Here is a 115,343-nt window from a genome sequence, read left to right as displayed (position 1 = left end):
CGTCTGCTCGACGCGTAAGCTGCTGGGGATGGCGCAATTCATGCAGCAAGCGCTCAACCGGCGCCGCCAAACCCACTGACGGTGGTTGCGCTAAGTTATACCAGAGACCGCCCGCTTCATCCATCAGCGACCCAGCGGAAGGCTTTGCGAGCCACATAGGCACAATGTCTAAGTGGAAATGGCTAAAGGTGTGGCGGAATGCGGTGAGCTGCTGCGGTTTAACATGAATGCCGCGCTCAGTTAGCCAGTCAGTTAGCGCTTGCTCACTTGTAAACTGCGGGAAGCAGAACAGTCCGCCCCACAGGCCAACCGGCGGACGCTGCTCTAACCACACGTCATCGCCATCCTGCATCATCAGCATCCAGCCGCTACGTTCTGGCAAGGTCTGTTTGGGTTTCTTACCGGGATACGCCGCCCAGCTGTTGTTGGCATAAGCTACGCATCTGCTGTTGAGCGGGCAGATTTCACATTTAGGGCGTGAGCGAGTACATACTAATGCGCCAAGGTCCATCATCGCCTGATTGAACTGGCTTACGCCTGCCGCTGGCGTCACATCTTCGCTGATCTGCCATAGCCGTTTTTCAACCTCCTTTTTACCCGGCCAGCCGCCCACCGCGTAGCAGCGCGCCAGCACGCGTTTTACGTTGCCATCCAGAATTGGGAAGTGCAGACCGAGCGACAGCGATAACACCGCGCCCGCGGTAGAACGGCCAATGCCCGGCAGTGCTGCGACATCGTCGAAGTTTCGCGGGAACTCGCCGCCGTGCTTCTCCACCACCTGTTTCGCGGCTTTGTGCAAATTGCGCGCGCGCGCGTAATAGCCGAGACCGGTCCACAGATGCAGCACTTCGTCCAGCGGTGCCGCTGCCAGATCGGCCACCGTCGTGAAGCGCGCCATAAAGCGTTCAAAATAGGGAATGACGGTAGCAACCTGGGTTTGCTGCAGCATCACTTCAGAGAGCCATACCTTGTACGGCGTTTTCTCCTGCTGCCACGGCAGGGTTTTGCGACCAAAGCGCTGATACCAATCCAGCACTTGTTGCGCGAACGTCGGCGCTTGCATCATAAGAAGGAAATTTTCCGTGTTTACTCTACAATCAGGCAGGAATTCCAGCACAGAGACCTCAGGGTGTAAACCGGAACATTGCAAAGGCTTGCTTCTGCTTCCTAACTTTGCATAATGCCCGTTTCCCAGAACAGGCTAACCAGCAGGCTTCAACATGATTAATGACGTCATCACCCCAGAATTTGATGAGAACGGGCGGCCATTACGCCGTATCCGCAGTTTTGTGCGCCGTCAGGGGCGCTTAACGAAAGGACAGCAGCTCGCGCTCGATAATTTATGGCCGGAGATGGGCGTGGAGTTCCAGCAGGAGCCGCTGGATCTGGTGACGCTGTTTCGCCGTGACGCGCCGGTAGTGCTGGAAATCGGTTTCGGCATGGGCGCCTCGCTGGTGACCATGGCGCAGAACAATCCACATCAGAATTTCCTTGGCCTGGAAGTGCATGCGCCGGGCGTGGGTGCTTGCCTGGCGTCGGCGAAGGAAGCGGGCGTGGAGAACCTGCGCGTAATGTGTCACGACGCGGTAGAAGTGCTGCAGAAGATGATTCCGGATAACTCGCTGCGCATGGTGCAGCTGTTCTTCCCGGATCCGTGGCACAAAGCGCGCCATAACAAACGTCGCATCGTACAGGTGCCGTTTGCTGAGCTGGTGATGCGCAAATTGAAGCTGGGCGGCGTGTTCCATATGGCGACCGATTGGGAAGCCTACGCCGAACATATGTTGGAAGTGATGAGCAGCATCGACGGATATAAAAATCAGTCGGAAAGTAACAATTACGTGCCGCGTCCGGAAACGCGTCCGTTAACCAAGTTTGAGCAGCGCGGGCAGCGACTGGGCCATGGCGTATGGGATCTGATGTTTGAGAGGGTGAAATAATGGCCGTACAGCGTAGCCGTCGTTTGCGTAAAAAACTGCATATTGATGAGTTTCAGGAATTAGGCTTCTCCGTCGCCTGGCGTTTCGCCGAAGGCACCACCGAGGAGCAAATCGACGCCACTGTTGATCAGTTCATTAATGAAGTGATCGCGCCGAACGGTCTGGCGTATGACGGCAGCGGTTATCTGGTGTGGGAAGGTCTGGTGTGCTTGCAGGAAACCGGCAAATGCACCGACGAGCACCGCGAGCTGGTGCGTAAGTGGCTGGAAGCTCATAACCTGACGGATGTGCAGGTGACTGAACTCTTCGACGTTTGGTGGGACTAAAGATCGTATCGGGCTAGCTTACTTGCCCTTTTTGCACCGGGCAGTGCTCGCATTCCTCACGTACTTATGTACGCTCCGGATGCTGCGCACTGGCCGGCACAAAAATGGCTGCGACGCTCAACGCCCGACCTTTCAGCGCGTAAAAAAGGGAGATTTCATGGTTCGTAAGGCACTTATCGCCGCGCTGCTGCTGGCGGCAACTCAGGCTCAGGCTGCATACGAGTGCAGCGTCAAGCCACAGGATGATGTGATCATTAAACCCCAGAGCGTGCAGGTGGTGGGAACCAACGGCAATCTCGAAATCACTCCGCAGGGTGACGTGCAGTTTAATGGCCAGAAGGTCAACGTTGATAACGCCGCGCGCCAGAAAGCCATCGACTACCAGACCGCGCTGCGTCGCGATTTGCCGTGGATCGATAGCGGCGCAACCTCGCGTCTGGAACGCAGCCGCGTGGCGCTGGATAAAGTGATTGTCGACAAGCTCGGCGCGAACAGCAATGTGCGTAACCGTCTTACTAAACTGGATGGCCAGCTCAAGCAGCAAATGAACCGCATTATTGAGCATCGTCCAGACGGACTGACGTTCCATCATCAGGCTATCGATCAGGTGCGCGCGGAAGGCGAGAAGCTGGTGCAGAGCACGCTAGGCGGCATCATGCAGGATAGTCTCAACGAAATGGGCAGCAGCCAGGCGGCGAGTGGCAGCAATCCACTGCAGGCCATTATGGGCAACCTTGGCGGTTTACAACAGTCGGTACAGGCGGAGTGGAACAAGCAGGAGCAGGATTTCCAGAACTTTGGCCACGAAGTATGCAACCGCGTAACCGTGCTGGAAGAGCAGCGCAAAGGACTGATGCAGAACGTTAAAAGCTAATGATTTGCTTCAGCTAACAAAGCCAGCCCAGTCCCGGCTGGCTTTTTGCTTTTAAGATGCACTGCATTTAAGAACCTTAGATTCGGGACGAATCTGATAACCGTAAAAACACCAAAATAATAAAGATGAAAGTGAGTTAGCAACTCATTGAAATTATTTATTTTTAAGGAGTTTTTATGTTATTTTTTAACGCCTCTGCTTCCAGTAATACCCCTTCACCTCACACCTTGCATATTCAATCCGACTGGTATAACGATGCGCAGAAGCGATGGGAAGGCAGTGCGCATTCGCCAGATACCGTTGCAGTCATCATCATGGTCAATGGTAAAAACCCAATAAGTGTGCCAGTGAGTGGCGGCCGTTTTTCCTGGACGCCTTCTCAACCGTTGCCTGACGGTGAACATGTGCTGACCTTTATTGCCGTTGATCGCGCTAATAACCAAAGTGATATCGTTTCGGTCAATTACAACATTGATACTATCGCGCCTGACAAGCCGCAAATTACTGCAATCGAAGACTATGCAGCGGGTGGAATACATAACGGCAATAGCATTAAGCGACATGGTTACACCAACGACGCAAATCCTGTCGTGCGTGGCGAGGCAGAAGCAAATAGCCTGGTATACATCTACAACAAAAACAGCAAAACGCCCCTGGCTTCGGTAACCGCTAATCAGCATGGCAAATGGGAGGTGGAAGTGAACCTGCCTAACGACGGTGCATATGAGTTGAGTGCCGTGGCAGAAGACCGGGCAAATAATCGCAGCCAGCCGTCGCTAAAGTGGCCATTTCAGCTTGATACCGAGAAACCGGATAGCGCCACCATCAATTACTTTGAGGATGATGTTGGTTTGTATCGCGGACAGTTTGATCTCATCCGGGCCACTGACGATCGCCGCCCTGAGCTGTATGGCACTGGCGACCCTAATGAATATGTACGCGTTCAATACGCCAGCAAAAACGGCAGTTGGGTAACAACCGCGACCGTTGCGGTAGACAGTGATGGCACCTGGCTGTGGACTCCTCCGCAAAATCTCTCCGATGGTGAATGGAATTTTCGCGTACGTAACATTGATCATGCTGGCAACGTCAGTAAATGGAGCAGCACCGTCACGCTGCTGATTGATACCACAACAATTCAGCCCCTCATTATGCAGGTGCTCGATGATAGGGGACCCATTGAATCGGTATTGCCAGGGCAAAATACCGACGATGCACGTCTGGATTTTATCGGTAAGGCCGAAGTTAACAGCCTGGTGATTCTGTATCAGGATGGTACGGCGGTGGGATCGGCTTATGCAAATAGTCAGGGTGACTGGAGAATGACTCCGCAGCAAGATATGCGTGCAGGGCTGAATAATTTTGGTGTGAAGGCGATAGATGAAGCAGGGAATGAAAGTTCCTACTCTGCAAATTATCCGGTGAGATTCATCCCGTCACCCCAATATCAAGCCAATTATGAAAGTGAATCAAGAGATGATGGGAATGGGACGAGCTATTTGCCCATCCCAGGAGAACGCCACATTTATGATGTCGCGAGCTGGTTAAATACTTATCCGTCTCATTATCTGGTGAAAGCGGCAAATATTATTTTTTCGGGTGAAAACCAGATAATTGATTTTGCTGCGCTAAGTGCACGTGTGGAAGGTTTGCAGAAAATAGATATAAGTGGCAAAGGTAATAATCTGCTTAATCTCGATCTGCACTCGTTACTGAATGAAGGCGGTGAGGGGCTATTTATTAACGACGATAGTCAGCAATTGATGATTGATGGCGACATGGGCGACCGCATCACGCTTGATCGCACGCAATTCAGCGACGGCTGGTTAACTTCGCAGAATAAAGTCCAGATCGGCGGGGAAAACTGGACACTGTTAACCAATAGCCAGGCGCATTACACACTGTTAGTGAATCAGGAAATTGAAATTACTTACGGCTAATACGCAAAAAAGATGCCCGGTATAAGCCGGGCATTTTTCATTACTCTTCCGTCAGGAACAGTTCCAGCAGCGAGTTCAGGAACAGTTTGCCTTTCTCAGTGATCTGCCAGCTCTCCGTGGTTTCCTCCACGTATCCTGCACTTATCGCCGCATCGATTTGCGGGCGAATCACCTGCTCATCCATGCCGGTATAGCGGCGGAAATCGGCGCGCGGTGCGGCTTCCAGCAGACGAAAACGGTTCATAAAGAACTCGAACGGCTTGTCGTTCTCGGCCACGACGTGCTGCTTATCGAGATAGTTGCCTTTCATAAAGCCGCGCGGATGACGGGTTTTCACCGTGCGCACGATGCGACCATCGGCTTGCGTCAGCTTACCGTGGGCACCACAGCCAATCCCGAGGTAATCCCCGAAGCGCCAATAGTTGAGATTGTGCTCGCAGCGATAACCCGGTTTGGCATACGCCGAGGTTTCATATTGCTGATAACCTGCGGCGCTCAGCAGTTGATGACCTTGCTCAAAAATATCCCACAGCGCATCGTCATCCGGCAGTTTTGGCGGGCGCGAACCGAATAAGGTGTTCGGCTCAATCGTCAGCTGATACCACGACAGATGCGGCGGATTGAGCGCAATCGCCTGGCGCAGATCATCCAGCGCTTCCCCCAGCGACTGATCCGGCAAGCCGTGCATCAGGTCGAGGTTAAAACTGCGCAGGCCTAATCCTTCAGCCAGCTGGGCGGCGCGCACGGCTTCTTCCGGCCCGTGAATGCGGCCTAAACGCTCAAGCTTCTGTGGACTGAAACTCTGCACGCCAATCGAAATACGGTTAATACCGGCTTTCTGGTAGGCGCTAAAGCGATCGGCTTCAACGGTGCCTGGATTGGCTTCCATGGTGATTTCCGCATCGGCCGCCAGCGGCAAACGCGCACGCACGCCGTCCATCAGCATCTGCATCGCATTGCTGCTCAACAGGCTTGGCGTGCCGCCGCCGATGAAAATCGTGCGCACTTCACGGCCGCCGGTCAGCGGTAAATCCTGTTCGAGATCGTTGAGCAGGTGCTGCACATACTCAATGTGCGGCACCTCGCCTTTTAACGCGTGAGAGTTGAAATCACAGTACGGACACTTCTGCACACACCACGGAATATGGATGTACAGGCTTAATGGCGGCAACGTAGGTGAAAACTCAGGCATTGCGCATCGCTTCCAGCAGCAGCGTCAATGCTTTACCACGGTGAGAGACGGCGCGCTTTTCGTCTTTACTCAGCTCTGCCGCCGTTTTACCCAATTCAGGGACATAAAAGATGGGATCGTAACCAAAACCGCCTGCGCCCGCTGCCGCGCGGGTGATTTCCCCAGCCCAGCTACCGTGGAACACCAGCGGCGTGGGATCGGCAGCGTGACGCAGGTAAACCAGCACGCAGTGGAACTGAGCCTGACGTTTGCCATCCGGCACGTTTTCCAATGCCACCAGCAGCTTATCCAGATTTTGCTGGTCGCTGGCATCAACACCCGCATAGCGCGCGGAGTAGATCCCCGGCGCGCCGCCCAGCGCATTGACCGCCAGACCGGAATCGTCGGCAATCGCCGGTAAACCGGTAATCTCAGCCGCATGACGCGCCTTCAGGATGGCGTTTTCGATGAAGGTCAGGCCGGTTTCTTCCGCCGACTCAACGCCGAGTTCGGTTTGCGCCACGATATCAAGTCCGAAGGCCGCTAACAGATCGGCCAGTTCGCGGACTTTGCCGGGATTTCCGGTCGCGAGTACAACTTTTTGCATAACAGTTCCAGATAGACGAATTACAGCAAATACCAGAGACCTGGGAACAGGTCCATGCCGAGGAAATTCAGCGCGTACAGCACCAGAATCACAATCATGGCAGAGAAATCGATACCGCCCATCGCCGGCAGAATACGGCGAATCGGTGACATCAGCGGTTCAGTCAGCTGCATCAGAACCTGATCCACCGGGCCGCGACCCTGGCTGATCCAGCTCATCAGCGAACGAATGATGATCACCCAGAACACCAGATAACCGGCGGACTTCACCAGCGACAGCAGGCCAACCAGCAGGTTGGTGGGATCAACGGAGAACACGCCGACCTGAATCAGCAGCAGGATCGGATATTTCAGCGTGGTCAGCACAAAGGCCAGCAGCAGCGATGCGGTATCAATCGGGCCAATGGCCGGGATGACACGGCGCAGCGGCTTGATAATCGGTTGGGTGATCTTCACGACAAACTGCGCCAGCGGATTGTAGAAGTCACAGCGCGACCACTGCATCCAGATGCGCAGCAGCAGCACCATCACGTACAAATCGATCAGCGTTTTGACTAAAAACGTCAGTGTTAACATGAGGTTCCTCAATTATTGTTGTGAAGGTCGCGCATAATCCCGCGCGCCAAAAACGGCGGTGCCAATACGCACCATGGTGCTGCCCGCGGCGATTGCCGCGTCCATATCGTCGCTCATTCCCAGAGAAAGCGTATCGACGTCAGGATAGTCCTGTTTTAAGGTTTGAAACGCGGCGGCCATCTGCTGACACACCGCCAGTTGCCGTGCGTATTCTGACTCTGGCGCCGGAATCGCCATCAGCCCACGCAAGCGCAAATTCGGCAGTGCGGCGATCTGCTGTGCCAGCTCCGGCAACGCCTCCAGCATGATGCCAGATTTGCTGTTCTCGTCACTGATATTTACCTGAATTAACACGTTGAGCGGCGGCAACGACGCCGGGCGCTGATCGTTCAGACGCTGCGCGATGCGCTGGCGGTCCACGGTGTGGCACCAGGCGAAGTTTTCCGCCACCAGACGGCTTTTATTGGATTGCAGCGGGCCGATAAAGTGCCATTGCAAATCAGGATGTGCGGCCAGCTCAGCCACTTTTTCAACCCCTTCCTGCACGTAATTCTCACCGAACGCGTGTTGTCCAGCGGCAATGGCTTCTGCGACCGCGCTCGCAGGTTTGGTTTTGCTCACTGCAAGCAGCGTAATTTCTTCTGGCGCGCGGCCGCAACGTGCGGCGGCGGCGGCGATACGCTCACGCACTTGCTGTAAGTTGTGCTCAATGGAAGTCATAGTCAGGAGAAGCTAAATGGAGTTGGATGAAATAGTGGCCCTTAGTGTAAAGCATAACGCCGCCGATCTGCACCTTTGCAGCGGACATTTGCCGCACTGGCGGCGACAAGGCGTGCTGGAGCCGATTCCGCAGCAGAGCGCGCTGGATGGCGGCTGGCTGGAAGCCTTTATGCAGCAGTGGCTCACGGCGTCGCAGCAGGCCGAGCTGGAGGAGAACGGCCACGTTGACTTCGCTATTACGCTTGCCAGCGGCATACGGCTGCGCGCCAACCTGTTTATGCAGCGTCACGGCTTATCGCTGGCGCTGCGGCTGATTGCCAGCCAGGCGCCCGATCTCAGCAGCCTGCATCTGCCCGAGGTGGTGAGCCAGCTATTACAGCTGGAAGAGGGGCTGATTTTAATTACCGGCGCCACCGGCAGCGGCAAATCCACCACGCTGGCGGCGATGGTGGATTGTCTGAATCGTCAGCAGGCGCGGCACATTCTGACGCTGGAAGATCCGATTGAGTTTGTGCATCGCAGCCAGCGCTCGCTGATTCAACAGCGCGAAGTAGGTGCGCACTGTGCCTCGTTTCAACACGGGCTGAAAGCCGCGCTGCGTGAAGATCCTGATGTGATTCTGCTCGGCGAACTGCGCGACAGCGAAACCATCCGCCTGGCGCTCACTGCAGCAGAAACCGGGCATCTGGTGCTGGCCACGCTCCATACGCGCGGCGCAACCCAGGCGGTTGATCGGCTGGTGGATGTCTTTCCCGCTGAGGAGAAAAACCTGGTGCGCACTCAATTAGCGGGCAGCCTGAAAGCGGTGCTGGCGCAACGTTTAGTGCCGGCAAAAGCGGGCGGGCGCATCGGCTTGTTTGAAGTGTTGGTGGCGACGCCGGCGGTGGCGAACCTGATCCGCGAAGGCAAGATGCATCAGTTGCCTGGCGTGTTGCAAACCGGCGCGCAGGCGGGCATGCAAACCTTTGCGCAGAGCGAGCAGGGGCGTCAGGCGGCGGGGATGATTTGAAGAGAGCCAGATAGGCGCTCAAAGGCGGAAAACCAACCCATTGTAGCGGCGCGATTCATCGCGCATATTTATGCCGCTGCCCTGCTCATCCGTGGCAATGCGCAATAAATGCGCCGCTACGCCATGTGCCAGATCTGGATGGCTTTAATGCGTATCAAACCAATCTTCGAGGATAATCACCGCGGATTGGGAATCAACCTGGCCTTTCTGCAACGCGCGAAAGCCGCCGCGTTCAAACAGATCGGCACGCGCTTCAACGGTGCTCAGGCGCTCGTCCTGCAGCTCGACGCGTACGCCAAAACGACCATGCAGGCGATTGGCGAACTTACGTGCGCGCGCAGTAAGTTCCTGTTCGGTGCCATCCATATTCAGCGGCAAGCCCACCACCACATAATTGGGCTGCCACTCTTTCAGCAGCTTTTCGATCAGCTTCCAGTCCGGCGTGCCATCCTGCGCTTTTAGCGCCGTCAACGCGCGCGCGGTGCCCGTTAATTGCTGACCGACAGCAACGCCGATGCTTTTGGTGCCGAAATCGAAGCCCAGTAAGGTTTCACTGGCCATCAGGCGTGCCCTGCATCGGTGGCAATGTTGTGAATATCGACGCCCAATCCGCGTGCCGCTTCACGCCAGCGTTCAGCGATGGGCGTCTGGAACAGAATATTGGTGTTAGCCGGCGAGGTAAGCCAGGCATTCTCCAGCAACTCCTCTTCCAGCTGACCTTTCTCCCAGGCGCAATAACCCAGCGCCACCAGCACGTTATCGGGCTGTGAAGTGGTGCCGATCGCTTCCAGCACATCACGTGAGGTGGTGATCACCGTGGTGTCTGAAATACGAATGCTCGAGGAGTAAATGCGCTGCGCCGAGTGCAGTATGAAACCACGATCTTCCGCCAGCGGACCACCGGCAAACACTGGCTTGTCCAGTTTGATGGCAGGATCGCGTTCGGATGGGCTAATTTTAAGCTTTTTAAGGATGCCTTCGACCGTCAGGTTGTCCATTGGCTTATTAACGATCAAACCCATGGCGCCATCTTCATTGTGCTCGCAGATATAGACTACCGAGCGTTTGAACAGTGGGTCCTGCAGCGACGGCATCGCAATTAGAAAATGATGCTGTAAATTCATTATCACTTGTATACCAAAAATAACCGGCGCAGCCGCGGCAGCGCCGGTTTTGGGTGTTCACGGAGTGGAGACTCCGACGGCATCAGCCCAGGCGTTTCTCAATGGCATCCATCAGCATGCCAGTGATCGATATCGGGAACGCGGCCTCGATTTCACGTACGCAGGTTGGGCTGGTCACGTTAACTTCAGTCAGTTTATCACCGATAATATCCAGGCCGACAAAAATCAGCCCTTTGGCTTTCAGCGTGGGGCCAACGCGACGCGCAATTTCCCAGTCACTATCGCTCAGCGGACGCGCTTCACCACGGCCACCGGCTGCCAGATTACCGCGCGTTTCGCCGCCTTGCGGAATGCGCGCCAGGCAGTAAGGTACGGGTTCGCCATCCACCACCAACACGCGTTTGTCGCCGTCTTTGATCGCCGGCAGATAGTTCTGCGCCATGCAGAAGTACTGGCCGTGATTAGTCAGGGTTTCGGTGATCACGCCGAAGTTGGCATCGTCCTGTTTCACGCGGAAGATCGAGGCGCCGCCCATGCCGTCCAGCGGCTTAAGGATCACGTCGCCATGCTCCTGCCAGAAGGCGCGCAGCTGCTCTTTATTACGCGTGACCAGCGTATCTGGCGTCAGGTCGGCGAACCATGCGGTATACAGCTTCTCGTTGCAGTCGCGCAGGCTCTGCGGTTTGTTCACGATCAGCGTACCTTGCTCTTCTGCGCGTTCCAGCAGGTATGTGGCATAGATAAATTCGGTGTCGAACGGCGGATCTTTACGCATCAGCACCACGTTAAGATCGGCCAGCGGGATATTCTGCTCGCTGCCAAACGTGTACCAGTTGTCGTAGTTCTGCTCAACGCTCAGCAGACGCGTGCGCGCGTAAGTCACGCCACCGCGCAGGGAGAGATCGCCCATCTCCATGTAATGAATTTCGTAACCACGGCGCTGTGCTTCCAGCAACATGGCGAAGCTGGTGTCTTTTTTAATATTGATGGACGAAATCGGGTCCATAACGATGCCAAGCTTAATCATTATTCTCTCCTAAATGGGGAAGCATTTACCCCGAAAGCGTTGTGCTGTGAAGTTACGTTCGAACCCTAAAGTATCGCTTAACCGAGGTCACCAAACCTCACCTGAAGTGCCGTAATGGCGGTGAGTGCGGTGGTTTCGGTGCGCAACACGCGGGGTCCAAGCAGAATATCGGTAAAACCCTGCTGCGCGGTCATGGCAATTTCATCGGCGGTTAAGCCACCTTCCGGCCCAATCAGCAAGCGCAGGCGCTCTACCGGCTGCGGCAGCGTGTTGATGCTGTGGCTGGCGCGCGGATGCAAATTGAGCTTCAAACCGTCTTCGGCTTCCGCGCACCAGGCTTGCAATGTCATCGGCTCGCGAATTTCCGGCACACGATTACGGCCGCACTGTTCACAGGCGGCAATCGCGATTTTCTGCCATTGCTGAATTTTTTTTGCCAGCCGCTCGGCGTCCAGCTTTACGCCGCAGCGTTCAGAAAACAAGGGCGTAATCACATTCACGCCAAGTTCGATCGATTTCTGGATAGTGAATTCCATTTTTTCACCGCGCGACATCACCTGACCGAGATGTAAATGCAGCGGGGATTCACGGTCATCAGCCTGGCTGGCAAGGACCCTTACTTTTACACGCTTTTTATCAGCCTGGGTGATTTCGGCGCTAAAAGTCAGATTACTGCCATCAAACAGCTCAATTTGCTGACCGGCCGTCATGCGCAGCACGCGTCCAACATGGTTAGCGGCATCTTCATCGAGGAAGACTTCACTGTTAACTTCGAGAGATTCGGGATGATAAATGCGAGGTATACGCATGCGGTTCCTGCCAGCGTTATGCCGTGTCAGCGGACACGGCGCAATCGAAAAAAGCTAGTGTAGGGTAGCGCTTTTAGCGCTGGCAAGCCTGCTGTACGTAGGAATTGTGATTTCCCTGCACTTTGGCGATGCGATTGTCGCGCTCACACTCCCAGCTCGTCACCGGATATTGCTTATCCCACGCGGTAAACAGCTGGGTTTGCTGACGCGACAGGCGCAGGTGATATTGGTCGCGCATATAGAAGTAAGTGCGGGCAATGGCGCCACGCGCACGCTCCGGCGGCTGCGCCAGTTTCTGCTTAAAATCGACCTTCATGCTGCATTGACCGTACTGCTGTTCGCCGCCGTTCCATTGGCTGTACTGGAAATTATTGCGGTCGCCGTTCACTTCACCAATCGCCGGCTGCAGGTTATGCAGATCGCTCTCAATGCGGCGGTAATCGGCATCTTTGCTGCAGCTTTTGCGGCCGCCGTTTTGCCAACACTGACGCTGATGGCCGAACTCCCACGCGGGCATCACATGTTCCCACTCAATGCGTTCGGCGCGATTGGCGTTCTTACGCACGCTGTAGCCGCAACTGCTTAGATCCGGTACGCCCTTTTTGCCGTGCCAGCTGATTTTGCAGCCGCAGTAAAAGTCGGCGGGCGCATCTGCGTTGATCTGCGCCGCATAGGCTTTGGCCTGACTAAAATTGTTTTGATGATAGTGAGTGAAACTGAGGCTGTAAGCGCTAAGTGGGGCAACTAACAAGGTAAGTAACAGCAACGTTTTGCGAGACATATTCCAAAAATTAACCTGGTCCTGAAAAAGGGCGGCAGGGTAACAGAATGATGACGCACGGGATATGAGATTAGGCTAGGTTGCTGAACTAATTCGATAAATACTCACCGGGTTGCAGCAGGGATTTGCAGTGCACACAGCGATATTCGCTTTCTCCACGCAGCACACGATTATGGCGCCGTACGGTGAGCTGATGCTGCTGACAGCGGCAGCGATAGGGGAAGGTGTTGCTGCGCACCGAGGCGATTTCAAACTGGTGGGTGCGGCGCGCAGGCACGCCGAGCACGCTCTCCATCATCCATTTCCATTCTTTGCCGTGCGGCGGCACGCGGCCAAAGGTTTTCCACACCAGCAGATGCGCCAGTTCGTGCGGCACCACTTCATCAACGAATGCCTGCTGATTCTCCAGCAGCAGCACCGGATTGATGCGGATTTCCCACTTCTCCAGCCATGCGGTGCCTGCAGCGGTGCCGCGCTGCTGATAAACCAGCGAGGGCTCATCAAAGCGACGTTCCAGCTTCTCGTTGGCCAGCTGTAAATAGTGGCGCAGCGAGCGCATAACGGCTTGTTGTAAGGCGATGGGAAGGCGCGGTGTTTTCATGGAGGGCAGCATAAAAGGTTGCCGGAACGATCTCAAATAAAAAGGGCTGCCAATTGGCAGCCCTTGCATTCGCTCATCGGGATTACTTCTGACCGATGTCGCGCAGTTTTTTGCCGGACATCAGGTTGCGCTCGATGTGCTCCAGCGAGACGTTTTTGGTCTCTGGAATCAGCGCGAGCGTCAGCAGAATGAAGAACACGTTCAGACCGGCGTAAACCCAGAAGGTTGGCGCGTTGCCCAGCGTATTCAGCATGGTCAGGAAGGTAGCACCGACAATCATGTTGGCAATCCAGTTGGTCGCGGTGGACACCGTGATACCGAAGTCGCGGCCTTTCAGCGGCTGAATCTCGGAACACAGTACCCAAATCAGCGGGCCAGCAGACATCGCAAAACCAATGATGAACATCAGCAGCATCGCCACCGCGAAGTATTGCGCTTCTTGAGAATGGATGCCGATGTGCAGCATGGTGCCGAGAATGCCCATACCCAGCGCCATCACCAGGAAGCCCAGCAGCAGCGTAGGTTTACGGCCCCAGCGATCCACCAGACCGATAGCAATAAAGGTCGCCAGCACGTTCACCAGACCAACAATGACCGTGCCCCACATTTGCTGCGTGGTGTTGGCAAAGCCAGCGATTTCGAAGATCTTCGGTGCGTAGTACATGATGACGTTCATGCCGGTGAACTGCTGCATCACCTGCAACAGCACGCCAAGGAACACTGCGCGGCGGAAGTTGCTGTTGCTCTGGAACAGCTGCCAGCCCGACTGTTTAATTTTCAGGCTTTCACGGATTTCATCCAGTTCGCGTTTGGCTTGTTCACTGGTATCACGCAGGCGCGATAACACGCGCTCAGCACTGCGGAAGTCACCTTTAGCCGCCAGCCAGCGTGGGCTGTTGGGCAGGAAGAAGACGCCAATCAGCAGCAGTACCGCAGGAATAGTGATGATGCCCAGCATCCAGCGCCATGCGCCAGCGTCGCTGAACGCGGTATCGGAGAGATACGCCGCCAGAATACCGATGGTGATCATCAGCTGATACAGCGAAATCATACTGCCGCGAATCTTCTCTGGTGCGATTTCCGAGAGATACAGCGGCGCGGTGTAAGAGGCAACACCCACGGCCAGGCCAAGCACCACACGCGCGGCGATCAGCATTTCCGGGCTGGTTGCACCCGCAGACCACAGTGAACCGATAACGAAAAGAATCGCACCGGCCATCAGGCTCTTTTTACGACCCAGACGCGATGACATCCAGCCGCTGCCCACCGCACCGACTGCAGCACCAAACATCATTGAGCTGACGATCCACTCTTGCTGGTGGGCAGTGACGTTAAAATCTTTCGCGATGAAAGGCAGAGCACCGGCGATAACACCGATATCCAGACCAAACAGCAAGCCGGCCAGCGCCGCTAAGAAGCAGACAAACAAGGTCATGACCTTATTTGAAGTTCTGCTCTTGTGATTATTACCAGGCATGAAGCCTCCAAAGTTTATCCATCGTTGTTGTTATCAATGTTATGAAACCTGTCGGCGGAAAAAAGTGAGTAAGATCACATCAGTGTAATCGGTTACACACGCTGAAACCCTGCAATCCAGCATTTTCCGCCCGAAATAGTTACGTAACCAGTAAGGTATAGCACCCTTTAAGTTTCTGACATCGCACTAAATACCGGCTATCAGACGACGCTGAAAATAACGCATTTTCAGAGTAATAACTACGCTGAAAAATCTCTAAATTGCCGATTGATAAAGGATTTCAAAATGTAATCGTTATCACTAAGTTGTAAGCGAGGTGAAAGAAGTGTAGACGGCGGAGAAAAATGTGCCTGACGATGCAAAGGCATAAAAAAAAGCCCGCCAAGAGCGAGCTTCAATGTCAAATCGTGCAGCGTCTCCCTCTCACGTGGGAGAGGGCCGGGGTGAGGGCATCAGCCCGCAGAGGAGTCTGTTACTTCAAACCCGCCGCTTCGCGCAGCTGCGCGGCTTTGTCAGTCTGCTCCCACGGGAAGTGCTCACGACCAAAGTGACCGTATGCTGCGGTCTCTTTGTAGATCGGTTTCAGCAGATCCATCATCTGAATCAGGCCGTATGGACGCAGGTCGAAGAACTCGCGCACCAGCAGCGTCAGCTGCTCGGTGGAGACTTTCTCGGTACCGAAAGTTTCGACCATGATCGAGGTTGGCTCAGCCACGCCGATGGCGTAAGAAACCTGGATTTCACAACGGTCAGCCAGGCCAGCCGCGACGATGTTCTTCGCCACATAACGTGCAGCGTAAGCGGCAGAACGGTCGACTTTTGACGGATCCTTACCTGAGAACGCGCCGCCACCGTGACGCGCCATGCCGCCGTAAGTATCAACGATAATTTTACGACCGGTCAGACCGCAGTCGCCCATTGGACCACCGATGACAAAACGGCCAGTTGGGTTGATGTGGTATTTGGTGCTGGCGGTGATCCACTCAGTCGGCAGAACCGGCTTGATGATCTCTTCCATCACCGCTTCACGCAGATCGGCGGTGGTCACATCTTCAGCATGCTGGGTCGAGAGTACAACTGCATCGATACCGACAATTTTGCCGTCATCGTACTGGAAGGTAATCTGGCTTTTTGCATCCGGACGCAGCCACGGCAGTGAACCACTTTTACGCACTTCAGCCTGACGCTGCACCAGACGGTGCGCGTAGGTGACCGGCGCTGGCATCAGCACATCGGTTTCGTTGCTGGCGTAGCCGAACATCAGGCCCTGATCGCCCGCGCCTTGTTCCAGCGGATCGGTACGGTCAACGCCCTGATTGATGTCTGGAGATTGCTTACCAATCGCGCTCAGCACTGCGCAAGAGTTCGCATCAAAGCCCATATCGGAATGGACATAGCCGATTTCACGTACGGTATTACGGGTGATCTCTTCGATATCCACCCATGCGCTGGTGGTGATTTCACCGCCAACCAGCACCATACCGGTCTTCACGTAAGTTTCGCAGGCCACGCGCGCTTTCGGATCCTGCTCGAGGATCGCATCCAGCACGGCATCGGAAATTTGGTCAGCGATTTTATCAGGATGTCCTTCTGATACGGACTCAGATGTAAAAAGGTGTTTAGCCATTCTGTTCTTTACCTTAAAAATGGTTTGAATACGACTGCATAGCGTAAGCGGGATCAGACCGACTCGACGCCCCTTCAGGCAAAGCCGCAAGCAGTGGCAGCGAGAGCATTAACTCACACCGCCTGAATGTTAATCAGTTTAGATGGAAAACCATCTGGACGGCTATTCTAGGTTACTCAGTGAGCACTTTTCCAGTGCTTTTTCCGATCCCGCATTTTCCGCAACATCCTAAGTGGAATCATTTCCTGACACCGCGCGCAGTTACTGACAAAGATTTTGCAATTTACCCCGCGTGGCTGTATAAAACGCCGCTGCTGTCGACCACAGCCGCAAAGGATGACGCCGCCGTGCGTCGCGCCGTCAGATGCCATTTAATCTGACCTTCACCCAAGCCGTTTCTCGCATGCTTTAAGCAGGCGATGGAGGTGATTAAAGTAATGAACCACTCTTTCTTTCGCTTTGGTTCACTGCGCTGTTCCGGCGCGCTGGCACTCCTTTCACACTCCAAAACCGTTCTTTTCTCTTATCGACGTTGTGTTCATTCTCCCGACACGCGCGCCGGTTAACATTTCTCTGCATCTATTACTCTATTTCGCTGTCTACTGACCGTGGAAGTCTCAGGCTATTTGCCCCGACTTTGGCGCGGTGTTTTACACTTAGAGTCAGCATTGCACAGTGCAACCTTACAGAGGCAGCAAGCAGGATGAGGCAATTTTTACCTGGCGCCACCATGACAAAACTCGGTAACAAATTCATATTTCAACGGAAAATTGAGGTTCGCGATGTCTGACGACATGAAGAATATCAAGGGTTCGTCAGCTGGCGAACAAGGTGTACTCCGCTCCATGCAGGAGGTGGCGATGAACGATCAGGAAGCGAGCAGAATGCTGCGTACCTACAACATTGCCTGGTGGGGAAACAACTATTACGACGTCAACGAGCTGGGGCACATCAGCGTGTGTCCCGATCCGGATCAGCCGGAAGTGCGCGTTGACTTAGCGAAGCTGGTGAAAGAGCGCGAAGCCGACGGTCAACGTCTGCCGGCGCTGTTCTGCTTCCCGCAGATTCTCCAGCATCGTCTGCGTTCGATTAATGCCGCCTTCAAACGCGCGCGTGAATCTTACGGCTATAAAGGTGACTACTTCCTGGTTTACCCAATCAAGGTGAATCAGCATAAGCGCGTGATTGAGTCGCTGGTCAACTCTGGCGAACCGCTAGGCTTGGAAGCCGGTTCGAAAGCCGAGCTGATGGCTGTGCTGGCCCACGCCGGTAAAACCCGTTCGGTGATTGTCTGCAACGGCTATAAAGACCGCGAATACATTCGTCTGGCGCTGATCGGTGAAAAGCTCGGCCACAAAGTCTATCTGGTGATCGAGAAGATGACCGAAGTGCGTCTGGTGCTGGAAGAGGCCGAGCGTCTGAATGTAATTCCGCGTCTCGGTATCCGCGCGCGTCTGGCGTCGCAGGGCTCAGGCAAGTGGCAGTCAAGCGGCGGTGAAAAATCGAAGTTTGGCCTGGCGGCATCGCAGGTGTTACAGCTGGTCGATATCATGCGCAAAGCGGGCCGTCTCGATAGCCTGCAGCTGCTGCACTTCCATCTCGGTTCGCAGATGTCCAACATCCGCGATATCGCGACCGGCGTGCGTGAGTCGGCGCGTTTCTACGTGGAGCTGGCGAAGCTGGGCGTTAACATCAAATGCTTCGATGTGGGCGGCGGTTTGGGCGTGGATTATGAAGGAACCCGCTCGCAGTCAGATTGCTCGGTCAACTACGGTCTGAACGAATACGCCAACAACGTGATTTGGGCGATTGGCGATGCCTGTGAAGAGAACGGGCTGGAGCATCCAACCGTGATCACCGAGTCAGGTCGTGCGGTGACGGCGCACCACACCGTGCTGGTGTCCAACATCATTGGTGTTGAGCGTAACGAGTTCAGCACGCCGGTGGCACCGGATGCCGATTCACCGCGTCCGATTCAGAGCCTGTGGGATACGTGGCAGGAGATGCACGAACCTGACGTGCGTCGTTCGCTGCGCGAATGGCTGCACGATAGCCAAATGGATCTGTTCGACATCCATACCGGTTATTCATCAGGCACCTACGATCTCGGCCAGCGCGCCTGGGCAGAGCAGCTTTATCTGAGCATCTGCCACTACATTCAGCAGCATCTCGATCCCAGCAACCGCGCGCATCGCCCGATCATTGATGAGCTGCAGGAGCGCATGGCGGATAAGATTTACGTCAACTTCTCGCTGTTCCAGTCAATGCCGGATGCGTGGGGCATCGATCAGCTGTTCCCGGTGCTGCCGCTGGAAGGGCTGAATAAAATGCCGAAGCGTCGCGCGGTGTTGCTCGATATCACCTGTGACTCCGATGGCACCATCGATCATTACGTCGATGGCGATGGCATTGCCACCACCATGCCGATGCCGGAATACGACATCGACAATCCACCGATGCTCGGCTTCTTTATGGTGGGCGCGTATCAGGAAATTCTCGGCAACATGCATAACCTGTTCGGTGATACCGAAGCGGTTGATGTGTTTGCGTTCCCGGATGGCAGCGTGGAAGTTCAGTTGTCGGATGAGGGCGATACCGTAGCGGATATGCTTGAGTACGTGCAGTTGAATCCTAACGATTTGATGACGCTGTTCCGCGATCAGGTAACGCAACAAACGGATATAGATGAAGAGCTGCGCGCGCAATTCTTGTCTGAATTCGAGAGTGGCTTGTACGGTTATACCTATTTAGAAGATGAGTAATTAATTGCTCTTAAACCGAGCTCGCAAGGGCTCGGTTTTCGCTTTTCCTGCTATATCCGCGCCTGGCATCAATAATTTAATTTGATTTGTGAAGACGGTCACCTTTGGCTTATTTGTAACCTGTCACGTAAATCCCACATTTACCTCCCCAAATGCTATCTCCTTCTTTTCTCTAATAAAGCGAGTCGGCAACGCTGATTATTTTCTTAATATCCTTACCTTACTTACTGATTCATCATGGATTAAGCAGTTATTCTGTTATGTATTCTTTGCAATGCATAATAAAAATTTAAACATTAAGATTTTAATAGTCACTATAGAAATTAGTGGTTATTGGCGCCTTTTGGAAGCATAGATGCCAGATAAAACTTTTTGCAATTTGAGTTAAGGAGAGCTAACAAATCGTGCGGAATCTTTTTTTATCATTATTTTTCAATTCGATAAGGTTTTTACAAATCTATTAAGGTAAACGATAAGTTAAATTAGATTAAGAGTTTTCTGAGCTTTTGTGAATTTTAGAGAAATTTACTTACGTTATTGATTGATTTAAACGATTGAAGTTGCCTGAAGTGTTTACTGAAATCTATTTCTCAAAGTGTAAGTAGTACGTTAATCTTCAGTTAAGACATTAAGTTTTATCAATGTTTACCTTACTTCTTACATGAGAAATCCTGACAGTTTAAGGCTATCAGGCAGTTGCAGTAAGGATGTGAAATGAGCAATCAACCGAAGACAGTGTTCTTGTTGGAGCCGGTTTACGATTTATCCGGCCAGGTGATTGCCAGGGAATTGTTAACGCGTCTTGTAGACGACGCAGATATCAATAATAAGCGTAACCCTGAAAGGGATGTTGGGTTCTTCAGTCAGCTTTCTGCTGACGTTAAATGGCAGTTATTCCTCCACCAGATCGAAAAACTTATTCAGCTATACCAGAAAGGGTTCGACCAGATTGTCAGTGTCAATGTTGATAGAGATATCGTCGCCAGCATTTTTAAAGATGCTGAAATGCAAGAAAAACTGGCTCAACTGACGCTGTTGCGTCTGGAAATATCAGCATTCTTCACCGCGCGATTTAATAGCGCCGATCTGTTGATTTTAAAAGGTGTCGCGAAAGTGACGCCGGCCCCTTTATGGCTCGATGACTTTGGTCCAGGTTATTCCAACCTTTCCATGTTTGATAGCGGAATATTTGAAATCGTCAAGATTGACAAAGAATTTTTTTGGCAATTTGGCGACGGTCGCACCTTTGACATTCTGCTCGACCATCTCAACGAATTATGCAACGGCGTCATCGTTGAGGGTGTTGAAAATCAACAACAGGTCGACCTGCTGTCGCATAAAGCAATTTATGGCATGCAGGGCTATTTGTGGCAGAGCGTCTATCTCGATGATTTATTAGCTTAATCCTGAAATTATTGAGTTGGTTTCATCCCTCGGGGAATTAAAAAAATGTCAAAGCCTGGGCTTTATGCGTTTCACGTCATGTGTGCCCGGCCGCTTGAGAATAAATATATTTTTCCCGTGGTGATTTTAAGAAATAAAACCAATCAGTTATCAGGATGGCGGCTAAACAAAACTCAACGCGATTTCATTCTCAGCCTGTATGAAATCGATCAAGAGAAGAAGTGAATAATCGTCGCGATTATTCGCTGTAAAAGCCGGTGTCTGCTGATACCGGGCGTGATTATGGAAACTGCGGGATCTCGATAACATGAATAATATCTCAGTAACCCCAAAAGGTGGGACCGTTGCTTCTGAGCTGAGTGGAAATCAAGTTAATTTGACCGCTCCGAGTTTGGTGAAGCTGCATCTTAATCAGTCTGATATTAAGTCTTTCACTCGCAATGGTAATGATTTAGTCGTCACCACGAAGTCTGGTGAAGTGGTTGTTATTCATAATTTTTATAGCCCGAATGGCGATAGCGATCTGGTTCTGCAGGACGATCGCGGCGCCATGTGGTGGGTTGAAGATCCCGGTACAGAAGGTTTCCAGTACGTTTCAATCGACAGCACCGAAGGGCTGTTAGCGGAAAACACCACCAATAACGGCACCATTGCCGCCTTCGGTATCGGTGGTGCGGCGCTGGCGGGCTTAGGTGCGCTGTTTGCCGGTTCAGGTGGTGGTGGCGGTAATGCCTCGCCGACCAATCCCGATGACGGTAACAACGGCGGCAATCCCACCAACCCAACTAATCCTACCAACCCAACTAATCCCACCGATCCCGGTGAAAACGACACCACGCCGCCAACCGCCATCACGGATTTGGTGATCAACGACGCCGTAGGTCCGTACCAGGGCGCGATTGGCGCGGGTGCCATTACCGATGACAACACACCCACGCTGAGCGGCACCGCTGAAGCGGGCGCGATTGTCAGCATCTACGATGGCAGCACGCTGCTCGGCACCGTGACCGTTGGCGCTGATGGCCGCTGGAGCTTTACCACGCCAGCGCTGGCGGAGGGTCAGCATAGTTTGACCGCTACCGTCACCGACGCGGCGGGGAACACCAGCCCAGCGACCAATCCGGTGGATTTCACCGTGGATACCGTGGCGCCCGCAACGGTTGGCGACCTGAGCGTCATTAACAACAGCGGCTCGACTGCGCAGCCCATCACCAACGGCGGCGCGACCAAAGACACCACGCCAGTGCTGAGCGGAACGGCGGAAGCGGGCTCGATTATCACCATCCGCGATGGCGATACGGTGCTCGGCAGTGTCACCGTGGGCAGCAACGGCACATGGAGCTTTACCAGCCCAACGCTGGGCGAGGGCAGCCATACGTTGAGCATCACCGCCACCGATGCGGCGGGCAATGTCAGCACGCCAGCGACCATCACCTTCACCGTGGATACGCAAGCGCCAGCAGCAGTCATCGACCTGCAGGTTAACGATAATTCAGGCGGCAGCGGCGGCACAGTAAATAACGGTGGGACGACCGATGACAACACGCCGACGCTTACCGGCAGCGGTGAAGTGGGCGCGATTGTCAGCGTTTATGATGGGCAAACGCTGCTGGGTACGGCGGTCGTGGGTTCCGATGGCAGCTGGAGTTACACCACCAGCGCCCTGAGTAACGGCAGCCACAGCCTGACTGTGACCGTGACCGATGCGGCTGGCAACGTCAGCGCGCCATCAGCCCCTTATGAAATCACCGTGCAGGCCGCTATTCCGCCTGCCACAACGTCGCTGGAAATCACCGATGACTCCGGCAACACGCTGGTGCAGCTCAGCAACGGCGCCAGCACTCACGATAACACGCCAACGTTAAGCGGCCTGGCGACGGCGGGTGCGCTGATCACGCTGTATAACGGCACCACGGTGCTGGGTAGCGTGGTTGCGGGCAGCGATGGTCAGTGGACCTTTACCCCAACTGCGTTGGCTGACGGTGCCTACGTGCTGCACGCCACCGTTGATAACAACGCGGGCAGCGTGACGCAAACGCCAACCATCACCATCACGGTGGATACCGTCGCACCTGCTGCGGCCGGTGGCGTAACGCTGAGCGATAACGATGGCAGCACGCTACAACCGATTGCCGCCGGTGGCGCGACCAATAACACCACGCCGGTGCTGAGCGGCACCGCTGAACCGGGTAGCACCGTCACCGTGCGTGATGGCGATAGCGTGCTCGGCACGGCAACCGTGGGCAGCAATGGGTCATGGAGCTTTACTGCGCCGACCTTAACCGAAGGCGGTCACAGCCTGACCGCCACGGTCACCGACGCGGCAGGTAATGTGGGTCCAACCTCGACGCCGATCGCCTTCACCGTGGATACTCAGGCACCTGCGGGTGCCAGCAATGTGGTGATCAGCGATAACGTCGGTGCTGCAACCGGCCCAATCACCGCGGGCGGCACCACCGACGACAGCACACCCACGCTATCCGGTAACGGTGAAGCCAACGCCATCGTCAAAATTTATGATGGCAGCACGCTGCTCGGCAGCGTCACCGTTGGCAACGACGGCACCTGGAGCTTTACCACGCCAACGTTGAGCAACGGTAGCCATTCGCTCAGCGTAACGGTGACCGATGCGGCAGGTAACGTCAGCCCGGCGACAACCGGTGTTGGCTTCACCGTCAACGCTGGCGTACCGCCAACCACCAGCACGCTGGAAATTACCGATGACAGCGGCAGCACACTTCGCCTGTTGCCAGAAGGTTCCAGCACGCAGGACACCACGCCAACCTTGAGCGGTCTGGCCTCGGCGGGCGCGCTCATCGAGTTATATAACGGTACCACGCTGCTCGGCAGCACCGTCGCGGGTGCGGATGGGCAATGGAGCTTTACGCCAGCTACCGCGCTGGCTGACGGGACTTATGCCTTCCACGCCACGGCCACTGATACCAATGGCAATGTGACCGATTCCGGCACCCTCAACATCACTATTGATAACACCGCGCCGGCAGCGGCTGGCGACTTGCAATTGAGCGATAACAGTGGCAGCACCGTGGTACCCATTGCCTCTGGCGGCACCAGCAATGACAACACGCCAACCTTGAGCGGCACCGCAGAACCGGGCAGCACCGTTACCGTGCTGGATGGCACCAACGTGCTCGGCAGCGCAACGGTGGGCAGCGACGGCAGCTGGAGCTTCACCTCGCCAACCCTGAGTGACGGCAACCACAGCCTCACCACCACCGTCACCGATCCGGCCGGTAACACCGGTCCGGCGTCGCCAGCCGTTACTTTAACAGTGGATACCACGCCGCCAGCCGTTATTGCCGATCTGGTGATCGAAGATAGCGTCGGCGCGGTACAAGGACCGTTAACGTCCGGCGATACCACCGATGACCGCGCACCAACCCTGAGCGGCACCGGCGAGCCGAATGCCACCATCAGTATTTACGATGGCACCACGCTGCTGGGTAACACCACCGTGGACACCGACGGCACATGGCGTTTCACCACGCCAGCGTTGAGCAATGGCAGCCATACCCTCACCGTCACCGCCACGGACAGCGCCGGTAACGTCGGCCCAGCCAGTCCGCCGATTGTGATCAACGTTGATGCGGCTATCCCGCCAGCCACATCGTCGCTGGAAGTGACGGATGAAAACGGCAATACCGTGGGTCAGCTGACTGACGGCGGCAGCACCAACAATGACAGCCCGGTATTAACCGGTTTGGCGGGGCCCGGCAATATCATAACCCTGTATGACGGCACCACCGTGCTGGGCAGCACCACGGCGGGCAGTAACGGTCAGTGGATTTTCTATGTCACCGGTTTAGGCAATGGTCCGCATGCATTGCACGGCACCATTACCGATGCCAACGGCAACGTCACTGATACCGCCACCATCAACATCACCGTGGATACCATCGCGCCCGATGCCGCAATCGACGTGGAACTCACCAACGATGCGGGCAGCATTACGCAGCCAGTTACCGCTGGCGGGGCCAGCAATGATGCGACACCAGTCTTAAGCGGCAGCGCGGAAGCGGGCAGCACCGTTACTATACTCGATGGCACCACCGTGTTGGGTACCGTGACGGTCGGCAGCGACGGTAACTGGAGCTTTACCACACCGACGCTGGCGGAGGGCAATCACAGCCTGAGCACCACCGTGACCGATGCGGCGGGCAATGTTAGCCCGGCGACCACACCGATCGCCTTCAGCGTAGATACCACTGCGCCAGCGCCGGTGAGCGGTTTGGTGGTCAATGATAACGTCGGCGGCAGCACCGGTCCGTTAACTTCGGGCGCTATCACCGACGACAGCACGCCAACCCTGACCGGCAGCGCCGAAGCGGGCTCGGTGGTGCGCGTCTATGACGGAACAACATTGCTGGGCTCGGCGACAGCGGGCAGCGACGGCAGCTGGAGCTTCACACCAGATGCCGCGCTAACCAACGGCCAACACAGCCTGACCACCACCGTCACCGATGCGGCAGGTAACGTTAGCCCGTCGTCGCCGGTATTTACCCTCAATGTCGATGCTGGCGTTCCGGCAACCAGCAGCCTGCTGGTGGTGACCGACGACAGCGGCAGCACGCTGGTTGAACTGCCAAACAACTCCAGCACGAACGACACCACACCGATTCTCAGCGGCCAGGCGGGCGCGGGCGATCTCATCACGCTGTATAACGGCACCACCATTATTGGCAGCACGGTCGCGGGTAGCGATGGGCAGTGGAACTTCACGCCAGCGGCGCTGGCCGATGCCACTTACGCTTTCCACGCGGTCGCCACTAACGCGACGACAGGCGTGGAGACCGATTCGCCAACCATCAACATCACCATTGATACCGTGGTGCCAACCGCGCCAACCGGCGTGGCTCTGGAAGATGGTGCGGGTGTACCGATCCCAGAAGGCAGCAGCACCAATACCAACACGCCAACGCTGACCGGGAGCGGTGAAGCGGGCAGCACGGTCACCATCTCGGATGGCACCACCGTGCTCGGCACCACCACGGTGGGCAACGATGGCAGCTGGAGTTACACCACGCCACCGCTGAGTGATGGCGGTCATAGCCTGACCTCAACCGTTACCGATCCAGCAGGCAATACCGGCCCAGCTTCTACGCCGGTTACCGTGACCGTTGATACTCAAGCGCCAGCGGCGGCGGGCAATGTGCAGTTCACCAACGACGACGGCACGCCACTGGCTTCAGGTAGCACCACCGGCGATACCACGCCAACCCTGAACGGCACCGCCGAACCGGGCAGCACCGTGACGGTGAGCGATGGCACTACCGTGCTCGGCACCGCAACCACCGGTACGGACGGTAACTGGAGCTTCACGCCAGCTACGCCACTGACTGAAGGCCAGCACAATCTCACCACCACCGTCACCGATACCGCCGGTAACGTCGGCCCTGCGTCGTCGGTGGTGATTGTGATTGTGGATACCACGCCACCGGCAGCGGCCACCGATCTGCAGCTGAGCAATGATGGCAGCGGCACGCTGGTGCCGGTTGCGGATGGCGGCACCACCAACGATGTCACGCCGGTATTGAGCGGTCGCGCAGAGCCGGGCAGCATCGTGACGGTGTCTGATGGCAGCACGGCGTTGGGTTCGGTGACTGTCGGCAACGATGGCAACTGGAGCTTTACCTCTCCGGCGCTCGGCGATGGTCCACACAGCCTGACCACCACCGTGACCGATGCGGCGGGCAATACCGGCGCGGCCAGCACGCCATTGACCTTCACCATCGATACCACGGCACCGCCAGCACCGGGCGGTGTACAGCTGAGTAACGACAGCAGCGGCACGTCTGTACCTATTACCTCTGGCGCGGCAACCAACGATGCAACGCCAGTATTGAGCGGCACCGCAGCGGCGGGCAGCACCATTACCGTTTCTGATGGCGGCACCGTGCTCGGCACCGTCACCGTTGGCAGCGGCGGAACATGGAGCTTCACCACGCCAGCGCTGAACGAGGGCAATCACAGCCTGACCGCCACCGTTACCAGTCCGGCGGGCAACACCGGTGCGCCCTCTGCGCCCATTGTGGTCACCGTGGATATCACGCCACCTGCGGCGGCAACGGGTCTGCAACTCAGCAACAATGAAGGAGCGACGCCGGTACCGATTGCTGCGGGCGGCACCACTAATGACACCACACCTGCGCTGAGCGGCATCGCAGAAGCGGGCAGCATCGTCACGGTGAGTGATGGCACTACCGTGATCGGCAGTGCGTCCGTTGGCAGTGATGGCAGCTGGAGCGTGATCCCCACCGCACCGTTGACGGCGGGAGAGCACACGCTTACTGCGACCGTCACCGATCCGGCCGGTAACGTTAGCCCGGCATCGGCCCCCATCGTCGTCAATATCGACACCGCCCAACCGCCAGTCGCAGCTGACCTTGAGCTGAACAATGATAACGGCGGCACGCCAGTTCCGATTACGTCCGGCGGCGCGACCAATGACACCACGCCGGTGCTCAGCGGTAGCGCAGCGGCGGGCAGCACCGTCACCGTACTGGATGGCACCACCGTGCTCGGCACCGTTGTGGTTGGCAGCGGCGGCAGCTGGAGCTTCAGCACGCCGGCATTAAGCGAAGGTGCGCACAGCCTGACCACCACTGTCACCAGCGCATCGGGTAACGTCAGCGATCCGTCTGCGCCGATTAACTTCACCGTGGATACGCAGCCACCGGCAACCTCAACCGGCCTGCAACTGAGTAACGACGGCGGCACGGCGATTGCCGCTGGCGGTATCACCAACGACAGCACGCCCGTGTTGCGCGGCAGCGCCGAAGCGGGCAGCACCATCACCGTACTGGATGGCACCACCGTGCTGGGCACCGCCACGGCGGACACCGACGGCAACTGGAGCTTTACGCCAACGATCGCGCTGGGCGAGGGCGCACACAGCCTGACCACCACCGTCACCGATGCGGCGGGCAACAGCAGCGGCGCATCCACGCCGGTTACCTTTACCGTGGATACCACACCGCCAGCCGCCGCCACCGATCTGCAGCTCAGCAATAACAACAGCGGCACGGCGATTCCTGTTGATACCGGCGGTCGCACCAACGACACCACGCCAGTGTTGAGCGGCAGTGCCGAAGCGGGCAGCGTCGTCACCGTGCGTGATGGCACCGAGGTACTGGGCAGCACCACCGTCGGCACCGATGGCAAATGGAGCTTCACACCGGCCAATCCGCTGGACGAGGGCGCGCACAGCCTGACCGCTACCGTCACCGATCCGGCCGGTAACGTCGGCCCGGCCTCTACGCCGTACGCGGTTACCATCGATACCACCGCGCCGCCAGCCGTGATTACGGTAGCACTCAGTAACGATCAGGGCAGCACGCCAACGCCAATCGTCTCGGGCGGAGCCACTAACGACACCACGCCGGTGCTGAGCGGTACCGCCGAGGCGGACAACATCATCATCGTGCGTGACGGCACCACCGTGCTGGGCTCGACGATTGTTGGCACCGATGGAACCTGGAGCTTCACCTCGCCAGCGCTGAGCCAGGGCGCGCACAGCCTGACGGCAACCGTCACTGACGCGGCAGGCAACAGCAGCGCTCCGTCTACGGCAATCGCCTTTACCGTCGATACCGAGGCACCGAATGCGGCGACAGGGCTGCAACTGAGCAATGATTCCGGCCAAACGCCGGTAACGATTGCTGCAGGCGGCGCCACCAACGACACCACACCAGTGTTGAGCGGCAGCGCTGAAGCAGGCAGCATCGTGATTGTTTCTGACGGCAGCAACGTGCTGGGATCTGTTGTGGTCGGCAGCGGCGGCAGCTGGACCTTCACTTCGCCGGAGCTGGGCGAGGGCGATCACAGCCTGACCACCACGGTGACCGATGCCGCAGGTAACGTCAGTTCGCCGTCCGCGGCCCTGAACTTCAGCATTGATACCACGCCGCCAGTGGCGCCGGGCGCGATCGCGCTGAACAACAACAACGGCAGTTCACCGGTTACGATTGCCGCAGGCAGCACCACCAACGATGCCACACCGGCGATCAGCGGTACCGCAGCAGCCGGCAGCACCGTGACCGTGCTGGATGGCGCTACCGTGCTGGGCACCGCGATTGTTGGCAGTAACGGACAGTGGAGCTTCACCACGCCAACGCTGGGTGAAGGTGCGCACAGCCTGACGGCGACCGTCACCGATCCTGCGGGTAACGTCGGTCCTGCCTCCGCAGCCATTGCCTTTAACGTTGATACCGTTGCGCCTGTTGCGGCAACCGGACTGGTGCTGAACAACGACAACGGCGGTTCGCCGGTGCCGATTGCTAACAACGGCACCACCAACGACAACACGCCAGAGTTGAGCGGTACCGCAGAAGCCAACAGCATTGTGATTGTGTCTGACGGCACCACCGTGCTGGGCAGCGCCGTCGCCGATGCGCAGGGCGCCTGGAGCTTCTCACCCAATCTGACCGATGGCACGCACAACCTGAGCGTGACGGTGCGTGACGCCGCAGGTAACACCGGACCGGCAAGCAGCACCATCACCGTCACCGTAGATACCGTGGCACCGCCAGCGGCGACCGGCCTGACGCTGACCAACGATATTGGTACACCCGTTAGTATTCCGAACGGCGGGCTCACCAACGACAGCACACCGGTGCTGAGCGGTTCTGGACAAGCGGGCAGCATCATCACCGTGTCCGATCAGAACGGCGTGTTGGGATCCACCACCGTCGGGGCGGGCGGAACCTGGACCTTCACGCCGGCGAGCGCGCTGGCGGATGGAACCCATACCTTTAGCGTCACGGCCAGCGATGCGGCAGGAAACGTCAGTGCGCCGAGCACCATTGGCGTCGTGATTGATGCCACACCGCCAGCGGCAGCGCTGAACGTGGTCGCCAGTAATGATGAAGGCACGTCGCCGGTGGCTATCACCAACGGCGGCTTCACCAACGACAACACGCCATTCCTTACCGGTACCGCCGAAGCGGGCAGCACGGTGATTATCCGTGACGGCACAAACATCATCGGTAGCGCTTCGGTGGGCAGTAAAGGCCAATGGAGCTTTACCTCACCCACGCTGGATGAGGGCGCGCACAGCCTGAGCACCACCGTGGTGGATGCGGCGGGCAACGTGAGTACAGCGTCAGCGGCGATTGATTTCACCGTCGACAGCGTGGTTCCAGCGCCAGCCACGCTGGTGGTGAACAATGACAACGGCGGGACGCCCGTACTGGTGCCGAACGGCGCCACCACCAGCGACAACACGCCGTTGCTGAGTGGCACAGCGGAAGCGGGCAGCCTGGTCACTCTTTATGATGGCACCACCGTTATCGGCTCGACCACCGCAACGGCGGGCGGAACCTGGAGCTTCAGCTCACCGACCTTAACTGAGGGTTCGCATACGCTGACCGCTACCGTAACCGATGAGGTCGGCAACGTCAGTTCGCCATCCTCGACCTTTACCGTGGTGGTGGATGCCACCGCACCGCAGCCGGCTGACGATCTGCTGCTGCAAAATAACAATGGTGGCTCACCGGTGACCATTGCCGATGGCGGCATTACCAATGACAGCACGCCAGCCATCAGCGGCACGGCGGAAGCCAACGCGATTGTTCGCGTCTATGACGGCACCACCTTAGTGGGTTCAGCCGTAGCAGGCAGCAACGGCGCATGGAGCATCACCACCAGCGCGCTGACCGACGCAACGCATACGCTGAATGTCACCGTAACCGATGCGGCGGGCAACGTGAGCGCCAATGCCTCGGTATCACTGACGGTGGACACCTCTACGCCGGCAGCGGTGTCGAGCTTTGCTATTTACAATAATGCGGCCACTACCACCGTGCAGGTGGCGGATGACGGTGACTCCAACGACAACACGCCTTTGCTGAGCGGAACCGGTGTAGCGGGCACCATCATCAACATCTACGAGGGCAGCGATCTTCTTGGCACCACCACGGTAGGCGACAACGGCGAGTGGCGCTTTGAAACTGCGGCTTTAGATGATGGCCAGCACAGCTTCACCGTTTCAGTCACCAACGCTGCGGGGACGACGGGCCCGGAAGCGATACCGATTACGATTAATATTGATACGGCTGCACCGGCAACGGTCAGCGATCTTGTCGTAACAGACGATGAGGGGGGCAGCACCGGTCCGTTGACGTCGGGTGACACCACCGATGACAGCACGCCAACGCTGAGCGGCTCCGCTGAAGCGGGCAGCCGAGTGTCGGTTTACGATGGCACCACGCTGCTGGGCACCGTGATCGCCACTGGCGGCACATGGAGCTTCACGCCGGGCAGCGCGCTCTCTAACGGCGAGCATAACTTCATCTTCACAGTGACCGATGCAGCAGGCAACGTCAGCGCGGCAAGCAGTCCGGCGTTTACGCTCAATATCGCAGCGGATCTGCCGCCAGCGGTCAGTACGCTGGTGATCACCGACGATAGCGGCAATTCACTGGTTACCGTGAATGACGGCGCCAATATCAAGGACGGCACGCCGGTATTAACCGGCGCGGCAGATGTGGGGGATGTGATTACCATTCACGATGGTGCTACCGTGTTGGGTAGCGTCACCGTCGGGGCGACCGGGCAATGGACCTTCACGCCAACGCTGAATGATGGACCGCACGGCATCTATGTCACCACGGTCAATTCAGTGGGTAATCCGGGCGCAACCTCGCCAACGGTGAACTTCACTATTGATACCGTGGCACCGCTTGCAGCAACTAACCTCTCTGCCGCTAATAACAACGACGGCGTAACCGTGCCCATTGCTAACAATGGCACCACCAACGACAGTACCCCGCGGCTCGCCGGTCTCGCGGAAGCCAACGGCATTGTTACGATTTATGACGGCAACACGGTTATCGGCTCAACGGTCGCCAATGGTAGCGGTGAGTGGGACTTCACGTCGCCAACACTGAGTCAGGGCGGACATGCGCTGAGCGTCACCGTGACGGATGCGGCGGGTAACGTCGGTCCGCGCTCTGATGTCGTGAATCTCACTGTCGATACCGTGGCACCCAACGCTTCGACGCTGGTGGTCACCAACGACGTCACCAGCACGGTGGTGCCAAATGGCGGTTCGACCAACGACAACACGCCGACGCTGAGCGGTACCGCAGAAGTGGGCAGTGTGATCACCGTTTACGACGGTACGACCTTGCTCGGTTCGGTTGCTGCCGGAACAGGCGGAGCATGGAGCTTTATTTCACCGGTACTGGGCGAAGGCAGCCATTCGCTCACCGTTCGCGTAACAGATGCCGCCGGTAACACTAGCGCGGCATCCAGCACGGCAACGGTGACTGTGGATACCGTCGTACCAACGGCGGTGAGCGGTTTGACTGCTGCCAACAACAACGGCAGTTCGCCGGTGACCATTGCTGCGGGGGGGAACACCAACGACAACACGCCAGCGCTGAGCGGTACGGCGGAAGCGGGTAGCGTGGTGGTGATCCGTGATGGCGTCGACATTATTGGTTCTGTCACCGCAGGCAGCAACGGCGCATGGAGCTTCACGTCACCCACGCTGGCTGATGGTCTGCATACCCTGAACGTGACGGCGACCGATCTCGCCGGTAACGTCAGCCCGAATGCGGCGATCAGCTTCACTGTGACCACGGCAGCACCAACGCCAGTCACCGATCTGGTGGTTTCTGACAACGTAGGTGCAACACAAGGGGCACTCACCAGCGGTGCGGCGACCGATGACAACACGCCAACGCTGAGCGGTAATGCCACCGCTGGCAATATCGTGATTATCTCGGAAGGCACCACGGTGTTGGGTTCTGTGGTGGCGGGCAGCAATGGTGCGTGGAGCTTTACCACTGCCGCATTGAGCGACGGATCGCATCCGTTGAGCGTGACGGTGCGCGATGCAGCCGGTAACACCAGCGCGGCAACCAACTTCACGGTCAATGTCGATACGGTGGCGCCAGCCAACGCAACCTTGTTAATCACTAATGATCTCACCAGCACCACGGTGCCGAATGGTGGTGCAACCAACGACAGCACGCCAACGCTGAGCGGTACGGCGGAAGCCGGCAGCCGCGTGTCGATTTACGATAGCGGCACCCTGCTGGGTACGGCGGTGGCAGGCAGCAACGGCGCATGGACCTTCACCACCGATGTGCTGACGCAAGGCGCTCATCCACTGAGCGTCACGGTTACCGATGCGGCGGGTAACGTCAGCGGCAGCACCTCGGCCACGGTGATTATCGATACCGTCGCGCCGGTGGCCGTAACCGGTCTGGCTGCTGCCAACAACAACGGCAGCACGCCGGTGGCGATCGCCAATAACGGCAGCACCAATGACAACACGCCAGCGCTGAGCGGTACGGCAGACGCGGGCAGTCTGGTGATTATCCGCGATGGCACCTCGATTATCGGTTCTGTTACCGCAGGCACTAACGGCGCATGGAGCTTCACCACGCCAACGCTGGCGGAGGGGGCGCACACCTTCAACGTCACGGCGACGGATGCAGCGGGCAACGTCAGCCCGAATGCAACGCTGACTCTGACGGTGGATACCGTGGCACCTGCGCCCGTCACTGACCTGGTGATCAACGACGATGTGGGCGGCATTCAGGGGCCGCTGGCGAACGGTGCGGTGACCGATGATGCCACACCAACGCTGAGCGGTACGGCAGAAGCGAATGCGATTGTCACCATTTACGACGGCACCACGGTGCTGGGTTCAGTGGTGGCCGGCGCGGGCGGTGCGTGGAACTTCACCACTGCCACGCTAGGCAACGGTGTGCATCCGCTGAGCGTAACGGTGAAAGATGCAGCGGGTAACACCAGTGCCGCCACCACGCCGGTTTCCATCACGGTAGACACCGTGGCGCCAGCGGCCTCAACGCTGGTGATCACCAATGACATCACCAGTACCACGGTGCCGAGTGGTGGCTTCACCAACGACAACACCCCAACGCTGAGCGGCGTGGCGGAAGCGAGCAGCCGCGTGTCGATTTATGATGGCGCGTCGTTGCTGGGGACGGCGATTGCGAATAGTACGGGAGCATGGACCTTCACCACCGACGTACTCTCCGCCGGCACGCATCCACTCAGCGTTACGGTCACCGACGCGGCGGGTAACGTCAGCGGTAGCACCTCGGCCTCGGTAACCATCGATACCACGCCGCCAGCGGCAGTCACCAATCTGGTGGCCGCTAACAATAACGGCAGTACGGCGGTGACCATTCCGAACAACGGCGTGACCAACGACAATACGCCGCTGTTGACCGGATCCGGCGAGATTGGCGCGAAGATCAGCGTTTACGATGGTAGCACGCTGCTGGGCACCACCACGGTGGGCAGCGGTGGCACATGGAGCTTCGTCTCGACGGCGCTGAGCAACGGTGTACATACGCTGAACGTCACGGCAACCGATGCGGCGGGTAACGTGAGCCCGAACGCCTCAACCACCCTGACGATTGATACCGTGGCGCCGAATCCGGTGACCAATCTGGTGATCAATGATGACGTCGGCACTCTTCAGGGGCCGCTGGCGAACGGTGCCTTTACCGATGACGCCACGCCAACCCTGAGCGGCACGGCGGAAGCCAACGCGATTGTGACCATCTACGACGGTACCACCGTGATTGGTTCCACCACCGCCAATGGTTCAGGTGCATGGAGCTTCACCACCGCGACCCTGAGCAACGGTAGCCATCCGCTGAGCGTGACGGTGACCGATGCCGCGGGTAACACCAGTGCGGCATCGGCGACGGTTTCCATTACGGTGGATACCGTGGCACCAGCGGCGTCAACGCTGGTGATCACCAATGATGTCACCAGTACCGTGGTGCCGAGCGGCGGTGCTACCAACGACACCACGCCAACGCTGAGCGGCGTGGCGGAAGCGGGCAGCCGCGTCTCGATCTACGATGGTGGCACCTTGTTAGGCACGGCGATTGCGGGTAGCACTGGCGCATGGACCTTCACCACCGCCGCGCTCACGCAGGGCACGCATCCATTGAGCGTGACGGTAACGGACACGGCCGGTAACGTCAGCGGGACTACGTCGGCGTCGGTCATTATCGATACCACGCCGCCAGCGGCGGTCACCAACCTGGTCGCTGCCAATAACAACGGCAGCACGGCGGTGACCATTCCGAATAACGGCATTACCAACGACAGCACGCCGCTGTTGACCGGTAACGGCGAAGTCGGGGCACGGATCAGCGTATACGACGGCACCACACTGCTGGGCACCACCACGGTGGGCAGCGGTGGCACATGGAGCTTCGTCTCAACTGCGCTGAGCAATGGCATCCATACACTGAACGTGACGGCAACCGATGCGGCGGGCAACGTCAGCCCGAACGCCTCGACCACGCTGCGCATCGACACCGTGGCACCAACGGCCAGTACGCTCACCATTACCGATGACGCCGGCAGCACGCCGGTGACGCTGAACAATGGCGCGTACACCCGTGACACCACGCCAGTGCTGAACGGCACGGCGGAAGTGGGCGCGATTGTCACCATCTACGATGGCACCACCGCGCTGGGTTCAGTAACGGTTGGCGCCGGTGGCAGCTGGACTTACACCCCCAGCGCACTGGCGAACGGTGCGCATCCGTTGAGCGTAACTGTGACTGATTCGGCGGGTAACGTCAGCACCGGTAACACGGCGGTGACGGTGAACGTCGATACTGTGCCGCCTGCGGCGGTAAGTGGCCTGGCAATCAACGGTGCCGGTACCACGGTCACCGGTAGCGGTGAAGTGGGGGCAACGGTAACGGTACGTGATGCGGGCGGTAACGCGCTGGGTACAACGACGGTAGGCAGCGGCGGTTCATGGTCGGTGAGCCTGAGTACGGCTCAAACCACCGGTGCTTCGCTGTCGGTGATTCAGACTGACCGCGCAGGCAACGTATCGACCAGCACCCCGCTGACCGGTGCGATTCAAATCGTGGCAGCAAATGATGTCAACGAAGTGGATTACACCACCCAAATCGGCACCATCACCAATGCCAATACCAGTTCGACCAGCGTCGCATTGCTGAGCGTTAACCTCGGCAGCGTGCTGGGTGTGGGAGTATTGAGCAGCACTAACGCCTATATGTTTAACGTTGGCGCAGGGGATACGCGCACGGTGACATTACACGCCTCGGCCACCAGCCTGGCGGCGCTGACATCGACTTATACCTTGTACCTCTATCAACAGCAGGCGAACGGCACCTGGGCGCTGAAATCCAGCAACGCCAACTACATCACCACGGTTCTGACCATTGGTACACAAACCGGTGGCAACGTGACTTACAGCAACCTCGGGACAGGTAACTATGCCGTGCTGTTGGGCACCAGCACCGGTGTTGGCGTGTTGCCATCGACTACCGTCACCACCACGTCGGATATTACGACGCTGGCGTTGACCGTGGCGGCGACTGTCACCGGCAACCTGTTGACCAACGATACCAGCTCCGTCGCCGGTACGGTGCCGAACGGTACGGTGGTCACCCAGGTGACTGGCAATGCGATTGCGGCCACCGGTAACACGGTGATCACCAGCAGCTACGGTACGCTGACCATCGATTCGCACGGTAACTACACCTATACGCTGAAGGCGGGACTGGATGCCGATCTGGTGCCAGCCACCGACGTCTTCACCTATTCGGTGCGTGATGCCAGCGGCGCGGTGACCTCGGCCAGCTTGACGGTGAACCTGCACAACGGTGCATCCACCAGCACGCTGCTGGCGACCAACAGTCTGGTGGCCGAAGCCACCAATGACCACGACGCCAGCGGCAGCATCTACGGTTCAGCATCGGGCACGCACACCGGAACCTTGAGTATCACTAATGAACACGGCGATATCACCACGGTTCACAGCGTGGGTTCCACATCGGTTGCTGGGGACTTTGGTGTGCTGAGTATTGCCGCCAACGGTAACTACACCTATTCACTGAATGCGGGCGTGGATGGACAATCCATTACCCATAAAGAGGTGTTCAGTTACACCCTGGCGGCGAGCGATGGCACCATCACCACGCAGTCGTTCACCATTGAGCTGCATCCAACCATCACAGGAACCACGGGGGCTGACACGCTAACCGGCGGTGCTTACGACGACACCATCACCAGCGGTGCCGGCGCAGATACGTTGGTGTATCACTTACTGGCGAGTGCGGATGCTACCGGCGGTAACGGTCACGATACCTGGACCGACTTCAATGTCGCGCAAGGCGACAAAATTGACGTCAGTAACTTGCTTATCGGCTGGAATGATTCCACAAGTAATATTAATGATTTCGTGAAAGTGGATCATACTTCAGATGGCAATACGGTGCTCTCCATTGACCGTGATGGTACCGGTACGGGTTACAGCACCACTCAGCTGATTACGCTGGAAGGCGTGAACGTTTCTCTGGAGGAGCTGCTGCAACAACCGCACCAAAACCACACGGCGTAATCGCTCTGTGATGCAGGGATGCAGTTAGGGCGCAGGGATGTGCCCCTTTCTCTTTATTGACTGGTGGACTATCGATGGAACTGATGCACTCAGGCGCAACTTTTCGCCGTTCGTTTAAGCTCAGCGTTCTCTGTGCGGGCATGGCTTTACTTTACAGTTCTCCACTTTTAGCGGCCAGTGACGCGTTAACCCGGGCGGGGCACATCACCTCAGCAGGTTTAGCGCAACAGCAAGAACTGCCTTCATTAACCGGTGAAGTGGCGGAACCCGCCCTCGCCAACGTCCCCGACTTTCTCACCATCAACCAGGCGGTGCAGCGCGCCATTCAGTGGCATCCCGATATCGCTCAGGCAGTAGGAAAAATGCTGGAGCAGGCTAATCAGGTTGATGTGGCGAAAGCCAAATACTATCCACAAATCAGTGCCGGCATGAACAACGGCTACAGCAATGCTTACAGCGAAAAGGGCTTCAGCCCGTCTTTTGTGCTGTCGGTTTCACAGATGTTGTATGACTTCGGCAAGGTCAGCAGTTCAGTGCGTTCCGCCGAAGCGGGCGTGGCGCAGGAGCAGGCCAACGTGCTGGTGAGCATTGATACCGTGGCGCACGATACCGCCGCGGCGCTGGTGGAAGTGCAGGGTTATCAGCAACTGGTCAAAATTGCGCGTGAGCAGCTCACGGCGTTGAGTAAGATTGGCGATCTGGCGCGCCAGCGTAATGAAGAGGGCGCGGCGTCGCTTTCGGATGCCACCCAAACCGATGCGCGTATCGAAGGCGCGCGTACCACCCTAACGCAGTATCAAGCCAACCTCGACCGCTGGCGCGCCACGCTGGCAACCTATCTTGGCTGGCCGCTGGTGAAAAAGGTCAGCGACGATTTTCCCACTAAACTCACCCAGTCCTGTCAGGTGGCGAAAGCCGATGACAAGCTCAATCCGTCGGTGCTGGCGGCCTGGGCGCAGGCCAATCAGGCGCAGGCCAAACTCGATAATGCTAACGCGCAAAACATGCCAACCATCTCGCTGGAACCGCAGGTGACGCATTATATCAATAATCACTATTCCGGCAGCGAATCGCTGGATCGCACCCAATATTCGGCGTTTGTGAAAGTAGAAATGCCGCTCTATCAGGGCGGCGGCATCACCGCCAGCCGGGACGCGGCCGCCAATGCATTGCAGGCCGCCAATGCGGCCGTCAACTCGGCGCGACTTAAAGCGCGTCAGCAGCTAAGCGAGTCGCAGAACGCGTCGCAAAGCCTGGCGCTCAGCCTGGCGATCATGGGACGGCAACAGACGCTGGGCGAGAAAACCCAGTCGCTCTATCAGGATCAGTATCTGCAACTCGGCACGCGTCCGCTGCTGGACGTGCTCAACGCCGAGCAGGAAGTGTTCCAGACCCGTTTCACATTGCAGCAAACCATCAGCCAGTTACGCTCACTGCAGCTCGATTGCCTCTACAGCACCGGGCATATGCGGTCGGCGTTTGCTTTGAATAATCAGCGGATCCAGTCCGTGGAGATCCAGCCATGACGCAATTACAGATTCCCGACGCGCCCGATAGCGCGTCCGGGGGAAACGTGCCCTTACACGGATGGGCCACCGCAATCATCCTGATTGCCAGCCATTATCGCTTGCCCTGTTCGCCGGGCATGATCATGGCCGCTGCCGAATGGCAGGGCAAACAGTCGCGCGATAAAGCGTTACGCCATCTGGCGCGCCAGGCCGGTTTATCGCTGCAATTATATGAAGAGAATAAGTGGGAGATCACCAGCTGGCGCTTGCCGCTGGCGATCGAGCTGGCCGACGGTCAGGTGGGCGTTATCACCCAGTTTGATGGCGACGATGAAGTGCGGGTGCATTTTGCCGGTGATGAACAGCCAGCACCAATTGCGCTGGAGACGTTGCTGCCGGAAATCCGCTTTGCCGCCGCGCTGCGTCCGGTTACCGCCGCCAAAGATAGCCGCGTCGATCGCTATCTCGCCACGGTAAAACCGGATTGGCTGCGCCGTCTGGTGCTGCACGATCTGCGGCCGTACGGCTACGTGATGCTCGGATCCTTCCTGATCAACCTGCTGGCGCTGGTCGGCATTATCTTCTCAATGCAGGTGTACGATCGGGTGATTCCGGCGCAGTCCTATCCCACGCTGTATGTGCTGTATATCGGCGTGATCATCTCGGTGGTGTTCACTTATATTCTGCGCGTTGGGCGCGATCACGTGACCGATCTGCTGGGCAAGCGTGCCGATATGCGCGTCTCCGATCGGGTATTTGGTCACGCGCTGCGGCTGCGTAACAGCGCGGTGCCGCGTTCGACCGGCACCTTTATCTCGCAGTTGCGCGAGCTGGAGGCGATCCGCGAAATGGTCACGTCCACGACGGTCACCTCGATTGTCGATATGCCGTTCTTCCTGCTGTTCATGCTGGTGATGGCGATTATTGCGCCGCAGCTGGCATGGATTGCGCCGGTGGCGGTGCTGCTGATGATCCTGCCGGGCGTGCTGAGCCAGAAGAAGCTGGCGAAGCTGGCGCAGCAGAACCTGAAAGAGTCGACGCTGCGTAATGCGGTGCTGGTGGAGAGCGTGCAAGGGCTGGAAGATATTAAGCTGATGCAGGCGGAAGATCGCTTCCTGCAACAGTGGAACAGCTACATTCGCATTACCGCGCAATCCGGCGTGGAGATGCGCAAAGTGATGCACTCGCTGATTACCTGGGGCGTGACGGTGCAGGGTTTGGTATACGCCAGCGTGATTGTGATCGGTGCGCCGATGGTGATCAACGGCGATATCACCACCGGTGCGATTGTGGCGGCATCGCTGCTCTCCTCGCGCATGATTGCGCCGATGGCGACGCTGTGTGGCGTGCTGGCGCGCTGGCAGCAGGTGAAAGCGGCGAAAGGCAGCCTCGATGCGCTGATGAATTTGCCGGTGGAAAACAGCAAAGACGAAACGCGGATCCACACGCCGGTGCTGTTTGGTCACTATCAGTTCACCGACGCAATGTTCCGTTACTACACCGATTCGATGAACATCGCGCTGCGCATTAAAAGCCTGACCATCAAACCGGGCGAGCGTATTGCGGTGCTGGGACGCAACGGTTCGGGTAAATCGACCTTGCTGCAGGCGATGATTGGCGGCATCGATCTGGTCGGCGGTGAACTGCGGCTGGATAACCTCAGCCTGCCGCACATTGATGTGGCCGATGTGCGGCGTAACGTTGGCCTGCTAACGCAAAATGCGCGGCTGTTCCACGGCACGCTGCGCGAGAATCTCACCATGGGCGCGGCGCACGCCACCGATGATGCGATCTTTGGCGCGCTCACCGTCAGCGGCGGCGCAGATTTCATTCGTCGTCTGCCGCTCGGCCTCGACCATCCGATCATGGAAGGCGGCGTTGGGCTTTCGGGCGGACAGCGTCAGTCGCTGCTGCTGGCGCGCATGCTGCTGCGCGATCCCAACATCATCCTGCTGGATGAACCGACGGCGGCGCTCGACGATCACACCGAGAAAGAGTTTATCGAACGTCTCGGTCAGTGGCTCAACGGGCGCACCTTGATCGTGGCGACGCACCGTGCGGCGATCCTCGCGCTAGTGGATCGTGTGCTGGTGCTGAAAGAGGGACAACTGGTGATGGACAGCCCGAAAGAGAACGCCTTGCCGGCACCGCGTGCTAACGGCAACCTGCCGGAGGCGCAATCATGATCAAACAATTACCGGCAAGACTGCGCTTAGTGACGGCGGCAGAAGTGGATTCTTCCGACGATCTGCTCGGCGAGCTGCGATCAGAAACCCATTACACCGGCGCGGTGCGGCTGATCGTCATCAGCACCGCACTGATCCTCGTTGCGGTGATCTGGGCCTGGTTTGGCGTGCTGGATGAAGTCTCAACCGGCACCGGCAAAGTGATTCCCAGCTCGCGCGATCAGGTGCTGCAATCGCTGGAAGGCGGCATCCTCACCGAGCTGTATGCGCACGAAGGCGATCAGGTGCAGGCCGGGCAAGTGGTGGCGCGCCTCGATGCCACGCGCTCGCAATCCAACGTCGGCGAAAGTGCGGCACGCTATCGTGCGGCATTGGCTGCCGCCGCGCGCCTCAATGCGGAAGTGAACGATCAGCCGCTGAGTTTCCCGGCAGAGTTGAATAAGTTTCCCGATCTGATGGCGTCAGAAACGCGGCTGTATAAAACCCGCCGCGCACAGCTCACTGATGCGACTGCGCAGTTTAAAGAGTCGCTGGCGCTGGCTAACCGCGAGCTGGCCATCACGCAGCGTCTGGCCAAAACCGGTGCCGCCAGTAGCGTGGAAGTGCTGCGTTTGCAGCGCGATAAATCAGATCTGGAGCTGAAACTCACCGATATGCGTTCGCAATATTACGTGCAGGCGCGTGAGGAGCTGGCGAAAGCCAACGCCGAAGCCGACAGCATGGCGCAAGTGGTGAAAGGGCGTGAAGACACGGTGACGCGACTGACCATCCGTTCGCCGATGCGCGGCATCGTAAAAAACATCAAAGTCTCCACCGTGGGCGGCGTGGTCCCACCGAATGGCGAGCTGATGAACATTGTGCCGATGAACGATCGTCTGCTGATTGAAGCGCGTTTGTCACCGCGCGATATCGCCTTTATCCGTCCCGGCCAGCGGGCGGTGGTGAAGATCTCGGCGTATGACTACGCCATTTATGGCGGCCTGAACGGCGTGGTGGAGAGCATCTCGCCAGATACCATTCAGGATGAGGTGAAACCGGAAATTTACTATTACCGCGTGTTTATCCGCACCGATAACGACTACGTGCAGAATAAAGCCGGTAAGCGCTTCTCCATCAGTCCCGGCATGGTTTCTACCGTGGATATTAAAACCGGAGAGAAGACGGTGATGGATTATCTGATTAAGCCGTTTAACAAAGCGCAAGAGGCGATGCGCGAACGCTAATTGGAACGGTATAACGCGTTAGTTTAAAACCGCTGTTTTCCTCAGGAAACGGCGGTTTTTTATTTGGGTGATTGATGAGGGCACCATGAAGTTTCGGCAACTATTACACGAACCGTTAAATATCAAATCCCGCACTCATATAATTAATTATAGCAAGAAATGTCTTGAGCTGGCTTGTTATTAGAGAAAAGGGGTTCCCGAAGTGAACGATAACAAGCCGTTTCTCAAAGGCGCTAAGTGCGCTTAACGCTAAGCTGAGCGCTTTGATACGTTACGCATATGAAATTATGAACAAATCAATGTGGTTTTATTTTCGAGCGCGGGAAGACGGACGCGGTACTTTTCTTTAATACGCTGCAATTCGTCACCAAAAAACATCCCGAAATATTAGATTTTCCTCGAGGGCGGCAGGGTTATTAATGCGCAGAGCCGCAGGCCGAACCTCAATGATGTGCTACGGCACGCTTATGAATATTTGATGATTGCTTCATGTTAATAAAAGAGAATTCTACCTTATCAAAGTTTGAAAAAAGATTGGGCGTTGTTTCTTTCGCCAATCTTAAACAGCACCTCGGAAAAGCGATCATTTTTCTCCCAATGACGTTGCTGATTATTTATCTGGCAATATTCAGTCAGCCGCGTTTTGTGAGCGAATCCAAAGTCGCGATTAAACGCTCAGATGATCTTGCCAGCAATAGCGTGAATTTTGGCTTGTTGTTGGGGGCGATTAATCCCAGTTCGGTGGAAGATGCACTCTACTTAAAGGAGTACATCAATTCGCCGGATATGCTGGCAGTGCTAGATAAACAACTTAATTTCCGTCAAGCCTTCAGCCAAAGCGGGCTGGATTTCTTGCACCATCTGTCTCCAGATGAAACTGCCGAAAAATTCCTGCGTTATTATCGTGAACGTCTCAGCGTAACGTATGACGATAAAGCGGGATTGCTGGCTATTCGCACGCAAGGCTTTACGCCGGAGTTTGCCCTTAACTTTAATAAAGCGGTGCTGAAAGAGTCCGAACGCTTCATTAATGAGTTGTCGCACCGTATTGCGCGTGATCAGCTGACCTTTGCGGAAAAGGAGATGGAAAAGTCCCGCTCACGCCTGAATAACAGTAAATCCGAGCTGCTGGCGTATCAGAACAGCAACAATGTGCTGGATCCTGAAGCGCAAGCGTTAGCAGCCAGTTCACTGGTTAACACGCTGATGGGCCAGAAGATCCAGATGGAAGCGGAGCTGCGTACTCTGCTGACCTATCTGCGTGATGACGCTGCGCAAGTTGTCAGCGTACGTAACGCCATTGCCTCAATGCAGGCGCAGATCGAAAACGAGAAAGGCAAAATCACCGCGCCGCAGGGCGACAAACTTAACCGCATGGCGGTGGAGTTTGAAGAGATTAGATCGCGTGTCACCTTTGATAATGAGCTTTACAAGCTTGCGCTGACCTCTATCGAAAAAACACGCGTGGAAGCCGCTCGCAAACTGAAAGTGCTTTCGGTGATCAGTTCACCGCAGCAGCCGCAAGAGTCCACTTTCCCCAACATTCCGTATTTGATCGCCTGCTGGTTGCTGGTGTGCTGCTTAATGTTTGGCACCCTGAAACTGTTATTGGCAGTGATTGAAGATCATCGGGATTAATGCTGTCGCAGAATGAGTCTGTTATGAAAATTTTAAAATCATTTGTAATGATCGCAGCTTGCTTCACTGCGCAGGCCAATGCGGCCTTAAATATTAATTCTGATGCAAACTTAACCGGCGTTAAAACACAATCTTTGCTCAATTCGGCACCGGTAAATATCAGCAGCAATAACAGCGGATTTGATGATACGCCTGTGCCAGTTGCACCTGTGGTACTTAGCCGTATGTTTGGTGCCCAGCTGTTTAATGGCAATAGCGGAGAGAACGGGGCAAGCGTAGGTTTCAATCCCGGCTATATCCTGAATCCAGGAGATAGCATTCAGGTGCGTTTATGGGGCGCATTTACTTTTGACGGCGCGTTGCAGGTTGATCCCAAAGGCAACATTTTCCTGCCAAATGTGGGGCCGGTAAAAGTTGCTGGCATCAGTAACAGCCAGCTAAACGCGTTAATTACCAGCAAAGTGAAGCAGGTCTACCAAGCCAACGTCAGTGTGTATGCATCGCTATTACAGGCACAGCCTGTGAAAGTCTACGTCACCGGTTTTGTCCACAGCCCGGGTTTATATGGCGGCGTGACGTCGGATTCCCTATTGAACTATTTGATTAAAGCAGGCGGCGTTGATCCTGAACGTGGAAGTTACGTCGATATTGCAGTGAAACGTGGCAATAAAGTGCGATCCAATATCAACCTGTATGATTTTTTGCTTAACGGTAAATTGGGATTATCACAATTTGCCGATGGCGACACCATTGTGGTCGGGCCGCGTCAGCATACGTTCAATGTGCAAGGCGATGTATTCAATAGCTATAACTTTGAATTTCGCAACAGCACTATTCCTGTCACCGAAGCTTTGAGCTGGGCGCGAGTCAAACCGGGTGCGACGCATATTACTATTGTGCGCCAGCAAGGTTTAGCAAAGCGCAGCGAATATTATCCAATTCGCGAGGCGACCGGCCGCTTCCTGCAAGATGGTGACAGACTGATTGTGAGCACCGATCGCTATGCCAGCACGATTCAGGTCCGCGTTGAAGGCGCACACTCAGGTGAACACGCGATGGTACTGCCTTACGGATCCAACATGCAGGCGGTGTTGAAGCAGATTCGACCTAATAGTATGTCGCAGATGAGTGCCATCAAGCTGTATCGTCCCTCCGTGGCCTCCCGCCAGAAAGAGATGATGAACCTGGCGTTGCAGAAGTTAGAGGAAGCCTCGCTTTCTGCGCAATCATCCACCAAGGAAGAGGCTGGCCTCCGCTTCCAGGAAGCGCAATTGGTCAGCCGATTTGTGGCGAAAGCGCGTCAGGTCGTGCCAAAAGGTGAAGTCATTCTGAACGAGAAAAACCTCGCGGCCACCCTGCTGGAAGATGGTGATGTGATTAGCATTCCTCAGAAAACCTCACTGGTGCTGGTACATGGTGAAGTGCTGTTCCCGAATGCAGTGAGCTGGGAGAAAGGCTTACGCGCGAAAGATTACATCGCCAAAAGTGGTGGCTTTACGCAGAAGTCCGGTAATGCGCGCGTCATCGTTATTCGCCAGAACGGCGCAGCCGAAGACGCGGAAGATGTCGGTGCGCTGAATCCAGGTGATGAGTTAATGGTGCTGCCGAAGTATGAATCGAAGAGCATCGAAGTGACGCGTGGCATTTCCACCATCCTGTATCAATTAGCCGTTGCGGCGAAAGTGGTTCTTACGCTGTAAGGGTGCATCGTGATGATTGGTATATTCTCTTCGGGCATCTGGCGAATTCCATTTTTGCGTAATTTCCTGGCCCAGCCGTGCCAGAAATTATCGCTGCAACGGCCTGTCGCCGATGCCGTGACCACCATTGCAGTGTGGGGATATCGTCCCAATACACGTCAGCCAGTGGCGTGGGCGCGTGGTGTAGGAAAATCAGTGCTGCGACTGGAAGATGGCTATATCCGCTCGCTGGATCTTGGCGTTAATGGCGCGCCACCTTTTTCACTGGTGCTGGATAGATTGGGGATCTATTACGATGCTAACCGGCCCAGCGAGTTAGAGAAGATGATCCAGGAAAGAGAAGTTAATCAACGGCTTGCCGATGACGCCAAACGAGCAATGAGCATCATCGTTGAGCAAGATTTATCGAAATATAATCAGGCCCCGGCTTTTATTGCAGGAGCATGTGCAACCAGCAATGTAGTATTAGTTATTGACCAAACGCTAGGTGACATGTCCGTAACCTATGGCAATGCGGGGCCGAATAATTTTGTCCTGATGTTAGAGGCGGCGATGCGGGAAAATCCTGGTGCCGTGGTCTGGATAAAGGTCCATCCGGACGTACTACAAGGCAAGAAGTCGGGATATTACCACTCCTTCCAATCCACGCATCATATACATCTCATGGCTGATGATGTGAGCCCACAATCTCTGTTGCGGCATGTCTCACGTGTCTATGTCATGACTTCGCAGTATGGATTTGAAGCATTGATGGCAGGTAAACCGGTGACGTGCTTTGGCCAACCCTGGTATGCCGGTTGGGGATTGACCGACGATCGCCATCCACAAGCTAAGCAGCTAAGTGAACGGCGTGGCAACGCTACGCTTGAGCAACTGTTTGCGGCGGCCTACTTGCGCTATAGCCGCTATATTCACCCGTTGACCGGCGAGCCCGCAACGCTGTTTGATGTTTTGCATTGGATCCAATTGCAACGCAACTATCAGCTACCACGTATCGGACACCTTTGGGCGCCGGGTTTATCGATGTGGAAATACACCATCCTTAAACCGTTTTTGCGTACCGCTACCAATACGCTGAGTTTTTCAAAAAGTAATAAGCTGGCTACCGCGTGTGTGGTGTGGGGAATTGCTGGCGAGCAGCGTTGGTTGGAAAAAGCGCAAGCCCAACAATTACCTGTTTGGCGGATGGAAGATGGTTTTTTACGCTCTTCGGGCCTGGGTTCAGATCTTATGCCGCCGTTGTCCTTGGTATTGGATAAACGTGGTATTTATTACGATGCCACGCGACCCAGTGATTTAGAGGTGTTGCTCAATGAAAGTGAATTAACCGATGCTCAATGTTCGCGGGCGAGGAAGGTTCATCATCGACTCGTAAATAACAGAATCAGTAAATACAATCTTGGAGTTGATTTTACTTTGCCAGCCGATTCAAAAGGGAAACGTGTATTATTGGTGCCAGGTCAGGTAGAAAATGATGCATCTATTCAGACCAGCACCTTTACAATCTGTACTAATCGGGATTTGTTACGAACCGTACGGGAGCGTAATCCTGCGGCATACATTATTTACAAGCCACATCCAGATGTAGTAGTAGGCAACCGCAAAGGGCATATTACTGATAGAGAAATTAATCAATATGCTGATTATCAGGCGCTGGATGCAGACATTATTCAATGTATTCAGGTTTCCAATGAAGTACATACGATGACATCGCTTTCAGGATTCGAAGCTTTATTGCATGGCAAACGCGTGTACTGCTACGGCATGCCATTCTATGCTGGATGGGGATTAACATATGACGAGCATGATTGTTTCCGCCGAGTGAAACAATTAGGCCTTTACGATTTGATCTATCAAGCATTAATTGCCTATCCGACTTACATTCATCCGTTACGACTGGATGCTATTTCAGTAGAAGAAGCCATTGAAATTCTCATCAATACGCCACGAGCAAATATGGTGATTGATAAAAATTGGCGAGACAGACTTATGCGGATGGGAAAAAAGTTATCAATGTTTATTAAGGTTAAATTAGCATTTTAAACCATGAGTGAAGCTATTAAAAAGCTGCTAAAAGGAAAGCAGTTCCTATTGTTGCAAGGGCCAATGGGACCTTTCTTTAATGACATGGCTTATTGGCTGGAGTCATTAGGGCGTGAAGCCGTGAATGTCGTATTCAACGGCGGCGACCGCTTCTATTGCCGTAAACGTAAATACCTCGCGTTCATGCAAACAGAAAAGGAGTTTTCAGCTTGGCTCAACCAAGTTAAGCGGGATTATGACTTTGATACGATTTTGTGCTTTGGCGATTGCCGGACGCTGCATAAGGTAGCGAAGGGCTGGGCGCATACGCAAGGGGTAAGATTTTTCGTATTCGAAGAAGGATATCTGCGACCAAATTTTATTACGCTCGAGGAGGGCGGTGTCAATGGCAACTCTTCATTGCCGCGCGATGCTGAGTTCTATCGACAGCTACTGGCGCAGCCAGCAGCGAAAATAGAGGCATGTTATCCATCTAAAATCCGCAGGATGGCGCATGCCAGTTGGTATTACTTCATTAGCTGGTATTATCGACATACCTTTGACCAATATTGTCACCATAAACCATTTTCACCTTGGCGCGAAGCCACATATTGGTTTCGTGCTGGGTGGCGCAAGACATTATATCAGTTTAAGCAGAGATATATACTTAATAGATTAACGATTGAGCTAGATCAACGCTATTACCTGGCGATTTTACAGGTTTATAATGACAGCCAAATAGAGCATCATAGCCCTTATAATGATGTGCGGGATTATATCTATGAGGTAATGTGCTCCTTTGCGCAGCATGCACCAGCGGATACTTATCTGGTGATTAAACATCATCCAATGGATTGTGGGCATCGCAATTACGCAGCGCTGATCAATGAGCTCTGCAAGCGTTTAAATATTATAGATAGAGTAGTTTATATTCATGACCTCCCTTTGCGGGAATTAATTTTACATGCTCAAGGTGTGGTTACGATCAACAGCACCGCAGGGATTTTAGCGTTGATGCATGGTAAGCGGATAAAAGTGATGGGAGAGGCATTGTACGACATTCGAGGAGTAACGTTTCAGTCGGGTTTGGATTTTTTTTGGCGGGATCAATTTACTATAGATGATTATTTGTTCAAAAATTTTATGTCACATTTGACCTGCCAGACGCAAGTTAATATCCATTATTACCAATGGAACGTTTTTTCGAGTAAAGTTTGGAGTGAATTAGAAGACGTGCAAAACTTTAAATGAGCTCAATTTCAGCGTTGTTAATTAACGCCATGCTGACACTCAAGCGCAGCATGGTTCGTCAATTGCGGGTTCCCATTGAATATTTACTCTATTTTAGTTTAGTAAGGTTCTGCTGGCAGGAAGTCCATAGGAATGAGTGCGCGCTGCCACCTGACGTTTTCTCTGATTATTTTTGCAGGAATACCAACGGCTAAACTTCCGGGCGGAATGGTTTTTGTCACTAATGCTCTGGAGCCAATTATACTATTCTTTCCAATCGTAATGCCTTTTTGAATTGTGACATTCTCACCCAGCCATACTGAATCCTCAATGACGATACATTTGGCAGGATTTATTCTTTCTCCAGTCATATCATCAATGATTGAATGCCAATCTGTCGTAGACATCGTTATGTCAGAGAAAAGGCAATCCTTGCCTATGATGATTGATGCGCCTTCAGTAGCAACAATAAGTACATGACGATTCATTGCTGTTTGATCTCCGATTTCAATTTTAGATCCAGCACCAATAAAGTAACGTCCGCGAATGTAGGTTTTTTTACCAACTTTCCATACACCGTTACCATTTTCCATATTAATAGATACATTATTTAATATGCATCCTTCGCTGAAAGTAATGCTGGAGTTCTTACCTGATTGGAAATTTAGACTGAAATCACCTAAAACTTTTTCGGGTTTACCTATAACAACATTCCCTGCTGCAATGAAGCTTGCAATCTGTTTCTCATAACTATCATTCATAACAACGTTGTTCCTATTCATTTTAAGTGTTTTTCGATTGCAATCACTATAAAGAAGCTTTGTCATTCTTTTTACGTCATGACTTTACGAGATAAAAAATGATGATAGAAATTCATTCAATCTTTCACTGTAACCATCATGATTAAATTCATTAGAGCTAAAGTCATTCGCACAAAATGAATGTGGGAGATTATTGTCTTTTTTGCCATTAATAAGCGCTCGATAGAAACTGCCTGATGCAGGAGAGCGGATGTTAAAATAAAAACAGATGTCCAGATTCGGCGCGGATTTGCCCAGAATATATTGATGATAAGGAACGAGGAAGGTAGCAACATTTAAGTCATTCTTCGCTCTGAATTTGTTTTTGGAAAATGCAGCGATTTCATGTTGAAACATAGACGCACTTTCTTCAAAAACAGATTTAATCAAAGGTACATACGTATGAGTCAGTGTATTGTCAAATCGAACAGCAAAGTTTGATTCGAAGATATCGTTACAATTCTGACATGCTGATAACGTTGCTGTTGTTCTTTCTTCCCCTGGAGAATATGAAGTACTTTTGTTGCTAACAAATAAACTCGCTATCCCATTTGACTTGAAGAAATGCTCAGGGTTGTTTTTTTGAGCAACAAAGAAGTCATCGTTAAAGTAAATAAAGTGTTCTGATAATCCCTTGATTTTGTGTAGGTAGGCTTCAACTACATGTGAGTTAAATGTGGGCAGATATTGTTGTGGAATGATTTCGGAATGATCAACTAACACCACTCTATCCTTGAGGCTATCTGGAATTAATGGTTTTTGATTGTCAGTGACTATAAATATCCTGTTTACCCACGATATGTTTTTTTCAATACTGAGTAGAGAGTAATAGAGTTCATTATGGTTACTGAATCTCGATTCTTCAGTTGCATAAAGTGCATATGATATGTCTGCATTGCTGTGCAGCCTTTTTTTTTGCAACCATGCTGAATCATTTGCATCGACCCAAGTGTATACAACATCGATTTTGAAAGCAGGTTTGAAGGAAGCTATTGAGTTTTGTAAAGCACTAACAATAATACCTTCTGTTGCATTGATTATATTGTTGTGATTTAAAACCAAAGGGTGTCGTTTTAATAGGTAATCTCTAAAAAAGAGTATTGGTGCTCTTTTTAATTTCCTGAATTTTCTAAGGGAAATAGTTAGCATCTTATTGGGTTTCATTTTTAAAATTAATCCGCCCTGTATTTTTAAGAATGGATTAATTTAATTCTTTTATTTTAATGACTCAATTCCTGCTTCACGGATAAATAGTGTTCGTCACGTGAAACATGAGGAACAATCGTATCTAAAAACATAGCATAATCATCGTTTTTATCATTCATCTTGTTAAATGTTACGGCGAGAGGACATCGTTTCGAACCATGTACAGATTGTATCCAGATGAATTTTTCTTCATATCCTCTATCAAGCAGGGCAAACTGTATGGGTGATTTAATTATACTTTGCTCTCCCTTGGTCATAGTGTTAGAAATGGGTAAGAACTCGAATAAGTAATCATGTGGGTTACTGACAGACTCAAGTATGTTGTTGTAATGACAAAGTTGCATGTTATCAACGCAACAGAATTTTTCAGCGGGTGAAAAATTATAATCAAATTCACAGAAGTGTTCTGCGAATGTGTTTTTTACTCGGTCGATGTTTCTTTTTTTATTCTTAATGAAAGTATAAGGAATACCCGCTGGAGATATAAAATCTTTATTCGTTACCTTCTTAAGGAATAGAAAGTTCAAATCTATAAATATAAATAACTCTCGTTTTGGACTGATGTTTCTTATCTTGTTTTTGAAAGCCTCACTGTAGTTTTTAAAAACACTTATGTCACTGTTGTTGCTTATTATACTTTGGCTAATGTATGAGAGACTTTTAAAATTAGTGTACTTAATAATACTACGATATTGATACCTTATTAAGCTTTCTTTGAATTTTATTTTATCACTTACGGTGTCGATGACTATTAAATGAATGTTTAATTTTTCATTATCATATTTTAGTAATGGAGGCTCAGTGATTGTTTCAACCGTTGGCGTTATGTTTACTGCATTAATTATTTCTTTTGATCTTCCACCCAGAATATTCTTAAAAGCATCCTTAACGAAAAGACCGGGGGTATTTAATAATTTTGAAGCTTTAGTCATCATTCACACTCCTTTAATAGCTTATCCATAACTTTAGATATTTCGTATTTTTCAAGATAGGTTTTTCGACTGTTCTCTCCAAGTTGACTTAGTAAGTTCTCATCAGCCATAAGTCTTTCCATGTTCATGGCAAAGTGTTGAGTATCAAAACAGGGCGAAACTAAAGCGTTATATTCATTCACCAGGAAATCTTTAGGACCATAGCCTATATCATAACTAACCACAGGTTTGCTCATGCTAAAGCTTTCAATATAGACCATCCCAAAAGCTTCTTTAGCAGATGTGAGTGCGCAGAATGCACTATTGTAGATCTCTTCATAAACTAATGATGTCGGTGGATGAATGGTAACTTGTGATGTTAAACCTAGCGTTGCAATCTGATTGATAAGGTTTTCTTTTTCATCACCGTCACCAAAAATGTCTAAAATCCAATCTGGGAATTTTTTTGATATTTTTGCAAAAGATTCTATTAATAAATTGAATTGTTTTAGCTCAACCAAACGACCAAAAGAAACGATTCTTTTCTTCTGGGTATCCCCACCCGATTGTGAAATTAGTGGAAACTTATCTTCGAGTCCATTTGGAATGGGAGTAACCTTACTAATTCCTTGAGCATTGTACTCTTCTTTTTGAAAAGAAGTGAGAGTAAGTACCTTAAAAGCTTTAGGATAGTTTCTTAACAAAGTTATCTGTATTTCTTTAGAGTGTGAGCTAAATTCACGATGTTCTTGAACAATGACTTTATTCGACTTATGGGCATGCTTGATGATATTCACACATAGGCCTGGGAATGTGCCTATAATTATTGCGTTCTTGATGGTTTTTAAAATGCTTACCAGTTTAAAGTCTGTCAACAAAGATAAACCATTATAAAGATCTTCTGATTTTTTAAAAATCTTTGAAGAATATTGAGCGAGGTGATTATCCAGCTTTGTGCGGAACTTGCCATTGCTGCGTGCGTCATTGAGATATTCAATACGTACACTGGGATCAAGTTGTAGCTTAGGTGTATCACTGGTGCGCCGCATTGAGATAATGGATACCTGATAGCCAACAGAAACCAGATAATTTGCCTGGTTTATAACTGTTTGTACTGTTCCACCTACGCCATAGATATTATAACAGCAGTAAACAATGTGCTGTTGTTTATCGGCAATCACGTTATCCAGAAATTTATTGGTTTTATTAAAATTTTCATAATCACGGATGACTTTAAGGAAATCCTTTCTGGCTCGATGTTTGATCTTGAAATCAATGCTTTTGTCTGAAAATAGGTCTTCAAGTTCATCAATAGTACGCACGACTGAACCGTTGAATTCATAGGGGGATTTTAAAAAATGACCTCGTTCAAACTTGTAATTATCATAGTCAAATTGTAGAAAAATAACCGGTGTTTTTATCAGGTTAAATTCAAAGGCAATTGATGAGTAATCTGTTATGCATACAGCCGTATCTTTTAATACTACTGAAAAGTCATCATGCCCGACAAATGAAATAGCTCCATCAAAGAGTTTTTCTATCATTGGTTTAAGATGGAGTATCTTTTCATGCAAATAAAATGCGATGTTTAAATTTCTTTTATTTGCATAATCAATGATTCCTTGGCTGTTTTTAATCTGCTGAACTATGTCTAAAAATGGATTGTCATCGCCAGGTTTTGTCCACTCTTCACGCCAGGTAAAAAAGAATAATATGTTTTTTTCATTTTTCTTCTTCATTGGTAGTAGCTCATGTCGCGACAAGCCACTATTGATCACTCTTTTGTCGAGGAAACCAATATTCAGTATGAGTTTCTTTAGCGCCTGTAAATCATCTACCTCAACAGAATTTTTGTTAACGTAATAGCGTTGGAGTAGCAAGATATAGAAATCTTCCAGGTTATTCCTGGAAAAAAAGTCATCGTAGTGTGGTATTTTGTATTTGATGGCTAATCTTTTTGTTTGGTTAATATCTTTTTGTGTTTGTAGTGTATTGATAACGATATTTTTCTCTGACTTCAACGAAGTGCTAAAATATCTTATTCTACCGTTGTAGTGACCTTTAAATATGAATATTCTCTTGTAAGAGATGATTCCGTGTTGAAGGTATACGATGGGAGCCCAGCCCTTTTCTAATGGTTTTTTATTAAAAGAGGGGAAAGTATCAAGATATCCGTCATTAAGCAGGAGGTAATCTGCATCATAAAATATCTTATGATGCTTTTTGCTATCCTTAAGTATGATGTTTTTATTAAAAGGTAAAAGTTTTTCTATGTCGACATTCTGTTTGCTATAAATGAAAAAAGTGTTTTTAAATCCTGACTTCATTCTATGCTGAAAATAACAAAAGCCATTATCACGGGCTTGCAGCCCTCCTTTTTCTCCAATGAGTATCAACAAATCTTGATGTTCGATTCCCTTCATTTCTCTTACCTAAAATAGATTGTTGTAAAATGATCAGCGGTGTTATTTATATTGGAATAGTATTTTTGTTATTTTCACTTCTTAAGTAAGCTTCGATAGCATCATTTACCGAGTCATAATAATTGACATAATTATCCCTACCAATGAAAATAGCTGCGTCACAATACTCTTTGAGCGTATTTAAGCTATGCGACACCATCAAAAAACTCGCACTTTTATGTCGTTCCTGGAACATCTTTGAGCATTTTTCTTTGAAGCGCGCATCACCTACCGCGGTGACTTCATCCACAAGATAATAATCAAAATCAAAAGCCATGCTTAAACCAAAACTTAATCTTGATTTCATTCCGGATGAATAAGTTTTGAACGGCATATTGAAGTATTTACCCAATTCAGAAAATGACTCAACAAAATCTATTTTCTCTTTCATCTCATTATGTTTGGCATATAAACGCGCGACGAATTTAACGTTTTCCCTACCGCTAAGACTGCCCTGAAAACCGCCAGTAAGGCCAACCGGCCAGGAAATCGTTTTATTGGTAGTGATTGCGCCGCTATCAGGCCGGTCAATACCACCAATCATGCGCAGTAATGTTGATTTACCTGCGCCATTTCGGCCAACCAACGCCACACTTTTTCCACTTGGAAGGGTGAGGTTCAAATCTTTAAACACGAAGTGCCGGCCTGATGAGGTGCGGTACGACTTTGTGAGATTTTCAATCTTAATCATGATGTCAGCATTGCCTCTTCACGGGTGCGATAGATGGCAAGCCCCAAAAATAATGTCGTTAGTGTGAGAATGGCGAGATAAATGAGGCTGACGCCTTCGCTACTATAGCCCGGCATCACGGCTGCTCGGCTGAGTTCCACCACATGCAGGAGGGGATTCCAGAGTAGAAATGGCCAGTAATCTTTCGGCACTGCGTGCAGTGAAAACATTATTCCCGAGATGAAATAGAGCGGTTTAAGGAGAATTGGCAAAAGTTTCTGCGTTTCTGTGTAGGTTTTACCTATCACCATAAAAATGAGTCCAGCGCCACATGAGAAAATAATCAAAAGACTCCATGCACCCACTAATTGCAGTAGATTTGTCACAGAAAAATACTCCCCGGCAGCCCAAACAATCAACATCAGAAATATATAGACAGTTACGTAGATAATCGTCTCTAACATCGCCCTTGCTAAAACAGTATCGATGGGTTTAACCGGACGATAGTTAAATAAGCCTTGGTTCGCGTCAATTGCTCCAAGTGATCGAGTAGAGATATTAGAAAAAATGAAATAGGGAATGATCCCATTAAGTAAGAATACAGGGAAGGAAATGTCTGGCATTGTCCTATGCATGATGAAGCCAAAAATGGCCATCAATATTAATAAATGGGCTGATGGTTCTAGTATCGCCCAGATATATCCCAAACGGAACTTACCGAATCTGGTTCTTATCTCTCTAAAAAACAATGCGTTAATCGTGGCGCTTTGTACATTTAATCCACTTCTTGCCATTTAAAACTCACAGTATTCTTGATTAATAGATATGCTACCGCCCTTGGCTTAACAGTTACCAATGCGCTGAAGATAAGATAATAGATAATAAGCAGACTCGAATGGTCGCGTTGATTTGCCATCTACAGTTAGCTGATTAAATTGGTTGTTATTTGATTTGTATCGTATTTGCTACTTTTCTATCGATGAAATTATTGCCTGCCTTCCTATGAAGATAATTGAGAAAAGGCTCAATTTTCCTTATTCACTTCGCCACAAACATTCTTGATTAAATTATTATCGTTTGTGGTTTCAAGCTCTCTCCAGCCGAAATGATTGACCCTGATTTATCTGGAGGCTTACCGCGTCAAAGCATTGATTGCGCCCAACTTCAATCTTCGTAATAATCACGCCCATCTATCCCTTCCTCGTAGTGTTTACGTTGAGGGGATTTTTTTCATCTATACCTAAACAGACCTATCGACTTACGGATCTTAAGAGGACCAGTTATGCATAACACCTTGGGCAATCAGTATGATAACTCATTGGTTTCTAACGCTTTTGGTTTCATGCGCTTCCCCCTCAACTTCCAGCCTTACGACAGTGACGCTGAGTGGGTGATCACCGGTGTTCCTTTCGATGCCGCGACCTCCGGTCGTCCAGGCAGCCGTTTAGGTCCGGGGGCAATCCGCCAGATTTCCACCAACCTGGCGTGGGAAGGCTGTCGCTGGCCGTGGGATTTCGATCTGCGCCAGCGTTTGAACGTGGTGGATTGCGGCGATCTGGTTTATGCCTTTGGCGATTCACAGGATCTCTCTGACAAACTGCAGGCGCACGCCGAGAAACTGCTAGCGAACGGTAAGCGCATGCTGACCTTTGGCGGTGACCACTACGTCACGCTGCCGCTGCTGCGTGCACACGCTAAGCACTTCGGCAAAATGGCGCTGGTGCATTTCGATGCGCACACCGATACCTATTCCAATGGTCCTACTTTCGATCACGGCACCATGTTCTTCACCGCGCCAAAAGAGGGTTTGATCGATCCGCAGCACTCTGTACAGATCGGTATTCGTACCGAGTTCGATAAGAGCTTGGGCTTCAACGTGCTGGATGCCGCGCAGGTCAACGATCGCAGCGTTGATGACATTCTGGCGGAAGTGAAGCGTACCGTTGGCGATCTGCCGGTGTATCTGACCTTTGATATCGATTGTCTGGATCCCGCCCATGCACCGGGCACCGGCACGCCAGTGATTGGCGGCTTGAGCAGCGATAAAGCCACCAAGCTGATTCGCGGTTTGCAGGGCATGAATATCGTCGGTATGGATCTGGTGGAAGTGGCGCCGGGCTACGATCACGCCGATCTGACCTCGCTGGCCGCAGCCACACTGGCGCTGGACATGCTGCACGTGCAGGCGGCAAATAAAGGTTAATCCTTTCTCCTGCGGCTACACTTATTGACGGTTAATTAATCTGCGGAGGCGACTATGGGTTTACTGGACGATTTAGTAGGATCGCTAGGAAACAGCAACGGAAGCGGGCAGGGCAACCAGATGCAACAGCTGATGGCTATCTGGAACTGGGTGCAGGAACAGGGCGGCGTTGAAGTGCTGCTGCAGAAGTTTCAACAGGGCGGACTCGGGCAGGTGCTGAATAGCTGGCTTGGCAGCGGCAGTAACATGTCGATTGATGGCGGCGAGGTTCAAAATGCGCTTGGCAATGATCAGCTGCAGTCGCTGGCGGATAAGCTCGGCACCGATGTACATGGTGCGTCCGGTACGCTGGCTGCCTTATTGCCGCAGGTGATTGATAAGCTGTCGCCGCAGGGCCACATTAAGACGTCGAATACCCAGGATTTGGGTGCGATGGTGGATGGATTGTTTAAGCGTTGAAGGTTGTTTGCTTTGATGTTTGCTTACTGTCCCCCATCCCGGCCTTCCCCCATGAATGGGGGAAGGAGACGCAGCTAAATGCAGCTTCCTCACTGACATGTGGCAGCATCTTCCTCCCCCATTCATGGGGGAGGACCGAGGAGGGGGACAGCAAGCACGATCTATTTCCCAGCCGCAATACGCTCACGAATATGCTGGGCGCGGGCTTCCGAATCCGGATGCGAGTCAAACATCGAACTCTGTCTTCCTTGCTCCAGTTTCGCTAGCTTCTCAAAGCTGGTCGCTAATCCCATCGGATCGATGCCGCGCTTTTTCAGCAGGTCGAACGAGTAGTCATCGGCTTGTGTTTCCTGAGTTTGCGAGAATTGCGCATTCACCAGCTTTTCGCCCATTTCACCCAATTGTGATTGTGACAGCGAGCCAATTACGCCGCCGACGGAAGCCGCAGCGGTGCGCGTTGCGGTGGTCGTCAGCGCCACCTGCATCGCTTTGCGCGTATGGCCCAGCGCGACGTGGCCCATTTCATGGCCCAGCACACCTTCGACTTCGTTATCGGTCATCATATCCATCAACCCGCTATAGACGCGAATACAACCGTTCGCCATCGCCCAGGCGTTAACGTCTTTGGTCTGATAAACCTTGTAGTTGGCAGGCACGCCGTTGATGTTGTCGCCTAGCGCCGCCGCGATTTTGTTCAGGCGCTGCTGGTATTCACTGTTAGCGGGCGCAACCTGATTGTCTTTATCCATCTGCGCACAGGATTGATCGCTCAACTCTTTCACCTGCGTATCGTTCAGCGCATAGGCCTGATAAGCCTGCGCACCCGATTGTAGCAGCGCGTTGTTATCAAACCCTTCGCAGCCGCTCAGCAGCGAAGCCATTCCCAGAGCAACAATCGTGGCTCTCATTTTCATATCGGCATCCTTTGGGTAACAAGGTAAAGAAAACAAACACCTGAAACTGGCCCAGATGTTTAAACGCTTAGGTTATAGCTCGCATGTTGTTCAATGACTAGCAGACAAGCCCGGAAATGCAAACGGTTACCCGTGATTTAGCACCCAGATGCATGTACTTTTGTCCTGATTTTCATGTACATTGATGTGCGACTTTTTTCTCGCTTCGCCTTATAACTGATTAATTACAATAAGTTAAGCGTGGCGGAGCATTAATCCGACCTGGAGTAGAAGATGCCCTCTCGTAAAGAGCTTGCCAACGCCATTCGCGCGTTAAGTATGGATGCAGTACAGAAAGCCAATTCGGGACATCCGGGTGCCCCAATGGGCATGGCGGACATTGCCGAAGTGCTGTGGCGTGACTTCCTGAACCATAACCCTACTAACCCGCTGTGGGCAGACCGCGACCGCTTTGTGCTGTCGAACGGTCACGGCTCAATGCTGATTTACAGCCTGCTGCACCTCACTGGCTACGATCTGCCAATGAGCGAGCTGCAGAACTTCCGTCAGCTGCACTCTAAAACTCCAGGCCACCCGGAATATGGCTACACCGCAGGCGTTGAAACCACCACCGGCCCGCTGGGTCAGGGCATCGCTAACGCAGTGGGTTTTGCCATTGCCGAGCGCACGCTGGCGGCGCAGTTCAACCGTCCGGGTCATGACATCGTAGACCATAACACCTATGTGTTTATGGGCGACGGCTGCATGATGGAAGGCATCTCACACGAAGTCTGCTCCATCGCCGGCACCCTGAAGCTGGGCAAACTGGTTGCCTTCTACGATGACAACGGCATCTCCATCGACGGTCACGTTGACGGCTGGTTCACCGACGACACCGCCAAACGCTTCGAAGCCTACGGCTGGCACGTGGTGCGCGGCGTGGACGGTCACGATGCCGACGCGATTAAAAAAGCGGTGGAAGAAGCCAAAGCGGTTTCCGACAAGCCTTCACTGCTGATGTGCAAAACCGTTATCGGTTTTGGTTCGCCGAACAAAGCCGGTACGCACGACTCGCACGGCGCGCCGCTGGGTGCCGATGAAATCGCGCTGACCCGCAAGCAGCTGGGCTGGAACCACGGTCCGTTTGAAATCCCTTCAGACATCTACGCGCAGTGGGATGCCAAAGAAGCCGGCCAGGCGAAAGAGTCCGCATGGGACCAGAAGTTTGCCGCCTACGCCGCCGCACATCCGGAGCTGGCTGCCGAGTTTAAGCGCCGCGTGAACAATGAGCTGCCGGCGAACTGGGCCAGCGAGTCGCAGAAGTTCATTGAGCAGCTGCAGGCCAGTCCGGCGAAAATTGCCAGCCGTAAGGCCTCGCAGAACGCCATCGAAGCCTTCGGCAAAATCCTGCCGGAATATCTGGGCGGCTCCGCTGACCTCGCGCCGAGCAACCTCACCATGTGGTCCGGCTCGAAGCCGATCAACGAAGATGTGGCGGGCAACTACATCCATTACGGCGTGCGCGAGTTCGGTATGACCGCCATCGCCAACGGTATCGCGCTGCACGGCGGCTTCCTGCCGTACACCGCCACCTTCCTGATGTTCGTCGAGTACGCGCGCAACGCCGCACGTATGGCCGCGCTGATGAAGATCCGTCAGATCATGGTGTACACCCACGACTCAATTGGTCTGGGCGAAGATGGCCCGACGCACCAGCCGGTTGAGCAGATGGCCAGCCTGCGCATGACGCCAAACATGAGCCTGTGGCGCCCGTGCGACCAGGTTGAGTCAGCGGTGGCGTGGAAGTACGCGATTGAACGCGTGGACGGCCCGTCGGCGCTGATCTTCTCGCGTCAGAACCTGGCGCAGCAGGATCGTAGCGCTGAGCAGCTGGCTAACGTGGCGCGCGGCGGTTACGTGCTGAAGGACAGCGAAGGCACGCCTGAGCTGATCCTGATCGCCACCGGTTCGGAAGTGGAGCTGGCGGTGAGCGCTTATGAGCAGCTGACAGCGGAAGGCCGCAAGGTGCGCGTGGTGTCTATGCCATCCACCGACGCCTTCGACAAGCAGGACGCGGCGTACCGTGAATCCGTGCTGCCAAAAGCGGTTGCCGCACGCGTGGCGATTGAAGCGGGTATCGCGGATTACTGGTTCAAATACACCGGCCTGAACGGCGCGATCGTCGGTATGACCACCTTCGGTGAGTCGGCGCCTGCGGATCAGCTGTTCAGGGAGTTTGGCTTCACCGTTGAGAATGTGGTGAAAACGGCGAAATCTATTCTGTAACTTTGCGCAGTAAATTGCGCCGCTACCGGTTAAGCACAGCCTGTAGCGGCGCGATTCATCGCGTACACCTGCAATGCAGGCGTATCTAACCTGAAACGGTTCAATTATTCCTGCAGTAATAATCCGCCAGTGCAAAATTTGTGACGTAGATCCAATATTCAGCCACTCACTTGATCGCAATCATTCCCGTTATTCCTCTCTTGCATTACTCTAGCTGAACCGTTTCAGTTGTGAATAAAATCGTGCATCTCACTCGTGCGGGTAAGCAATAATTCCCTGTACAAAACGGTGTGAAACGCTCAGGCTAATCGGCACGTTTTTTCGGGTGTGGTTGAAGGTAGAGATGACCGTTCGCGTAGCAATAAATGGTTTTGGTCGTATCGGGCGTAATGTGTTGCGTGCCCTGTATGAAACCGGTCGCCGGGCTGAGATCACCGTGGTTGCCATTAACGAGTTGGCAGACGCCGCCGGTATGGCGCATCTGCTGAAGTACGATACCAGCCACGGTCGCTTTGCTTTGGACGTGCGCCAGGAGCGCGATCAACTGTTTGTTGGCGACGACACCATTCGCATCCTGCATCAGGCTGAAATTGATGCGCTGCCGTGGCGCGAACTGAATGTGGATATCGTGCTGGATTGTACCGGGGTGTACGGTAGCCGCGCTGATGGCGAAGCCCATTTGGCGGCGGGCGCGAAGAAAGTGTTGTTCTCGCATCCGGGCGGCAACGATCTCGATGCCACAGTCGTATTCGGTGTTAACGAACAAGCTCTTAAACAAACTGACCGCATTGTCTCCAACGCATCCTGCACCACCAACTGCATTATTCCGGTGATCAAGTTGCTGGATGACGCCTTTGGCATTGAGTCGGGCACCGTGACCACCATTCACTCGGCGATGCACGATCAGCAGGTGATCGACGCCTATCACAGCGATCTGCGTCGTACCCGCGCCGCCAGCCAATCGATCATTCCGGTAGATACGCGTCTCGCTGCTGGCATTACCCGTATTTTTCCGAAATTTAACGATCGCTTTGAGGCGATTGCCGTGCGCGTGCCCACCATCAACGTGACAGCCATTGATCTGAGCGTGTCGGTGCGCGAAGCGGTGAAGGCGTGTGAGGTCAACGCGTTGCTGCAAAACGCGTCAGAAGGGGCGTTTCGTGGTATAGTTGACTATACGGAATTACCGTTAGTCTCAGTAGATTTTAACCATGATCCGCACAGTGCCATAGTCGATGGCACGCAAACGCGGGTCAGTGGTCATCACCTTATCAAAACGCTGGTTTGGTGTGACAACGAATGGGGCTTTGCTAACCGCATGATCGACACCACGTTAGCATTGGCCGCAAGCGGTTTCAGGTAAGACGCGGACTGCGTCTGGCAAAACTTATGAGAATCAACGAGAGGGTTCACCATGTCTGTAATTAAGATGACCGATCTGGATCTTGCTGGTAAACGCGTTCTGATCCGTGCCGATCTCAACGTGCCAGTGAAAGAAGGGAAAGTGACGTCAGATGCACGTATTCGTGCTTCTCTGCCTACCATCGAAGCGGCGTTGAAACAGGGCGCGAAAGTGATGGTTACCTCTCACCTGGGTCGTCCGACCGAAGGTGAATACAACGAAGAGTTTTCCCTGCTGCCGGTTGTTAACTACCTGAAAGATAAACTGAACGGCACCAACGTTACCCTGGCAAAAGATTACCTCGACGGCGTTGAAGTCGGCGCGGGCGAATTGGTTGTGCTGGAAAACGTGCGCTTTAATAAAGGTGAGAAAAAAGACGAAGAAGGGCTGTCGAAGAAATATGCCGCACTGTGCGACGTGTTCGTGATGGATGCCTTCGGTACCGCGCACCGCGCACAGGCTTCTACCCACGGCGTGGGCAAATTTGCCCCAATCGCATGTGCCGGTCCGCTGCTGTCAGCTGAGCTGGAAGCGCTGGGCAAAGTGATGAGTAATCCAGAGCGTCCGCTGGTTGCTGTGGTTGGCGGTTCTAAAGTGTCGACCAAATTTGATGTGCTGCAGTCGCTGGTGAAGATTGCTGACACCGTGATTGTCGGCGGCGGTATCGCGAATACCTTCGTTGCTATCGATAACAACGTCGGTAAATCACTGTACGAGCCAGACTTCGTCGAAGCAGCAAAAGGTCTGCGTGATCAGTTTGGTATCCCAGTTCCTACTGATTCTCGCGTAGGCACGGAATTCTCTGAAACTGCTCCGGCAACCGTGAAAAAGGTTTCCGAAGTGGCGGATAACGAAGAGATTATGGACTTCGGCGACGAAACCGCACAGGCGATGGCCGCTATTCTGAAAGGCGCGAAAACCATTCTGTGGAACGGTCCGGTTGGCGTGTTCGAGTTCCCGAACTTCCGTAAAGGTACCGAAATCGTGGCAAATGCAATCGCCGATAGCGATGCATTCTCAGTGGCAGGCGGCGGCGATACGCTGGCTGCAATCGATCTGTTCGGTATCGAAGATAAGATCTCTTACATCTCTACCGGCGGCGGCGCATTCCTCGAGTTCGTGGAAGGAAAAAAACTGCCAGCAGTTGCTATGCTGGAAGAGCGCGCGAAGCAGTAACTCTTTGGGGGCGACGCTTGCGCGTCGCCTGAAGGCTAGCCCTTTATGGGGCAAACAAATCGCAATCCCTTCGGGGATGAACGGTAACGAAACGGGACACAAACATGTCTAAAATTTTTGATTTCGTAAAACCCGGCGTTGTCACTGGTGACGACGTTCAGAAAATTTTCCAGGTAGCGAAAGAGAACAAATTCGCTCTGCCAGCAGTTAACTGCGTCGGCACGGATTCTATTAACGCGGTATTGGAAGCTGCGGCCAAAGTGAAAGCGCCGGTCATCGTTCAGTTCTCCAATGGTGGTGCTGCCTTCATCGCCGGTAAAGGTTTCAAAACCGACAAGCCGCAGGGCGCGGCTATCTTCGGCGCTATCGCGGGTGCATACCATGTGCATCTGATGGCTGAACAGTACGGTGTGCCAGTAATCCTGCATACCGACCACTGCGCCAAGAAACTGCTGCCGTGGATCGACGGTCTGCTGGACGCGGGTGAAGAGCACTTCAAGAAAACCGGTAAGCCGCTGTTCTCTTCTCACATGATCGACCTGTCTGAAGAGTCACTGGAAGAGAACATCGAGATTTCTTCTAAGTATCTGGCGCGCATGGCCAAACTGGATATGACCCTGGAAATCGAACTGGGTTGTACCGGTGGCGAAGAAGACGGCGTGGACAACAGCCACATGGACGCTTCTGCGCTGTACACTCAGCCAGAAGACGTTGATTACGCTTACACCGAGCTGAGCAAAATCAGCCCACGTTTCACCATCGCTGCTTCATTCGGCAACGTGCACGGCGTGTACAAGCCAGGCAACGTGAAACTGACGCCGACCATCCTGCGTGATTCTCAGGAATACGTGACTAAAAAACACAACTTGCCGCATAACGCGCTCGATTTCGTGTTCCACGGCGGTTCAGGTTCATCTCCAGAAGAAATCAAAGAATCAATTGGTTACGGCGTAATTAAAATGAACATCGATACCGATACCCAGTGGGCAACATGGGACGGTATTCTGAAGTTCTACAAAGAAAACGAAGCATATCTGCAAGGCCAATTGGGCAACCCTAAAGGCGTGGATAGCCCGAACAAGAAATACTATGATCCACGCGTATGGCTGCGCTCAGCGCAGGCTTCCATGGTGACTCGCCTGGAGCAGGCTTTCAAAGAGCTTAACGCTGTCGACGTACTGTAATTTTTCCGTACAGTACAAAAAAGGCCCGCAAGGGCCTTTTTTTATGCGTCTCATCCAGAAAATCCCACGAATTCAGGCCATTTTTGGCGCTTCGCCTTATTTTTGTTTACCCTTGTATTCGGAGTGTCGGAGTCAATCTGGCAGTTTTTGGCAATTTCCCGCGGGAAACTCAACAACAGGGCTAACAAATGGAAGATTTACATGTCGTTGATGGCATTAATAGTGCTGGTGGATGGCTGATACGTAATCAGGCGTTGATCCTGAGCTATGCGGTCAATATTGTGGCGGCGATTATTACCATCATCATTGGTATGTTCATTGCGCGCATCGTCTCCAATGCGATTAACCGCGTTCTGCTAGCGCGTCATATTGATGCCACTGTGGCAGATTTCCTTTCTGCAATGGTGCGCTACGGAATTATCGCTTTTACCGTCATTGCTGCACTGGGACGCGTTGGCGTACAAACCGCCTCAGTGATTGCCGTGCTGGGTGCTGCTGGCTTGGCGGTGGGTTTGGCGCTGCAAGGTTCGCTGTCCAACCTGGCTGCTGGCGTGCTGTTGGTGACCTTCCGCCCGTTCAAAACCGGTGAGTTTGTCGATCTCGGCGGCGTGATGGGTACCGTACAGAACGTGCAGATTTTCTCCACTACGCTGAAAAGCGCTGATGGCAAAATCGTGGTGGTACCCAACGGTAAAATTATCGCCGGCAATATCGTTAACTATTCACGTGAACCGATCCGTCGCAACGAGTTCATTATTGGTGTGGCTTACGATGCGGATGTCGATCAGGTTATTAGCCTGTTGCGTGAAGTGGTTGATGCGGACGAGCGCGTACTGCAAGACCTCGGCGTACAGATCGGCCTAAATGAACTGGCGGCTTCATCGCTCAACTTTGTGGTGCGTTGCTGGAGTAAAAGCAGCGATCTGCAAAACGTCTATTGGGATCTGATGAAGAACTTCAAACGTACGCTGGACGCGAACGGCATCGGCATTCCTTACCCGCAGATGGATGTGCATCTGCATCAGGTGAAGAGCGAGCAACAACAGCCTGCACACAGCGAATAATAGAGAAGGGCACCTGCGGGTGCCTTTTTTATTACTCATGCTAATAGCCTATTAAATATTTCAATTTCCTCTAATATCGTCGCGTCACTATACTGCATCGCATCTCCCCAGTTATTAAGGTTATTTCCGTGTTATCTGTTTATTTACAAGGGCTTGCCCTTGGTGCTGCGCTGATTTTGCCGTTAGGCCCGCAAAATGCTTTTGTGATGAATCAGGGCATTAAGCGCCATTACCACCTGATGACCGCATCGCTGTGTACCCTTAGCGATATTGCGCTGATCTGTGGTGGGATTTTTGGCGGCAGCGCGTTGCTGAATCAATCGCCTCTCTTATTGATGCTGATCACTTGGGCGGGCGTGGCGTTTTTGCTGTGGTACGGTTGGGGCGCGCTGCGCGCTGCATGGCAAGGTGATGTGTCGCTGGCATCTGATGCGGAGATAAAGCAAGGTCGCTGGCGCATCATCGCTACTATTCTGGCGGTGACCTGGCTCAATCCGCACGTCTATCTCGACACCTTTGTGGTGCTCGGCAGCCTCGGTAGCCAGCTTCCGTCTGAAGACGCGCGTCGTTGGTTTGCATTTGGCACCGTGAGTGCCTCAATTATCTGGTTCTTCGGCCTGGCGCTGCTGGCCGCGTGGCTGTCGCCGCGGCTGCGCACCGTGCGGGCGCAGCGCATTATCAATTTGCTGGTCGGCGGCGTGATGTGGTTTATCGCCATTCAGCTGGCGCGTCAGGGCATTGCTGCACTCTAATGCAGATGTAATCCGTACAGTGCGGGCAGCGCGCCCGCACTGGCGAGCAACTCCAGTCGTATCTGGCTAAAAATCACGCATTCTGGCACCAAGTGATGACACAGCGAGTGATGATTTTCCGTCACGTCTGCCAAAAGCATCTCATCAAGCCATACGCGATAATGTGTGGTGCAGTGCGGCGTCACAGCCTGTGCGTGGCCCATTTGCACCGTTTCCATCGCATGGTCGAAGTCGTTGTCAAACAGCAAGGTAATGTGTTTCGCCTGCTGCGGTTCATTCCAATGCCAGCTGACGTTGGGATGCGTGTCATCCTGCGCCGGCACCCAGCAGTTAGTGTGCTGTTCCGGGCGCAGCTTGCCGTTGAGCAGATAGTCGCGGTGCCAAAGCTGCAGCGGCGTTTCCAGCGCAAAGGCCAGCAGGATTTGCTGTGGAGCCCGGCGCGGCAGCCAGAAATCAAACTCATCAACGCCGTAATCGCCATCGTTAATCTGGCGTGTGCGTTTCGCCACGCGCGGATTGAGACTGTTGAACACCATCATCACGCCCGGCAAACGCTGGCTGGTTAATGCAACCTCAATCGCAGCGTTCTCCTCAAAGGCGATAAATACATAGCGATCGCATTCGGCGCGATAATCAAAGCTCAGTCGATAAGTGCCTTGCTCAGTAACCGTGATACTTTGCGTGCTCAGTTGGCAGTCGCCGCAGGTATTGGCCGGATTAGCGCTGGTGAGCAGCGATACCTGTAATTTCTGCGCGTTGGCGGCACGCAGCTGCACGCTGATTGCCGGCAAGCGTTCGCCCGCTTTGAGCGGCAGCAGCAACGCACAGCGAGATTGCAGCGGCTGCCAACCGGCATCGGCGGGCAGGGCGCGCAACTCTAAGGTGCTGCTCACCGTAACATACGCCTCGCGCGCTGGGTTGGCCAACGGATGTCGCGGGATAAACGCACCCTGACGCAGCAGATGCTGCTGCAGCTGCCCAACGCGCTCAGGCTGCGCCAGTTCGGCGGGCGTGATCTGCTGTTGCTGGCACAGCGCCGCCGCGCGGCCCACCACTTCGCCCAGCACGCCGCAGGTGCACATGACGCGTGCGCTGCCAAAGGCGACGTGCGTAGCGGAGATCAGTCGGCCGGTGAGCAGCAGATTGTCCAGCGACTGGCTGTAGAGCGCGCGGAAGGGAATGGTGTAAGTCCCTTTGCTGTGGAACTGACGACATCCATCGTGTTCGCTGTAGACGCCGTCGGCCGGATGCAGATCAATCGACCAGCCGCCATATGCCACTGCATCGTAGTGGTCGCGTTGTTCGATGATGTCCTGCTGGCACAGCATCGTCTCGCCGAGAAAACGCCGGCTCTCGCGCTTGCCGGGAATCAGGCCAACCCATTCGATGGTGAGGTTATCGGCATCGGGAAATTCACCGGAGTTTTTGATGTAATCCCACACGCCCCAGACAATTTTCCACAGTTCCCACTTGATGGTTTCGCTCTCATGCACGGTATCGAGCCGTCCGCCCCATTCCAGCCACCATAAATCGCAGCCGTTCAGCTCTGAACTTAGCCGTTTATAGCGCGGAATGGCGGTGATCTCTTTTAGTGCGAAAGAGGGCGCAACGAAGCGTACCGGTTGTGCCGTGCGCTTGGTGTAGAAGTAAATCGAATGTCCGAGCTTGTGGCCGAAATTCTCGCCCGGCGCCATCTTCTCGCCAAACTCCTCCACCGATTCCGCGCCCACGCGATGCGCCGCACCGGCCAGATAGCCCAATACGCCATCGCCGCTGGCATCGATAAACTGTGTAGCCGAAACCTGATAACGCGTTTGATTAATGGCGTTGAACGCCTGCACTGACAGCAAGCGGCGGCCAGATTTTTCGATATCGGTCACCACCGTATTGAGCAGCAAAGTCAGGCCGGGCTGCGCCTGTACGATGTCCAGCAGCACCATATCGAACAGTACCGGATTGCCCTCTTTATTGCGCCACAGGTTCTCCTCCATGATCTCGCCCATGATGCCGCCTTCGCGCGCCCAGCGATTGTTATTGCCCATGTGTGAGGTCGCACCGTTGGCCCACAAGCGCACTTCGCTGGAAGCGTTGCCGCCCAGCACCGGGCGATCCTGAATCAGCACCACATCAAGGCCATCGCGTGCGGCGGCCAGCGCGGCACACACGCCCGCCAGTCCACCGCCGACGATCAGTAACTCCGCTTGTAGTCGTTGTTGCGGAAAGTGGCGCTCATTTTGCGTAGAGAAAGTTTGCATCATTTCATTCCTCTGACTCTAAGGCTAAGATTGGAGTTTGCCCGCCGCAGGTGATCTATGTCTTCTCAACCGAACCAAAGCCTGATTGACGGTATTCGCTGTCTGCAATATCTGGTGTCCAGTGACAAGGCCGTGGGTTGCCGTGAACTGGCGCGCCAGATGGGGATGAACAGCACGCGTGTGAATCGACTGCTGATGACCATGGCGTCGATTGGACTGACGACGCAGGATGAGCATCGACGCTATCTGCCTGGCCCCGGTATTCACGCGCTGGCGGCACAGGCGATTCGCGGATCTTCGCTGTTCGCGCAGGCGTTGCCGCAGCTGGAACGCCACGCGCCGCGCGATATCGTGGTGGCGCTGGGCGTGTTGTGGGAGGATCAGGTGATCTACATCTGGCACTCGGAACCCGGTGAACGCATTAACGCCAGCCAGGCGCTGGCCGGTTTCCGCATGCTGCCCGCGTGGCAATCGGTGATTGGCGTGTCGTTGCTGGCGGCGGAAAGTGACGAGGCGCTGCGCCCGCGTTTTAGCGAAGAACAGTGGCTGCAAATCGCGCCGCTGCTGGCGCGTAAGCGTGCTGAGGGTTACCTGATCTGGCACCGCGATGATGGCGAAATCAGTATGGCGCAGCCGATTGATCACAATCGCGCGGCATTGGCGTTCGCCAAAATCTGGCAGGACGATGAGGCGCACCTCGCGCAGCGCCTGCAACAGTTGCAATCGCTGGCGCAAACCGTGTTCACCCCGCGCTAACATGATCGATTTTCCCGACAATAAACAGGTAACTGCAGATGCCAATCGCGGCCAGCACGGCGATAAATGCCAGGGCTGGCGCGAAGTTATCGCCGTCGATTAACGCACCAATGGCAATCGGCACCACGATGGATGACAGCGCACCGGTAAAGTTAAATACCCCGCCCGCCAGACCAATCAAGTGGCGCGGCGCCAACGCCGTGACAAACACCCAGGTAATGGTCGCCAGGCCGTTGCCGAAGAACGCCAGCGACATAAACAGAATAATCAGCGTGGAGTCGTTGGTGTAATTGGCGCCAAGGATAAACAGCGTCAGGAACAGGCCGAGAATCACCGGTAGCTTGCGCGCCACGCTGGCGGAGATACCGCGACGTATCATGCGATCTGAGGCAAATCCGGCCAGCAGCACGCCACAGAAGGCGGCGAAGTAGGGCACCGAAGCAACATAGCCGCTCTTGATGAAGCCCATGTGGCGATACTCCACCAGATACGTCGGGAACCAGGTGAGGAAGAACCAGAAGGTGGCGGAAATGGTGAACTGGCCAATGTAGATGCCGACCAATTTACGACTGCGGAACATCTGCGCCAAATCGCCCCAGCGCGCTACGGGCTGCTGCGAATTTTGTCGACTCTCCAGCAACGCACCGTTGTCACGCAAATAGCTGAGCTCAGCTTTTGACACGCCTTGATGCTGATTCGGCTCGCGGTAGAGCCAATACCACACCAGCGCCCAAATCATCCCCGCAAGTCCGGTGATCAAAAACAGTCCGCGCCAGCCAAAAGCATCCTGCAGATGAAACAGCAGCGGCGTCATACACGCCAGGCCGACAAACTGCGCTGAGGAGTAAATACCGATCGCACTGGCGCGCTCTTGCTCCGGGAACCAGCTAGAGATCACCCGGTTGTTCGAGGGCATCACCGGCGCTTCAAAAGCGCCGACGCCGAGCCGCAGACCAAATAGCGCGCCAAAGCTGTTGGCAAGCGCGTGCAGCGCGGTGATCAGCGACCAGGCAAATAAACCGACGCCATAAACGACGCGCGCACCAAGGCGATCGATGAGGAAGCCGCCGGGAATCTGTAGCGCAGCGTAGATCCAGCCAAAGGCGGAAAAGATCAATCCCATCTCCATGGGCGAGAAGCGCAATTCGCCAGCCATTGCCGTAGCGGCAACCGACAGGTTAGTGCGATCCATATAGTTGATAATGATGTTAATAAACACCAGACCGAGCATCAGAAAGCGCGTGCGTCCCGCGCGAGCGCTGGCAACGGTTTGGCTAAGTGGCTGTTCTGTCATTGGCAACTCTCCCGAACTCAGAGGTGTTTCTTTAATAGAAACGAATAAGTGTTTTATTGGCGAATCCGTACAGCTAAATTTGCGATCGCGGCTACGTTAAAAAGGAGATTGCTCGAACTTTTGAGCCGTTTACTAATCAGATAAGCACACATGTTAATGTGTTTTGGGTTTAGCCATAATGGCGACCTGCAAATTGAATCCCTCAAGGAGGACTTTCGTGAAACTGAAAGCACTGGCGCTGGCCGCCGTAATGAGCACGGGCGCACTGTCCGGTTTAGTTCAGGCAGGCGAATTGCCAAATGGACCGCATGTGGTGACTTCTGGACAGGCAAGCGTTGATGCCACGCCAGATCTCGCGACGCTCGCGATTGTGGTGAATGTTTCGTCGAAAGACGCGGCAGAAGCGAAGAAACAAGCTGATGATCGCGTGGCGCAATATTTCGATTTCCTGCAAAAGAACGGTATCGAGAAAAAAGATATTGATGCGGCAAACCTCAGCACGCAGCCAGAGTACGATTACACCAAAGAAGGTAAGTCGGTACTGAAAGGCTATCGTGCCGAGCGTCAGGTACAGGTAACGCTGCGCCAGCTGGACAAACTCAACGAGCTGTTGGATGGCGCGTTAAAATCTGGCCTGAATGAAATTCGTTCGGTCGAGTTAGGTGTGGCGAATCCGGACAGCTACAAAGAGAAGGCGCGTAAAGTGGCCATCGCTAATGCTACGCAGCAGGCTAACGCGCTGGCAGAAGGGTTTAACGCTAAGTTAGGTTCGGTTTACAGCATCCGCTATCACGTTGCGAACTATCAACCGATGCCGATGGCGCGCATGTATAAGGCCGCCGCAGTACAAGCTGATACCACCGCGCAGCAAACTTACGAGCAGCAGAGCATTCACTTTGACGACCAGGTAGATGTCGTCTTTGAAATCAAACCAAACACACCGTAAGGTTTGATATCAGGTCGCCATGAAGGGCGACCTGATCTTTACGCTGGCAACACATCCTGACGCAGCACGCGATGTCCGTGCGCAATCAGCGCGTCGGTCACGCTGCGCATCAAACGACTTTCCGGCGCAAACCGGTGCCAGTACAGCATACGACGCTGATACAGGCCTGGCGTCAAATCCACCAGTTCACCTTGCGCTAACTCGCGCTCAATCTGCAGATGCGGAATCATACAGCACACCGAACCCTGACGCGCCAGCTGCACAAAGGCTTCTGACGAGTTAACGATGTGGCAAGGCACGCTGCCCGGCGACAGGTCAAAGTTCTGCTGTAAAAACGCCTGATGCATATCGTCCAGATGATCAAATGCCACCGCCGGCGCTTTCAGCAGCGCAGAGCGTGTTACGCCGTTCGGGAAATAGCGAGCAGCAAAATCAGGTGAGGCGCAGAACAGATAATCGAGCGCACCCAGTTGATCCACCAGACAGCTTGGCAGCGGCTGCGGCTGAATACTCACCGCGCCGACCACTTCACCGCGACGTAGGCGTTCCTGCGTGCGGGTTTCATCTTCCACCTGCAAATTCAGGCGCACTGGCGAATCGGCCAGCACGTCTTTCAGCGCGGGCAGCAGCCAGGTGGCCAGGCTGTCGGCGTTGACCGCCAGCGACAGCAACAGCGGCGTGGTTCCACCGTTATCATCACCCAGCCACTCCTCTTCCAGTAGTTCAACCTGATGCAACAACGCCAGTAACTTTTGTCCCTGCTCGGTCGGACGCGGCGGCACGGTGCGCACCAGCAGCGGCTGACCAAATAAATTTTCCAGCTGTTTAATACGCTGCGAAACCGCCGATTGGGTAATGCAGAGTTTTTGTGCCGCACGCTCAAAGCCGCGCTCGCGAATCACAGCATCCAGCGCCTGAAGCGTTCGATAATCCGGGCGTTTCATTGTTGTTCTCTCTCGTTCAGGGTGGACATTACTATGCCATAAAACTGTCAAATTGTGCTGCGGCGCATTTTTGCGGGCTGGCTTCCAAAGTGTTAAATCGGCTGTCTAACTGTCGCGCTTTTTTACAGCGCCTTGTTTTATACTACGCGCACTTCGATGTCGCACAGGTTTTAAACATACCATGACCCAGGATGAACTGAAAAAAGCGGTAGGTTGGGCAGCCCTGCAGTACGTAGAGCCCGGCACTATTGTCGGCGTAGGCACGGGATCGACGGCAGCGCATTTTATTGATGCACTCGGCACCATGAAGAATCAGATTGAAGGTGCGGTTTCCAGCTCGGAAGCCTCAACGGAGAAACTGAAAGCGCTGGGCATTCACATCTTCGATCTCAACGAAATTGATGAACTGTCGGTGTACGTTGATGGCGCCGATGAGATCAATCCGCAGATGCAGATGATCAAAGGCGGTGGCGCAGCGCTGACGCGTGAGAAAATCGTTGCGGCGGTGGCGAAGAAATTTGTCTGCATTGCCGATGCATCGAAAGAAGTTGATGTGCTGGGCCATTTCCCGCTGCCGGTTGAAGTGATTCCGATGGCGCGTTCGTATGTGGCGCGTGAACTGGTCAAACTCGGCGGCTTGCCGGAGTATCGCCAGAACGTCATTACCGACAACGGCAACATTATTCTCGACGTGCATAATCTGCGTATTCTCGATCCCATTAAGCTGGAAAAAACCATTAATGCGCTGCCGGGCGTAGTGACCGTTGGCCTGTTTGCGGGACGTGGTGCGGACGTCGCACTGATTGGTACCGCAGAAGGCGTGAAAACCATCGTAAAATGATCTGTCCGGCGCGCGTAATGCGCCGGTTATTTCCATCCGCAAAACATCTTTTCTCACCAGGCTGAAATTTGGTGACTTATGTCACAAAAGATTCATCAGCAGTAAGTTCGTACTTCGTCCATTAAGGATGTCACGATTTTGTACGGCATTGTGCTGTCTCCGCGTGGGCGCGTGCTGGCTCCCAGGCAATCGTTTGTATTGCTGCGCACGAAATTTTTGATATTTTGACAGAAGGCTACCTTATGGTAGTCCTCATTGAATTCTGAATAGGGTCGGGAAATGGCAAAGGTATCACTGGAAAAAGACAAGATTAAGTTCCTGCTGGTGGAAGGCGTTCACCAGAGTGCGCTGGAAAACCTGCGTGCAGCAGGCTACACCAACATCGAGTTTCACAAAGGGGCGCTGGATGCGGAGTCGCTGAAATCCTCCATCCGCGATGCGCACTTCATTGGTATCCGTTCCCGTACCCAACTGACTGAAGAGATCTTTGCTGCCGCAGAAAAGCTGGTAGCAGTCGGCTGCTTCTGTATCGGTACCAACCAGGTTGATCTCGGTGCAGCGGCGAAACGCGGTGTGCCGGTGTTCAACGCGCCGTTCTCCAACACCCGTTCTGTTGCAGAGCTGGTGATTGGCGAAATGCTGCTGATGCTGCGTGGCATTCCGGAAGCCAACGCCAAAGCGCACCGTGGCATCTGGAATAAAGTCGCCAACGGTTCGTTTGAAGCTCGCGGCAAGAAACTGGGCATCATCGGTTACGGCCACATCGGTATGCAGCTGGGTGTACTGGCAGAAAGCCTCGGTATGCACGTGTTCTTCTACGATATCGAAAGCAAGCTGCCGCTGGGTAACGCCACTCAGGTGCGTCATCTCTCCGATCTGCTCAACATGAGCGACGTGGTCAGCCTGCACGTTCCTGAAACGCCATCCACTCAGAACATGATTGGCGCGGAAGAGCTGGCGCTGATGAAGCCGGGTGCGCTGCTGATCAACGCCGCGCGCGGTACCGTGATCGATATTCCGGCGCTGTGTGATGCCTTGGCGAATAAACATCTGTCCGGTGCCGCTATCGACGTCTTCCCGGTCGAGCCTGCGACTAACAGCGATCCGTTTAACTCACCGCTGTGCGAGTTCGATAACGTGATCCTGACGCCGCACATTGGTGGTTCAACGCAGGAAGCGCAGGAAAACATCGGTATCGAAGTGGCTGGCAAGCTGGCGAAATACTCCGACAACGGTTCTACGCTGTCTGCGGTTAACTTCCCGGAAGTCTCACTGCCGATGCATGCGGCAAGTGCTAGCCGTCTGCTGCACATCCATGAAAACCGTCCGGGTGTGCTGACCGCCATTAACCAGATTTTTGCCGAGCAGGGCATCAACATCGCCGCGCAGTATCTGCAAACCACGCCGATTATGGGCTACGTGGTGATCGATATTGATGCTGAGCAGGATGCAGCGGATAAAGCGCTGCAGGCGATGAAGGCGATTCCGGGCACCATCCGCGCCCGTCTGCTGTACTGATTAAACAGGGCGCCATTGGCGCCCTTTGTTTTTCCTGCTCACGCTTCCCACTGCCACAGTTTCGATGGCGTCAGTATCGCGGGGAGCGGCACATCCCAGGCGGCAACCGGCAATGCTTCTACGCGCTGACAATCATGTGCGATGCCCACCGGAAGAAAACCATGCTGCTGCCAGTTTTGCAGCGTGCGATCGTAGAATCCGCCACCCATTCCCAAACGTTGGCCAGCATAGTCAAACGCCACCAGCGGCACCAGCATCACATCCAGCTGATCCAACGTGGCCAGTTGCGTGATATCCAGCGGCGGTTCCGGGATGTGAAGTTTATTTGGCGCGAGTGGCGTTTCTGGCGTGTAACGGATAAACAGCAGATTGCCCGGCGAGAAGGGATGAAGCACCGGTAAATAAACCTGCTTTTTTTGCTGCCAAAGTTTGGCGATCAGTGGGCGGGTGTTGATCTCTCCATCGACAGATAAAAACAGCGCAATGCGTTGGGCATTAGCGATCGGCGCAATGTTGATGGCGTGTTCAGCCAACTGATCGGCGGCTTGTTCCTGTTGCTCAGACGTGAGATTACGGCGCAAATGGCGCACATGCTGACGGATGTCTTGACGGTCGAGAAGGGAGGGCGCTGGCATGATATCTATATCCCCGGAATAATCGCTTCTTAAAAGCGATTATATCATGCGAACCGGGGAAACAGACTTGCTACTAAATGGAGATCTCCGAGATGCCGCCGCAGGCTGTAACCCTTGAACCCTTGGTTCAAGGTGAACATGCCGTCACAACTATTAGGCTTCTCGGACGGACCGAGCATGCGCACAAATTGTGGAGCGTCACATTCTGTTGGTATGAAATATCGGCTCAGGGGACTGGCCCGCTTGCAAACATCTCAGAGAAAATTTACTTCACCGTCACTCTAACATGAGGACCATGAAGCTTTATTCAAAATTAGGGCCCTGGCGGTCAGTTATGCGACCTTGCTCTACTAACGCTTGTTCAATGGTCTGCTGCAGCATGCGGATACGTTGTTCCATGTTTGCTGCATAGTCGCGCGTCTTACCTTTCTCTTGTGCCAACTCGTGGCAGATGTTTAACGCGGCGATGAACACCAGTTGCTCTGTATTGGTGACTCTAGTGCGAACTTTTAAATCTTGCAACCGTTGATTGAGATCCTCTGCGGCCAGATTCAGCGCATCTTGCTGTTCAGGCGGGCAATTCACTCTTAACGAACGACCAAAAATTTGAATATCTACTGGTTGTGCAGACATGCCACCATCCTAACTGATTACTTCGATCGCATCTCCCTTACCGGTCAATGGGTTGGGAGGTGCGAAACTATATATACCCGAGTTATAAGTTACAACCCCTTTTCTGGAAACCCAGAGGCACCTGGTGGTAGCATAACACGAACTTATTCTGCCAACGACGACCAAAGCTTATGTCTTTACAGAACGCAACGCCGAGTTACAACGCGCTGGCCGCGGCCCTTTCACAGCAGGGCGTGGGCATGACGCCAGCCGAAATGCATGGTCTCCTTTCCGGGATTCTATGCGGCGGCAATCAGGATACCAGCTGGAAAACCATGGTTCACGATCTCACCAACGAAGGCATGGCGTTTTCGCAGAGCCTGTCTCAGCCGCTGCAGGCGCTGCATGAAAGCCTGGCGACCACGCTGGAAGACGAAGGTTTTATGTTCCAGCTGATGTTGCCGGAAGACGATGACATCACGGTATTCGATCGCGCGGATGCGCTGGCCGGTTGGGTAAACCACTTCCTGCTCGGTTTGGGTGTCACGCAGCCGAAGCTGGAGAAAGTGACCGGCGAAACTGGCGAAGCGATTGACGATCTGCGCACCATCGCACAACTTGGCTATGACGAAGATGAAGATCAGGAAGAGCTGGAGCAGTCACTCGAAGAGGTGATTGAGTACGTGCGCGTTGCCGCTCTGCTGTGCCACGACACCTTCACGCGTCCGCATCAGCCAACGGCACCAGAAGTACAGAAACCTACGCTACATTAAGCGCGTCAATGCGGGTGCGTTGTGGCCCGTCTTCAACAGGGAGTGCAAACATGATTACCTTGGATACGTTTCAACAACGTCGTCAGGCGCTGATTGCCCGCATGGCGCCAGGCAGTGCGGCGTTAATTTTTGCTGCACCTGAAGTGACGCGCAGCAACGACACCGAATACAGCTTTCGTCAAAACAGCGACTTCTGGTACTTCACCGGTTTTAATGAACCGCAGGCGCTGCTGGTCTTAATCAAAAGTGATGATAAGCACAATCACAGCGTGCTGTTCAATCGCGTGCGTGACCTGACGGCCGAAATCTGGTTTGGTCGCCGCCTTGGCCAGGATGCCGCACCGGCGAAACTGGGTGTCGATCGCGCTTTGCCGTGGGATGACATCGGCGAGCAGTTGCATCAACTGCTTAACGGCCTGGATGTGGTTTACCACGCGCAGGGCGAATACGCAGAAGCCGATCAGCTGGTGTTCAGCGCGCTGGACAAACTGCGTCGCGGCTTCCGTCAAAACCTTAGCGCGCCCGACACAGTTACCGACTGGCGTCCGTGGGTGCACGACATGCGCCTGTTCAAAAGCGCAGAAGAGATTGAGATTATGCGCCGCGCCGGAAAAATCAGCGCGCTGGCTCACACGCGAGCGATGCAAGCCTGTCGTCCGGGCATGTTTGAATATCAGCTTGAAGGCGAAATTCATCACGAATTCAATCGCCATGGCGCGCGTTTCCCCTCGTACAACACCATTGTCGGTTCGGGCGAAAACGGCTGTATTCTGCACTACACCGAAAACGAATCGGAAATGCGCGATGGCGACTTAGTGCTGATTGACGCAGGCTGTGAATTCCACGGCTACGCGGGCGATATCACCCGCACCTTCCCGGTCAACGGCACCTTTAGCGAGCCGCAGCGCGCCATCTACGACATCGTGCTGGCTTCGCTCAACAAAGCGTTGTCGATGTTCCGTCCGGGCATCAGCATCCATGACGTCAACGACGAGGTGGTGCGTATTATGATTACCGGCCTGGTCGATCTCGGCATTCTGGATGGCAATATCGATACGCTGTTTGAAGAGCAGGCGCATCGTCCTTTCTTCATGCACGGTTTGAGTCACTGGCTGGGGCTGGATGTGCACGATGTCGGCCATTACGGCACGCCAAGCCGCGACCGCGTGCTGGAGCCGGGCATGGTGCTGACGGTTGAGCCTGGCTTGTATATCGCGCCAGATGCCAAAGTACCGCCACAATATCGCGGCATTGGCATTCGCATCGAAGATGACATCGTCATCACCGCCGACGGCAACGAAAATCTCACCGACAGCGTAGTCAAAGACGCTGACGCGATTGAAGCCTTGATGGCGGCGGCACGTCACGCATGAGCATTTTGATTGCCGGCGGCGGCATGACCGGTGCGACTCTGGCGCTGGCGATTTCACATCTGACGCAAGGCCAACTGCCGGTTACCCTGATTGAGCGCAGCCAGCCCGACAGCCGCGCGCATCCCGGTTTCGATGGACGCGCGATTGCCCTGGCGGCTGGCACCTGTCAGCAGTTAGCGGATATCGATCTGTGGCGCTCGCTGGCCGATTGCGCCACGCCCATCACCGATATTCACGTTTCCGATCGCGGTCATACCGGCTTTGTTTCGCTTAAAGCGCAAGATCATCAGTTGCCTGCGCTCGGTCAGGTGGTTGAACTGTTTGATGTCGGCCAGCGGCTGTTTCAACGCCTGCAAAAAGCGTCAGGCGTCACGCTGCGCTGCCCGGATCATGTAACTTCGGTAGCGCGTACGGCGGATAATGTGCAGGTGATGTTGAACAGCGGCGAACAGTTGGCAGGCGCATTACTGGTGGCCGCTGACGGTTCGCGTTCACCTTTAGGCGCGTCCTGCGGTATCACCTGGCAGCGCGATGATTATCAGCAGCTGGCGGTTATCGCCAACGTGTCGACGCAGTTGCCGCATCAGGGCCGCGCCTTTGAGCGCTTTACCGAATACGGCCCGCTGGCGCTGTTGCCGATGTCCGGCAACCGCATGTCGCTGGTGTGGTGCCACCCGCTTGAGGCGCAAGCAACGATTAAGCAGTGGGATGATGCGACCTTCCTGCAAGAACTGCAGCGCGCATTCGGCTGGCGTCTGGGGCGCTTCACGCATACCGGTCAACGCGAGCATTATCCGCTGGCGCTGCAAACCGCTGAACGTCAGGTGACACATCGTCTGGCGCTGGTGGGCAACGCGGCGCAAACGCTGCATCCCATTGCCGGACAAGGCTTCAACCTGGGTCTGCGCGACGTGATGTCGCTGGCGGAAACGCTGGCAGGCGCATATCGTCAGCAGCAAGATCCCGGCAGTTTCGCGGTATTACAGCATTTTGCCGCGCGACGTCAGCCCGATCGTGCCGCCACTGTTGGCGTCACTGACGGTTTAGTCCGACTGTTTGCTAACCGCTATGCGCCGTTGGTAGCAGGACGAAATCTTGGGCTGGTGGCGATGGACCATCTGCCTTGGCTACGAAATCCACTTGCCGCGCGCACGCTCGGCTGGGTTAAGCGTTAAGCACGAATTAAGGGGCAGCAATGCAAACTTTTGATGTGGCAATTGCCGGAGGCGGCATGGTGGGTTTGGCCGTCGCCTGCGGACTTCAAGGCAGCGGCTTACGCGTTGCCGTGCTGGAAAAAGCACCCGAGCCACAGTTTGATCCGGCGGCCAATGCGTCGATTCGCGTCTCCGCCATCAACGCTGCCAGTGAACGTCTGCTGCAAAAGCTCGATGTCTGGTCGAGCATCCTGGCGCTGCGCGCCAGCGCCTATCACGGCATGGAAGTGTGGGATCAGGACAGCTTTGGCTCAATCAGCTTTGATGACGAGCAGCAGGGTTTATCGCATCTTGGCCATATTATTGAAAACGAAGTGATCCATAGCGCGTTGTGGCAGCGTGCCAGTCAGAGCAGCGATATTACGCTGTTTGCCCCGGCGCAGCTGCAGCAAGTGGCGTTTGGCGACAACGAAGCCTTCATTACGTTGCAGGATGGCAGCATGATGAGCGCACGTTTGCTGGTGGCGGCCGACGGCGCCAATTCGTGGCTGCGCGATAAAGCGGATATCCCGCTGACTTTCTGGGATTACGAGCATCACGCGCTGGTGGCGAACATCCGCACCGATATGCCGCATGATGCGATTGCGCGTCAGGTGTTTCACGGCGACGGTATTCTGGCGTTCCTGCCGATGCAGGATCCACACTTATGCTCGATCGTCTGGTCGCTCGCGCCACAGGAAGCGGCACGCTTGCAATCGATGCCGGAAGCGCTATTTAATCAGCAGCTGTCGGTGGCGTTTGATATGCGGCTTGGCTTGTGTCAGGTCGAGAGTGAACGTAAAACCTTCCCGTTGACGGCACGTTATGCGCGTAACTTTGCCGCGCACCGTTTGGCGCTGGTCGGCGATGCCGCCCACACCATCCATCCGCTGGCCGGGCAGGGCGTAAATCTCGGCTTTATGGATGCGGCTGAATTAATTGGTGAAATTCGGCGATTGCATCAGGAAGGCAAAGACATTGGCCAGCATCTCTATCTGCGTCGCTATGAGCGCAGCCGCAAGCACAGTGCGGCGATGATGCTGGCGGGGATGCAGGGTTTCCGCGAGCTGTTTGCTGGCACCCATCCCGCGAAAAAGCTGCTGCGTGATGTTGGCCTCAAGCTCGCCGACACGTTACCTGGCGTTAAACCGCTGATGCTGAAACAGGCGATGGGGCTTAACGATCTACCCAGATGGATACGCTAATCATTTCAGCTGACGGCGCCCAATTGGGCGCCGTTTTTCTTTCCTGCACCCCAATGATGCAGCGATGCACCGCGATCGCGCCTCGTTTGATTTATTCTAATTTGACGCCGTAATTCGCATTAGATTAATTCATGTCATAGCCCTGCGTATGCCGGACCATTTCTTAATCCTGTGGCGTGTATTCCCTCAATTTGCTGCATGAAAGTAATTTAGTCGTATTTTGTGCGAGGCTAATCACAATAATGCAGTGATTTATGCTGGGCGTTGTTCGATGATTTGATGAAAGGTGGTAGTGTTTCGCCCTCGTTTTCCTCATGGTTAATTGCCACATTAGGTGATAACTTCAGCACAAAGAGAACGTTTGCGTCAGCCTCATTAGGCGACGCAGGCGCGTCACACTCACTTGTCTTCACAGGATGGTTATGACTCAGCAAACGCCTCTATTCGAACAGCATCAGGCAAGCGGTGCACGCATGGTGGACTTCCACGGTTGGATGATGCCGCTGCATTACGGCTCGCAAATGGATGAGCATCACGCGGTGCGTAACGATGCCGGCATGTTTGATGTTTCCCACATGACCATCGTCGATCTGCACGGCGCACGTACCCGCGAATTCCTGCGCTATCTGCTGGCAAACGATGTCGCCAAGCTCACCCAGCCGGGCAAAGCCCTGTATACCGGCATGTTGAATGCCTCTGCTGGCGTCATTGATGATTTGATTGTTTACTTTATGAGCGAAGATTTCTTCCGTCTGGTGGTGAACTCCGCTACGAGAGAGAAAGATTTAGCCTGGATTAAACAGCATGCGCAGCCGTTTGGCGTTGAGCTGACCGAACGTGACGATTTGGCGCTGATTGCGGTGCAAGGTCCAAACGCGCAGCAGAAAGCACAAACGCTGTTGAGCGCCGCTCAGCGTGATGCCGTTGCCGGCATGAAACCCTTCTTTGGCGTGCAGGCCGAAAACCTGTTTATCGCTACCACCGGCTACACCGGCGAAGCGGGTTATGAGATTGCCATGCCAGCGACTGAAGCCGCCGCTTTCTGGCAGCAGCTGTTGGCCGCAGGCGTTAAACCGGCTGGACTCGGTGCGCGTGACACGCTGCGTCTGGAAGCGGGCATGAACCTGTACGGTCAGGAGATGGATGAGGGCGTTTCGCCGCTCGCCGCCAATATGGGCTGGACCATCAGTTGGGAACCTGCCGATCGCGATTTCATTGGCCGTGATGCTCTGCAAGCGCAGCGCGAGCACGGCACCGAACAGCTGGTTGGCCTGGTGATGACCGAAAAAGGGGTGCTGCGTAACGGGTTAACGGTGCGCTTCACCGATCAACAAGGTCAGCCGCAGCAAGGTATTATTACCAGTGGTTCCTTCTCACCAACCCTGGGTTACAGCATCGCGCTGGCGCGTGTGCCAGCCGGCATTGGTGAGCAGGCGATTGTGGAAATCCGCAACCGTGAAATGCCCGTGAAAGTTTCCAAACCGATTTTTGTTCGCGCCGGTAAGCCGGTTGCCCAGTAATTTTTTTTTAGGAGAAATGGCCAATGAGCAATGTGCCAAGTGAATTGAAATACCGCGATAGCCACGAATGGGTCCGTAAAGAAGCCGACGGCACCTTCACTGTGGGTATCACCGAACACGCACAGGAACTGCTGGGCGATATGGTGTTTGTCGATCTGCCAGACGTCGGTGCCACCTTCGCGGCCGGTGATGACTGCGCCGTTGCGGAGTCGGTGAAAGCGGCTTCAGACATCTACGCGCCACTGAGCGGTGAGATTGTTGCGGTGAACGACAATTTGGGCGATTCGCCAGAGCTGGTGAACAGCGCGCCGTACGCCGATGGTTGGCTGTTCCGCATCAAAGCCAGCGACGAATCAGAACTCGACGCGATGCTGGATGCCGATGCCTATAAAGCCGCGATCGACGAGTAACCGGTAGTGGCAGAAGGTGGCGCGCTGCGTCACCTTCTTTTTATCTGCCTGATTTAACGCCATTTTTGTAACCCAGCCCGATTCAGGATTCACTGCAAATGACCCAGACTCTCAGCCAGCTTGAACACAACGGTGCTTTCATTGAGCGCCACATCGGTCCTACGCCGGAACAACAGGCCTTAATGCTGGAAGCGATTGGTGCCAGTTCGCTCTCCTCATTGATCAGTTCTATTGTGCCTGCCGACATCCAACTGCCAGGCCCGCCTGCAGTAGGCACTGCGGCGACCGAGCAGCAAGCGCTGGCAGAGCTGAAAGCCATTGCCAGTCAGAACCAACGCTACAAATCCTGGATCGGCATGGGCTACAGCGCGGTGATCACGCCGCCCGTCATCCTGCGCAATATGCTGGAAAATCCAGGCTGGTACACCGCGTATACGCCGTATCAGCCAGAAGTGTCGCAGGGCCGTCTTGAGGCGCTGCTCAACTTCCAAACTCTGACGCTGGATCTGACCGGTCTGGACATCGCTTCCGCGTCACTGCTGGACGAAGCGACCGCTGCTGCTGAAGCAATGGCGATGGCCAGGCGCGTTAGCAAACTGAAAACCGCCACCAAATTCTTCATCGCCGATGACATCCACCCACAGACGCTGGATGTGGTGCGCACCCGCGCAGAAACCTTTGGGTTTGAACTGATTATTGATCGTGCTGACAAGGTGCTGGATCACGATGATCTGTTCGGCGTGTTGTTGCAACAGGTGGGTACGCACGGTGAAGTGCACGATTACCGCTCACTGATTGCCGAGCTGAAAAGCCGCAAAGTGGTGGTGAGCGTAGCCGCAGATTTCATGGCGCTGGTGCAGCTAGAGGCGCCAGGCAAGCAGGGCGCAGATATCGTCTTTGGTTCTGCCCAGCGTTTCGGCGTGCCGATGGGTTACGGCGGACCACACGCCGCGTTCTTCGCCAGCCGCGACGAGCACAAACGCTCGATGCCTGGTCGCATTATTGGTGTATCGCGCGATGCCGCCGGGAACACCGCGCTGCGTATGGCGATGCAAACCCGCGAGCAACATATTCGTCGTGAGAAAGCCAACTCCAACATCTGTACATCGCAGGTGCTGCTGGCGAATATCGCCGGTCTCTACGCGGTGTATCACGGTCCGGTTGGCCTGAAACGCATTGCCTCACGTATTCACCGTCTGACCAGCATTCTGGCCGCGGGCCTGCAAAACGGTGGCCTGAAGCTGCGCCACAACAGCTGGTTCGATACGCTGACGGTTGAAGTGGCCGATAAAGCGGCGGTGCTGAACCGCGCGCAGAGCTTCGGCGTCAACCTGCGCAGCGATATCCACAATGCGGTTGGCATTACGCTGGATGAAACCACCGCCCGTGAAGATGTGCTGGCGCTGTTCGCCATTCTGTTGGGCGATGCGCACGGTCAGGACATTGATGCGTTGGATGCCGCCGTTGCTGCGGAAAACAGTGCGATTCCGGCTGGTCAGGTGCGTGAAAGCGCCTTCCTGACGCACCCGGTGTTCAATCGTCATCACAGCGAAACTGAGATGATGCGCTACATGCACAGCCTGGAGAAAAAGGATCTGGCGCTGAACCAGGCGATGATCCCACTCGGTTCGTGCACCATGAAACTTAACGCCGCGGCGGAGATGATTCCGATCACCTGGCCGGAATTTGCCGAACTGCATCCGTTCTGCCCGGCTGAGCAGGCGTCGGGTTATCTGCAGATGATTGGCCAGCTGTCGCAATGGCTGGTGCAGTTGACCGGCTACGATGCGCTGTGCATGCAGCCCAACTCGGGTGCGCAGGGCGAATACGCCGGCCTGCTGGCGATTCGTCGTTATCACGAAAGTCGTAACGAAGGCGGCCGTAATGTTTGCCTGATCCCGAGCTCGGCGCACGGCACCAATCCGGCATCGGCGCAGATGGCGGGCATGTCAGTTGTGGTGGTGGCGTGTGATAAACAAGGCAACATCGATCTTGGCGATCTGCGTGAGAAAGCCTCGCAGGTGGGTGAGCAGCTGTCGTGCATCATGGTGACCTATCCGTCAACACACGGCGTTTATGAAGAAACCATCCGCGAGGTGTGCCAGATCGTGCATCAGCACGGCGGCCAGGTGTATCTCGACGGCGCCAACATGAATGCGCAGGTCGGTATCACCACGCCAGGTTATATCGGCGCGGATGTATCGCACCTTAACCTGCACAAAACCTTCTGTATCCCGCACGGCGGTGGCGGTCCGGGTATGGGGCCAATCGGTGTGAAAGCGCATCTGGCACCGTTCGTGCCGGGTCACAGCGTGGTGCAAATTGATGGCGTGCTGACACAGCAGGGCGCGGTATCTGCCGCACCGTTTGGTAGCGCATCGATTTTGCCAATCAGCTGGATGTATATCCGTATGATGGGCGCAGAAGGTCTGAAGCAAGCGAGTTCGGTGGCGATCCTGAACGCCAACTACATTGCCAGCCGTCTGCAATCGGCCTATCCGATTCTGTATGCCGGCCGCGATGGCCGCGTGGCGCACGAATGTATTCTCGACATTCGTCCGCTGAAAGAGCAGACCGGTATCAGCGAGCTGGATATTGCTAAGCGTCTGATCGATTACGGTTTCCACGCACCAACGATGTCATTCCCGGTTGCGGGTACGCTGATGGTTGAACCCACGGAATCGGAAAGCAAAATCGAGCTGGATCGCTTTATCGATGCGATGCTGGCTATTCGCATGGAAATCGATCGCGTTGCCGATGGCGAATGGCCGCTGGAAGATAACCCGCTGGTGAACGCACCGCACACGCAGACAGAAATCGTTGGCGACTGGGCGCATCCGTATACCCGTGAGCTGGCCGTATTCCCGGCCGGTAGCGCCAATAAATACTGGCCGACGGTGAAACGTCTGGATGATGTATTTGGCGATCGCAATGTGTTCTGTTCGTGTGTACCAATGAGCGAATACCAATAATTTAGCCGTCATACTTTGAGCCACAGCGGCGTTGGCTGCGCTCATTCACCCCGGTCACTTACTGATGTAAGTGACCGGGGATGAATGAACTTGCCGCCTTGCTGTATCTCAAATTATTTAGGCTAAAGTAGCGGGTGATATTTATGAAAGGGCCGATTGTTCGGCCCTTTTTTGTGGAGGCAAAAATGGATCTGGCTTTGATTACCGGCGGTAGTCGCGGCATTGGACGCGCAACCGCACTATCGCTGGCGCAGGCGGGTTATCGCGTGGCGATCAACTATCGTCAGCGTGCAGCCGAAGCGGCAAGCGTGGTGGCAGAGATTGAAGCGCAGGGCGGCAGTGCGTTTGCGCTGCAGGCCGATATTGGCGATGAAGCGCAGGTCATACGTATGTTTGCCGAATTGGACCAGCAAGAGGGCGCGCTGCGAGTGCTGGTGAATAATGCCGGTATTTTGTTTACCCAATGTCGGGTGGAAGATCTGGATGCCGAACGTATTCAGCGCGTATTCGCCACCAACGTTACCGGCACGTTCATCTGCTGTCGTGAGGCGGTAAAACGCATGGGCACGCATCATGGCGGCAAAGGGGGCGCCATCGTCAATGTGTCATCCGCTGCGTCACGTCTCGGTGCGCCAGGCGAATATGTGGATTACGCCGCTTCAAAAGGGGCGATGGATACGCTGACTAAAGGGTTGTCGCTGGAAGTGGCATCGCAAGGCATTCGCGTCAACAGCGTGCGTCCTGGCCTTATTTATACCGATATGCACGCCGATGGCGGCGAGCCGGGTCGGGTCGATCGCCTGGCGAGCGCATTGCCAATGGGACGCGGCGGCCAGGCAGAAGAGATTGCTGCCGCAATTGTCTGGCTAGCGAGCGATGCCGCGTCTTACGTGACGGGCACCTTTATCGATGCGGCTGGCGGACGATAATCACCAAGCCGGTATCAAACCCGACCCCATAAAACAGTATGCGTGCGGAGTGTCGCCTTGCATGGCGACCGATTCATTCAAACCCTCGCCTGTCACACCCACTCACAGATTTATTTTAGCGTACATGTGTACTCTGAAAATTATCCCGGTTACTCTGGTTGCTCAGAAATAGCACACTCGCTTTTTCCGTTGTTCAGGAATCCCCTCATGGTACAAACCCCAGTTATTGCCCAGGGCTACTCATTGGCAGAAGAGATCGCCAATAGTATCAGCCACGGAATCGGCTGCATTTTCGGCATCATTGGCCTGGTGTTGATGTTGACACAAGCCGTTGAATCCCAAGCTAACGTTACCGCGATCACCAGTTACAGCCTGTACGGCGGCAGCATCATTCTGCTCTATCTCGCCTCAACGCTGTATCACGCCATTCCCCATCAAAAAGCCAAATACTGGCTGAAGAAATTTGACCACTGCGCCATTTATCTGTTGATTGCTGGCACTTACACGCCGTTCTTGCTGGTGGGGCTCAATTCGCCGCTGGCACAGGGCTTAATGGTGGTGATCTGGAGCCTGGCGCTGGCCGGTATCCTGTTTAAAATCGCCTTTGCCCACCGCTTTGAAGCGCTGTCGCTGGTGACCTATCTCGGTATGGGCTGGTTGTCGCTGGTGGTGATTTATCAGCTGGCGATCAAACTGTCGCCGGGCGGGATTTGGCTGCTGGCTGCCGGTGGCATTGTCTATTCGCTAGGAGTGATATTCTACGTCTCGCGCCGTATTCCTTACAGTCACGCCATCTGGCACGGTTTTGTGCTCGGCGGCAGCGTGTTGCACTTCTGCGCGATTTATTTTTACGTGATGTAAGCTCAATCCAGGTCGCCGAAAATGGCGACCTTACGTGTTTAGTACGGACCCGGCCCGCAATTATTCGGTTAATGAATACGGCAGCGGCTGAATGGTCAATTTGCCACTTTCGTCGCCTTCCACGCGCAGTACGCTATCCGGCTCCAAATCATTATTCATCACCACCTGCACCCAAACGCTGCCGTCATCCAGCTGCACACCGCTCAATACGGTGCCGGTGCGACGCCATTTATCGCCCATCTGCAGCTCCATCGAACCGCCAACCTCCGGCACTTTGCTGGCTTTACCTGCCAGCCAATAGAGTGCGCGTTTGTTCGCACCGCGGAATTTGGCGCGTGCCACCATCTCCTGGCCGGTGTAACACCCTTTTTTGAAGCTGATGGCATCCAGCGCCTGTAGGTTAGTGGCTTGTGGAATCAACTGCGCGCTGGTGGCGCTTTCAATCACCGGAATGCCCGCTTCGATATCCAGCGCCAGCCATTGCAGGCTGTCGTTGAACTGCGCTTCTCCCGCCAGTTTCTCTTTCAACGCATTCGCCTGTTCAGGCGTGGTCACCAGCAGGAAACGTTCGGCTGGCTGATCAAACCACAAAAGCGTGCTCTCACCTTGCTGTACTACCGGCGTTTCGGCATCCGGCAGTGTGCTGAATACGCCTGCCAGCGCGGCGCGCGCCTGGAAACCGGCAACGCCGAGCAGCACCGCTTCATCATCAGCGACGATGGTGACTTTGGCGAACACCGCGTATTTCTTCAGTTCGGTAAGCTGCTGCTCACGCAGGTTGCGACGCACCACGTAAGCGTAACCTTCGCTGCGATGGAACAGACGAATGTTGCTCCACATTTTGCCTTTGGCATCGCAGTGCGCGGCGGGACGATGCTGCGTCTCGCCCATCGCCGCGACATCCAGCGTCAGCTGACCTTGCAGATAAGACGTGCTGTCGTTGCCTTGCACCTTAACCAGCGCCCATTCGTCGAGCGAAATCAGGGTTAAAGGCAGGCGTGACGATGCAGCAGGCTGGCGAGGTGGAAGGGTAAAAATCGACATGTCTCTTTCCTGATTAATGAGGTAATAGGTTGCAATGGTAAAAGAGCAGTGCGGCTTTGCAACCTGTTTACTGAATATGGCGCACAAATCGCGTGATACCCATTGCAAACTGGGGGATGTAACACCGAGGTATTGCACAGGGTTAAGCACAGCGCCTGCAGCGAGAAAAAAAAGCAGGTACACTGAGCCCCACTGTTTTTAGTCATGGAACCTGAGACATGGAAATTAACGACAAAGCCCGCGTCCAATGGGCATGCCGTCGCGGCATGCTGGAGCTGGATATGGCTATCATGCCGTTTTTCAAATTTGAATATGATTCGCTGAACGACACCGATAAGCAGGTTTTTATCGCGCTACTAAAGAGTGACGATCCCGATCTGTTCAACTGGTTGATGAATCACGGTGAACCGGTTGATCCCGAGTTCAAACGTATGGTGAAACTGATTCAGCAGCGCAACCGTGAACGCGGTCCGGTGGCAATGTGATCTGCGAGCGTCACGCAGTGCGCGCGCACTGAATGTGACGCTTTTTCTACTGTGCACCGGTTTGCTGCTGGCGCTGGAGTGGCCTGACGCGTGGGCGTGGAGTAAAGCGCCGGTGTTAGTGCTGCTGCTGGCGGAGTGCTGGCGTAACGAGCGCCGTCTGGTACAGCGCGTAGGTCATTTGGGGCTGGACGTGAAGGGCAATTGGCTGTGGCGCGGCGTGCGCTGGCGAGCGGAACGTAAGGCGGATTGGTTGCCGTATGGCGTTTTGCTGGTGCTGCGTAATCAGCAGGGAAAACGCTGGCGGCTGTGGTTAATGCATGACAACCTGCCGCCCGGTGAATGGCGCACGCTGCGCGCCTGCTGTTTTCTAAGGGATGGTCAAACGCTGCCTTAAAGCAGCGCTGCGGTTTCCGTCAGAATCTGTTCGCACCACTGCTCAATGCGCTCATCGCTCTGTTCGAACTGGTTAACATCGTCGAGCGCCAAACCGACAAACTGCGTGCCATCGGCGGTCAGCGGTTTTTTGCTGGTGAACTCATAGCCTTCCAGCGGCCAGTAACCCACAAACTGCACGCCCATCGGCTGCAGCAGTTCGTGCAGCATGCCCAGCGCATCAAGGAACCATTCGGCGTATTCGCCCTGATCGCCCATGCCGTACAGCGCCACGATTTTTCCGCGCAAATTCAGCGCCGGAATCTGCGGCCAAATCGCTTCCCAATCTTCCTGTAACTCACCGAAATCCCACGTCGGAATGCCAAGGATCAGCAAATCGTACTGCTCCATCAGCGACGGATCGTCATCTTTCAAATTGTGCAGCGTGACTAATTCTTCACCGATAAAGTCGCGAATCTTCTCCGCCGTCATCTCGGTGTAACAGGTACTCGAACCATAAAACAAACCGATATTCATGCAATTAATGCTCTGTCTGAACCTGACTCGGGGGCAATTGTACCAGAAGCAGGCTACTTTCAGGCATAATGAGCACGATTTCACACGGGCGGAGAGTACAGTGCAGGACAGCGATCTGATCGAACAGTTTCTGGATGCGCTTTGGATTGAGCGTAATCTGGCGCAGAATACGCTCGCCTCTTACCGGCAGGATCTCCAAACGCTCACCGGCTGGCTGCATCACCACGATCGCACGCTATTAACGCTTGAAGCGCTTGATTTGCAGCAGTTTCTTGCCGAACGCGTTGAGGGCGGCTACAAAGCCACCAGCTCGGCGCGCACCCTCAGCGCCATTCGCCGCTTGTGCCAATATCTCTATCGGGAAAAAGTGCGCAGCGACGATCCCAGCGCGCTGCTGTCGGCACCGAAACTGCCGCAGCGTCTGCCGAAAGATCTCAGTGAAAACCAGGTCGAACGCTTGCTGCAGGCACCGAGCATTGATGTGCCGCTCGAACTGCGCGACAAGGCGATGCTGGAGCTGCTGTACGCTACCGGTTTACGCGTAACGGAGCTGGTGGGTTTGACCATCAGCGATATCAGCCTGCGTCAGGGCGTGGTGCGCGTAATCGGTAAAGGCAACAAAGAGCGTCTTGTGCCGTTAGGTGAAGAAGCGGTTTACTGGATTGAATACTATATGGAACATGGTCGGCCGTGGCTGCTCAACGGGCAAACACTGGACGTGATGTTTCCCAGCCAGCGCGCACAGCAAATGACGCGGCAGACCTTCTGGCATCGCATTAAACACTATGCGACCCTTGCCGGTATCGATAGCGAAAAGCTGTCGCCGCACGTGCTGCGCCACGCATTTGCCACACATTTACTGAACCACGGCGCCGATTTACGCGTCGTACAGATGTTGCTGGGCCACAGCGACCTCTCGACCACCCAAATTTATACGCACGTCGCCACTGAGCGCCTGCGTCTGTTACATCAACAGCATCATCCGCGCGCTTGAGATGCGGTAACAAGGATTTAAGATGAAAAAGCAGCTAACGATGCTGGCTCTGCTGGTCAGTGCATTCACTGGATTGGCGCATGCCGATGACAACGCTATTCAGCAAACGCTGAAAAAACTGGGATTGCAGCAGGCTGAAATCCAGCCGTCCCCGCTGCCGGGTATCAAAACGGTGCTGACCGAAAGCGGCGTGCTTTACGTCTCCGAAGACGGCAAGCACATGATTCAGGGCCCGCTGTATGATGTCAGCGGCACCCAGCCGATCAACGTTACTAACCAGCTGCTGGACAAAAAAGTTACTGCGCTGGCGCCAGACATGATTGTCTATAAAGCGCCGAAAGAGCAGCACGTCATCACCGTGTTCACCGACATCACCTGCGGCTACTGCCGCAAGCTGCATGAGCAGATGGCCGACTACAACGCGCTCGGCATCACCGTGCGCTATCTGGCCTTCCCGCGTGAAGGTCTGAATGGTCAGGTAGAAAAAGCCATGCGCGCCATCTGGTGCAGCGCCGATCGTAACAAAGCTTTCGATGCAGCAATGAAAGGCGATGCGCCGCAGATGGATGCGCCAGCGACCTGCAAAATCAATATCGAGCAGCAGTACAAACTCGGCATCCTGTTTGGCATTCAGGGTACGCCAGCCATTCTCACGGATAGCGGCATGATGATTCCTGGCTATCAGGGACCGCAAGAGCTGAAGCAGGTGCTTGACGGCCAGAAGCGTGGCGGTTAACGCACAGTGATTCATTCTGTTGAATTGCGTCGGCGCGAAGCCGAGACCGAAGCCAGCTTACCCGCTGATTTGCCCCCTTTGCTGCGCCGCTTGTATCTGCAACGCGGCGTGAAAGAGGCGCTGGAACTGGAGCGCGGCGCTAAACATCTGCTGCCGTGGCAAACGCTGGGCGGCATCGAAGCCGCCGTAACGTTGCTGCATCAGATGCTGCTGGCGGGCAAACGTATCGTGGTGGTGGGCGATTTCGATGCCGATGGCGCCACCAGCACCGCGTTAACCGTGCTGGCGCTGCGCAGCCTCGGCGGTAATGTGGATTATCTGGTGCCAAACCGTTTCGAAGATGGCTACGGTTTGAGTCCGGAAGTGGTCGAGCAGGCTAAAGCGCGCGGTGCGGAGATGATCCTCACCGTCGATAACGGCATCTCATCACATGCCGGAGTGGATACCGCGCATCAGCACGGCATTCCGGTGCTGGTTACCGATCACCACTTGCCGGGCGAAACCTTGCCCGCCGCCGAAGCGATTGTTAATCCGAACCTCAACGACAGCGAATTCCCCTCACGTTCGCTGGCGGGTGTTGGCGTGGCCTTCTATCTGATGCTGGCGCTGCGTGCGCACCTGCGTCAGCAAAACTGGTTTAGTGAGAGCCGAGCCGAGCCAAATCTGGCGGAGCTGCTGGATCTGGTGGCGCTGGGCACCGTGGCCGATGTGGTGCCGCTGGATGCCAACAACCGCATTCTGGTGTGGCAAGGTTTGAGCCGTATTCGCGCGGGCAAATGCCGTGCCGGGATTCGCGCGCTGCTGGAGATTGCCAACCGCGATGCGCGCCAACTCGCCGCCAGCGATCTCGGTTTTGCCGTGGGTCCGCGCCTGAATGCTGCCGGTCGTCTGGATGATATGTCGGTCGGCGTGGCGCTGCTGCTCACCGAAGATATTTCCCAGGCGCGCATGCTGGCGAATGAACTCGATGCGCTGAATCAGACGCGCAAAGAGATTGAGCAGGGCATGAAAAGCGAAGCGCTGGCGCTGTGCGATGAGCTGGAGCGTCAGCATACCGATCTGCCGCTTGGACTGGCGTTCTACCATCCCGAGTGGCATCAGGGCGTGGTGGGGATTCTGGCGTCGCGCCTGAAAGAGCGCTTCCATCGCCCGGTGATCGCCTTCGCCCCCGCCGGAGACGGCACGCTGAAAGGTTCGGGCCGCTCAATTGCGGGTTTGCATCTGCGCGATGCGCTGGAGCGTCTCGACACGCTGTTCCCTGGCTTAATGATCAAATTTGGTGGTCACGCCATGGCAGCCGGATTGTCACTGGAAACCGCGAAGTACGAGGAGTTCCGTGCGCGATTTGCCGCGTTGATTGATGAGTGGCTGGATGGCGAAGCGTTGCAGGGCGTGATTTGGTCGGACGGCGAACTGCATGCGCAGGAGTTTACCCTGCATACTGCCGAAATGCTGCGCGAGGCCGGTCCGTGGGGCCAGGCATTCCCGGAACCCGTGTTCGATGGCAAGTTCAAGCTGTTACAACAGCGGTTAGTGGGCGAGCGTCATTTGAAAGTGATGGTCGAGCCGCTCGGCGGCGGCCCGCTGTTGGATGGGATTGCCTTCAACGTGGATACCACGCTGTGGCCAGACAGCAGCGTGCGTCAGGTGCAGCTGGCCTATAAGCTGGATATCAACGAATACCGCGGCAATCGTTCGGTGCAATTGATCATCGATCACCTTTGGCCGCTGTAGTTCACTACCAAAACGCGCAATGCATCGCGCCGCTACCTGTGCACGTATCCGTAGCGGCGCGATCTATCGCGCTCAGTTGACCGATTAAACGTTTATCAGAAACTCACATCCACACCGCCGCGCAGCACTTTTTCGTCACCGCGATCGGCGAAGTGCTGATCGGCGCGCAGGAACAGGCGCGCGCGTGACGTCTGCGCCACATCCAACCGCACACCTAACCACTGCGAACGGCGATCGAGCTGCATGCCGGGAATCGTGAAACGGTTCTGGTCATCGCCAAATCCGCCCCAGCGCGCGCTGACATCCATCGACGGATTGTTGAATGCGTACTGGTATTCGCCATAAAGACTCAGCATGCTCCACAATCCAGCCGACCAATCCTGCCGTGCGCTGATACTCAAACCGCTATAGCCGACGCTGCGTCGATAGCTGTCGCCGTCGCCGCTCAGACCAAACGCGCTGCCCTTATCCTCAAACGCACCGGTATCCAGCCCGGTTTCACGCCAGCCGAGATAGGGTTCGAGGCGATAATTCTCCTCAATTGTCCAGCGATAGCCGCTTTGCAGCGCCGCCTGCCAGCTGTTGCTGCTGGTGGTCGATGACACCGGCGAAGCTTCATCCAGCAACACCAGACGCTTTAACTCATCGCGACCATGTTGATAGCTGAGATTGCCCTGCAGATACCATGCTGGCGTCAAATCGTAGCGGCCATACAGCATCGCGCCTTGCAAGCGATTACGGCTGGTGCCGCCGGTTTGGTCGTAGGTGGAATCGATCTGATTCTGCGTCCAGGCCACGCCCACACGCAGACCAGAAATACCCAAATCGCTATCCACGCCCAGTGCGGTAAGCGTGTTGCGGTAATCGGTGCCGAGGTAGCCCGCCTGATCCAGTGAACCGCGCAGTTGACCGCTCTCCAGCCAGAAACCGTAACGATTGTCGGCGCTGGCATCGGCGATACGGTTACTCAACAGGCGGCTTTGATAATCCAGCGCGTTAAACAGTACCGCGTTGCTGGAAGCGTGCGCCTGACCGGAAAGTGAATTGATGGCGGCCTGCGCACTGCGGGCATCTGCCAGCGACTGAAACGCTCCTGCTGCGCCCAGCGCTGACTGCTGCGCACTGCTCAGTGAACCCTGTTGCTGCCAGCTGTCCGCTACGCTAAACGCCTGCTCCAGATTCGCGGCCGTTTGCTGAGTGCTGGCGCTGTTCATGCCCAGCGCTGCCGCTACTGCTGCGGTATTTTTACGCGTCAGTTGGCCAGTGACGCTGTTAGCGTTGTAGCTGACCGAACCATCAAGAAACACGCCAGTATTGACCTGACTGAACTGGCCGCTAACACCCGCATCGCTGGTCAGCAGCGTTTCCTGCTGTTTCACCACATAAGTTGATGAGGGTGGCGCGAGGTTCAGCGTGCCGTCCAGCGTAGAGTGGCCTGCTACACGCAGCGGGCTGTTTAACGCGATATTGAGCACGCCATTACTGCGTTGCTGGTAATCGCCTTGCACCTGCAAACCGCCGTTGACCGTTCCCTGATTGAGTAAGCTGCCGCCAATCACACCGCTGCCACCTAAAGTGCCGCTGCCGCTGACGTTGGCACTGCCAGCAATCGCACCCTCAATCAGCAACGTATTGGCGGCAACGCTGGTCTGGCCGAGGTAACTGTTGTTAGCGGTTAACCGCAGCACGCCGCCATTATTGGCGCCGTCGAGTATCAGGCCACGATCGCCGCTGATGGCATTCGAGAAGACATAGCTACCCGCATCCAGACTGGCGTGAAAATCATTGGCCCAGAACATTGCCGGACCGTTGAGCGCTTTCGCCTGGTTGAGATCGCCCCAGCCGAAGGTGTTGTTGTAAGGCCGCCCGTTGGCGCTATCCGCAGCGCCTGCGTAAGCATCGCTGCGATAAGTGGCGGTGGTCAGCAACGTTTGCTGCAGGTTGTAGCCGCTCATCCACGGAAAGCGCTGCAACACTTGCGAAGCGGCCGCAGCGGCGCGCGGCGCGGCAAACGAGGTGCCGTAGCTACGCGCATTTACCCAGGTACCATCGGCGTTATGAAAGCGATAATCGGTGTATCCCGGTGCGCTCAGGCACCATGCCGCGGCGTTACCACAGGCATCAAACGGCCCGGTTAACGCCGCGCGGTTCGCCGTGTCGTATGAGGTGCTGTCCATCACGCCGGTAACGGCCAGCATATTCTTTTGCAACGCGCTGTCCTGATAAATCAACGGCAGCTGCGCGTTAGGGGACGGTGTTGCAGTGCCGCCATTGCCGGTGATCACCACCGCCAAACCGTTAGCCGCTGCAATCTCACGCATGCTTTGCACCAGCACCTGATAGTGCGGCTGCGCATCGGATAGCGCCTGTGCGGAGGTTAAGCGCTCGCTGGAGGCGTACGACATATTGAAAACCCGCACGCCCTGGCTCAGCAGGCCGCTCACCGCACGGGCGGTATCGTCGTATTGAAAGATATTGTTCTGCGATGCCTGCGCCACATACAGTGTGCTGCCCGGCGACAGGCCTAATAACGTCAGCGCCACCACGGTGCCGTGACCGTTAATGCCCTGATTATCATTCAAACTACTGCCGCCGCCGACGTAGCTGGTGAACTGCACGTTGGCATAATTGATTTCACTGCGATCGGGCGATAACCCTGAATCAATAATGCCGACTTTGCTGGCATTGCCTGAAGCGCTGGGCTGAGCTGGCGTGGGTGTCTCAGGCGTGCCGGTGGTGGGCGAGGTTGCCGCGCTTCCGCCACCTCCGCCGCCACCACCACCGCAGGCGGCAAGTAACAAAGGCATTAACAAGGCAAGCAGGCGCGGTGAAGTGCGCAAACCGGGAATAAACATCGATACTCCTTCATGTCTCTCAGGACATGTTGTGCCCGCTCACGTTTACGGGCGCTGATTACTGTGTCATTCCCTGTCGAAGCTGCGCATTCCTGGCGATCGTGGTGACAAACGGTCTGGACGTCAGTGATGTCCATCGGGGGGATAGTCACTGAGCAAAATGATAAAAGGGCGCTAATAAATCGATAGGCTGAATATCAGCTGCTTAATGGCGTTATTTGAGACGTGTCTGCTTTCTTGCAGGAAATTTCTCACAAGACAATTCTTAATGATTTATCGTTATAAATCATGATCTTTAATGGCGTCATTCGGCGCTAATTGCCTTATCTTTGCAGGAAAATTCCTAAGAAGGTTCTGAAGGCGAGGTATTTGCGGAGGTGTTTGGGAAAGCGTAGCGGGTAAAGCTTTCCAGAAGGATAAGAACTTTTTTTCTTACGGCGGAGGCGCGCTCACTCAGGCGGCGTGCAATGCTACAAAGTGCGCACACTTTCGGGTAAACTAGCGCGTTAGTTTTTATCTCCTTTCACCGAATCGTCAAAAAAGACTGAAAAGCCATGTTTGAAATTAATCCGGTCAAAAATCGTATCCAGGACCTCAGTGAGCGCAGCGACGTTCTTCGGGGGTATCTTTGACTACGATGCCAAGAAAGAACGCCTCGAAGAAGTAAACGCCGAGCTGGAGCAGCCTGACGTCTGGAACGAACCTGAGCGCGCGCAAGCGCTGGGTAAAGAACGTGCTTCACTGGAAGCGGTAGTGGAAACCTTAGATCACATGACGCAAGGCCTGGAAGATGTGCAGGGCCTGCTGGATCTGGCGGTGGAAGCTGACGACGAAGAGACTTTCAACGAAGCGGTTGCCGAGCTTGATGCACTTGAAGTGAAGCTGGGCGAACTGGAATTCCGTCGTATGTTCTCAGGTGAATATGACAGCGCCGACTGCTACATGGATATTCAGGCCGGTTCCGGCGGCACCGAAGCGCAGGATTGGGCCAGCATGCTGCTGCGCATGTATCTGCGCTGGGCGGAAGCCAAAGGTTATAAAACCGAAATTATCGAAGAGTCAGACGGTGAAGTGGCCGGAACCAAATCCGCCACCATTAAAATCATCGGCGACTACGCGTTTGGCTGGCTGCGTACCGAAACCGGCGTTCATCGCCTGGTGCGTAAGAGCCCGTTCGATTCCGGCGGCCGTCGTCATACCTCATTCAGTTCGGTGTTTATCTACCCGGAAGTGGATGACAACATCGATATCGATATCAATCCTGCCGATCTGCGTATCGACGTTTACCGCGCCTCCGGTGCGGGTGGCCAGCACGTTAACAAAACCGAGTCTGCGGTGCGTATTACCCACTTGCCGACCAACATTGTGGTGCAGTGCCAAAACGACCGTTCACAGCACAAGAACAAAGATCAGGCCTTCAAGCAGTTACGCGCCAAGCTGTACGAATATGAGATGCAGAAGAAAAACGCGGATAAGCAGGCAGCGGAAGATAACAAATCTGATATCGGCTGGGGCAGCCAGATCCGTTCTTATGTTCTCGACGATTCACGCATCAAGGATCTGCGTACCAGCGTAGAAACCCGCAACACCCAAGCGGTGCTGGATGGCGATATCGATCGTTTTATTGAAGCAAGTTTAAAAGCAGGGCTATAAGGAACCGACATGTCTGAACAACAACCGCAGAGCGCTGATGCCGCCCTTGAGTTAAACAACGAACTGAAAGCGCGTCGCGAAAAACTCAGCGCGCTGCGTGAAAAAGGCGTGGCGTTTCCTAACGATTTCCGCCGCGATACCACGTCCGATGTGCTGCACGCCAGCTATGACGCGAAAGAGAATGAAGAGCTGGAAGCGCTGGGCGTTGAAGTGAGCGTGGCCGGTCGTATGATGACGCGCCGCATCATGGGTAAAGCGTCATTCGCGACCCTGCAGGATGTCGGCGGCCAGATTCAGATCTACGTCTCACGCGACGATCTGCCAGAAGGCGTCTACAACGAGCAGTTCAAAAAGTGGGATCTCGGCGATATTCTCGGTGCGCGCGGTAAGCTGTTCAAAACCAAAACCGGTGAGCTGTCGATCCACATCACTGAGCTGCGTCTGCTGACCAAAGCGCTGCGTCCGCTGCCGGACAAATTCCACGGCCTGGCCGATCAGGAAACCCGTTATCGTCAGCGTTATCTCGATCTGATCTCCAACGACGATTCGCGCAAAACCTTTAAAATTCGCTCACAAATCATGGCCGGCATTCGTCAGTTCATGGTTAACCGCGACTTTATGGAAGTGGAAACCCCGATGATGCAGGTGATTCCTGGCGGCGCGTCTGCGCGTCCGTTCATCACCCATCATAATGCGCTTGATATCGATATGTACCTGCGTATTGCGCCAGAGCTGTATCTGAAGCGTCTGGTGGTTGGCGGTTTTGATCGCGTGTTCGAGATCAACCGTAACTTCCGTAACGAAGGGATTTCGCCGCGCCATAACCCAGAGTTCACCATGATGGAACTCTATATGGCATATGCGGATTACAAAGATCTGATCGAACTGACCGAAAGCCTGTTCCGTACGCTGGCGCAGGATGTGCTGGGCACCACGGAAGTGCCGTATGGCGATCACAGCTTCGATTTCGGTAAGCCGTTCGAGAAGCTCACCATGCGTGAAGCGATCAAAAAATACCGTCCGGAAACTGACCTGAGCGATCTGGAAGACTTTGATAAAGCGGTAGCGATTGCCCAATCACTGCACATCAAAGTTGAGAAGAGCTGGGGCCTGGGCCGCGTCGTTACAGAGATCTTCGAAGAGACCGCTGAGGCGCACCTGATTCAGCCAACCTTCATCACCGAATACCCGGCTGAAGTATCACCGCTGGCGCGTCGTAACGACGAGAACCCGGAAATCACCGACCGCTTTGAGTTCTTCATCGGCGGCCGCGAAATCGGTAACGGCTTCTCAGAGCTCAACGATGCAGAAGATCAGGCTGAGCGTTTCCTGCAGCAGGTGAATGCGAAAGAGTCTGGCGATGACGAAGCGATGTTCTACGACGAAGACTACGTCACCGCGCTGGAACACGGCCTGCCGCCAACCGCTGGTTTGGGTATTGGTATCGACCGTATGGTGATGCTGTTCACCAACAGCCACACCATCCGCGACGTGATCCTGTTCCCGGCACTGCGCCCGACCGGTAAGTAGTATTTCGCCGAAGTCCCCCATCCCGGCCTTCCCCCATAAATGGGGGAAGGAGACGCTGCCACATGCAACTCCCCAACTACCATATGGCAGCATCTTCCTCCCCCATTCATGGGGGAGGACCGAGGAGGGGGACAGCAAGCACGGACCGAGTAGCGATTCAGCCAGCACATTCTCCCCAACACAAAATTCCTGATGACAACTCGGCACGCTCTGTGCAGGATGGTTTTTTTCTTTTTCAGGGAATCACCATGAGTGCAAAAGCGGCAACGTTAGAGGGCCGGATTCGTCAGCACTGGGATCAACTCTCCAGCCACGAGCAGCGACTTGCCGATGTGCTACTCGCCGCACCAGGCCAGTTAGCCATGAACACCGCCACCGAACTGGCACACAGCGCGGGCGTGTCCAAAGCCACCACCACGCGCTTCTTCCGCCATCTCGGCTATGAAAGTTATGAAGCCGCACGTCGCCAGGCGCGTGACATGCAAAGCAGCGGTTCACCGCTCTATCTGCAACCGGCACCCAGCGCGTCGCCATTAGCGAGCATCATGCAGCAGCATCTGGAAAGAGAGATCGCCAACCTGGTCAACAGCTATCGCACGCTGGACAGCGAACAGCTGCAGCAGGCGGTCAGCGCCATCAGCCAGGCGCGACGCGTGGTGGTCATGGGTTGGCGCCACAGCCAAACCATCGCGCATCTGATCTATCGAGACCTGATCCATATTCACTCCGATGTGCGTCTGCTGCCGCGTCCCGGCGATTCGCTGGCGGAACATATAGCGGCGTTGACCGCCGAGGATGTGGTGATCTGCGTCGGTCTGCGTCGTCGCATGCCCGCGCTGGAGGCGGCGATGGACGCGCTGGCCGAGCGCAATGTGCCGATGTTGTATATCGCCGACGTGCTCTCCGGCAAACCGGCGCGCCATGCGCAGTGGGTAATCCGCTGTCACACCGACAGCAGCCTGATTTTCGATAGCACCGCCGCGCTCTCCGGCGTGTGTAATCTGCTCTGTTCACTGGTGGCCCGGCAAATGGGTAAAGCCAGCAACGATCATCTCGCGCAAATCGAAGCGCTGCACCAATCCCTCGACGAACTGGAATAATGTGCCTTGCTGGCGCATTGTGCGCCAGAAAAATCACCAAAACGGTGCAATTCTGTCCAGTGCCCACCCATCCAATTATCCCCGTCTTACCGTGTGTGAAATCATAGAAATTAAAAATAAAAACACAGAAACAAATGTTTCCATTTGATTTTATTTAATAAAATCTGTTTCTTATCAAGTATCCCTGCACAGTAGTGAAAAAGCTGGCACAAAATATGCTCAGTAGAAAATGACATTTCACCAACACCAGGGAAACACCATAATGAAAAAAACAGCACTGCTGATTGCCGCACTTCTCTCTGTCGGCACCATGGCGCAGGCACAAGCCGATACGCTGGCCGACATCAAAAGCAGCGGCAAAATTACCGTCGGTATCGATCCAACCTTTCCTCCCTACGAATACACCGATGACAAAGGTGAGATCACCGGTTACAGCGTGGCGATCATGCAATCCTTTGCCAACGATCTCGGTGTGAAACTGGAGTTTCAGAAAACCGCCTTCAGCGGCATTCTGCCGGGCCTGATTTCGGGCTCCTTTAATGCCGAAGGTTCATCCCTCAACGTCACGGCGGAACGCGCGAAGAAAGTGCTGTTTACCGTGCCGTACAGCAAAACCGTCAACGGCGTGCTGGTGCGTGAAGCCGAGGCGAAAACCTTCAGCGGTAAAACCCTGAGTCCGGAAAGCTTGTCGGGTCTGCGCGGCGCGGTGAAAACCGCCAGCGTGCCAGAGCAGCTGTTGAAGGGTTTCAACGAACAGTTGAAGAAGGAGGGTAAAAAACCGATCACCATCATCAATGTCGATTCACTCGATCAAACCGTCAGCACCTTGATGACCAAACGCGCCGACTTCGTTTATGACGACATCTCGGTACTGGCGCCGGTAGCAAAAAAATATGCCGGCAAAGTGGCGCAGGTGGGCGAAGTCGGCCCGTCGCAGTGGATGGGTTGGGCGACACGTAAAGAAGATGGCAGCCTGAACAAAGCCATTAGCGACCACATCCTGGCGATGCAGAAAGACGGCGAACTGACCAAACTGCAGCAGCAATATCTCGGCACCACCTTTACCGTGCCCGCCAGCGACTTCATTCCGCAGGAGTAATTATGTGCCAGTCCAACCTGACGGTGCCTGCCGGCTTTGGCAAAACCTTCCGCGTGCGCAAGGGCCAGTTTATTACCGTGATTGACAGCGAAGGGCAGCAGGCGGCCGATTTTGTCGCGGTGAATGCCGATGACCTGAACGAGAAGCTGTCGCCGGTGCACACGCGCCAACAGCTGCGCTCGCTGTTCTTTAAGCCGGGCGACGCGTTGTGGTCGAGTGAAAACCGCCCGATGCTGCGCATTCTTGCCGACAGCATCGGCATCCACGACGCCAACGTACCGGCCTGCGATCGCACCCGTTTCAGCATCGATTTCGGTGTCGAAGGGCATCGCAACTGCGTCGATAACCTGCTGGAGGGGATGAAGGCGTTTGGCGTCACCTACTTCTCGCTGCCGGAACCGTTCAACCTATTTCAGAACGGCCCGGTCACCGCCGATGGCCGCATGGAAGTGACCGATCCCAACAGCAAAGCGGGCGATAGCATCACCTTTGAAGCGCTGTGCGATCTGATCTGCGCGGTCTCATCCTGCCCGCAGGACATTATTCCCGGCAACGGCCTGCAGGTGACGCCAATCGACATCGTGGTCAGCGACTATTTTCACGCTCAGGAGATGAATCATGCTGTTAATGCGTGAAAGTTATGAAGAAACCGCCGTGCGCACGCTGGCTGAACCGGTGCAGGTTGCAGCGGGCAGCATCGGTTCGATTCGCGTGCTGCGTGGCCAGTTACTGCGCATCACCGCTCAGGGCGACGGCGCGGTGGCTTCGCTGTTTGGCTTTAGCCTTGCCGATCCCGCCGTGTGGCTGTCGGTGCACCACACGCGGGTGTTTAGCAACAGCTACCTGCTCGGTTCCGGCATGCGTCTGGTGAACAACCGTCGTCGTCCGATGATGGTGCTGGGCAAAGACTGCGTGAAGCGTCACGACCTGCTGCTGCCGGCCTCCACCACGGCGTTTCTCGCTGAGCGCGGTTATCCGGGCGAAGGTTGTCTCGATGCGCTGCGCGGCGAGCTGGCGCGTCTGGGCATGGTGGTGCCGAAGCTGCCGGATCCCATCAATCTGTTTATGCACGTCAAGCTGACGCGTGAAGGCAAGATTCTGCCGGAAACCAACCTGACCCAAGCTGGCGACAGCATTACCTGTCGCGTGGTGATGGACATGCAGTTCATCGTTTCCGCCTGTAACACCGGCATTGAGGGCAACGATCGTCCCGCGCCGCTGCTGCTGTCGGTGGCGGAAAACCTGCACGACTTTAACGCGGAGTAACGCATGGGGCTGGATCAACAGGTAGTGGCCGCGTTGCCGGAACTCGGGCACGGCCTGCTGATGACGCTGGTGCTCACCGTGCTGGCGTCGTTAGTCAGCGTGGTGATGGGGCAGCTCGGTTGCTTCCTGCAGCTGCGTCGTGCCTGGATCTGGCGCGCCATCGGGCGTTTCTATGTCAGCGTGATGCGCGGAACGCCGGCGATTGTGCAGCTGTTTGTGGTGTTCTTCACCTTGCCGCGGCTGGGATTAGGCGGTCAGCCGATGCTGGCGGCGGTGATTGCCATTGGCCTCAACAGCGGCGCGTACGTGGCGGAAATCCTGCGCGTGAATCGCAGCCTGGTGACGCGCGGACAGCTGGAAGCGTCGCGCACGCTGGGTCTGAGCCGCCTGCTGACGTGGTGGTACGTCATCAATCCCCAAGTGATGCGCGCCAGTCTGCCGATGCTGGTGAATGAATTCACCATTCTGCTGAAAACCACGCCGCTGGCGTCGGTGGTGGCGCTCACTGAACTGACCTACGCCGGACAGATCGTCATCGCCCGCACCTACGAAGCCACGCAGGTGCTGCTGCTGGTGGCGGCCGGTTATCTGCTGATCGCCATGCCGTTAATTGCGGCGGCGCGTCGTTTAGAAGCGAAGCGGAGGTTAGCGTAATGGATTGGCAGGCAATTATCACCTCTTTGCCGTCGCTCGGTGACGGCCTGATCGCCACCTTGCAGCTTTGTCTGGTGGCGGCGCTCTGCTCGCTACTGTGGGGCGCGCTATTGGCCGTGCTGCTGATGCGTGCCTCGCGGTTCTGGCTGCGTTTGCTCAATCTTTACAGCGGGTTAACCCTCGCGCTGCCGCTGCTGGTGGTGATCTATCTGCTCTATTTTGTGCTGCCGGAATATGACATCACGCTGTCGTCGCCGGTGGTGGGCGTGCTGGCATTGACGCTCTACTACGCGCCTTACATTGCGCAGGTGATCCGCTCCGCCATTGATGCGCTGCCGCAAGGGCAGTGGGAAGCGTGCCGCGTATTGGGCCTGAGCCGCAGCGAACAACTGCGTGACGTGGTGCTGCCGCAAACGCTGCCGCAGATGCTGTCGCCGCTGGTCGGGCTGATGATCGGTTTGATTAAAGACTCCGCGCTGCTGTCGATTGTCTCGGTGCAGGAGTTTATGTACGCCGCCAAACAGGCGATTTCGGATACCTACGCGCCGCTGGAGATCTATCTCACGGTGGCGCTCTGTTACTGGCTGCTCAACAGCGTCATCGACTGGCTGGCGCGCGGCCTTGAATCTCGCATGACGCGCTATCGTCGTGCCATGCAGCATTAATCAGGAGAACAACATGTCGGCTGAATTTCAGCATCGTGAAGCGATGACCATCCCGGCGCGCTACGGCAAAGCGGTGCGCTTGAAGCAAGGTGAAGCGGTGCAGGTGATTAACCTGCACGGCACGCAGGTGGTGGATTGCTGGGCTTACAACGCTGAGGATGTGAGTGAATATATGTGTATGGAGGCGACGCGCGTGTGGAATCAGTGTCTCAATCCCAAAGTGGGCGACAGCTTTATCACCAGCCAGCGCCACCCGATTTTGACGCTGGTGGCGGATACCTCGCCAGGCGTGCACGACACCTTTATGGCGGCCTGCGATGCGCGTCGTTATGAGCTGCTCGGCTGCACCGAACCGCATCGCAACTGCCATGACAATCTGTTTGAAGGCATGCGTGAGCTGGGCGTGACGCTGCCGCATGGCAATCTGGCCTCGTTTAATATCTTTATGAATATTCAGGTGCAGCCGGATGGCATCACGCTGAAGACGCTGCCGGTGGTGACGAAGCCGGGCGACTATATTGTGCTGCGCGCCGAGATGGACTGTTTTGTGGCGTTTTCCGCCTGTCCGCAGGATATCGTCAGCATTCAGGGGCAGGGCGACAACACCCCGCGCGATGCCGAGCTGCGTATTCTGACCAGCGGTTTTCCGCAGGTGCAGGTGCAGGGGGCGTGGGTTCCGGCTTGATGGTGCACGCTGTCCCTGTGCACGCTGTCCCCCATCCCGGCCTTCCCCCATGAATGGGGGAAGGAGACGCTGCCACATGCAGCTTCAGAACTCACATTTTGCAGCATCTTCCTCCCCCATTTATGGGGGAGGACCGAGGAGGGGGACAGCCAGCACCGACAGCCAGCACGATCTAAGACTTCACCACCCCATCCAGCCACGCCTGAAACCGTGCGTACGGCACATACAGCGCCACATTCTTAAACAGCGTTTTGCCGCTTTTATTGTCATCAATCTGGCTGCTGTAACCGACAATCACCCCCGCCAGCGTATCATCGCTGGCGTTATACACCGCGCCGCCGGACATACCTTTCACCACGCCGGCATTGGCCGCCACCACCACACAGCTGGCTTTGTTCCAGTCATTCGCCAGCGTGGTATTGATCAGATTCTTGCCGCTTGACGCTACCGGCATCGCGGAAATAAAGCTGTAGCCATACAGATTCACGTCGTCGCCGATATGGCTATTGCGGAACGGCGGCGGCAAATTGGCTTCGCTGTTTTTATGGTACACCACAGCAATATCGCATTCGGGATGCCAGGCTTTAACCCGATAGAGTGAATACTTCGCCACGTGGGCCGCCGTCAGGCTGTATTCGGGCGTGAGAGGAATGGTGGTGCCAAGTGCACCAATACCCAGCACCGTTGGAATGCCGGTGACGGTCATATCGACGCGTTTTGCTGCTTCTTTGCTGTATTCGTAATGCCCAACAGAGCAGCCGCTTAGGCAGCCAACCGTTAGCGCGATGAGCCATCGCATACGCTTTCCCCTCGATTTTTGACACCCCATAACCGGGCAATCCATTGAGGTATCGGCAGTGCACGTCCATCCTTTACTGTTTGATTTTGCGTCAAAAGCTGACTCACTGTGATAACGATCACATCCTTTTCAAGCGTAGCGCGGAAACCTCCATCTGTCTCAATGGTTAGTCAGTGACATTTTCGCGCGCAGGGATTATTGCTGCGGGCGCAAAATAGTCTTGCGGCGCGCAGGGTGGTTGGCATGGAAGGGCTATGCTTTAATAACAATGTGACGCAGTTCAAATTTTAATAAGCGTCTGTTGTCACCGTACTGCGTTCGCAGTGCGGCCCGCCTGCAAAAAATTATTGGGAGAGTGTGTTATGCCTGTTGCATTACTGGCGCTGGCGCTGAGTGCGTTCGCCATCGGCACCACGGAATTCGTCATTATGGGATTGCTGCCCGAGGTGGCGGGCGATCTGCAAGTGACCATTCCTTCTGCGGGATGGCTGATCAGCGGCTACGCGCTGGGCGTTGCTATTGGCGCGCCGATCATGGCGTTGCTGACCGCCAAACTGCCGCGTAAACGTACTCTGATTCTGCTGATGATCATCTTCATCATCGGTAACGTGCTCTGTGCATTGGCCTACACCTACAACCTGCTGATGCTGGCGCGTGTGGTGACGGCGCTGTGTCACGGTGCGTTCTTCGGCATCGGTGCAGTGGTGGCGGCGAGCCTGGTCGCTCCAGGTAAACAAGCTTCTGCCGTGGCGCTGATGTTCACCGGTTTGACGCTGGCCAACGTGCTCGGCGTGCCGCTCGGCACCTGGTTTGGTCAGATGTTTGGCTGGCGCGCCACCTTCTGGGGCGTGGCGATCATCGGCATCTTCGCCTTTATCGCGCTGATGGTGAGCCTGCCGACCAACAAAGAAGAGAAGCCGGTGCATCTGGCGAGTGAAATCAGCGCGCTGGCCAACGGCAAACTGTGGCTGTCGCTGCTGATGACGGTGTTCTTTGCGGCGGCGATGTTTGCGCTGTTTAGCTACATTGCCCCGCTGCTGTTGCAGGTGACCGGTATCTCGGATCGGGGTGTTAGCTGGACGCTGTTCCTGATTGGCGCGGGTCTGACCGTCGGCAACATTCTCGGCGGCAAGCTGGCCGACTGGAAAGTGTCGTTCAGCCTGATCCTCAGCTTTGTGCTGATTGCGGTGTTCTCGCTGCTGTTCAGCTGGACCAGCCATGCGCTGTGGCTGGCGGAAATCACGCTGTTCCTGTGGGCGATGGCGACCTTCGCCACCGTGCCGGGCTTGCAGATTAACGTGGTGCGCCACGGCAAAGATGCGCCGAATCTGGTCTCTACGCTGAATATCTCCGCCTTCAACGTCGGCAATGCGCTCGGCGCGTGGGTTGGTGGCGCGGTGATCGAGAAAGGGTACGGCCTGACGTCGGTGCCGGTTGCCGCTGCTGCGCTGGCCGCGGTCGGATTGGTGATCTGCCTGATCACCTTCCGCAAAGCGGGCGGGCAGGGCGAAGCGGTCAACGCTTAAGCCAGCCGCTCGGCAATACGTTGTGGAAACGCCGCCACGTGCCGTTGCAGGTGGTCGCAGAAGTGATCGACCAGCGCCGAAGCCGGTCGATGCTGCGGCCGCACCAGACTCACGGTGAAGGGCACGGCAATACTGAAGCGACGCATCACCACACCGCTGTCGGCGTAATCCAGCGCCGTCAGCGGATTCACAATCGAAATCCCCACGCCCGCGCGCACCATCGCGCACACTGACGCCGCGCTGTGCGTCTCCAGCACCAGATGACGCTCCACATTCTGCTCATGAAACAGGGAATCCAGCAGCTGACGATAGCTATCGCTGCGCGACAGGCTGACGTAGTTTTCACCGTGGAAATCCTGCGGCGTCAGCACCTCGCGCTGACACAGCGGATGCTGTGGCGGCAGCACGCACACTTCGTCACAGGTCAGTAGCGGCAAACGTTCGGTGCCCGCCGGTGCGTGTTGGGTTTCGGTCAGGCCGAGATCGTAACGCTGTGCCGACAGCCACTCTTCCAGCAACGGCGACTCCTGCGGAATGATATTCAGGCTAACCTGCGGATAGCGCTGAAGAAAGGGCTGCAGCAGCGGCGGCAACAGCGACTGAGAAAACACGGGCAGGCAGGCGATCGACAATTCACCCTGACGAAACTGACGCAACCCTTCGGCGGCATCCATGATGCGATCTAGCCCGTACCACGAGCGCTGCACCTCTTCGTACAGCCGCAAGCCTTGTACCGTGGGCTGCAGGCGGCCGCGCACCCGTTCGAACAGCTGCAGGCCGAGCTGCTGCTCGAGGCGCGCCAGTTCGCGGCTCACCGTGGGCTGCGAAGTGTGCAGCAGCGTCGCGGCCTGCGTCAGGTTGCCGCTGGTCATCACCGCGTGAAAAATTTCGATATGTCGCCAGTTAATTTTTGCCATTGTCTCCTCCAGATAACCCATATCATATTTGTATAGACGTCGCTAAAACAGATATTTTTCTGAATTGATGCGCTGTGGCTAAATAGCCTCAATCACACAGGAGAATTGACATGCCACGCCCACTCAACAACACCGAAACCGCGTTAACTGCCGCCAACTTACTGCCGCTGGCGCAGCGTTATGCCGGCCCATTCTGGGCTTATGATGCGGCGATTATTCAGCAGCGCATTGCGCAGCTCGGCGCCTTCGACGTGGTGCGTTTTGCGCAGAAAGCCTGCTCCAACATTCACATTTTGCGTCTGATGCGTGCGGCGGGCGTCAAAGTCGATTCGGTATCGCTGGGTGAAATCGAGCGTGCTATTGCCGCCGGTTATCAGCCGGGCGGCGAAGATATCGTCTTCACCGCCGATGTGTTTGATCAGCCAACCCTGACGCGTATCGCCGAGCTGAAAGTGCCGGTCAATGCCGGTTCGGTGGATATGCTGCATCAACTGGGCGAGCTGTCACCGGGCCACGCGGTGTGGCTGCGCATCAATCCGGGTTTTGGTCACGGTCACAGCCAGAAAACCAACACCGGCGGTGAGAACAGTAAACACGGCATCTGGCACAGCGATCTGCCGCTGGCGCTGGCGGCGATTCAGCAGCACGGCCTGCGTCTGGTCGGCCTGCATATGCACATCGGTTCCGGCGTGGATTATGGCCATCTGCAGCAGGTGTGTGACGCGATGGTCGATCAGGTGGTGGCATTTGGGCAGGATTTGGAAGCGATTTCTGCCGGTGGCGGTTTGTCGATTCCGTATCGTTTTGACGAAGAAGCCATTGATACCCAGCACTATTACGGCTTGTGGAACGGCGCGCGTGAGCGTATCGCTGCGCACCTCGGTCACCCGGTGAAACTGGAGATTGAGCCAGGCCGCTTCCTGGTTGCTGAATCGGGCGTGCTGGTGTCACAGGTACGCGCGGTAAAAGAGATGGGCAGCCGTCACTTTGTGCTGGTCGATGCCGGTTTCAGCGATTTAATGCGTCCGTCAATGTACGGCAGCTATCACCACATTTCCTTGCTGCCGGTCGATGGCCGCGCGCTGGGCGACGCCACCGTGGAGAGCGTGGTGGCCGGTCCGCTGTGTGAATCGGGCGACGTGTTCACGCAGCTCGAAGGTGGCAAAGTAGAAACCCGTGCGCTGCCTGTGGCGCAGGTCGGCGATTATCTGGTGTTCCACGATACCGGCGCATACGGCGCGTCGATGTCGTCGAACTACAACAGCCGTCCACTGATTCCGGAAGTGCTGTTCGAGAATGGCGCGGCGCGTGAAATTCGTCGTGCGCAGACCATTCAGGAGCTGCTGGCGCTGGAGCTGATTTGATGAAGATCGTCGCGCTCAGCGAGGTGCCGCATCACGCCACGCAGATCACCGACTGGCTGTGGCAGGCGTTTGGTGACGGTACGTCGCGTGAGTTTTACCACAGCATTGTGCGCAGCAGCCTCAACGGCGCCGACTTTCCGGTGACCTTCGTGGCGCTGGACGGCGACATACCGCTCGGCACGGTGGGATTCTGGCGCTGCGATTTGATCAGCCGTCAGGATCTCACGCCGTGGGTGGCGGCGCTGTTTGTTGAGGAGTCCGCGCGCGGCAAGGGATTGAGCAAAGCGCTGCAGCAGCATGTGATCGATTTCGCGCAGCAGCGCGGTCATGACAAGCTGTGGTTATGGTCCACCTTTGGCGGCTATTACGAACGTTTTGGCTGGCAGTATCAATGCGACGCGCTGGAGTTCCCGGATGTGCGGGTGAAGGTGTATTCGCGGTATTTGTGATGGGTGCGCGTTGTCCCTCATCCCAGCCTTCTCCCGCAAGCGGGAGAAGGAGCCGCCCAAGCAAGCTGTAAATCCGAGGTTCACTCCACCTAATCATTCCCTCTCCCGCTTGCGGGAGAGGGTTAGGGTGAGGGAAAGCGCGCACCAGGATTTAACCCGGCCCACTCACCGAATGCCGTCTTACCAGCGTGGGGCTAAACATATTGGTCACTTCCGGCATCTCGCTGCCATTGGCTAACGCCAGCGCCAGTTGCGCCGCCTGTTGCGCCATGGTGACAATCGGATAACGCACCGTCGTCAAACGCGGACGCACATAGCGCGACACCAGCACATCATCGAAGCCAATCAGCGACATCTCTTCCGGCACGCTAATGCCGTTATCACTCAGCACCGCCAGCGCACCGGCGGCCATCGAATCGTTGTAGCAGGCCACCGCGGTGAACTGCTTGCCGCGTCCCATCAATTCGGTCATCGCCTGCTCGCCGCCCACCTCGTCTGGTTCGCCCCACGCCACCAAACGGTCATTACACGGCAAACCGTGCTCTTTCAGCGCGTCGTAATAGCCTTGCAGACGATCTTCGGCATCGGAAATGGTGTGAGTGGAGCAGATAAAGGCGATTTGCGTATGGCCTTGCTGAATCAGATGACGCGTTGCCAGCCAGGCGCCGTAGCGGTCATCCAGCGCGATGCAGCGATGTTCAAAGCCTTTCAGCAGGCGATTCAGCAGCACCATGCCCGGCACCTGCTTCATCAACATCTCTAAATCGTCGTCGGGGATTTTCTTAGCGTGTACCACTAAGGCGGCGCAGCGATGGCGCATCAGTTGCTCAATCGCCTGACGCTCTTTTTGCTCATTGTGGTAACCGTTACCAATCAGCAAAAAGTTGCCGGTCTGGCCCGCAACTTCATCCACCGCTTTGACCATCGCGCCAAAAAACGGATCGGAAACATCGCCCACCACTAAACCCAGGGTTTCGGTGGATTGCTGCGCCAGGGCGCGTGCGTTGGCGTTCGGGTGATACTGCAACTGCTCCATTGCCGCCGTAACGGCGAGGCGAGAACTCTCGCTGGCTTTGGGCGAATTATTGATGACGCGGGAGACGGTCGCAACCGACACCCCAGCCATACGGGCAACATCCTTAATGGTAGCCATGCGATTATCTACATCCGGGAAAACGTTTACACATGCCACCAGTGTTACGGAAAACCCACCCTGTAGCAACCCGGCAGAATGCCAGCGCTGTCGCAAAAGCACGGAAAATCAGGCGCTCACAGCCGCGCTTTAGCTCGGTTACAGGCTCATGTTATGCTGCCAGACACAATCACACCTGCCTGCCGGACCCAAAAACCATGAAAACTCGCGTGCCACACCTGGCGCACTGGGGCGCATTCACTGCCGTCACCGAAAACGATCGCCTGATTGGCTGTGAACCCTTCTTCGCCGATGCCGATCCCTCGCCGATGCTTAACACCATTCCTGAACTGGTCTATTCAGATAAGCGTATTCGCCAGCCGATGGTGCGCCGTTCATGGTTGAAGTCGCGCGAGAACAGCGATCGCACCTTGCGCGGTCGGGAAGATTTCGTGGCGGTAGATTGGGATACCGCGCTGGATTTGGTGGCGGAAGAGAATCGCCGCGTGCGCGATCGCTACGGCGCAGCGGGCATTTTCAACGGCTCTTACGGCTGGTCATCGGCGGGACGCGTCAACCACGCGCGCACGCTGATTCGTCGCTTCTATTTTCAGGGCGGCGGCGGCGTCGACCAGCAAGGTAATTATAGCTGGGGCGCGGCGCAGTTCTTCCTGCCGTACGTGATTGGCACCTACATGCCGCTCACCGGCCGCGTCACCGACTGGCCGCAAGTGGTGCAGCACGCCGACATCTTTATCGCCTTCGGCGGCCTGGCGCTGAAAAACGCGCAGGTGGCGTCCGGCGGCGCAGGGCAGCACAGCCTGAAACCGGCGCTGGAGCAGCTCAGCGCCAAAGGCACGCCAATCATTAACATCAGCCCAATGCGCGATGACTGCCCGGCGTTCGTCAATGCCGAGTGGATTCCGATTCGCCCGAACACCGACGTGGCGCTGATGCTGGCGCTGGGTTTTGAGATCACCAGGCGTAACGCGCTGGATGAAAGCTTCCTCGCCAGCCACTGCACCGGCTGGCCGCAGCTGCGCGGCTATCTGCTCGGTGAAAGCGATGGCATCGCTAAAACGCCTGAGTGGGCCAGCAGCATTACCGGCATTCCGGCGGCGCGCATTGCTTTGCTGGCGCAGCAGCTGATCGGCAAACGCAGCTTTATTACCTGCTCCTATTCGGTACAGCGCGCCCATCGCGGCGAGCAGCCGTACTGGATGATGATTGCGCTGTCGTCAATGCTCGGTCAGCCAGGCTTGCCGGGCGGCGGTTTCTCCTTTGGTCATGGCTCGATGAACAGCGTCGGCAATCCGCGTCAGGATGGCCCGGCACCCATGATGAGCACCGGCCCGAATCCGGGCAATTTGTCGATTCCAGTGGCGCGCATCAGCGACATGCTGCTCAATCCCGGCCAGCCGTACGCATTCCAGGGTGAAACCCAGCACTATCCGGATATCCATTTGGTGCACTGGGCGGGCGGCAATCCGTTCCATCATCATCAGCAGCTCAATCGTCTGGTGGAAGGCTGGCAGCGCCCGGATACCGTGATTGTGCAGGATATTGTCTGGACGCCGGCGGCGCAGATGGCGGATATCGTGTTGCCCGCCACCACCACGCTGGAGCGCAACGACATCGGCGGATCGTCGCGCGATCGCTTCGTGCTGGCGATGCATCAGGCCATCAAGCCGCAGCATCAGGCGCGCAATGATTTCGACATCTTCGCTGATATCGCCGATCGCCTCGGCTATCGTGATGTGTTCACCGAAGGGCGCAATGAGATGCAGTGGATCGAGCATCTGTATCTGCAGTGCGCGGTAGCGCATGCGCGGCGTGATATTCCGTTCCCGGAGTTCGGGGAATTCTGGGAGCGCGGTTTTGTCGAGATTCCTGAAGGCGGCAAGCCGTTCGTGTTTATGGATGATTTCCGCGCTAACCCAGAAACGCATCCAATTCAAACCGCCAGCGGCAAGATTGAGCTGTTCTGCCAAACTATTGCCGATTATCAGCTGGAAGATTTCGCCGGACATCCCGAGTGGCGCGAGCCGCAGGAGTGGCTGGGCGCGCCGCTCAGTTCACAGTTCCCGCTGCATATGATCTCGATTCAGCCATCCGATCGTCTGCACAGCCAGATGGACGCCACCGCCACGGTGCAAGGCAACAAAACCGTCGGACATGAGACGCTATATATGCATCCGCAGGATGCGGCAACGCGTGATATTCAGGATGGCGATGAGATTGAGGTGAGCAATGCGCGCGGGCGCATGCTGGCCGGTGTGCGCCTGACCGACGGGGTAACGCCGGGCGTGGTGATCATCGCCACCGGCGCCTGGTTCGATCCTGGCTTTGGTCGCGCCTGGCAACCGTGGGATCGCGCCGGCAACCCGAATGTCCTGACATTGGATATCGGCACCTCGTCGTTAACGCAGGGTCCTAACGCCATGAGTTGCCTGGTGGAAATCAAAAAACATCTGATGTGAATGGGCAACGAATAATCTCATCGCTGGTTACATTTTGCCGGTAACTGTTGCGTTTAGGCGATGGTTTCCCAGCGTGCCACCTTGCTACAGTCAGGGTCCCAGAGGTATTGATGGGTGAACATCAAAAAGTTTTCTTGATTACACCGACCTGCGCAGATGCGCAGGTTTTTTTTGCTTAACGAATCGAAACACAGTTTTCCTGTCAACTCGCTTTACGTTTCTTTATAACTGCTGGCATTAAGCCTGATTTTTTATCGCAGTGGACGTTATGCCCCCAATTAAAAAATTTCTGGGAAAAGACCAGATAAAAGCGCCCTTTAACCCATTTCGTTTTCGCCTGATCTGCCTTGGCGTGTTCTGCTGTCTGGTGCTGTTGCTGATTTGCGTTGGTGACCTGCAGCTGATCAAGCATCCGATGCTGGAGCACGAAGCCGATCAGCGCTCGCTGCGTACCGTAACGTTGCCAACTAACCGTGGCACCTTGCTGGATCGCGACGGCCAGGCATTAGCGCTGAGCGTTCCGGCACGTGACATCATCGCCGATCCAATGCGCGTGCTGGAGGCAAATCCCGATTTCACCAGCGCCAAATGGGCTTATCTGGCGGCCGCGCTCAATCAGCGTCCGGAAGATCTGCGCGCGGCCATCACCGCCAACCCGAAAAAACGCTTCCTCTATCTGGGCCGCAAAATCGAACTCGGCATCGCCAAAGATATCGCCGAGCTGAAACTCAAAGGTATCAGCTCGGTGTATAACGACAGCCGTTTCTATCCGATGAGTGAAGCAGCTGCGCCGCTGATTGGCATTGTAGGGGCCGACAGCAACGGCCTGAACGGCATCGAGAAGGGCTTCGACCATGTGCTGCAGGGCGATCCGGGCAAAGAAGTTTATCGTCAGGATGGTGAAGGCAACATCATTGCGATGATCGATTACCAGCCGCCACAACAGCCGCCAACCGTGCAGCTCAGCATCGACAAGTTCGACCAATTCACGCTCTACAGCAAACTGCGCGACGGCGTGCTGCTTAACAAAGCGGATTCGGGTGCGGCGGTATTGGTGAAAATCGATACCGGCGAGATTCTGGCGATGGCCTCTTATCCGTCGTTCAACCCGAACAACTATGAAAATGCCACGCCGGCGCAGATGCGTAACTCGGCGATCAACGACAGCTACGAACCCGGCTCCACGGTGAAACCGCTGGTGGTGATGGAAGGGCTGGAGCGCCATCTGGTGCGCGCCGATTCGGTGATCGATACCACGCCGTACAGCGTCAACGGCCACTTAATTCGCGACGTTGGCCACTGGCCACGCCTCACCATGACCGGCATTTTGCAGAAATCGAGTGACATCGGCGTCTCGCACATTGCGCTGGCGATGCCCGCTGAAGCGCTGGTTAATACCTATCAGGCATTTGGCCTGGGTAAACCTACCGGGCTGGGATTGACCGGTGAGAGCGTGGGTTACTTCCCGCTGCACCGCGAGCGCTGGGCTGATATCGAACGCGCCACCTTTGCCTTTGGCTACGGCCTGCGCGTCACGCCGCTGCAGATTGCGCGTGAATACGCCACGCTCGGTTCGTACGGCGTTTATCGTCCACTGTCGATCACCAAAGTGACGCCGCCGGTGTTAGGCAAACAGGTGGCGAACCCGCAAGTGGTGCAAACCGTGGTGCATATGCTGGAGAGCGACGTACTGCCGGGCGGCACCGGGGTGAGAGCGGCGGTGCCGGGTTATCGTCTGGCGACCAAAACCGGTACCGCAGAGAAGATGGGCACCAGCGGCAAGTACGATGGCGGTTATATCAACTACACCGCCGGCATCGCGCCCGCCAGCCATCCGGAAGTGGCGCTGGTGGTAATGATCAACCATCCCACCGCGGGCGATCACTTTGGTGGCTCGGTGGCGGCACCGATCTTCGGCAACATCATGGGCCCGGTACTCAAGCACATGAACGTGGCACCCGATGCGATCTACAGTAAACCTTCTTCAGACAAATCTTAGTTAAATCAAAAGTGTAAGTGAGGTGTGGAGAATATTCACACCTCGTTTCACTTCCCCAAACACCGTTGCTTTTTGCACCT

At 55.0% G+C, this 115,343-nt stretch carries 86 protein-coding genes and 1 other RNA gene (1 of these 87 cut by a window edge); 55 read left to right on the top strand and 32 right to left on the bottom strand.

The window, feature by feature from the left end; translation table 11 throughout:
- A protein-coding gene (mutY, locus tag AAF463_RS15840) for an A/G-specific adenine glycosylase (protein ID WP_350261083.1) crosses the window boundary here: on the bottom strand, positions 1-1,066 show its 5' portion. It extends 20 nt beyond the left edge of the window; only the first 1,066 of its 1,086 coding nucleotides appear in the window; its start codon is at positions 1,064-1,066; its stop codon lies off the left edge, out of view.
- Positions 1,067-1,220: 154 nt separating this feature from the next.
- Here mutY and trmB point away from each other — a divergent pair, with 154 nt between their 5' ends.
- From trmB to AAF463_RS15820, 4 genes are all read left to right on the top strand, one after another.
- Positions 1,221-1,940, top strand: coding sequence for a tRNA (guanosine(46)-N7)-methyltransferase TrmB (trmB, locus tag AAF463_RS15835; RefSeq protein WP_222234747.1), 720 nt, complete (start codon positions 1,221-1,223; stop codon positions 1,938-1,940).
- Positions 1,940-2,266: a YggL family protein gene (locus AAF463_RS15830; protein ID WP_008107231.1), complete on the top strand. Its 327-nt coding sequence runs from the start codon at positions 1,940-1,942 to the stop codon at positions 2,264-2,266. The genes trmB and AAF463_RS15830 overlap by 1 nt, the downstream gene beginning before the upstream one ends.
- Before the next feature lie 157 nt (positions 2,267-2,423).
- Positions 2,424-3,140: a DUF2884 domain-containing protein gene (locus AAF463_RS15825; protein ID WP_110868028.1), complete on the top strand. Its 717-nt coding sequence runs from the start codon at positions 2,424-2,426 to the stop codon at positions 3,138-3,140.
- Positions 3,141-3,316: 176 nt separating this feature from the next.
- The gene (locus AAF463_RS15820) at positions 3,317-5,080 is read left to right on the top strand and encodes an Ig-like domain-containing protein (RefSeq protein WP_350261082.1); all 1,764 of its coding nucleotides are present in this window, start codon (positions 3,317-3,319) and stop codon (positions 5,078-5,080) included.
- Positions 5,081-5,120: 40 nt separating this feature from the next.
- Here the strand turns inward: AAF463_RS15820 and hemW are convergent, their stop codons facing one another.
- Genes hemW through AAF463_RS15800 form a run of 4 tightly spaced genes read right to left on the bottom strand, consistent with a single transcriptional unit; the run spans position 5,121 to position 8,153 of the window.
- Positions 5,121-6,272 carry a radical SAM family heme chaperone HemW gene (hemW, locus tag AAF463_RS15815; protein WP_271461059.1) on the bottom strand — a complete coding sequence of 384 codons (1,152 nt, stop codon included), beginning with the start codon at positions 6,270-6,272 and terminating at the stop codon, positions 5,121-5,123.
- Positions 6,265-6,858 (bottom strand): XTP/dITP diphosphatase, encoded by a 594-nt coding sequence (locus tag AAF463_RS15810; protein WP_110868025.1) that lies wholly within the window; start codon positions 6,856-6,858, stop codon positions 6,265-6,267. The genes hemW and AAF463_RS15810 overlap by 8 nt, the downstream gene beginning before the upstream one ends.
- Positions 6,859-6,878: 20 nt before the next feature.
- Positions 6,879-7,433, bottom strand: coding sequence for a YggT family protein (locus AAF463_RS15805; RefSeq protein WP_008107240.1), 555 nt, complete (start codon positions 7,431-7,433; stop codon positions 6,879-6,881).
- A 12-nt stretch (positions 7,434-7,445) separates the two neighbouring features.
- Positions 7,446-8,153 carry a YggS family pyridoxal phosphate-dependent enzyme gene (locus tag AAF463_RS15800; protein WP_101761905.1) on the bottom strand — a complete coding sequence of 236 codons (708 nt, stop codon included), beginning with the start codon at positions 8,151-8,153 and terminating at the stop codon, positions 7,446-7,448.
- 16 nt (positions 8,154-8,169) lie between these two features.
- On the opposite strand from AAF463_RS15800, the gene AAF463_RS15795 reads away from it, so the two are divergent.
- Positions 8,170-9,162 carry a type IV pilus twitching motility protein PilT gene (locus AAF463_RS15795; RefSeq protein ID WP_101761906.1) on the top strand — a complete coding sequence of 331 codons (993 nt, stop codon included), beginning with the start codon at positions 8,170-8,172 and terminating at the stop codon, positions 9,160-9,162.
- A gap of 144 nt (positions 9,163-9,306) precedes the next feature.
- On the opposite strand, the gene ruvX is transcribed toward AAF463_RS15795, so the two are convergent.
- The 8 genes from ruvX to metK all read right to left on the bottom strand — a co-directional run bounded on the left by ruvX (position 9,307) and on the right by metK (position 16,608).
- Complete coding sequence (gene ruvX, locus AAF463_RS15790; protein WP_101761907.1) at positions 9,307-9,723, bottom strand: Holliday junction resolvase RuvX; 417 nt, start codon at positions 9,721-9,723, stop codon at positions 9,307-9,309.
- Positions 9,723-10,286: a YqgE/AlgH family protein gene (locus AAF463_RS15785; protein ID WP_101761908.1), complete on the bottom strand. Its 564-nt coding sequence runs from the start codon at positions 10,284-10,286 to the stop codon at positions 9,723-9,725. The genes ruvX and AAF463_RS15785 overlap by 1 nt, the downstream gene beginning before the upstream one ends.
- Positions 10,287-10,368: 82 nt before the next feature.
- On the bottom strand, positions 10,369-11,313 hold the full coding sequence (gene gshB / locus AAF463_RS15780; protein ID WP_110868023.1) for a glutathione synthase: 945 nt from the start codon (positions 11,311-11,313) through the stop codon (positions 10,369-10,371).
- Positions 11,314-11,390: 77 nt separating this feature from the next.
- Complete coding sequence (gene rsmE / locus AAF463_RS15775) at positions 11,391-12,122, bottom strand: 16S rRNA (uracil(1498)-N(3))-methyltransferase (RefSeq protein WP_008107252.1); 732 nt, start codon at positions 12,120-12,122, stop codon at positions 11,391-11,393.
- A 73-nt stretch (positions 12,123-12,195) separates the two neighbouring features.
- On the bottom strand, positions 12,196-12,903 hold the full coding sequence (gene endA, locus AAF463_RS15770; RefSeq protein WP_192236412.1) for a deoxyribonuclease I: 708 nt from the start codon (positions 12,901-12,903) through the stop codon (positions 12,196-12,198).
- An 88-nt stretch (positions 12,904-12,991) separates the two neighbouring features.
- Positions 12,992-13,504 (bottom strand): SprT family zinc-dependent metalloprotease, encoded by a 513-nt coding sequence (locus tag AAF463_RS15765; RefSeq protein ID WP_271461062.1) that lies wholly within the window; start codon positions 13,502-13,504, stop codon positions 12,992-12,994.
- Positions 13,505-13,586: 82 nt separating this feature from the next.
- Positions 13,587-14,981, bottom strand: a complete 1,395-nt coding sequence (locus AAF463_RS15760) for a sugar porter family MFS transporter (protein WP_101761913.1) — start codon at positions 14,979-14,981, stop codon at positions 13,587-13,589.
- Between the two features lie 472 nt (positions 14,982-15,453).
- Positions 15,454-16,608, bottom strand: coding sequence for a methionine adenosyltransferase (metK, locus tag AAF463_RS15755; protein ID WP_061720231.1), 1,155 nt, complete (start codon positions 16,606-16,608; stop codon positions 15,454-15,456).
- 782 nt (positions 16,609-17,390) lie between these two features.
- Between metK and speA the strand changes: the two genes are divergently transcribed.
- The 10 genes from speA (at position 17,391) to AAF463_RS15705 (ending at position 48,704) form a co-directional block, all read left to right on the top strand.
- Positions 17,391-19,370, top strand: coding sequence for a biosynthetic arginine decarboxylase (gene speA, locus AAF463_RS15750; protein WP_101761914.1), 1,980 nt, complete (start codon positions 17,391-17,393; stop codon positions 19,368-19,370).
- A 714-nt stretch (positions 19,371-20,084) separates the two neighbouring features.
- Positions 20,085-20,774 carry an EAL domain-containing protein gene (locus AAF463_RS15745; RefSeq protein WP_350261081.1) on the top strand — a complete coding sequence of 230 codons (690 nt, stop codon included), beginning with the start codon at positions 20,085-20,087 and terminating at the stop codon, positions 20,772-20,774.
- Between the two features lie 307 nt (positions 20,775-21,081).
- Positions 21,082-37,176: an Ig-like domain-containing protein gene (locus AAF463_RS15740; protein ID WP_350261080.1), complete on the top strand. Its 16,095-nt coding sequence runs from the start codon at positions 21,082-21,084 to the stop codon at positions 37,174-37,176.
- A 74-nt stretch (positions 37,177-37,250) separates the two neighbouring features.
- Positions 37,251-38,702 carry a TolC family outer membrane protein gene (locus tag AAF463_RS15735; protein ID WP_350261079.1) on the top strand — a complete coding sequence of 484 codons (1,452 nt, stop codon included), beginning with the start codon at positions 37,251-37,253 and terminating at the stop codon, positions 38,700-38,702.
- Positions 38,699-40,870: a type I secretion system permease/ATPase gene (locus tag AAF463_RS15730; protein WP_350261078.1), complete on the top strand. Its 2,172-nt coding sequence runs from the start codon at positions 38,699-38,701 to the stop codon at positions 40,868-40,870. The genes AAF463_RS15735 and AAF463_RS15730 overlap by 4 nt, the downstream gene beginning before the upstream one ends.
- The gene (locus AAF463_RS15725; RefSeq protein WP_350261077.1) at positions 40,867-42,093 is read left to right on the top strand and encodes an HlyD family type I secretion periplasmic adaptor subunit; all 1,227 of its coding nucleotides are present in this window, start codon (positions 40,867-40,869) and stop codon (positions 42,091-42,093) included. Before AAF463_RS15730 ends, AAF463_RS15725 begins: the two co-directional genes overlap by 4 nt.
- A gap of 489 nt (positions 42,094-42,582) precedes the next feature.
- The gene (locus AAF463_RS15720) at positions 42,583-43,731 is read left to right on the top strand and encodes a capsule biosynthesis protein (protein WP_350261076.1); all 1,149 of its coding nucleotides are present in this window, start codon (positions 42,583-42,585) and stop codon (positions 43,729-43,731) included.
- 23 nt (positions 43,732-43,754) lie between these two features.
- The gene (locus AAF463_RS15715; RefSeq protein WP_350261075.1) at positions 43,755-45,431 is read left to right on the top strand and encodes a polysaccharide biosynthesis/export family protein; all 1,677 of its coding nucleotides are present in this window, start codon (positions 43,755-43,757) and stop codon (positions 45,429-45,431) included.
- 12 nt (positions 45,432-45,443) lie between these two features.
- Entirely contained in the window at positions 45,444-47,474 is a 2,031-nt protein-coding gene (locus AAF463_RS15710; RefSeq protein WP_350262003.1) for a capsular polysaccharide biosynthesis protein, read from the top strand.
- A 3-nt stretch (positions 47,475-47,477) separates the two neighbouring features.
- Positions 47,478-48,704: a capsular biosynthesis protein gene (locus AAF463_RS15705; RefSeq protein WP_350261074.1), complete on the top strand. Its 1,227-nt coding sequence runs from the start codon at positions 47,478-47,480 to the stop codon at positions 48,702-48,704.
- Positions 48,705-48,802: 98 nt separating this feature from the next.
- On the opposite strand, the gene AAF463_RS15700 is transcribed toward AAF463_RS15705, so the two are convergent.
- The 6 genes from AAF463_RS15700 to AAF463_RS15675 form a co-directional block, all read right to left on the bottom strand.
- Entirely contained in the window at positions 48,803-49,444 is a 642-nt protein-coding gene (locus tag AAF463_RS15700) for an acyltransferase (protein ID WP_158238600.1), read from the bottom strand.
- A gap of 84 nt (positions 49,445-49,528) precedes the next feature.
- The gene (locus AAF463_RS15695; RefSeq protein WP_350261073.1) at positions 49,529-50,647 is read right to left on the bottom strand and encodes a Stealth CR1 domain-containing protein; all 1,119 of its coding nucleotides are present in this window, start codon (positions 50,645-50,647) and stop codon (positions 49,529-49,531) included.
- 56 nt (positions 50,648-50,703) lie between these two features.
- A complete protein-coding gene (locus AAF463_RS15690) occupies positions 50,704-51,624 on the bottom strand; it encodes a hypothetical protein (RefSeq protein WP_101761928.1) in 921 nt (306 codons plus the stop codon).
- Positions 51,621-54,023, bottom strand: a complete 2,403-nt coding sequence (locus AAF463_RS15685; RefSeq protein ID WP_350261072.1) for a glycosyltransferase — start codon at positions 54,021-54,023, stop codon at positions 51,621-51,623. Before AAF463_RS15685 ends, AAF463_RS15690 begins: the two co-directional genes overlap by 4 nt.
- Before the next feature lie 46 nt (positions 54,024-54,069).
- Positions 54,070-54,753, bottom strand: coding sequence for an ABC transporter ATP-binding protein (locus tag AAF463_RS15680; RefSeq protein WP_350261071.1), 684 nt, complete (start codon positions 54,751-54,753; stop codon positions 54,070-54,072).
- Positions 54,750-55,526 carry an ABC transporter permease gene (locus AAF463_RS15675; RefSeq protein ID WP_350261070.1) on the bottom strand — a complete coding sequence of 259 codons (777 nt, stop codon included), beginning with the start codon at positions 55,524-55,526 and terminating at the stop codon, positions 54,750-54,752. The genes AAF463_RS15680 and AAF463_RS15675 overlap by 4 nt, the downstream gene beginning before the upstream one ends.
- Positions 55,527-56,014: 488 nt before the next feature.
- Here AAF463_RS15675 and speB point away from each other — a divergent pair, with 488 nt between their 5' ends.
- Positions 56,015-56,935, top strand: a complete 921-nt coding sequence (gene speB / locus AAF463_RS15670; protein ID WP_101761932.1) for an agmatinase — start codon at positions 56,015-56,017, stop codon at positions 56,933-56,935.
- A 54-nt stretch (positions 56,936-56,989) separates the two neighbouring features.
- Complete coding sequence (locus tag AAF463_RS15665; protein WP_350261069.1) at positions 56,990-57,394, top strand: YidB family protein; 405 nt, start codon at positions 56,990-56,992, stop codon at positions 57,392-57,394.
- A gap of 161 nt (positions 57,395-57,555) precedes the next feature.
- On the opposite strand, the gene AAF463_RS15660 is transcribed toward AAF463_RS15665, so the two are convergent.
- On the bottom strand, positions 57,556-58,308 hold the full coding sequence (locus tag AAF463_RS15660; RefSeq protein WP_101761934.1) for a M48 family metallopeptidase: 753 nt from the start codon (positions 58,306-58,308) through the stop codon (positions 57,556-57,558).
- Between the two features lie 273 nt (positions 58,309-58,581).
- On the opposite strand from AAF463_RS15660, the gene tkt reads away from it, so the two are divergent.
- The 6 genes from tkt to argO all read left to right on the top strand — a co-directional run bounded on the left by tkt (position 58,582) and on the right by argO (position 66,151).
- The gene (tkt, locus tag AAF463_RS15655; RefSeq protein WP_350261068.1) at positions 58,582-60,573 is read left to right on the top strand and encodes a transketolase; all 1,992 of its coding nucleotides are present in this window, start codon (positions 58,582-58,584) and stop codon (positions 60,571-60,573) included.
- 343 nt (positions 60,574-60,916) lie between these two features.
- The gene (gene epd, locus AAF463_RS15650; protein WP_350261067.1) at positions 60,917-61,936 is read left to right on the top strand and encodes an erythrose-4-phosphate dehydrogenase; all 1,020 of its coding nucleotides are present in this window, start codon (positions 60,917-60,919) and stop codon (positions 61,934-61,936) included.
- Positions 61,937-61,987: 51 nt separating this feature from the next.
- Complete coding sequence (pgk, locus tag AAF463_RS15645; RefSeq protein ID WP_101761937.1) at positions 61,988-63,151, top strand: phosphoglycerate kinase; 1,164 nt, start codon at positions 61,988-61,990, stop codon at positions 63,149-63,151.
- Positions 63,152-63,255: 104 nt separating this feature from the next.
- Entirely contained in the window at positions 63,256-64,335 is a 1,080-nt protein-coding gene (fbaA, locus tag AAF463_RS15640; RefSeq protein ID WP_110868001.1) for a class II fructose-bisphosphate aldolase, read from the top strand.
- 188 nt (positions 64,336-64,523) lie between these two features.
- The gene (gene mscS / locus AAF463_RS15635; protein ID WP_309833406.1) at positions 64,524-65,399 is read left to right on the top strand and encodes a small-conductance mechanosensitive channel MscS; all 876 of its coding nucleotides are present in this window, start codon (positions 64,524-64,526) and stop codon (positions 65,397-65,399) included.
- Between the two features lie 128 nt (positions 65,400-65,527).
- The gene (gene argO, locus AAF463_RS15630) at positions 65,528-66,151 is read left to right on the top strand and encodes an arginine exporter ArgO (RefSeq protein ID WP_110868000.1); all 624 of its coding nucleotides are present in this window, start codon (positions 65,528-65,530) and stop codon (positions 66,149-66,151) included.
- Here argO and AAF463_RS15625 read toward each other — a convergent pair.
- Complete coding sequence (locus AAF463_RS15625; protein ID WP_350261066.1) at positions 66,148-68,409, bottom strand: FAD-dependent oxidoreductase; 2,262 nt, start codon at positions 68,407-68,409, stop codon at positions 66,148-66,150. The genes argO and AAF463_RS15625 overlap by 4 nt on opposite strands.
- Positions 68,410-68,463: 54 nt before the next feature.
- Here AAF463_RS15625 and AAF463_RS15620 point away from each other — a divergent pair, with 54 nt between their 5' ends.
- Positions 68,464-69,162, top strand: a complete 699-nt coding sequence (locus tag AAF463_RS15620) for a transcriptional regulator (protein WP_101761942.1) — start codon at positions 68,464-68,466, stop codon at positions 69,160-69,162.
- On the opposite strand, the gene AAF463_RS15615 is transcribed toward AAF463_RS15620, so the two are convergent.
- Positions 69,149-70,456: an MFS transporter gene (locus AAF463_RS15615; RefSeq protein WP_217549406.1), complete on the bottom strand. Its 1,308-nt coding sequence runs from the start codon at positions 70,454-70,456 to the stop codon at positions 69,149-69,151. The two genes, AAF463_RS15620 and AAF463_RS15615, sit on opposite strands and share 14 nt — an antisense overlap.
- A 217-nt stretch (positions 70,457-70,673) precedes the next feature.
- Between AAF463_RS15615 and AAF463_RS15610 the strand changes: the two genes are divergently transcribed.
- Entirely contained in the window at positions 70,674-71,402 is a 729-nt protein-coding gene (locus AAF463_RS15610; protein ID WP_101761944.1) for an oxidative stress defense protein, read from the top strand.
- 38 nt (positions 71,403-71,440) lie between these two features.
- Here AAF463_RS15610 and AAF463_RS15605 read toward each other — a convergent pair whose 3' ends face one another.
- Complete coding sequence (locus AAF463_RS15605) at positions 71,441-72,346, bottom strand: LysR family transcriptional regulator ArgP (protein ID WP_007890292.1); 906 nt, start codon at positions 72,344-72,346, stop codon at positions 71,441-71,443.
- A 181-nt stretch (positions 72,347-72,527) separates the two neighbouring features.
- Here AAF463_RS15605 and rpiA point away from each other — a divergent pair, with 181 nt between their 5' ends.
- A complete protein-coding gene (gene rpiA / locus AAF463_RS15600) occupies positions 72,528-73,187 on the top strand; it encodes a ribose-5-phosphate isomerase RpiA (protein ID WP_350261065.1) in 660 nt (219 codons plus the stop codon).
- A 279-nt stretch (positions 73,188-73,466) separates the two neighbouring features.
- Positions 73,467-74,705, top strand: a complete 1,239-nt coding sequence (gene serA, locus AAF463_RS15595) for a phosphoglycerate dehydrogenase (protein WP_101761946.1) — start codon at positions 73,467-73,469, stop codon at positions 74,703-74,705.
- 38 nt (positions 74,706-74,743) lie between these two features.
- Here the strand turns inward: serA and AAF463_RS15590 are convergent, their stop codons facing one another.
- The 3 genes from AAF463_RS15590 to zapA form a co-directional block, all read right to left on the bottom strand.
- Complete coding sequence (locus AAF463_RS15590; RefSeq protein WP_101761947.1) at positions 74,744-75,340, bottom strand: 5-formyltetrahydrofolate cyclo-ligase; 597 nt, start codon at positions 75,338-75,340, stop codon at positions 74,744-74,746.
- An 80-nt stretch (positions 75,341-75,420) separates the two neighbouring features.
- Positions 75,421-75,604, bottom strand: a non-coding RNA gene (ssrS, locus tag AAF463_RS15585) — 6S RNA.
- 39 nt (positions 75,605-75,643) lie between these two features.
- Entirely contained in the window at positions 75,644-75,973 is a 330-nt protein-coding gene (gene zapA, locus AAF463_RS15580) for a cell division protein ZapA (RefSeq protein WP_007890288.1), read from the bottom strand.
- A 170-nt stretch (positions 75,974-76,143) separates the two neighbouring features.
- Between zapA and AAF463_RS15575 the strand changes: the two genes are divergently transcribed.
- The 9 genes from AAF463_RS15575 (at position 76,144) to AAF463_RS15535 (ending at position 87,188) form a co-directional block, all read left to right on the top strand.
- Positions 76,144-76,725, top strand: coding sequence for a YecA family protein (locus AAF463_RS15575; RefSeq protein WP_101761948.1), 582 nt, complete (start codon positions 76,144-76,146; stop codon positions 76,723-76,725).
- Between the two features lie 50 nt (positions 76,726-76,775).
- Complete coding sequence (gene pepP / locus AAF463_RS15570) at positions 76,776-78,098, top strand: Xaa-Pro aminopeptidase (RefSeq protein ID WP_350261064.1); 1,323 nt, start codon at positions 76,776-76,778, stop codon at positions 78,096-78,098.
- Complete coding sequence (gene ubiH / locus AAF463_RS15565) at positions 78,095-79,273, top strand: 2-octaprenyl-6-methoxyphenyl hydroxylase (protein WP_101761950.1); 1,179 nt, start codon at positions 78,095-78,097, stop codon at positions 79,271-79,273. Before pepP ends, ubiH begins: the two co-directional genes overlap by 4 nt.
- Positions 79,274-79,293: 20 nt before the next feature.
- Positions 79,294-80,496: an FAD-dependent 2-octaprenylphenol hydroxylase gene (gene ubiI / locus AAF463_RS15560; protein WP_101761951.1), complete on the top strand. Its 1,203-nt coding sequence runs from the start codon at positions 79,294-79,296 to the stop codon at positions 80,494-80,496.
- Positions 80,497-80,918: 422 nt separating this feature from the next.
- Positions 80,919-82,016, top strand: a complete 1,098-nt coding sequence (gene gcvT / locus AAF463_RS15555) for a glycine cleavage system aminomethyltransferase GcvT (protein WP_350261063.1) — start codon at positions 80,919-80,921, stop codon at positions 82,014-82,016.
- A gap of 23 nt (positions 82,017-82,039) precedes the next feature.
- Positions 82,040-82,426 (top strand): glycine cleavage system protein GcvH, encoded by a 387-nt coding sequence (gcvH, locus tag AAF463_RS15550; protein ID WP_192236450.1) that lies wholly within the window; start codon positions 82,040-82,042, stop codon positions 82,424-82,426.
- Between the two features lie 98 nt (positions 82,427-82,524).
- The gene (gcvP, locus tag AAF463_RS15545; protein ID WP_350261062.1) at positions 82,525-85,398 is read left to right on the top strand and encodes an aminomethyl-transferring glycine dehydrogenase; all 2,874 of its coding nucleotides are present in this window, start codon (positions 82,525-82,527) and stop codon (positions 85,396-85,398) included.
- 185 nt (positions 85,399-85,583) lie between these two features.
- Positions 85,584-86,327 carry an SDR family oxidoreductase gene (locus AAF463_RS15540; RefSeq protein WP_350261061.1) on the top strand — a complete coding sequence of 248 codons (744 nt, stop codon included), beginning with the start codon at positions 85,584-85,586 and terminating at the stop codon, positions 86,325-86,327.
- 207 nt (positions 86,328-86,534) lie between these two features.
- Positions 86,535-87,188, top strand: a complete 654-nt coding sequence (locus AAF463_RS15535) for a hemolysin III family protein (RefSeq protein WP_110867988.1) — start codon at positions 86,535-86,537, stop codon at positions 87,186-87,188.
- Between the two features lie 60 nt (positions 87,189-87,248).
- On the opposite strand, the gene ygfZ is transcribed toward AAF463_RS15535, so the two are convergent.
- The gene (gene ygfZ, locus AAF463_RS15530) at positions 87,249-88,232 is read right to left on the bottom strand and encodes a tRNA-modifying protein YgfZ (RefSeq protein ID WP_101761957.1); all 984 of its coding nucleotides are present in this window, start codon (positions 88,230-88,232) and stop codon (positions 87,249-87,251) included.
- A gap of 218 nt (positions 88,233-88,450) precedes the next feature.
- On the opposite strand from ygfZ, the gene sdhE reads away from it, so the two are divergent.
- Positions 88,451-88,717, top strand: coding sequence for an FAD assembly factor SdhE (sdhE, locus tag AAF463_RS15525; protein ID WP_101761958.1), 267 nt, complete (start codon positions 88,451-88,453; stop codon positions 88,715-88,717).
- Between the two features lie 34 nt (positions 88,718-88,751).
- On the top strand, positions 88,752-89,111 hold the full coding sequence (locus AAF463_RS15520; RefSeq protein WP_350261060.1) for a protein YgfX: 360 nt from the start codon (positions 88,752-88,754) through the stop codon (positions 89,109-89,111).
- On the opposite strand, the gene fldB is transcribed toward AAF463_RS15520, so the two are convergent.
- Entirely contained in the window at positions 89,108-89,626 is a 519-nt protein-coding gene (gene fldB / locus AAF463_RS15515) for a flavodoxin FldB (RefSeq protein WP_101761960.1), read from the bottom strand. The genes AAF463_RS15520 and fldB overlap by 4 nt on opposite strands.
- A 100-nt stretch (positions 89,627-89,726) precedes the next feature.
- Here fldB and xerD point away from each other — a divergent pair, with 100 nt between their 5' ends.
- The 3 genes from xerD to recJ are packed head-to-tail and all read left to right on the top strand — an operon-like array spanning position 89,727 to position 93,090.
- Complete coding sequence (gene xerD, locus AAF463_RS15510) at positions 89,727-90,620, top strand: site-specific tyrosine recombinase XerD (RefSeq protein ID WP_008108233.1); 894 nt, start codon at positions 89,727-89,729, stop codon at positions 90,618-90,620.
- Between the two features lie 22 nt (positions 90,621-90,642).
- Positions 90,643-91,356: a bifunctional protein-disulfide isomerase/oxidoreductase DsbC gene (gene dsbC / locus AAF463_RS15505; RefSeq protein WP_101761962.1), complete on the top strand. Its 714-nt coding sequence runs from the start codon at positions 90,643-90,645 to the stop codon at positions 91,354-91,356.
- A 6-nt stretch (positions 91,357-91,362) separates the two neighbouring features.
- Positions 91,363-93,090, top strand: a complete 1,728-nt coding sequence (recJ, locus tag AAF463_RS15500) for a single-stranded-DNA-specific exonuclease RecJ (RefSeq protein ID WP_101761963.1) — start codon at positions 91,363-91,365, stop codon at positions 93,088-93,090.
- Between the two features lie 95 nt (positions 93,091-93,185).
- On the opposite strand, the gene AAF463_RS15495 is transcribed toward recJ, so the two are convergent.
- The gene (locus AAF463_RS15495; RefSeq protein WP_350261059.1) at positions 93,186-95,945 is read right to left on the bottom strand and encodes an autotransporter domain-containing protein; all 2,760 of its coding nucleotides are present in this window, start codon (positions 95,943-95,945) and stop codon (positions 93,186-93,188) included.
- Positions 95,946-96,499: 554 nt separating this feature from the next.
- On the opposite strand from AAF463_RS15495, the gene prfB reads away from it, so the two are divergent.
- The 9 genes from prfB to AAF463_RS15450 all read left to right on the top strand — a co-directional run bounded on the left by prfB (position 96,500) and on the right by AAF463_RS15450 (position 104,597).
- Positions 96,500-97,598 (top strand): peptide chain release factor 2 gene (gene prfB / locus AAF463_RS15490; RefSeq protein ID WP_110867985.1). Its coding sequence is split into 2 segments (ribosomal slippage): positions 96,500-96,574 and positions 96,576-97,598, totalling 1,098 coding nucleotides; the frame shifts between segments, so codons are not numbered across the junction.
- 9 nt (positions 97,599-97,607) lie between these two features.
- On the top strand, positions 97,608-99,128 hold the full coding sequence (lysS, locus tag AAF463_RS15485) for a lysine--tRNA ligase (protein WP_101761966.1): 1,521 nt from the start codon (positions 97,608-97,610) through the stop codon (positions 99,126-99,128).
- Positions 99,129-99,376: 248 nt separating this feature from the next.
- Positions 99,377-100,228: a MurR/RpiR family transcriptional regulator gene (locus tag AAF463_RS15480; protein WP_350261058.1), complete on the top strand. Its 852-nt coding sequence runs from the start codon at positions 99,377-99,379 to the stop codon at positions 100,226-100,228.
- A 262-nt stretch (positions 100,229-100,490) separates the two neighbouring features.
- The gene (locus tag AAF463_RS15475; protein WP_101761967.1) at positions 100,491-101,327 is read left to right on the top strand and encodes a transporter substrate-binding domain-containing protein; all 837 of its coding nucleotides are present in this window, start codon (positions 100,491-100,493) and stop codon (positions 101,325-101,327) included.
- Positions 101,328-101,329: 2 nt separating this feature from the next.
- Positions 101,330-101,962, top strand: a complete 633-nt coding sequence (locus AAF463_RS15470) for an urea carboxylase-associated family protein (protein WP_350261057.1) — start codon at positions 101,330-101,332, stop codon at positions 101,960-101,962.
- Entirely contained in the window at positions 101,946-102,593 is a 648-nt protein-coding gene (locus AAF463_RS15465; protein WP_350261056.1) for an urea carboxylase-associated family protein, read from the top strand. The genes AAF463_RS15470 and AAF463_RS15465 overlap by 17 nt, the downstream gene beginning before the upstream one ends.
- A 3-nt stretch (positions 102,594-102,596) precedes the next feature.
- Positions 102,597-103,247 carry an amino acid ABC transporter permease gene (locus AAF463_RS15460; RefSeq protein WP_008108217.1) on the top strand — a complete coding sequence of 217 codons (651 nt, stop codon included), beginning with the start codon at positions 102,597-102,599 and terminating at the stop codon, positions 103,245-103,247.
- Positions 103,247-103,912 carry an amino acid ABC transporter permease gene (locus AAF463_RS15455; protein WP_176973592.1) on the top strand — a complete coding sequence of 222 codons (666 nt, stop codon included), beginning with the start codon at positions 103,247-103,249 and terminating at the stop codon, positions 103,910-103,912. Before AAF463_RS15460 ends, AAF463_RS15455 begins: the two co-directional genes overlap by 1 nt.
- A 13-nt stretch (positions 103,913-103,925) precedes the next feature.
- Positions 103,926-104,597 carry an urea carboxylase-associated family protein gene (locus tag AAF463_RS15450; RefSeq protein WP_350261055.1) on the top strand — a complete coding sequence of 224 codons (672 nt, stop codon included), beginning with the start codon at positions 103,926-103,928 and terminating at the stop codon, positions 104,595-104,597.
- A 172-nt stretch (positions 104,598-104,769) separates the two neighbouring features.
- Here AAF463_RS15450 and AAF463_RS15445 read toward each other — a convergent pair whose 3' ends face one another.
- Complete coding sequence (locus tag AAF463_RS15445) at positions 104,770-105,396, bottom strand: hypothetical protein (RefSeq protein ID WP_101761972.1); 627 nt, start codon at positions 105,394-105,396, stop codon at positions 104,770-104,772.
- A 362-nt stretch (positions 105,397-105,758) separates the two neighbouring features.
- On the opposite strand from AAF463_RS15445, the gene AAF463_RS15440 reads away from it, so the two are divergent.
- A complete protein-coding gene (locus AAF463_RS15440) occupies positions 105,759-106,922 on the top strand; it encodes an MFS transporter (RefSeq protein WP_101761973.1) in 1,164 nt (387 codons plus the stop codon).
- On the opposite strand, the gene AAF463_RS15435 is transcribed toward AAF463_RS15440, so the two are convergent.
- Positions 106,919-107,839: a LysR family transcriptional regulator gene (locus AAF463_RS15435; RefSeq protein WP_350261054.1), complete on the bottom strand. Its 921-nt coding sequence runs from the start codon at positions 107,837-107,839 to the stop codon at positions 106,919-106,921. The genes AAF463_RS15440 and AAF463_RS15435 overlap by 4 nt on opposite strands.
- Before the next feature lie 110 nt (positions 107,840-107,949).
- Between AAF463_RS15435 and lysA the strand changes: the two genes are divergently transcribed.
- Together lysA and AAF463_RS15425 are read left to right on the top strand one after the other, a co-directional pair.
- Positions 107,950-109,203, top strand: coding sequence for a diaminopimelate decarboxylase (gene lysA, locus AAF463_RS15430; protein WP_101761975.1), 1,254 nt, complete (start codon positions 107,950-107,952; stop codon positions 109,201-109,203).
- Positions 109,203-109,652: a GNAT family N-acetyltransferase gene (locus tag AAF463_RS15425; protein WP_350261053.1), complete on the top strand. Its 450-nt coding sequence runs from the start codon at positions 109,203-109,205 to the stop codon at positions 109,650-109,652. Before lysA ends, AAF463_RS15425 begins: the two co-directional genes overlap by 1 nt.
- A gap of 151 nt (positions 109,653-109,803) precedes the next feature.
- On the opposite strand, the gene galR is transcribed toward AAF463_RS15425, so the two are convergent.
- The gene (gene galR / locus AAF463_RS15420; protein WP_350261052.1) at positions 109,804-110,805 is read right to left on the bottom strand and encodes an HTH-type transcriptional regulator GalR; all 1,002 of its coding nucleotides are present in this window, start codon (positions 110,803-110,805) and stop codon (positions 109,804-109,806) included.
- A 197-nt stretch (positions 110,806-111,002) separates the two neighbouring features.
- On the opposite strand from galR, the gene AAF463_RS15415 reads away from it, so the two are divergent.
- Together AAF463_RS15415 and AAF463_RS15410 are read left to right on the top strand one after the other, a co-directional pair.
- Complete coding sequence (locus tag AAF463_RS15415; RefSeq protein ID WP_350261051.1) at positions 111,003-113,264, top strand: molybdopterin-dependent oxidoreductase; 2,262 nt, start codon at positions 111,003-111,005, stop codon at positions 113,262-113,264.
- A gap of 268 nt (positions 113,265-113,532) precedes the next feature.
- On the top strand, positions 113,533-115,263 hold the full coding sequence (locus tag AAF463_RS15410; protein WP_061719881.1) for a penicillin-binding transpeptidase domain-containing protein: 1,731 nt from the start codon (positions 113,533-113,535) through the stop codon (positions 115,261-115,263).
- Positions 115,264-115,343 lie beyond the last annotated feature (80 nt).

Source organism: Pantoea sp. BJ2 (assembly GCF_040255075.1).
In the GTDB taxonomy this organism is placed as follows: domain Bacteria; phylum Pseudomonadota; class Gammaproteobacteria; order Enterobacterales; family Enterobacteriaceae; genus Pantoea; species Pantoea leporis.
This window is presented reverse-complemented; position numbering and strand designations above follow the sequence as displayed.

Excerpts from the sequence above, each read along its gene's own strand:
- tkt (WP_350261068.1), top strand. The coding sequence starts at position 58,582 with ATGCCCTCTCGTAAAGAGCTTGCCAACGCCATTCGCGCGTTAAGTATG.
- AAF463_RS15435 (WP_350261054.1), bottom strand. The coding sequence starts at position 107,839 with ATGGCAAAAATTAACTGGCGACATATCGAAATTTTTCACGCGGTGATG.
- AAF463_RS15785 (WP_101761908.1), bottom strand. The coding sequence starts at position 10,286 with ATGAATTTACAGCATCATTTTCTAATTGCGATGCCGTCGCTGCAGGAC.
- zapA (WP_007890288.1), bottom strand. The coding sequence starts at position 75,973 with ATGTCTGCACAACCAGTAGATATTCAAATTTTTGGTCGTTCGTTAAGA.
- speA (WP_101761914.1), top strand. The coding sequence starts at position 17,391 with ATGTCTGACGACATGAAGAATATCAAGGGTTCGTCAGCTGGCGAACAA.
- sdhE (WP_101761958.1), top strand. The coding sequence starts at position 88,451 with ATGGAAATTAACGACAAAGCCCGCGTCCAATGGGCATGCCGTCGCGGC.
- lysS (WP_101761966.1), top strand. The coding sequence starts at position 97,608 with ATGTCTGAACAACAACCGCAGAGCGCTGATGCCGCCCTTGAGTTAAAC.
- AAF463_RS15495 (WP_350261059.1), bottom strand. The coding sequence starts at position 95,945 with ATGTTTATTCCCGGTTTGCGCACTTCACCGCGCCTGCTTGCCTTGTTA.
- AAF463_RS15450 (WP_350261055.1), top strand. The coding sequence starts at position 103,926 with ATGTCGGCTGAATTTCAGCATCGTGAAGCGATGACCATCCCGGCGCGC.
- mscS (WP_309833406.1), top strand. The coding sequence starts at position 64,524 with ATGGAAGATTTACATGTCGTTGATGGCATTAATAGTGCTGGTGGATGG.
- AAF463_RS15735 (WP_350261079.1), top strand. The coding sequence starts at position 37,251 with ATGGAACTGATGCACTCAGGCGCAACTTTTCGCCGTTCGTTTAAGCTC.
- AAF463_RS15675 (WP_350261070.1), bottom strand. The coding sequence starts at position 55,526 with ATGGCAAGAAGTGGATTAAATGTACAAAGCGCCACGATTAACGCATTG.
- rpiA (WP_350261065.1), top strand. The coding sequence starts at position 72,528 with ATGACCCAGGATGAACTGAAAAAAGCGGTAGGTTGGGCAGCCCTGCAG.
- AAF463_RS15740 (WP_350261080.1), top strand. The coding sequence starts at position 21,082 with ATGAATAATATCTCAGTAACCCCAAAAGGTGGGACCGTTGCTTCTGAG.
- AAF463_RS15765 (WP_271461062.1), bottom strand. The coding sequence starts at position 13,504 with ATGAAAACACCGCGCCTTCCCATCGCCTTACAACAAGCCGTTATGCGC.
- ygfZ (WP_101761957.1), bottom strand. The coding sequence starts at position 88,232 with ATGTCGATTTTTACCCTTCCACCTCGCCAGCCTGCTGCATCGTCACGC.
- AAF463_RS15425 (WP_350261053.1), top strand. The coding sequence starts at position 109,203 with ATGAAGATCGTCGCGCTCAGCGAGGTGCCGCATCACGCCACGCAGATC.
- AAF463_RS15615 (WP_217549406.1), bottom strand. The coding sequence starts at position 70,456 with ATGACAGAACAGCCACTTAGCCAAACCGTTGCCAGCGCTCGCGCGGGA.
- AAF463_RS15795 (WP_101761906.1), top strand. The coding sequence starts at position 8,170 with ATGGAGTTGGATGAAATAGTGGCCCTTAGTGTAAAGCATAACGCCGCC.
- ubiI (WP_101761951.1), top strand. The coding sequence starts at position 79,294 with ATGCAAACTTTTGATGTGGCAATTGCCGGAGGCGGCATGGTGGGTTTG.
- AAF463_RS15540 (WP_350261061.1), top strand. The coding sequence starts at position 85,584 with ATGGATCTGGCTTTGATTACCGGCGGTAGTCGCGGCATTGGACGCGCA.
- galR (WP_350261052.1), bottom strand. The coding sequence starts at position 110,805 with ATGGCTACCATTAAGGATGTTGCCCGTATGGCTGGGGTGTCGGTTGCG.
- gcvP (WP_350261062.1), top strand. The coding sequence starts at position 82,525 with ATGACCCAGACTCTCAGCCAGCTTGAACACAACGGTGCTTTCATTGAG.
- gcvT (WP_350261063.1), top strand. The coding sequence starts at position 80,919 with ATGACTCAGCAAACGCCTCTATTCGAACAGCATCAGGCAAGCGGTGCA.
- ubiH (WP_101761950.1), top strand. The coding sequence starts at position 78,095 with ATGAGCATTTTGATTGCCGGCGGCGGCATGACCGGTGCGACTCTGGCG.
- AAF463_RS15475 (WP_101761967.1), top strand. The coding sequence starts at position 100,491 with ATGAAAAAAACAGCACTGCTGATTGCCGCACTTCTCTCTGTCGGCACC.
- trmB (WP_222234747.1), top strand. The coding sequence starts at position 1,221 with ATGATTAATGACGTCATCACCCCAGAATTTGATGAGAACGGGCGGCCA.
- AAF463_RS15575 (WP_101761948.1), top strand. The coding sequence starts at position 76,144 with ATGTCTTTACAGAACGCAACGCCGAGTTACAACGCGCTGGCCGCGGCC.
- AAF463_RS15465 (WP_350261056.1), top strand. The coding sequence starts at position 101,946 with ATGCTGTTAATGCGTGAAAGTTATGAAGAAACCGCCGTGCGCACGCTG.
- AAF463_RS15720 (WP_350261076.1), top strand. The coding sequence starts at position 42,583 with ATGTTAATAAAAGAGAATTCTACCTTATCAAAGTTTGAAAAAAGATTG.
- AAF463_RS15460 (WP_008108217.1), top strand. The coding sequence starts at position 102,597 with ATGGGGCTGGATCAACAGGTAGTGGCCGCGTTGCCGGAACTCGGGCAC.
- AAF463_RS15445 (WP_101761972.1), bottom strand. The coding sequence starts at position 105,396 with ATGCGATGGCTCATCGCGCTAACGGTTGGCTGCCTAAGCGGCTGCTCT.
- AAF463_RS15605 (WP_007890292.1), bottom strand. The coding sequence starts at position 72,346 with ATGAAACGCCCGGATTATCGAACGCTTCAGGCGCTGGATGCTGTGATT.
- AAF463_RS15800 (WP_101761905.1), bottom strand. The coding sequence starts at position 8,153 with ATGACTTCCATTGAGCACAACTTACAGCAAGTGCGTGAGCGTATCGCC.
- AAF463_RS15710 (WP_350262003.1), top strand. The coding sequence starts at position 45,444 with ATGATTGGTATATTCTCTTCGGGCATCTGGCGAATTCCATTTTTGCGT.
- pepP (WP_350261064.1), top strand. The coding sequence starts at position 76,776 with ATGATTACCTTGGATACGTTTCAACAACGTCGTCAGGCGCTGATTGCC.
- endA (WP_192236412.1), bottom strand. The coding sequence starts at position 12,903 with ATGTCTCGCAAAACGTTGCTGTTACTTACCTTGTTAGTTGCCCCACTT.
- AAF463_RS15665 (WP_350261069.1), top strand. The coding sequence starts at position 56,990 with ATGGGTTTACTGGACGATTTAGTAGGATCGCTAGGAAACAGCAACGGA.
- AAF463_RS15680 (WP_350261071.1), bottom strand. The coding sequence starts at position 54,753 with ATGATTAAGATTGAAAATCTCACAAAGTCGTACCGCACCTCATCAGGC.
- fbaA (WP_110868001.1), top strand. The coding sequence starts at position 63,256 with ATGTCTAAAATTTTTGATTTCGTAAAACCCGGCGTTGTCACTGGTGAC.
- AAF463_RS15730 (WP_350261078.1), top strand. The coding sequence starts at position 38,699 with ATGACGCAATTACAGATTCCCGACGCGCCCGATAGCGCGTCCGGGGGA.
- epd (WP_350261067.1), top strand. The coding sequence starts at position 60,917 with ATGACCGTTCGCGTAGCAATAAATGGTTTTGGTCGTATCGGGCGTAAT.
- gshB (WP_110868023.1), bottom strand. The coding sequence starts at position 11,313 with ATGATTAAGCTTGGCATCGTTATGGACCCGATTTCGTCCATCAATATT.
- dsbC (WP_101761962.1), top strand. The coding sequence starts at position 90,643 with ATGAAAAAGCAGCTAACGATGCTGGCTCTGCTGGTCAGTGCATTCACT.
- AAF463_RS15825 (WP_110868028.1), top strand. The coding sequence starts at position 2,424 with ATGGTTCGTAAGGCACTTATCGCCGCGCTGCTGCTGGCGGCAACTCAG.
- AAF463_RS15660 (WP_101761934.1), bottom strand. The coding sequence starts at position 58,308 with ATGAAAATGAGAGCCACGATTGTTGCTCTGGGAATGGCTTCGCTGCTG.
- ruvX (WP_101761907.1), bottom strand. The coding sequence starts at position 9,723 with ATGGCCAGTGAAACCTTACTGGGCTTCGATTTCGGCACCAAAAGCATC.
- AAF463_RS15690 (WP_101761928.1), bottom strand. The coding sequence starts at position 51,624 with ATGATGACTAAAGCTTCAAAATTATTAAATACCCCCGGTCTTTTCGTT.
- gcvH (WP_192236450.1), top strand. The coding sequence starts at position 82,040 with ATGAGCAATGTGCCAAGTGAATTGAAATACCGCGATAGCCACGAATGG.
- AAF463_RS15480 (WP_350261058.1), top strand. The coding sequence starts at position 99,377 with ATGAGTGCAAAAGCGGCAACGTTAGAGGGCCGGATTCGTCAGCACTGG.
- AAF463_RS15455 (WP_176973592.1), top strand. The coding sequence starts at position 103,247 with ATGGATTGGCAGGCAATTATCACCTCTTTGCCGTCGCTCGGTGACGGC.
- AAF463_RS15695 (WP_350261073.1), bottom strand. The coding sequence starts at position 50,647 with ATGAAACCCAATAAGATGCTAACTATTTCCCTTAGAAAATTCAGGAAA.
- lysA (WP_101761975.1), top strand. The coding sequence starts at position 107,950 with ATGCCACGCCCACTCAACAACACCGAAACCGCGTTAACTGCCGCCAAC.
- AAF463_RS15440 (WP_101761973.1), top strand. The coding sequence starts at position 105,759 with ATGCCTGTTGCATTACTGGCGCTGGCGCTGAGTGCGTTCGCCATCGGC.
- AAF463_RS15620 (WP_101761942.1), top strand. The coding sequence starts at position 68,464 with ATGTCTTCTCAACCGAACCAAAGCCTGATTGACGGTATTCGCTGTCTG.
- AAF463_RS15760 (WP_101761913.1), bottom strand. The coding sequence starts at position 14,981 with ATGCCTGGTAATAATCACAAGAGCAGAACTTCAAATAAGGTCATGACC.
- AAF463_RS15805 (WP_008107240.1), bottom strand. The coding sequence starts at position 7,433 with ATGTTAACACTGACGTTTTTAGTCAAAACGCTGATCGATTTGTACGTG.
- AAF463_RS15810 (WP_110868025.1), bottom strand. The coding sequence starts at position 6,858 with ATGCAAAAAGTTGTACTCGCGACCGGAAATCCCGGCAAAGTCCGCGAA.
- AAF463_RS15705 (WP_350261074.1), top strand. The coding sequence starts at position 47,478 with ATGAGTGAAGCTATTAAAAAGCTGCTAAAAGGAAAGCAGTTCCTATTG.
- AAF463_RS15725 (WP_350261077.1), top strand. The coding sequence starts at position 40,867 with ATGATCAAACAATTACCGGCAAGACTGCGCTTAGTGACGGCGGCAGAA.
- fldB (WP_101761960.1), bottom strand. The coding sequence starts at position 89,626 with ATGAATATCGGTTTGTTTTATGGTTCGAGTACCTGTTACACCGAGATG.
- AAF463_RS15535 (WP_110867988.1), top strand. The coding sequence starts at position 86,535 with ATGGTACAAACCCCAGTTATTGCCCAGGGCTACTCATTGGCAGAAGAG.
- AAF463_RS15745 (WP_350261081.1), top strand. The coding sequence starts at position 20,085 with ATGAGCAATCAACCGAAGACAGTGTTCTTGTTGGAGCCGGTTTACGAT.
- speB (WP_101761932.1), top strand. The coding sequence starts at position 56,015 with ATGCATAACACCTTGGGCAATCAGTATGATAACTCATTGGTTTCTAAC.
- rsmE (WP_008107252.1), bottom strand. The coding sequence starts at position 12,122 with ATGCGTATACCTCGCATTTATCATCCCGAATCTCTCGAAGTTAACAGT.
- AAF463_RS15830 (WP_008107231.1), top strand. The coding sequence starts at position 1,940 with ATGGCCGTACAGCGTAGCCGTCGTTTGCGTAAAAAACTGCATATTGAT.
- AAF463_RS15700 (WP_158238600.1), bottom strand. The coding sequence starts at position 49,444 with ATGAATGATAGTTATGAGAAACAGATTGCAAGCTTCATTGCAGCAGGG.
- AAF463_RS15715 (WP_350261075.1), top strand. The coding sequence starts at position 43,755 with ATGAAAATTTTAAAATCATTTGTAATGATCGCAGCTTGCTTCACTGCG.
- AAF463_RS15590 (WP_101761947.1), bottom strand. The coding sequence starts at position 75,340 with ATGCCAGCGCCCTCCCTTCTCGACCGTCAAGACATCCGTCAGCATGTG.
- AAF463_RS15410 (WP_061719881.1), top strand. The coding sequence starts at position 113,533 with ATGCCCCCAATTAAAAAATTTCTGGGAAAAGACCAGATAAAAGCGCCC.
- AAF463_RS15415 (WP_350261051.1), top strand. The coding sequence starts at position 111,003 with ATGAAAACTCGCGTGCCACACCTGGCGCACTGGGGCGCATTCACTGCC.
- AAF463_RS15470 (WP_350261057.1), top strand. The coding sequence starts at position 101,330 with ATGTGCCAGTCCAACCTGACGGTGCCTGCCGGCTTTGGCAAAACCTTC.
- metK (WP_061720231.1), bottom strand. The coding sequence starts at position 16,608 with ATGGCTAAACACCTTTTTACATCTGAGTCCGTATCAGAAGGACATCCT.
- AAF463_RS15820 (WP_350261082.1), top strand. The coding sequence starts at position 3,317 with ATGTTATTTTTTAACGCCTCTGCTTCCAGTAATACCCCTTCACCTCAC.
- serA (WP_101761946.1), top strand. The coding sequence starts at position 73,467 with ATGGCAAAGGTATCACTGGAAAAAGACAAGATTAAGTTCCTGCTGGTG.
- pgk (WP_101761937.1), top strand. The coding sequence starts at position 61,988 with ATGTCTGTAATTAAGATGACCGATCTGGATCTTGCTGGTAAACGCGTT.
- AAF463_RS15625 (WP_350261066.1), bottom strand. The coding sequence starts at position 68,409 with ATGATGCAAACTTTCTCTACGCAAAATGAGCGCCACTTTCCGCAACAA.
- hemW (WP_271461059.1), bottom strand. The coding sequence starts at position 6,272 with ATGCCTGAGTTTTCACCTACGTTGCCGCCATTAAGCCTGTACATCCAT.
- AAF463_RS15685 (WP_350261072.1), bottom strand. The coding sequence starts at position 54,023 with ATGAAGGGAATCGAACATCAAGATTTGTTGATACTCATTGGAGAAAAA.